The 111,298-nt window shown below is 61.7% G+C and carries 110 protein-coding genes and 6 pseudogenes (1 of these 116 running past the window's edge); 44 read left to right on the forward strand and 72 right to left on the reverse strand.

Annotated features, from left to right (window positions below):
* Window positions 1-567: the 3' portion of a sulfite exporter TauE/SafE family protein gene (locus tag G9X68_RS02535; protein WP_171601139.1), read on the forward strand. The gene continues 246 nt to the left of window position 1, outside the view; the window shows 567 of its 813 coding nt (coding positions 247-813); its start codon lies beyond the left edge, outside the window; it ends in the stop codon at window positions 565-567.
* Window positions 568-604: 37 nt separating this feature from the next.
* Here G9X68_RS02535 and dmeF read toward each other — a convergent pair whose 3' ends face one another.
* Window positions 605-1,624: a CDF family Co(II)/Ni(II) efflux transporter DmeF gene (dmeF, locus tag G9X68_RS02540; protein WP_171601140.1), complete on the reverse strand. Its 1,020-nt coding sequence runs from the start codon at window positions 1,622-1,624 to the stop codon at window positions 605-607.
* A gap of 23 nt (window positions 1,625-1,647) precedes the next feature.
* A complete protein-coding gene (gene dmeR, locus G9X68_RS02545; RefSeq protein WP_171601141.1) occupies window positions 1,648-1,920 on the reverse strand; it encodes a Ni(II)/Co(II)-sensing transcriptional repressor DmeR in 273 nt (90 codons plus the stop codon).
* 268 nt (window positions 1,921-2,188) lie between these two features.
* Between dmeR and G9X68_RS02550 the strand changes: the two genes are divergently transcribed.
* Window positions 2,189-2,683: a GNAT family N-acetyltransferase gene (locus G9X68_RS02550; protein ID WP_168312294.1), complete on the forward strand. Its 495-nt coding sequence runs from the start codon at window positions 2,189-2,191 to the stop codon at window positions 2,681-2,683.
* 140 nt (window positions 2,684-2,823) lie between these two features.
* Window positions 2,824-3,516 carry a molybdate ABC transporter substrate-binding protein gene (locus tag G9X68_RS02555; protein ID WP_171601142.1) on the forward strand — a complete coding sequence of 231 codons (693 nt, stop codon included), beginning with the start codon at window positions 2,824-2,826 and terminating at the stop codon, window positions 3,514-3,516.
* Between the two features lie 35 nt (window positions 3,517-3,551).
* Here G9X68_RS02555 and G9X68_RS02560 read toward each other — a convergent pair whose 3' ends face one another.
* From G9X68_RS02560 to G9X68_RS02570, 3 genes are all read right to left on the reverse strand, one after another.
* On the reverse strand, window positions 3,552-4,466 hold the full coding sequence (locus tag G9X68_RS02560) for a cytochrome c (protein WP_171601143.1): 915 nt from the start codon (window positions 4,464-4,466) through the stop codon (window positions 3,552-3,554).
* A gap of 134 nt (window positions 4,467-4,600) precedes the next feature.
* Window positions 4,601-5,041, reverse strand: a complete 441-nt coding sequence (locus G9X68_RS02565) for a c-type cytochrome (protein ID WP_171601144.1) — start codon at window positions 5,039-5,041, stop codon at window positions 4,601-4,603.
* 129 nt (window positions 5,042-5,170) lie between these two features.
* Window positions 5,171-5,806 (reverse strand): LysE family translocator, encoded by a 636-nt coding sequence (locus G9X68_RS02570; RefSeq protein WP_171601145.1) that lies wholly within the window; start codon window positions 5,804-5,806, stop codon window positions 5,171-5,173.
* A gap of 128 nt (window positions 5,807-5,934) precedes the next feature.
* Between G9X68_RS02570 and G9X68_RS02575 the strand changes: the two genes are divergently transcribed.
* Window positions 5,935-6,627: a helix-turn-helix transcriptional regulator gene (locus G9X68_RS02575; protein WP_171601146.1), complete on the forward strand. Its 693-nt coding sequence runs from the start codon at window positions 5,935-5,937 to the stop codon at window positions 6,625-6,627.
* Window positions 6,628-6,844: 217 nt separating this feature from the next.
* Here G9X68_RS02575 and G9X68_RS02580 read toward each other — a convergent pair whose 3' ends face one another.
* Window positions 6,845-7,690, reverse strand: coding sequence for a metallophosphoesterase (locus tag G9X68_RS02580; protein WP_171601147.1), 846 nt, complete (start codon window positions 7,688-7,690; stop codon window positions 6,845-6,847).
* Between the two features lie 138 nt (window positions 7,691-7,828).
* A complete protein-coding gene (locus G9X68_RS02585; RefSeq protein WP_008528928.1) occupies window positions 7,829-8,431 on the reverse strand; it encodes a superoxide dismutase in 603 nt (200 codons plus the stop codon).
* A 225-nt stretch (window positions 8,432-8,656) separates the two neighbouring features.
* Here G9X68_RS02585 and G9X68_RS02590 point away from each other — a divergent pair, with 225 nt between their 5' ends.
* The 3 genes from G9X68_RS02590 to G9X68_RS02600 all read left to right on the forward strand — a co-directional run bounded on the left by G9X68_RS02590 (window position 8,657) and on the right by G9X68_RS02600 (window position 10,654).
* Window positions 8,657-8,983 (forward strand): hypothetical protein, encoded by a 327-nt coding sequence (locus G9X68_RS02590; RefSeq protein ID WP_171601148.1) that lies wholly within the window; start codon window positions 8,657-8,659, stop codon window positions 8,981-8,983.
* Window positions 8,984-9,208: 225 nt separating this feature from the next.
* Window positions 9,209-9,862 carry a class I SAM-dependent methyltransferase gene (locus G9X68_RS02595; protein WP_168316775.1) on the forward strand — a complete coding sequence of 218 codons (654 nt, stop codon included), beginning with the start codon at window positions 9,209-9,211 and terminating at the stop codon, window positions 9,860-9,862.
* Window positions 9,863-9,922: 60 nt separating this feature from the next.
* Window positions 9,923-10,654: a sulfite exporter TauE/SafE family protein gene (locus G9X68_RS02600; protein WP_171601149.1), complete on the forward strand. Its 732-nt coding sequence runs from the start codon at window positions 9,923-9,925 to the stop codon at window positions 10,652-10,654.
* A 17-nt stretch (window positions 10,655-10,671) separates the two neighbouring features.
* On the opposite strand, the gene G9X68_RS02605 is transcribed toward G9X68_RS02600, so the two are convergent.
* A complete protein-coding gene (locus tag G9X68_RS02605; RefSeq protein ID WP_171601150.1) occupies window positions 10,672-11,016 on the reverse strand; it encodes a nuclear transport factor 2 family protein in 345 nt (114 codons plus the stop codon).
* Window positions 11,017-11,348: 332 nt separating this feature from the next.
* Between G9X68_RS02605 and G9X68_RS02610 the strand changes: the two genes are divergently transcribed.
* Complete coding sequence (locus G9X68_RS02610; protein ID WP_171601151.1) at window positions 11,349-12,590, forward strand: multidrug efflux MFS transporter; 1,242 nt, start codon at window positions 11,349-11,351, stop codon at window positions 12,588-12,590.
* 72 nt (window positions 12,591-12,662) lie between these two features.
* On the opposite strand, the gene nadE is transcribed toward G9X68_RS02610, so the two are convergent.
* From nadE to G9X68_RS02630, 4 genes are all read right to left on the reverse strand, one after another.
* Window positions 12,663-13,496, reverse strand: coding sequence for an ammonia-dependent NAD(+) synthetase (gene nadE / locus G9X68_RS02615; protein ID WP_171601152.1), 834 nt, complete (start codon window positions 13,494-13,496; stop codon window positions 12,663-12,665).
* A 310-nt stretch (window positions 13,497-13,806) separates the two neighbouring features.
* Window positions 13,807-15,012: an adenylate/guanylate cyclase domain-containing protein gene (locus tag G9X68_RS02620; RefSeq protein ID WP_171601153.1), complete on the reverse strand. Its 1,206-nt coding sequence runs from the start codon at window positions 15,010-15,012 to the stop codon at window positions 13,807-13,809.
* A gap of 30 nt (window positions 15,013-15,042) precedes the next feature.
* Window positions 15,043-16,662: an MDR family MFS transporter gene (locus tag G9X68_RS02625; protein ID WP_171601154.1), complete on the reverse strand. Its 1,620-nt coding sequence runs from the start codon at window positions 16,660-16,662 to the stop codon at window positions 15,043-15,045.
* A gap of 98 nt (window positions 16,663-16,760) precedes the next feature.
* On the reverse strand, window positions 16,761-18,002 hold the full coding sequence (locus G9X68_RS02630) for an HlyD family secretion protein (protein ID WP_171601155.1): 1,242 nt from the start codon (window positions 18,000-18,002) through the stop codon (window positions 16,761-16,763).
* A gap of 138 nt (window positions 18,003-18,140) precedes the next feature.
* Here G9X68_RS02630 and G9X68_RS02635 point away from each other — a divergent pair, with 138 nt between their 5' ends.
* Entirely contained in the window at window positions 18,141-19,043 is a 903-nt protein-coding gene (locus G9X68_RS02635; RefSeq protein WP_171601156.1) for a LysR family transcriptional regulator, read from the forward strand.
* A 343-nt stretch (window positions 19,044-19,386) separates the two neighbouring features.
* Here the strand turns inward: G9X68_RS02635 and G9X68_RS02640 are convergent, their stop codons facing one another.
* A complete protein-coding gene (locus tag G9X68_RS02640) occupies window positions 19,387-20,274 on the reverse strand; it encodes a branched-chain amino acid aminotransferase (protein WP_171601157.1) in 888 nt (295 codons plus the stop codon).
* A gap of 247 nt (window positions 20,275-20,521) precedes the next feature.
* Here G9X68_RS02640 and G9X68_RS02645 point away from each other — a divergent pair, with 247 nt between their 5' ends.
* The gene (locus G9X68_RS02645; RefSeq protein ID WP_171601158.1) at window positions 20,522-21,565 is read left to right on the forward strand and encodes a zinc-dependent alcohol dehydrogenase family protein; all 1,044 of its coding nucleotides are present in this window, start codon (window positions 20,522-20,524) and stop codon (window positions 21,563-21,565) included.
* Between the two features lie 288 nt (window positions 21,566-21,853).
* Here G9X68_RS02645 and G9X68_RS02650 read toward each other — a convergent pair whose 3' ends face one another.
* Window positions 21,854-22,672, reverse strand: coding sequence for a sugar phosphate isomerase/epimerase family protein (locus tag G9X68_RS02650; protein WP_171601159.1), 819 nt, complete (start codon window positions 22,670-22,672; stop codon window positions 21,854-21,856).
* Between the two features lie 432 nt (window positions 22,673-23,104).
* Between G9X68_RS02650 and G9X68_RS02655 the strand changes: the two genes are divergently transcribed.
* Window positions 23,105-23,572, forward strand: a complete 468-nt coding sequence (locus tag G9X68_RS02655) for a cupin domain-containing protein (protein ID WP_171601160.1) — start codon at window positions 23,105-23,107, stop codon at window positions 23,570-23,572.
* A gap of 18 nt (window positions 23,573-23,590) precedes the next feature.
* Here the strand turns inward: G9X68_RS02655 and G9X68_RS02660 are convergent, their stop codons facing one another.
* From G9X68_RS02660 to G9X68_RS02680, 5 genes are all read right to left on the reverse strand, one after another.
* Window positions 23,591-24,229, reverse strand: coding sequence for a TetR family transcriptional regulator (locus G9X68_RS02660; protein WP_171601161.1), 639 nt, complete (start codon window positions 24,227-24,229; stop codon window positions 23,591-23,593).
* A 67-nt stretch (window positions 24,230-24,296) separates the two neighbouring features.
* Complete coding sequence (locus G9X68_RS02665) at window positions 24,297-25,580, reverse strand: alpha/beta hydrolase (protein WP_171601162.1); 1,284 nt, start codon at window positions 25,578-25,580, stop codon at window positions 24,297-24,299.
* Window position 25,581: 1 nt separating this feature from the next.
* A complete protein-coding gene (locus tag G9X68_RS02670; RefSeq protein WP_171601163.1) occupies window positions 25,582-28,632 on the reverse strand; it encodes an efflux RND transporter permease subunit in 3,051 nt (1,016 codons plus the stop codon).
* Entirely contained in the window at window positions 28,629-29,726 is a 1,098-nt protein-coding gene (locus G9X68_RS02675; RefSeq protein ID WP_171601164.1) for an efflux RND transporter periplasmic adaptor subunit, read from the reverse strand. The genes G9X68_RS02670 and G9X68_RS02675 overlap by 4 nt, the downstream gene beginning before the upstream one ends.
* 1 nt (window position 29,727) lies before the next feature.
* On the reverse strand, window positions 29,728-30,792 hold the full coding sequence (locus G9X68_RS02680; protein ID WP_171601165.1) for an efflux RND transporter periplasmic adaptor subunit: 1,065 nt from the start codon (window positions 30,790-30,792) through the stop codon (window positions 29,728-29,730).
* A 176-nt stretch (window positions 30,793-30,968) separates the two neighbouring features.
* Here G9X68_RS02680 and G9X68_RS02685 point away from each other — a divergent pair, with 176 nt between their 5' ends.
* Entirely contained in the window at window positions 30,969-31,652 is a 684-nt protein-coding gene (locus G9X68_RS02685) for a TetR/AcrR family transcriptional regulator (RefSeq protein ID WP_244956093.1), read from the forward strand.
* Window positions 31,653-31,762: 110 nt separating this feature from the next.
* On the opposite strand, the gene G9X68_RS31725 is transcribed toward G9X68_RS02685, so the two are convergent.
* The 5 genes from G9X68_RS31725 to G9X68_RS02710 all read right to left on the reverse strand — a co-directional run bounded on the left by G9X68_RS31725 (window position 31,763) and on the right by G9X68_RS02710 (window position 36,678).
* The gene (locus G9X68_RS31725) at window positions 31,763-32,554 is read right to left on the reverse strand and encodes a hypothetical protein (RefSeq protein ID WP_342355310.1); all 792 of its coding nucleotides are present in this window, start codon (window positions 32,552-32,554) and stop codon (window positions 31,763-31,765) included.
* Between the two features lie 320 nt (window positions 32,555-32,874).
* Window positions 32,875-33,768, reverse strand: coding sequence for a DUF2092 domain-containing protein (locus G9X68_RS02695; protein WP_171601166.1), 894 nt, complete (start codon window positions 33,766-33,768; stop codon window positions 32,875-32,877).
* A 135-nt stretch (window positions 33,769-33,903) separates the two neighbouring features.
* On the reverse strand, window positions 33,904-34,686 hold the full coding sequence (locus tag G9X68_RS02700) for a 3-hydroxybutyrate dehydrogenase (RefSeq protein WP_171601167.1): 783 nt from the start codon (window positions 34,684-34,686) through the stop codon (window positions 33,904-33,906).
* A 26-nt stretch (window positions 34,687-34,712) separates the two neighbouring features.
* Complete coding sequence (locus G9X68_RS02705; RefSeq protein ID WP_171601168.1) at window positions 34,713-35,471, reverse strand: acetoacetate decarboxylase; 759 nt, start codon at window positions 35,469-35,471, stop codon at window positions 34,713-34,715.
* A gap of 28 nt (window positions 35,472-35,499) precedes the next feature.
* Window positions 35,500-36,678, reverse strand: coding sequence for a patatin-like phospholipase family protein (locus G9X68_RS02710; RefSeq protein ID WP_171601169.1), 1,179 nt, complete (start codon window positions 36,676-36,678; stop codon window positions 35,500-35,502).
* 148 nt (window positions 36,679-36,826) lie between these two features.
* Between G9X68_RS02710 and G9X68_RS02715 the strand changes: the two genes are divergently transcribed.
* Together G9X68_RS02715 and G9X68_RS02720 are read left to right on the forward strand one after the other, a co-directional pair.
* Complete coding sequence (locus G9X68_RS02715; RefSeq protein WP_171601170.1) at window positions 36,827-37,513, forward strand: TetR/AcrR family transcriptional regulator; 687 nt, start codon at window positions 36,827-36,829, stop codon at window positions 37,511-37,513.
* Window positions 37,514-37,641: 128 nt separating this feature from the next.
* Window positions 37,642-38,091, forward strand: a complete 450-nt coding sequence (locus G9X68_RS02720; protein WP_171601171.1) for a hypothetical protein — start codon at window positions 37,642-37,644, stop codon at window positions 38,089-38,091.
* Window positions 38,092-38,296: 205 nt separating this feature from the next.
* On the opposite strand, the gene G9X68_RS02725 is transcribed toward G9X68_RS02720, so the two are convergent.
* The 5 genes and pseudogenes from G9X68_RS02725 to G9X68_RS02745 all read right to left on the reverse strand — a co-directional run.
* On the reverse strand, window positions 38,297-39,790 hold the full coding sequence (locus tag G9X68_RS02725; RefSeq protein WP_171601172.1) for an EF-hand domain-containing protein: 1,494 nt from the start codon (window positions 39,788-39,790) through the stop codon (window positions 38,297-38,299).
* 105 nt (window positions 39,791-39,895) lie between these two features.
* Window positions 39,896-40,402 (reverse strand): P-loop nucleotide/nucleoside kinase family protein, encoded by a 507-nt coding sequence (locus G9X68_RS02730; RefSeq protein WP_171602135.1) that lies wholly within the window; start codon window positions 40,400-40,402, stop codon window positions 39,896-39,898.
* A 75-nt stretch (window positions 40,403-40,477) separates the two neighbouring features.
* Window positions 40,478-40,948, reverse strand: coding sequence for a GNAT family N-acetyltransferase (locus tag G9X68_RS02735; protein WP_171601173.1), 471 nt, complete (start codon window positions 40,946-40,948; stop codon window positions 40,478-40,480).
* Window positions 40,923-41,482: pseudogene (locus G9X68_RS32265) on the reverse strand (P-loop NTPase family protein). The gene G9X68_RS02735 and the pseudogene G9X68_RS32265 overlap by 26 nt, the downstream one beginning before the upstream one ends.
* Window positions 41,483-41,581: 99 nt before the next feature.
* Window positions 41,582-41,848: pseudogene (locus G9X68_RS02745) on the reverse strand (methyl-accepting chemotaxis protein); the annotation flags it as partial.
* A gap of 677 nt (window positions 41,849-42,525) precedes the next feature.
* Here G9X68_RS02745 and G9X68_RS02750 point away from each other — a divergent pair.
* From G9X68_RS02750 to zwf, 3 genes are all read left to right on the forward strand, one after another.
* The gene (locus tag G9X68_RS02750; RefSeq protein ID WP_168312486.1) at window positions 42,526-43,806 is read left to right on the forward strand and encodes a hemolysin family protein; all 1,281 of its coding nucleotides are present in this window, start codon (window positions 42,526-42,528) and stop codon (window positions 43,804-43,806) included.
* Between the two features lie 87 nt (window positions 43,807-43,893).
* Window positions 43,894-44,664: a trans-aconitate 2-methyltransferase gene (tam, locus tag G9X68_RS02755; protein ID WP_171601174.1), complete on the forward strand. Its 771-nt coding sequence runs from the start codon at window positions 43,894-43,896 to the stop codon at window positions 44,662-44,664.
* Window positions 44,665-44,798: 134 nt separating this feature from the next.
* Window positions 44,799-46,307, forward strand: coding sequence for a glucose-6-phosphate dehydrogenase (gene zwf / locus G9X68_RS02760; RefSeq protein WP_171601175.1), 1,509 nt, complete (start codon window positions 44,799-44,801; stop codon window positions 46,305-46,307).
* Window positions 46,308-46,339: 32 nt separating this feature from the next.
* Here zwf and G9X68_RS02765 read toward each other — a convergent pair whose 3' ends face one another.
* Both G9X68_RS02765 and G9X68_RS02770 read right to left on the reverse strand, forming a co-directional pair.
* Window positions 46,340-46,681 carry a hypothetical protein gene (locus G9X68_RS02765; protein WP_171601176.1) on the reverse strand — a complete coding sequence of 114 codons (342 nt, stop codon included), beginning with the start codon at window positions 46,679-46,681 and terminating at the stop codon, window positions 46,340-46,342.
* Between the two features lie 77 nt (window positions 46,682-46,758).
* Complete coding sequence (locus G9X68_RS02770) at window positions 46,759-47,214, reverse strand: NUDIX hydrolase (protein ID WP_171601177.1); 456 nt, start codon at window positions 47,212-47,214, stop codon at window positions 46,759-46,761.
* A gap of 196 nt (window positions 47,215-47,410) precedes the next feature.
* On the opposite strand from G9X68_RS02770, the gene G9X68_RS02775 reads away from it, so the two are divergent.
* A complete protein-coding gene (locus tag G9X68_RS02775) occupies window positions 47,411-47,677 on the forward strand; it encodes a type II toxin-antitoxin system ParD family antitoxin (protein WP_033182942.1) in 267 nt (88 codons plus the stop codon).
* 3 nt (window positions 47,678-47,680) lie between these two features.
* Window positions 47,681-47,994 (forward strand): annotated as a pseudogene (locus G9X68_RS02780) (type II toxin-antitoxin system RelE/ParE family toxin).
* 152 nt (window positions 47,995-48,146) lie between these two features.
* Here the strand turns inward: G9X68_RS02780 and G9X68_RS02785 are convergent.
* Window positions 48,147-48,539, reverse strand: a complete 393-nt coding sequence (locus G9X68_RS02785) for a hypothetical protein (RefSeq protein ID WP_003546502.1) — start codon at window positions 48,537-48,539, stop codon at window positions 48,147-48,149.
* Between the two features lie 223 nt (window positions 48,540-48,762).
* Here G9X68_RS02785 and G9X68_RS02790 point away from each other — a divergent pair, with 223 nt between their 5' ends.
* Together G9X68_RS02790 and G9X68_RS02795 are read left to right on the forward strand one after the other, a co-directional pair.
* Window positions 48,763-50,328: a helicase HerA-like C-terminal domain-containing protein gene (locus G9X68_RS02790; RefSeq protein WP_171601178.1), complete on the forward strand. Its 1,566-nt coding sequence runs from the start codon at window positions 48,763-48,765 to the stop codon at window positions 50,326-50,328.
* Between the two features lie 283 nt (window positions 50,329-50,611).
* The gene (locus G9X68_RS02795) at window positions 50,612-52,207 is read left to right on the forward strand and encodes an ABC-F family ATP-binding cassette domain-containing protein (protein ID WP_171601179.1); all 1,596 of its coding nucleotides are present in this window, start codon (window positions 50,612-50,614) and stop codon (window positions 52,205-52,207) included.
* A gap of 42 nt (window positions 52,208-52,249) precedes the next feature.
* Here G9X68_RS02795 and G9X68_RS02800 read toward each other — a convergent pair whose 3' ends face one another.
* Window positions 52,250-52,393 (reverse strand): nucleotidyltransferase family protein, encoded by a 144-nt coding sequence (locus G9X68_RS02800; RefSeq protein ID WP_171600821.1) that lies wholly within the window; start codon window positions 52,391-52,393, stop codon window positions 52,250-52,252.
* Window positions 52,394-52,838: 445 nt separating this feature from the next.
* Here G9X68_RS02800 and G9X68_RS02805 point away from each other — a divergent pair, with 445 nt between their 5' ends.
* Window positions 52,839-54,359 carry an ABC-F family ATP-binding cassette domain-containing protein gene (locus tag G9X68_RS02805; RefSeq protein WP_171601180.1) on the forward strand — a complete coding sequence of 507 codons (1,521 nt, stop codon included), beginning with the start codon at window positions 52,839-52,841 and terminating at the stop codon, window positions 54,357-54,359.
* A gap of 232 nt (window positions 54,360-54,591) precedes the next feature.
* On the opposite strand, the gene G9X68_RS02810 is transcribed toward G9X68_RS02805, so the two are convergent.
* The 3 genes from G9X68_RS02810 to G9X68_RS02820 all read right to left on the reverse strand — a co-directional run bounded on the left by G9X68_RS02810 (window position 54,592) and on the right by G9X68_RS02820 (window position 56,728).
* The gene (locus G9X68_RS02810) at window positions 54,592-55,371 is read right to left on the reverse strand and encodes a VOC family protein (protein ID WP_171601181.1); all 780 of its coding nucleotides are present in this window, start codon (window positions 55,369-55,371) and stop codon (window positions 54,592-54,594) included.
* 76 nt (window positions 55,372-55,447) lie between these two features.
* Window positions 55,448-55,915 carry a DUF1579 domain-containing protein gene (locus G9X68_RS02815; RefSeq protein ID WP_171601182.1) on the reverse strand — a complete coding sequence of 156 codons (468 nt, stop codon included), beginning with the start codon at window positions 55,913-55,915 and terminating at the stop codon, window positions 55,448-55,450.
* Between the two features lie 84 nt (window positions 55,916-55,999).
* Entirely contained in the window at window positions 56,000-56,728 is a 729-nt protein-coding gene (locus tag G9X68_RS02820) for a DUF899 domain-containing protein (RefSeq protein WP_171601183.1), read from the reverse strand.
* Between the two features lie 88 nt (window positions 56,729-56,816).
* Here G9X68_RS02820 and G9X68_RS02825 point away from each other — a divergent pair, with 88 nt between their 5' ends.
* Window positions 56,817-57,263 carry a MarR family winged helix-turn-helix transcriptional regulator gene (locus G9X68_RS02825; protein ID WP_168312473.1) on the forward strand — a complete coding sequence of 149 codons (447 nt, stop codon included), beginning with the start codon at window positions 56,817-56,819 and terminating at the stop codon, window positions 57,261-57,263.
* Between the two features lie 93 nt (window positions 57,264-57,356).
* Here G9X68_RS02825 and G9X68_RS02830 read toward each other — a convergent pair whose 3' ends face one another.
* On the reverse strand, window positions 57,357-57,779 hold the full coding sequence (locus tag G9X68_RS02830; protein ID WP_003546481.1) for an organic hydroperoxide resistance protein: 423 nt from the start codon (window positions 57,777-57,779) through the stop codon (window positions 57,357-57,359).
* A 123-nt stretch (window positions 57,780-57,902) separates the two neighbouring features.
* On the opposite strand from G9X68_RS02830, the gene G9X68_RS02835 reads away from it, so the two are divergent.
* Window positions 57,903-58,391 carry a MarR family winged helix-turn-helix transcriptional regulator gene (locus G9X68_RS02835; protein WP_171601184.1) on the forward strand — a complete coding sequence of 163 codons (489 nt, stop codon included), beginning with the start codon at window positions 57,903-57,905 and terminating at the stop codon, window positions 58,389-58,391.
* Window positions 58,392-58,427: 36 nt separating this feature from the next.
* On the opposite strand, the gene G9X68_RS02840 is transcribed toward G9X68_RS02835, so the two are convergent.
* From G9X68_RS02840 to G9X68_RS02885, 10 genes are all read right to left on the reverse strand, one after another.
* Window positions 58,428-58,652 (reverse strand): hypothetical protein, encoded by a 225-nt coding sequence (locus G9X68_RS02840; RefSeq protein ID WP_003546479.1) that lies wholly within the window; start codon window positions 58,650-58,652, stop codon window positions 58,428-58,430.
* Window positions 58,653-58,879: 227 nt separating this feature from the next.
* The gene (gene rpsU, locus G9X68_RS02845) at window positions 58,880-59,119 is read right to left on the reverse strand and encodes a 30S ribosomal protein S21 (RefSeq protein ID WP_003546477.1); all 240 of its coding nucleotides are present in this window, start codon (window positions 59,117-59,119) and stop codon (window positions 58,880-58,882) included.
* A gap of 77 nt (window positions 59,120-59,196) precedes the next feature.
* A complete protein-coding gene (locus tag G9X68_RS02850) occupies window positions 59,197-59,481 on the reverse strand; it encodes a cold-shock protein (RefSeq protein WP_171601185.1) in 285 nt (94 codons plus the stop codon).
* Window positions 59,482-59,730: 249 nt separating this feature from the next.
* On the reverse strand, window positions 59,731-59,940 hold the full coding sequence (locus G9X68_RS02855) for a cold-shock protein (protein WP_003546468.1): 210 nt from the start codon (window positions 59,938-59,940) through the stop codon (window positions 59,731-59,733).
* A 350-nt stretch (window positions 59,941-60,290) separates the two neighbouring features.
* Window positions 60,291-61,025, reverse strand: coding sequence for a L,D-transpeptidase (locus tag G9X68_RS02860; protein WP_129418393.1), 735 nt, complete (start codon window positions 61,023-61,025; stop codon window positions 60,291-60,293).
* Window positions 61,026-61,200: 175 nt separating this feature from the next.
* Entirely contained in the window at window positions 61,201-62,007 is an 807-nt protein-coding gene (locus G9X68_RS02865; protein WP_171601186.1) for a L,D-transpeptidase, read from the reverse strand.
* 105 nt (window positions 62,008-62,112) lie between these two features.
* Entirely contained in the window at window positions 62,113-63,033 is a 921-nt protein-coding gene (locus G9X68_RS02870) for an alpha/beta hydrolase family protein (protein ID WP_171601187.1), read from the reverse strand.
* Between the two features lie 176 nt (window positions 63,034-63,209).
* Window positions 63,210-64,835, reverse strand: coding sequence for a cisplatin damage response ATP-dependent DNA ligase (locus tag G9X68_RS02875; RefSeq protein WP_171601188.1), 1,626 nt, complete (start codon window positions 64,833-64,835; stop codon window positions 63,210-63,212).
* Window positions 64,836-64,886: 51 nt separating this feature from the next.
* Window positions 64,887-65,897 (reverse strand): ligase-associated DNA damage response exonuclease, encoded by a 1,011-nt coding sequence (locus tag G9X68_RS02880; RefSeq protein ID WP_171601189.1) that lies wholly within the window; start codon window positions 65,895-65,897, stop codon window positions 64,887-64,889.
* 88 nt (window positions 65,898-65,985) lie between these two features.
* Entirely contained in the window at window positions 65,986-66,792 is an 807-nt protein-coding gene (locus G9X68_RS02885; protein ID WP_171602136.1) for an alpha/beta fold hydrolase, read from the reverse strand.
* Window positions 66,793-66,896: 104 nt separating this feature from the next.
* On the opposite strand from G9X68_RS02885, the pseudogene G9X68_RS02890 reads away from it, so the two are divergent.
* A pseudogene (locus tag G9X68_RS02890) lies at window positions 66,897-67,871 on the forward strand (glycerophosphodiester phosphodiesterase family protein).
* 106 nt (window positions 67,872-67,977) lie between these two features.
* Here G9X68_RS02890 and G9X68_RS02895 read toward each other — a convergent pair.
* The 3 genes from G9X68_RS02895 to G9X68_RS02905 form a co-directional block, all read right to left on the reverse strand.
* Window positions 67,978-68,958 carry a GGDEF domain-containing protein gene (locus G9X68_RS02895; RefSeq protein WP_171601190.1) on the reverse strand — a complete coding sequence of 327 codons (981 nt, stop codon included), beginning with the start codon at window positions 68,956-68,958 and terminating at the stop codon, window positions 67,978-67,980.
* A gap of 43 nt (window positions 68,959-69,001) precedes the next feature.
* Window positions 69,002-70,870 (reverse strand): diguanylate cyclase, encoded by a 1,869-nt coding sequence (locus tag G9X68_RS02900; protein WP_171601191.1) that lies wholly within the window; start codon window positions 70,868-70,870, stop codon window positions 69,002-69,004.
* Between the two features lie 119 nt (window positions 70,871-70,989).
* On the reverse strand, window positions 70,990-72,783 hold the full coding sequence (locus tag G9X68_RS02905; protein WP_171602137.1) for a methyl-accepting chemotaxis protein: 1,794 nt from the start codon (window positions 72,781-72,783) through the stop codon (window positions 70,990-70,992).
* Between the two features lie 491 nt (window positions 72,784-73,274).
* Here G9X68_RS02905 and G9X68_RS02910 point away from each other — a divergent pair, with 491 nt between their 5' ends.
* Window positions 73,275-73,997: a LuxR family transcriptional regulator gene (locus G9X68_RS02910; RefSeq protein ID WP_171601192.1), complete on the forward strand. Its 723-nt coding sequence runs from the start codon at window positions 73,275-73,277 to the stop codon at window positions 73,995-73,997.
* A 99-nt stretch (window positions 73,998-74,096) separates the two neighbouring features.
* On the opposite strand, the gene G9X68_RS02915 is transcribed toward G9X68_RS02910, so the two are convergent.
* On the reverse strand, window positions 74,097-76,394 hold the full coding sequence (locus G9X68_RS02915; RefSeq protein ID WP_171601193.1) for a sensor domain-containing protein: 2,298 nt from the start codon (window positions 76,392-76,394) through the stop codon (window positions 74,097-74,099).
* Window positions 76,395-76,648: 254 nt separating this feature from the next.
* Here G9X68_RS02915 and G9X68_RS02920 point away from each other — a divergent pair, with 254 nt between their 5' ends.
* Both G9X68_RS02920 and G9X68_RS02925 read left to right on the forward strand, forming a co-directional pair.
* A complete protein-coding gene (locus G9X68_RS02920) occupies window positions 76,649-78,016 on the forward strand; it encodes a TIGR03808 family TAT-translocated repetitive protein (protein WP_171602138.1) in 1,368 nt (455 codons plus the stop codon).
* A 98-nt stretch (window positions 78,017-78,114) separates the two neighbouring features.
* On the forward strand, window positions 78,115-78,780 hold the full coding sequence (locus G9X68_RS02925) for a glutathione S-transferase family protein (RefSeq protein ID WP_171601194.1): 666 nt from the start codon (window positions 78,115-78,117) through the stop codon (window positions 78,778-78,780).
* Window positions 78,781-78,783: 3 nt separating this feature from the next.
* Here G9X68_RS02925 and G9X68_RS02930 read toward each other — a convergent pair whose 3' ends face one another.
* Window positions 78,784-79,680 carry a LysR substrate-binding domain-containing protein gene (locus G9X68_RS02930; protein WP_171601195.1) on the reverse strand — a complete coding sequence of 299 codons (897 nt, stop codon included), beginning with the start codon at window positions 79,678-79,680 and terminating at the stop codon, window positions 78,784-78,786.
* Between the two features lie 175 nt (window positions 79,681-79,855).
* Between G9X68_RS02930 and G9X68_RS02935 the strand changes: the two genes are divergently transcribed.
* On the forward strand, window positions 79,856-80,050 hold the full coding sequence (locus tag G9X68_RS02935; protein WP_171601196.1) for a hypothetical protein: 195 nt from the start codon (window positions 79,856-79,858) through the stop codon (window positions 80,048-80,050).
* A gap of 38 nt (window positions 80,051-80,088) precedes the next feature.
* Entirely contained in the window at window positions 80,089-80,448 is a 360-nt protein-coding gene (locus G9X68_RS02940) for an MmcQ/YjbR family DNA-binding protein (RefSeq protein WP_171601197.1), read from the forward strand.
* Here the strand turns inward: G9X68_RS02940 and G9X68_RS02945 are convergent.
* The gene (locus G9X68_RS02945; protein WP_171601198.1) at window positions 80,433-81,053 is read right to left on the reverse strand and encodes a glutathione S-transferase family protein; all 621 of its coding nucleotides are present in this window, start codon (window positions 81,051-81,053) and stop codon (window positions 80,433-80,435) included. The two genes, G9X68_RS02940 and G9X68_RS02945, sit on opposite strands and share 16 nt — an antisense overlap.
* Before the next feature lie 372 nt (window positions 81,054-81,425).
* Window positions 81,426-81,782: a DUF4406 domain-containing protein gene (locus tag G9X68_RS02950; protein ID WP_171601199.1), complete on the reverse strand. Its 357-nt coding sequence runs from the start codon at window positions 81,780-81,782 to the stop codon at window positions 81,426-81,428.
* A gap of 142 nt (window positions 81,783-81,924) precedes the next feature.
* On the opposite strand from G9X68_RS02950, the gene G9X68_RS02955 reads away from it, so the two are divergent.
* On the forward strand, window positions 81,925-82,680 hold the full coding sequence (locus G9X68_RS02955) for a DeoR/GlpR family DNA-binding transcription regulator (RefSeq protein ID WP_171601200.1): 756 nt from the start codon (window positions 81,925-81,927) through the stop codon (window positions 82,678-82,680).
* On the opposite strand, the gene G9X68_RS02960 is transcribed toward G9X68_RS02955, so the two are convergent.
* From G9X68_RS02960 to G9X68_RS31730, 3 genes are all read right to left on the reverse strand, one after another.
* Window positions 82,655-83,395 carry a hypothetical protein gene (locus tag G9X68_RS02960; RefSeq protein WP_171601201.1) on the reverse strand — a complete coding sequence of 247 codons (741 nt, stop codon included), beginning with the start codon at window positions 83,393-83,395 and terminating at the stop codon, window positions 82,655-82,657. The genes G9X68_RS02955 and G9X68_RS02960 overlap by 26 nt on opposite strands.
* Window positions 83,396-83,523: 128 nt before the next feature.
* Complete coding sequence (locus tag G9X68_RS02965) at window positions 83,524-84,531, reverse strand: asparaginase (protein WP_171601202.1); 1,008 nt, start codon at window positions 84,529-84,531, stop codon at window positions 83,524-83,526.
* Between the two features lie 330 nt (window positions 84,532-84,861).
* The gene (locus G9X68_RS31730) at window positions 84,862-85,023 is read right to left on the reverse strand and encodes a hypothetical protein (RefSeq protein ID WP_244956096.1); all 162 of its coding nucleotides are present in this window, start codon (window positions 85,021-85,023) and stop codon (window positions 84,862-84,864) included.
* Window positions 85,024-85,407: 384 nt separating this feature from the next.
* Between G9X68_RS31730 and G9X68_RS02970 the strand changes: the two genes are divergently transcribed.
* Window positions 85,408-86,619, forward strand: coding sequence for an MFS transporter (locus G9X68_RS02970; RefSeq protein ID WP_171601203.1), 1,212 nt, complete (start codon window positions 85,408-85,410; stop codon window positions 86,617-86,619).
* Between the two features lie 23 nt (window positions 86,620-86,642).
* Here G9X68_RS02970 and G9X68_RS02975 read toward each other — a convergent pair whose 3' ends face one another.
* On the reverse strand, window positions 86,643-87,266 hold the full coding sequence (locus G9X68_RS02975; RefSeq protein ID WP_171601204.1) for a helix-turn-helix transcriptional regulator: 624 nt from the start codon (window positions 87,264-87,266) through the stop codon (window positions 86,643-86,645).
* Window positions 87,267-87,367: 101 nt separating this feature from the next.
* On the opposite strand from G9X68_RS02975, the gene G9X68_RS02980 reads away from it, so the two are divergent.
* Window positions 87,368-88,798 carry an MFS transporter gene (locus G9X68_RS02980; RefSeq protein ID WP_171601205.1) on the forward strand — a complete coding sequence of 477 codons (1,431 nt, stop codon included), beginning with the start codon at window positions 87,368-87,370 and terminating at the stop codon, window positions 88,796-88,798.
* On the opposite strand, the gene G9X68_RS02985 is transcribed toward G9X68_RS02980, so the two are convergent.
* The 4 genes from G9X68_RS02985 to G9X68_RS03000 form a co-directional block, all read right to left on the reverse strand.
* Entirely contained in the window at window positions 88,795-89,790 is a 996-nt protein-coding gene (locus G9X68_RS02985) for an NAD(P)H-quinone oxidoreductase (protein ID WP_171601206.1), read from the reverse strand. The two genes, G9X68_RS02980 and G9X68_RS02985, sit on opposite strands and share 4 nt — an antisense overlap.
* Window positions 89,791-89,882: 92 nt before the next feature.
* A complete protein-coding gene (locus G9X68_RS02990) occupies window positions 89,883-91,760 on the reverse strand; it encodes a GGDEF domain-containing protein (protein WP_171601207.1) in 1,878 nt (625 codons plus the stop codon).
* A 113-nt stretch (window positions 91,761-91,873) separates the two neighbouring features.
* The gene (locus G9X68_RS02995; protein ID WP_168312450.1) at window positions 91,874-92,113 is read right to left on the reverse strand and encodes a ribbon-helix-helix domain-containing protein; all 240 of its coding nucleotides are present in this window, start codon (window positions 92,111-92,113) and stop codon (window positions 91,874-91,876) included.
* Between the two features lie 219 nt (window positions 92,114-92,332).
* Window positions 92,333-92,881: an HdeD family acid-resistance protein gene (locus G9X68_RS03000; RefSeq protein ID WP_171601208.1), complete on the reverse strand. Its 549-nt coding sequence runs from the start codon at window positions 92,879-92,881 to the stop codon at window positions 92,333-92,335.
* 137 nt (window positions 92,882-93,018) lie between these two features.
* Between G9X68_RS03000 and betI the strand changes: the two genes are divergently transcribed.
* The 3 genes from betI to betA all read left to right on the forward strand — a co-directional run bounded on the left by betI (window position 93,019) and on the right by betA (window position 97,017).
* Window positions 93,019-93,687, forward strand: coding sequence for a transcriptional regulator BetI (betI, locus tag G9X68_RS03005; RefSeq protein ID WP_244956097.1), 669 nt, complete (start codon window positions 93,019-93,021; stop codon window positions 93,685-93,687).
* Window position 93,688: 1 nt separating this feature from the next.
* The gene (gene betB, locus G9X68_RS03010; protein WP_171601209.1) at window positions 93,689-95,152 is read left to right on the forward strand and encodes a betaine-aldehyde dehydrogenase; all 1,464 of its coding nucleotides are present in this window, start codon (window positions 93,689-93,691) and stop codon (window positions 95,150-95,152) included.
* A 215-nt stretch (window positions 95,153-95,367) separates the two neighbouring features.
* A complete protein-coding gene (gene betA, locus G9X68_RS03015) occupies window positions 95,368-97,017 on the forward strand; it encodes a choline dehydrogenase (RefSeq protein WP_171601210.1) in 1,650 nt (549 codons plus the stop codon).
* 85 nt (window positions 97,018-97,102) lie between these two features.
* On the opposite strand, the gene G9X68_RS03020 is transcribed toward betA, so the two are convergent.
* Complete coding sequence (locus tag G9X68_RS03020) at window positions 97,103-98,200, reverse strand: NADH:flavin oxidoreductase/NADH oxidase (RefSeq protein ID WP_171601211.1); 1,098 nt, start codon at window positions 98,198-98,200, stop codon at window positions 97,103-97,105.
* A 95-nt stretch (window positions 98,201-98,295) separates the two neighbouring features.
* Window positions 98,296-99,096: an SDR family NAD(P)-dependent oxidoreductase gene (locus G9X68_RS03025; RefSeq protein WP_171601212.1), complete on the reverse strand. Its 801-nt coding sequence runs from the start codon at window positions 99,094-99,096 to the stop codon at window positions 98,296-98,298.
* 89 nt (window positions 99,097-99,185) lie between these two features.
* Between G9X68_RS03025 and G9X68_RS03030 the strand changes: the two genes are divergently transcribed.
* Window positions 99,186-99,725: a MarR family winged helix-turn-helix transcriptional regulator gene (locus tag G9X68_RS03030; RefSeq protein ID WP_171601213.1), complete on the forward strand. Its 540-nt coding sequence runs from the start codon at window positions 99,186-99,188 to the stop codon at window positions 99,723-99,725.
* 80 nt (window positions 99,726-99,805) lie between these two features.
* Window positions 99,806-99,981 (forward strand): annotated as a pseudogene (locus tag G9X68_RS03035) (choline dehydrogenase); the annotation flags it as partial.
* Here G9X68_RS03035 and G9X68_RS03040 read toward each other — a convergent pair.
* From G9X68_RS03040 to G9X68_RS03060, 5 genes are all read right to left on the reverse strand, one after another.
* Window positions 99,982-100,281: a type II toxin-antitoxin system RelE/ParE family toxin gene (locus tag G9X68_RS03040; protein ID WP_171601214.1), complete on the reverse strand. Its 300-nt coding sequence runs from the start codon at window positions 100,279-100,281 to the stop codon at window positions 99,982-99,984.
* Window positions 100,278-100,559 carry a YlcI/YnfO family protein gene (locus G9X68_RS03045; RefSeq protein ID WP_171601215.1) on the reverse strand — a complete coding sequence of 94 codons (282 nt, stop codon included), beginning with the start codon at window positions 100,557-100,559 and terminating at the stop codon, window positions 100,278-100,280. The genes G9X68_RS03040 and G9X68_RS03045 overlap by 4 nt, the downstream gene beginning before the upstream one ends.
* A gap of 71 nt (window positions 100,560-100,630) precedes the next feature.
* Window positions 100,631-101,104 (reverse strand): DUF6644 family protein, encoded by a 474-nt coding sequence (locus tag G9X68_RS03050; protein ID WP_171601216.1) that lies wholly within the window; start codon window positions 101,102-101,104, stop codon window positions 100,631-100,633.
* A gap of 19 nt (window positions 101,105-101,123) precedes the next feature.
* A complete protein-coding gene (locus G9X68_RS03055) occupies window positions 101,124-101,510 on the reverse strand; it encodes a DUF6152 family protein (RefSeq protein ID WP_171601217.1) in 387 nt (128 codons plus the stop codon).
* 95 nt (window positions 101,511-101,605) lie between these two features.
* Window positions 101,606-102,052: an RrF2 family transcriptional regulator gene (locus tag G9X68_RS03060; protein ID WP_003546399.1), complete on the reverse strand. Its 447-nt coding sequence runs from the start codon at window positions 102,050-102,052 to the stop codon at window positions 101,606-101,608.
* 420 nt (window positions 102,053-102,472) lie between these two features.
* On the opposite strand from G9X68_RS03060, the gene G9X68_RS03065 reads away from it, so the two are divergent.
* The 5 genes from G9X68_RS03065 to G9X68_RS03085 all read left to right on the forward strand — a co-directional run bounded on the left by G9X68_RS03065 (window position 102,473) and on the right by G9X68_RS03085 (window position 107,581).
* Window positions 102,473-103,249: a phosphoadenylyl-sulfate reductase gene (locus G9X68_RS03065; RefSeq protein WP_171601218.1), complete on the forward strand. Its 777-nt coding sequence runs from the start codon at window positions 102,473-102,475 to the stop codon at window positions 103,247-103,249.
* 113 nt (window positions 103,250-103,362) lie between these two features.
* Window positions 103,363-104,316 (forward strand): sulfate adenylyltransferase subunit CysD, encoded by a 954-nt coding sequence (gene cysD / locus G9X68_RS03070; protein WP_003546395.1) that lies wholly within the window; start codon window positions 103,363-103,365, stop codon window positions 104,314-104,316.
* A 1-nt stretch (window position 104,317) separates the two neighbouring features.
* Complete coding sequence (gene cysN / locus G9X68_RS03075) at window positions 104,318-105,814, forward strand: sulfate adenylyltransferase subunit CysN (RefSeq protein WP_017959513.1); 1,497 nt, start codon at window positions 104,318-104,320, stop codon at window positions 105,812-105,814.
* 367 nt (window positions 105,815-106,181) lie between these two features.
* Complete coding sequence (locus G9X68_RS03080; protein WP_171601219.1) at window positions 106,182-106,823, forward strand: peroxiredoxin-like family protein; 642 nt, start codon at window positions 106,182-106,184, stop codon at window positions 106,821-106,823.
* A 350-nt stretch (window positions 106,824-107,173) separates the two neighbouring features.
* Complete coding sequence (locus tag G9X68_RS03085) at window positions 107,174-107,581, forward strand: GFA family protein (RefSeq protein ID WP_171601220.1); 408 nt, start codon at window positions 107,174-107,176, stop codon at window positions 107,579-107,581.
* A 52-nt stretch (window positions 107,582-107,633) separates the two neighbouring features.
* Here G9X68_RS03085 and G9X68_RS03090 read toward each other — a convergent pair whose 3' ends face one another.
* From G9X68_RS03090 to G9X68_RS03100, 3 genes are all read right to left on the reverse strand, one after another.
* Window positions 107,634-108,578 (reverse strand): phosphotransferase family protein, encoded by a 945-nt coding sequence (locus G9X68_RS03090; protein WP_171601221.1) that lies wholly within the window; start codon window positions 108,576-108,578, stop codon window positions 107,634-107,636.
* Window positions 108,575-108,979 carry a GFA family protein gene (locus G9X68_RS03095; RefSeq protein WP_171601222.1) on the reverse strand — a complete coding sequence of 135 codons (405 nt, stop codon included), beginning with the start codon at window positions 108,977-108,979 and terminating at the stop codon, window positions 108,575-108,577. The genes G9X68_RS03090 and G9X68_RS03095 overlap by 4 nt, the downstream gene beginning before the upstream one ends.
* A gap of 156 nt (window positions 108,980-109,135) precedes the next feature.
* Complete coding sequence (locus G9X68_RS03100) at window positions 109,136-110,002, reverse strand: LysR family transcriptional regulator (protein WP_206679617.1); 867 nt, start codon at window positions 110,000-110,002, stop codon at window positions 109,136-109,138.
* A gap of 69 nt (window positions 110,003-110,071) precedes the next feature.
* Between G9X68_RS03100 and G9X68_RS03105 the strand changes: the two are divergent.
* A pseudogene (locus G9X68_RS03105) lies at window positions 110,072-111,043 on the forward strand (quinone oxidoreductase family protein); the annotation flags it as partial.
* Window positions 111,044-111,298 lie beyond the last annotated feature (255 nt).

Consider the following 111,298-nt stretch of genomic DNA (forward strand, 5'->3'; position numbering starts at 1 on the left):
ATTGCCGGGAATTGGCCGATCGTAGTCAATCTCCTTGCCGGAAGCTTGCTGGGCGCATGGTTCGGAGCGGGATGGGCAACATGGCTGAAATCGGAAACGCTGTACAAGGTGATTGCAGCGATGCTCGTCGCAATCGCTATCGTCTTGGTCATTGGCCATGATGCGACAGCGGGTCAGCCTTTCCTGACTGGAAATGCCCAGATGATTGCCGGCGTTGTCGCCGGCTTCGTCATCGGGATTGTCGCATCCCTACTCGGCGTGGCGGGAGGCGAGCTGCTGATTCCGACGCTGGTGCTGCTCTTCGGTGCGGATATCAAACTCGCCGGCAGCCTCTCCCTGGCCGTGAGCCTGCCGACAATGCTGGTTGGCTTCACGCGGTATAGCCGGGATCAGAGTTTTTCGGTTCTCGGTCGCAACAAGACCTTCCTGTTGGTGATGGCTGCGGGATCGATCGTTGGAACCTTCATCGGCGGGCGGCTGCTCGGCCTCGTGCCGAATGGTCTTCTGCTTCCAGCCCTCGCTGTGATCCTTCTGATTTCAGCTGTGAAGGTTTGGCGGCACCGATAGTTATCCCCACTGCGACCTTATCATCCGCCCACACCGATCAGGCAGCGCGCGTGACCTCGACCGTCACATGCGACAGTTCCTCCAGCGCCGAAAGCCTGCCTTTGTAGAAAGCCGGGTCGCGCGGCTGCGAGGTGAGGACGGCGACAATTGCGGCATGATGGCCGGGGCCGACCTGCCAGACATGCAGATCGGTGATCCGGTCGCCCTCCGTCTCGATGGCGCCGCGGATTTCCGCCGGCAGCGTCTCGCCTTCGGGAACGACGTCGAGAAGGACGCCGCCCGAAGATTTCATCAGGCTCCAGGACCAGTTGGCGATCACCAACCCGCCGACGATGCCCATCAGGGGATCGAGCCAGAGCCAGCCGTAAAGACTCCCGAACGTCAAGGCCGCGATGGCGAGCACGGAGGTCAGGGCATCGGCGATGACATGCAGATAGGCGGCGCGGATATTGTTGTCGCCGGTCTTTGCGGGATGGGCATGGTCGCCATGTCCATGATGGGCATGACCGTGATGGGCATGGGCATGATTGCCATGCCCGTGATGATGGCCATGGTGATGGTGCGCATGATTGCCATGCGCGACATGGCCGCCGCCGGCCAGCAGCCAAGCGCTTGTCAGATTGACGGCAAGACCGATGATCGCCACGGCGATTGCCTGGGCAAAGCCGATCGGCACCGGATTGGAAAGGCGCAGCAGGCTTTCCCAGGCCATCAGCAGGGCGATCAGCGCGAGGACGATGGCGCTGGCGAAGCCCGCGAGATCGCCGAGCTTGCCGGTGCCGAAGGTGAAACGTGGATTGCGCGCCTGCCGGCGGGCGAAGAGATAGGCGAGCGCCGAAATCAGCAAGGCGCTGGCATGGGTCGACATGTGCCAGCCATCGGCGACCAGCGCCATCGAGCCGTAGACGGTGCCGGCAGCGATTTCCGCCACCATCATCACCGCCGTCAGCGCGATCACCAGCCAGATGCGCCGCTCGTTGCGCGCATGATCGGTGCCGAGGAAGACGTGATCGTGTTCCAGGGCATCCATTCCAGGCTTGTCGATTCCGGCACTCATGACAGGCTCCTTCGTCGGCACGGTCAGCGGATATAGGTTCTCAAGACTTCCGATATTTCCTCGACCGCCTCGGCCCTTGCCGCATCGTCGGCGGCATTCAGCACATGCTCGCGCAGGTGATCGTCGAGCACCTCGCCGGTCAGCCCGGTCAGGGCACCGCGGATCGAGGCGAGCAACTGTAGGATCTCGCCGCAGGGGCGCTCGGCCTCGAGCGCGCGCTCGACCGCCTCCATCTGCCCCTTCAGGCGGCTGATGCGGGCAACGAGCTTCTTTTTCTGCAGGGTGGTGTGGGACATGATGAGTTCTCGTATAGCATAGGGGGGTATACTATCAAGAGTGAAGCTGGGGCTCAAAGCTTGTGATGGGCTTGATCCGCCATTGACAAAACCCGCGTTTCCGACGATCTATGGTCCATGATCAAGAACGCGCACCAGAGCCGCTCGTATTTTTGGCTGTACCTGTAAAGGGCGGCCGGACAAGATCATATTGTCAACAAGCCGCCGTCAGGCGGCTTTGTTGTATCGGCAGCGTCCTGACGGCAGACTATCAAAGGACGCGAAGACCATGACCGAAATCGAAGACAGCGAAATTTCACTGATGCGCCCATCGGTGGTGACGATCCGCGCCGCCAAGCCGCGCGACCTGCCCGAACTCGGCGAGATGATCGCCCTGCTTGCCGCCCATCACGGCGACGCTTCTGCGACAACGCCGGAGCAGCTGGAGCGCGACCTCTTCGGCCCTCTGCCCTGGATCAATGCGCTCGTCGCCGAGACCAGCGAAGGACTGATCGGCTACGCCATTCTCGTGCCGCTCTACAGGGCGCAGGAAGGCAAGCGCGGCATGGACCTGCACCACCTCTTCGTGCGTGACGGCCATCGCGGCCACGGCACCGGCCAGTTGCTCGTCGACCGGGCGCGTGAGACCGCCCGCAATGCCGGCTGCGGCTACCTCTCCGTCAGCGCCGCCACCGGAAACGTGCTGGCGCACCGCTTCTACGAACAGCTGGATTTCACCCCGCGTCCGGTGACCGGCATGCGCTACATGCAGTCGATCGCTTGAGAAGGGCGTTCGATAAGTGCATTCCCAGTATGACTCTTGTATGATCCATTGAGTGTCGGTTTGTTTCGGCAACCGACACGATGGATGCCATCGGGTCACTGGGAATCGCAAGGTCGTTTCAACCGTTTGCAGGTTAGCCCATGAATCAGCAAATTCGACTTTTTGGTGCTATTGCGGTCCGGCCCGCCGTTCTTCCTCTCCTATCCCAGTTCGAAACTGCCACGGGAATCACGGTTGCGGCCCAGTGGGCGCTTAATCCTGCTGTAAAGAGGCAGATCGAAGCGGGGGAAGCTTTTGACCTCGTCATCACCAATCCGAACCTGGTTCTGGATCTGACCGCCTTGGGAAAAATCAAGCCGGGGAGCCAGGTCGCGTTCGGTCGGATAGCGATGGGGGTAGCGGCAAAGGCCGGCAGCCGACCGCTCGACATCGAGTCCGTCGAAGCATTTGTGCATGCGTTGAAGAGCGCCAGATCCATCGCCTACGCCAGTGACGGAACCAGCGGCGGCTACTTCTCCGGTTTGCTGGAAAGCTTGGGAATAGCCGATGAGGTCAAGCCCAAGCTGGTGGCCATATCAGGAGGGCAGACGGCGCCGGCCGTCGGCCGTGGGGAAGTCGAGCTTGGGGTCGTTCCCGTGACGTCGATTCTCGCCGCCGCTCCCGAGGTCATGCTTGTCGGTCAGTTTCCGGCAGAACTCCGAAGTTACATCGACTTCGCCATCGGCATCAGCGCCGATTCAACGGATGCAGAAGCTGCCCAACAGCTGTCGAAATTTCTGACGTCGACAGCCGTTGACGACATCCTGGCGGCAAAGGGCGTCGAGCGCCGCTAGAGCGCGCTTGATAAACGATCGGCTCCCCGCCATCGCTAATGACCCGGCACGGCCTTCAGATAGGCGGCGATCGCCTCGCGGTCCGAGGCCGGCAGATGGGCGATGTTCTGCTGCACATCGACCATCGAGCCGCCGACGGAATCGAAATCGGGCGTGAAGCCGGTTTCCAGGTAACTGGCGATATCGGCCTCGCTCCAGCCGCCGATGCTCTCGGAGGCCGGGGTGATATCGGGTATGCGGCCCTTGCCTTCGGGATTGGGCGCGCCGGCAAGCCACTGATCCGCCTTGAAGCCGCCGAGCGCATCACGCGGCGTATGACATTCGCCGCAATGGCCGGGGCCTTCGACGAGATATTGCCCGCGTTTGATCTTGTCGTCGCTCTTTGCCAGGGCGACGCGCGGCTGGTCGTTGAGATAGAGGAATTTCCAGCCGCCGAGCGCCAGCCGGATATTGAAGGGAAACGGCAGTTCATGCGGCGGTGCGACGTTTGCGCTCTTCGGCAGGGTTTTCAGGAAGGCATAGAGATCGTTGACGTCCTTGTCGCTCATGCGGGAATAAGAGCCATAGGGGAAGGACGGGTAAAGATGCTGCCCGCCCGGGCCGATGCCGCGCTTCATCGCGTTGCCGAACTCGGCGAGCGTCCAGCCGCCGATGCCGGCCTTTTCATCGGGTGAGATGTTCGGCACGTGGAAGGTCCCGAAAGGGCTCTTCAGCGCCAGGCCGCCTGACAGGGTCAGCTTGGCATCACCTTCGGAACCGGGCGCGGCATGACAGCTGACGCAGCCGCCCGCCCAGAAAACCATCTGACCATTGGCCGGATCCGGCGCGCCGAGACCGGCCCAATGGCTCTCCGGCAGCGGATCGGGTGCGGTGACGAGATAGAAGGCGCCCCCACCGAGAACGGCGACGCCGATCAGACAGAGCAGTACCCGGATGAACCTGCGGACCATGCGCCGCCTCCCCTGTTGTCAACATTTCCTTGCGATGGATCCCGCGACCGGTCCGCGCAGGCGGAGAATAAGGCGATCCGCGCCGACGGCAAGGCCGGCGCGGATCGTGTATCCGGATGGAAACGGCCTTTCGCTCACTTGCCGAGGCGATAGGCCTTGTGACAGCCGGCGCAATTGGCGCCGAGCGTGTTCATCGTGGCGCCGACGGCCGCAGGATCTGCCGGAAGCTGAGCCAGCGCGGTTTCGGCGTCAGTGGAGAGCTTGGCGGCGCGCGCCTTGAAGTCGTCCATGTTTTCCCAGATCTTCGGGCTCGCCGCTTCGTCGCCCGTCTCCGTGCCCGGCTTGAACTGGTCGGGGAAAACCTTGGCCGTTGCGGCGATCGTCGTCAGCGCCGCCTTCACCGCTTCGGCGTCATAGGGCTTGGTGCCCTTGGCGATGGCTGCCAAGGCCCCGGCCGAACCGCCGATCTGCTTCATCAGCGCATTGCGCGACTCATGGGTACCGTCGGCGGCGGTCACCGAACCGAAGGCCATGCCGGCCATGGCAACGGCCGCAGCTGCTGCTTTCCAATTCATACTGCTCTCCCTTTTCCTCGGCCAAACCGGCCGATGGCCAATCTGCACCGGCAGCATGACAAAATCCATGCATCCGGGCAGTCACGTTTTGCCGGATCATCATAAAAACAATGTGATAGGCGGGGTGGTTCAGGCGCTTTTCCACCCCTGCCAGAGGCTGAAGGCGGAGACCACAACCAGCAGCACTCCGGCGAAGCGGCCGACAAAGGCCGTAACGTCAGGGTTTGCGACGAGCAGGTCGCGGCTGCGGCCGGCCGTCATCGCCAGCGTGCCGTAGATGGCGAACTGGGTGACGACGGTCATGGCGCCCATGATCAGCCCCTGCATCCAGATCGGGCCATATTCCGGCCTGAGGAACTGCGGGTAGACGGCAAACATGAAGATATAGGCCTTCGGGTTAACCAGACAGGTGACGGCCCCCTGGCGGAAGGCGCGCCAGCTGGAGCGCGCCGTTCCCGGCCCAACCGCCTCGACGGTGATCGAACTGCGGATCAGCGAAATGCCGATCCAGATCATGTAGGCAACGCCGGCAAAGAGCAGCACGTTGAAAAGCTGCGGCAGCATGGTGACAAGCACGCCGACGCCGGCCGCGCCATAGGCAGAATGCACGGCGCCGCCGGCCATGATGCCGCCGGTCGCTGCCAGCCCGCGCTTGACGCCGCCGGTCAGCGAATTGGCCAGCACGAAGAGCATGTCCATGCCCGGCACGATGATGATGCCGAAGAGAAGGGTGAAGAAGAGCCAGAGGTTTTCATGGTAGTTCATGTCAGTTACCGCCTTGATTTCTGCGAGCCGTTTTGAAAGAGCCTGATTGATTTCAATCTGATAGGCGGCTCTATACGGGAACCCAACTGACAGTGTATTGTCAGGAGCGTGACGGATGGAGAGGTAAAATGCGCAAGGCCTCGCGGCTTTTCGAGATCATTCAGATCCTCAGGCTGGCAAGAAGGCCGATGACGGCGGCGACGATGGCCGAGACGCTTGAGGTAACAGTGCGCTCGATCTATCGCGACATCGCAGCCCTTCAGGCAATGCGGGTGCCGATCGAAGGCGGGCGCGGCATCGGCTACATTATGCGGCCGGGCTTCGACCTGCCGCCGCTGATGTTCTCGATCGAGGAGATGGAGGCTATCGTGCTGTCGCTGGCGCTGCTCGAACGGACGGCGGACGAAGAGCTGAAACAGGCCGCGCGCCGGGTCAACCGGAAGATATCAGGCGCCGTGCCGGCGCCGCTGCGCCAGGCGATGGACAACAAGGCGCTTTACGCCTGGGGCTCGATTGCGCAGCCGGCCGGCTTCAACCTGGCGATCGTGCGCCGCGCGATCCGCGACGAACGCAAGCTGATGCTCGGCTACCGCGACGAGCTTGGCCGCGCCAGCGAACGGACGATCCGGCCGGTCGCGCTGATCTATTATTCGCAGACCGCCAATATCGTCGCCTGGTGCGAGCTGCGCCAGGCGATCCGCAATTTCCGCAGCGACCGGGTGGAGCGGTGTGCGGCAGCTGAGGATTTCTTCAAGGGCGACGGCGATAGGCTGCGGGAATTGTGGACGAGTGGGTGGACGGAGAAGGCTGTGCCGGTTTGATGGGTGGCGCCCGCCCCTCATCCGGCTGCCGCCACCTTCTCCCCGTAAACGGGGCGAAGGGGATATGCCGCAACCTCTCCGTTCCTCGCCCACGTCTCGCAAGGCACGTCCCCTCGCCCCGTTAGGGTGAGGGGCAGCTATTCGCGCGAACCGAACGACAGTGCGCAAGCCCAAGCATAACGAGGTTGAGGCTGACTTCGTCAGCAATCTTTCGCCGCTAATAAGACAGCGTGCGGCTCACCTCGCGGCCGAAGCCGCGGATCTCGATGCGGTCGGCATGGACCTCGACGATGGCGAAGGCGTTTTGCGTTTCGGTGTCGACGACGCCCTTGAAATTGACGAAGTGGCAGGCGCCGGCCGTGCCGTAATTGCCGACATGGTCGTGGCCGTTGAGATAGGCGACGACATTGGCCTGCGAGGCGAGCAGCGCGACGATGCGCTCGCTGTCCCACATGCCGTGCTCACTGGGCGGATGCACCGGATAGTGATTCATGACGATCACCTTCTCACCGGCCTCGGCCGCACTCGCGATTTCATTGCCAAGCCAGGCGAACTGCTCGTCGCTCAGCGCGGCATTCCAGCGATGGGCATTCCTCGCACCTTTGGCCTGCAGCTCGGCCAGCATCTCAGCGGCCAGCCCACGATGATGATGACCTTCGGGCGGCGCGAAGATGCTGACCTCGTTGCCGTCGAGCACGATAAAGCGCCAGCCATGGCGCAAGAAGCTGTAATAGGGCGACGGCATGCCGAGGCGCGCGGCGACTTCGGACAGATGTCCTGCAGAGACCGAGAAATCGTGGTTGCCGAGCAGGAAGAGCGCCTCGTGCCTGAGCTTCTGATAGACCGGCAGGATATCGTCGAAGCTTGAAAAGCTGCGGTCGATGACATCGCCGAGCGTCATGACGAAGCTCAGCTCCTCGCCGTTGAAGATCTCGACCGCCTCGGCGACTTTGGCGAGGCTGTTGGCGTAATAGCGATCCATGGCCACATGCGGCGCGATCGCCGCATATTGCGGGTCGGCGATGATGCCGAAGCGGAACAGGGGAGAAACAGAGGAAGACATGGGGCGTGATTAGGAGCGGCCGATGACAGGCATGTGACGGCCTCGTGTGAAAATGAAACACCCGGCGTTTGCGGCGCCGGGTGCTGAATTCTAAGAGGCTGAGGCACATCGCCGCCATGGCGGCGAGTCTGGTACCGCTTACTTCGTGGCTTCTTCGTAGCGTTCCAGGACGTAGTCCCAGTTGATCAGGCTGTCGACGAAGGCCTCGAGATATTTCGGGCGGGCGTTGCGATAGTCGATGTAATAGGAATGTTCCCAGACGTCGACGCCGAGGATCGGGGTGGCGCCGTGAACCAGCGGGTTTTCGCCGTTCGGGGTCTTGGAGATTTCGAGCTTGCCGTTCTTGACGGAAACCCAGGCCCAGCCGGAGCCGAACTGGGTGGCGCCGGCATTGGCGAAATCGGCCTTGAACTTGTCGTAGCCGCCGAGATCGGAGGTAAAGGCCGCTTCGAGCTTGCCCGGCAGCTTGTTGCCGCCGCCGCCCTTCTTCATCCACTTCCAGAAATGGATGTGGTTGTAGTGCTGGGCCGCGTTGTTGAAGAGGCCGGCATTGGTGCCGAACGACTTCTTGACGACGTCTTCGAGCGACAGGTCCGAAAGACCGGCTTCGGCGGCGAGCTTGTTGCCGTTGTCGACATAGGCCTTGTGGTGCTTGTCGTGGTGGAACTCCAGCGTTTCCTTCGACATGAAGGGAGCAAGCGCTTCGTAGTCATAGGGAAGTTCAGGCAATTCGAAAGCCATGTCAGATCTCCTCTTGGCAATAGATTGCGTCTCGGCAGGTGTGGCGGAACATAGGAGGGGAAAGGGGGAGAGGCAACCGGCGAATTATCAAAAAACGACCGGCCGGAGGAAAATTTGCCTCAGTTGCAGGGTTGGTGTCGTACGTAGAAATCGCCTGGGCAAATCAATGGAAATACTCGCCCCGAAAACCACTTTGCCCGTTATGGAGATCAACGGAGACCCGATATGAACAGGAATATAATCCAGGCTCTCGCTGCCGCCGTACTGCTTTCGCTGTCAGGTGCGGCGCATGCCTCCTCCGATGACGCCTGGAAGCAGCTCGCCGCGGACGTCGAGGCCAAATGCAAGAAGGCAGCGGTCACGATCGAGAAGCCCAGCGCCACCGTCGATCCCTTTGGCAGCTCGCATTACGGGCTTGCCCTGGTGACCGGCAAGCCGAAGGGCGCCAAGGGGCGGATCGCCCAGATCTGCGTCTACGACAAGCAAAAGAAGACCGTCGAGATCGGCAGCGAACTGGACTCCCAACAGCTTGGGCTGATGCCGGCAAAATAGGCGGCCGGGGAATGCGCACAGGCGCCCCCAAAGCGGTCGCAGGTGAGAATCTGTGCCTTGCGTCACATTTCGTGGGAACCGGAGCCTCCCTTAGGAGTTGAAAGCCTGGCCTTTACGGCGGCTGGCGCTATTTTATGGAAGCGCAGAACCGCTGAAATCTTTGTTTTATGCAATTCCTGGAAACCGCTTTTCACTTTTCCTGGAATTTTCTGGGGAGGTGCCGGCATGTCAGAGCTTCGCAGCAGGGCGGAAGATCAGCAGAAAATCTATCAGCGCTGGGCACCGGTCTATGACCGGGTTTATCGCGGCATACTGCGCGATGGCCACCGCAAGCTTGCAGCCCTCGCCGCCGCGGCCGGCACAGATATTCTGGAGATCGGCGTCGGCACCGGCCTGACGCTCGGGCATTACCCGCGCCACTGCCGCGTGACCGGCATCGACATTTCCGAACACATGATCGCGCGGGCGCGTGAAAAGGCGAAACGCGAAAACCTTGAGCATGTGCAAGCGCTGGAGGTGATGGATGCACATGCGCTCACCTTTGCCGACCGGTCTTTCGATGCGGTCTGCCTGCCCTTCGTCATCACGCTCATCCCCGAACCCGAACGGGCGCTGGACGAATGCGCGAGAGTGCTGAGGCCAGGCGGCGAAATCATCCTTGCCAGCAAGCTTGGCGACGGCGCCGGTCTGCAGGGTGCGATCGAGACGGCAGTGGCGCCGCTGGTGCGTCACATCGGCTGGTCCTCCGCCTTCCGCATTCACCGCATCGTCGCCTGGGCCGAGCGCCGCGGCGATTTTGCCGCGACCGATATCCTGCCGGTCTTTCCTAACGGCTTCTTCAAGATCATCCGGCTGAAGCAACGCGGACTTGCCGACTGAGACCGCAACTTTTTCCCCGCGTCGCCTATTCTGATGCTACCGTTCGCCTGAGGGGACTGCATGACATCGGATTTCTTCTTCTTCATCGTCGTGGGTTTCTGCGCGCAGATCGTCGACGGCGCGCTCGGCATGGCCTTTGGCGTGCTGTCGACGACGAGCCTTCTCGCCTTCGGGGTGCCGGCGGCCAACGCCAGCGCCATGACGCATGTGGCGGAAATGTTCACGACCGCCGCCTCGGGCATCTCGCATGCCTATCATCGCAACGTCGACTGGCGGCTGGTGGCGCGGCTTGCACCGGCCGGCATGATCGGCGGCGCGATCGGCGCCTATCTGCTTTCCAATATCGACGGCAAGGCGATCGAGCCCTTCGTGTCGGCCTATCTGATCGCGATCGGGCTGGTGATCCTCTACAAGGCCTTTCGGCCGCCGCCGAAGCGGGACGTTCGCGACTGGATGGTGCCGCCGGTCGGGCTTTTCGGCGGCGTGCTCGATGCGATCGGCGGCGGCGGCTGGGGGCCGATCGTTACCAGTTCGCTGGTCAGCCGCGGCCACGACCTGAAGCGGGTGATCGGCTCGACCAATTTCACCGAATTCGCGGTGACCCTGACGATTTCCCTGACCTTCATCCTGACGCTCGGCTGGTCGGAACTCGATTCGGCGATCGGCCTGATCATCGGCGGCGTCATTGCCGCCCCCTTCGGCGCGATCCTCGTGAAACGGCTGCCGGTGCAGCCGCTGATGGTGGCGGTGTCGATGATCATCATCGGCACTTCGGCGATGCGGCTCCTGTGAAGACCGCCTCGCCGGGATTACAGATTCCGGCCGAAATAGACATCCACGGAGGCGATCTTGTCGCCGCGGAAGCGAAGGCTCTCGATGTTGCGGAAGCTGCCGCCGTCCCGTTTTTCGGCGCGGTAGCGGATGACTGCCTCGTCGCCGTCGATCGCCAGGAATTCGATGTCAAAGCCGCGGAAGACCGGCTCCTTCGGCCAGCAGCGCTCGAAATAGGTCGCCCGGTCGATGTGGTCGTCGCGCGGACTGGAGAAGGTAAAATCCTCCGTCAACATGGCGCCGACGATATCCTTGCGGTCGTCGAGATAGGCGGCGTAGAGATGACGGACGGTCTGCTCTCGGGATGTGCGCATGTCGGTCATGGCGATGTCCTTGGATTAACCGATTGCATCATGCAATCGGTCATGTTCTAGCACTTTTGCCCGTGAGGGTCCAGATTGCGGCTCTCATTTCCAAAGACAGGTCATCGATGCGAAAGCGCCGTCTTGAAGGATGGGCCATAGCGCGGTTATATCCGTGCGTGCCCGCCCTGGAACGGCGAGCGCATGCACCGCTACGGCCTATGCGCTCGACCTCGAAAAGCTCGATCTTCAGGACAGATTCACCCGCGCCGATCTTATCGCCGCGGCAATGGGCACATCGTTTCATCAGCCGCGCGGAACTTCGCCGCGCGATCAATGCCGAGGCCGAGAGAATGACCGATACGCAATTGGACGCCGCCAGCGCCAGGCCGGGCTCGATCCACTGGAAGCGCAATCTCACCATCTCGCTGATCGGCTCCTTCACCACCATCGTGGCGATGACGCTGCTGCTTCCCTTCCTGCCGCTTTATGTCGAGGAACTCGGCGTCAGCGACCATGCTGACATCGTGCAATGGTCGGGCATCGCCTATGGCGCCACCTTCTTCGCCGCGGCTCTCGTCGCGCCGCTCTGGGGCCGGCTCGGCGATATTTACGGCCGTAAGCTGATGCTGGTGCGGGCCAGCCTCGGCATGACGCTGGCGATCTCGCTGATGGGCATGGCCGGCAATGTCTGGCAGCTGGTGGCGCTGCGCCTCTTCGTCGGGCTTGCCGGCGGTTATGCCTCCGGCTCAATGGTGCTCGTGGCGACGCAGACGCCGAAGGATCGTTCGGCCTGGGCGCTCGGCGTGCTCTCCTCCGGCATCATGGCCGGCAATCTCGTCGGGCCGCTGATCGGCGGCGCGCTGCCGCCCATCATCGGCATCCGCGGCACATTCCTCGCCGCCGGCGGCATGATCTTCCTCGCCTTCCTCGCCACAGCCTTCCTGATCAAGGAGGAGAAATCGCCGGCCCGCAAAAAAGCGGCCAAAGCAAGCGGTGGCTGGAAATCCATTGCCGACAAGCGGCCCGTCATCGCCATGCTGGCGACCGGCATGCTCTTGATGTTTGCCAATATGTCGATCGAGCCGATCATCACCGTCTATGTCGCGCAGCTCGTGCCCGTCGAATCCCAGGTGACGATGGTATCGGGCGTCGTCATGTCGGCGGCCGCCCTCGGCAGCATTCTGTCGGCCTCATGGCTCGGCAAGCTCGCCGACAGGATCGGCCACTGGCCGGTGATTTCAGGCGCGCTTGCCGTCGCCGGGCTATTGCTGATCCCGCAGGCCTTCGTCACCAGCGCCTGGCAGCTGATCATCCTGCGTTTCCTGATGGGCGCAGCACTTGGCGGGCTGCTGCCCTGCATCGCCGCGGTCATCCGCCACAGCGTGCCTGATAGTGCGGCCGGCGGCATTCTCGGGCTCTCGATTTCCTCGCAATATGTCGGCCAGGTGGCCGGCCCGATCCTTGGCGGTTTTGTCGGCGGGCATATCGGCATGCGGGCGGTGTTCCTCGGCACCTCTGTGCTGCTTCTCGCCGGTGCGGCCTATGCCTGGATGGTGCGGCCGAGGGATGCGAAGGCATCCGCCTCGGATTAAAGGCGATGCCGCGAACATGCGGATGGCGTCTCTTTCACACCGCAGGCCCACACCGCCTCGGCCGAACGAGCATCAAAGCGCGCTCACGGCCACCGGCAAAGCGCGCTTGTGGGCGGTCGCCCGATAGGCAGCGAGGATGCGGCGGCGGGCGATCTCGCCGACCGGCTTGCCTTCGAGGAAATCGTCGATCTCGTCATAGCTGACGCCATAGGCCTCCTCGTCGGGGCGCAGCGGCCGCTGGTCCTCGAGATCGGCGGTCGGCACCTTGAACACCAGTTCGTCCGGGGCGCCGAGCCGCTTTGCCAGCAGGCGGACGCGGCGCTTGTTGAGGCCGGCGAGCGGCAGGATATCGGCGGCGCCATCGCCGAACTTGGTGAAGAAGCCCATGACCGCCTCGGCCGCATGATCGGTGCCGATGACGAGGCTGCCCAGCGCCCCGGCCAGGGCGAACTGGGCGATCATGCGCTGGCGCGCCTTGATATTGCCGAGGATGAAATCCTGGCGGCCGGCATCGGCAAAGGCGAGGCCGCCGTCCTGCGCGGCGGCAAGCATCGCATCCGCCGGCGCCTTGATGTTGACCACCATCGCGCGGTCGGCGCCGATCGTTTCCAGCGCCCTCACCGCATCGGCCTCGTCCGCCTGAACACCATAGGGAAGGCGCACGGCAATGAATTCGGCCGCATGACCGCTGTCACGCAGCTCGCGCACCGCCTTTTGAGCCAGCAGCGCCGCCGTCAGCGAATCGACACCGCCGCTGATGCCGAGGACGTAGCCGCGCATGCCGGAGGCGACGAGATAATCCTTGAGGAAAGCGGTTCGCCGTTCGATCTCCCGCTCAGCGTCGATGTCGGCGGCGACACCCAGTTCGCGGATGATCTCGCCTTGTTCGTCGAACAGCACAGTCATAAGCCTCTTCCTCCCCGCGTACGGAATTTCGGCGCCACTATGGCGAAAAGATGGGGGAAGACGAAACCGTTTCGGGCAAACCTGCCATGCATTTTATGCAAGTGGGCGGTTTGGTATCTCGGCGGGTGCAGCCCCCCTCTGCCCTGCCGGGCATCTGCCCCACAGGTGGGGAGATAGGCAAGAAGCCATGCCTCGCCCTCAATTTGCGATTCACGTGATGGCCAGTTGTTTGGGGAAACCATCGCGCCCATCCAATCTCCCTCCTTGTGGGGGAGATGCCCGGCAGGGCAGAGGGGGTGGCGTCGCGCGCCTACCGCACGATCGTGAACAGTTCGACCGGATCGGCAAAACCCTTCAGCCTGTGCACCCCGACGGCCATCACATCCCCTGCCCCGGCCTCCTGACGAAACGGCGCCGACATCAGCACGGCCTCTCCCAGTTCGCTGCAGGCGGTCTGGATGCGGCTGACCAGATTGACGTCGCCGCCGATCAGGGTGAAATCGAGGCGCCGGCCGGAGCCGACATTGCCGTAGCTGACCTCGCCGTAATGCAGGGCGATGCCAGCCTTCACGCCGATGCCCTCATATTGGAAGTGGTCGATCTCCTCGATAATGGCGCGGGCCGATGCCAGGGCGGCGCCGCAGGAATGGGCGGCATCATAACCCGGGAAGAAGGCGAGCACGGCGTCGCCCATGAACTTCAGCACTTCCCCGCCCTCGCGGGTGATGGCCGGCACGATCCTGTCAAAATAGGCGTTGAGCAGCCCGAGCACGGTGCTGCCGGGCAGCCGGTTCGACAGCTCGGTAAAGCCGCGCAGATCGCAAAGCAGCAGGGCTGCCTCCATCGATTCGATCTCGTCGCGGCGGATGCGGCCGGCCAGGATACGGCTTGCCGTCAGCGGGCCGATATAAGTATCGAGCAGGCTGAGCTCGACCTGGCGAAGAATGCGCAACTCGCTGGTGTTGCGCAGCGCCGGTAGGATGCGCTCGATCACCTCGCGCTCGGAGGCGGTGAAGCCGCCCGGCCGCCGCGTGCCGAAGACGGCGGCGCTGACCGGGCCGTCGACATTGCAGAGCGGCGCGATGACGAGTTGCATCAGGCCGCGATCGGCGAAGACATCGATATGCTGCCAGCGGCCATGCACGCTTTCTCTGGTATCGACCACCAGCGGTTCGCGGGTTTCCATGACCTTGCGTAGCGGCGTATTGGCGATGGCGACGCGGGCGCCGTGTTCGCGGTCGTGGATCTCGACCGGCTCGCCCGGCGCCCAGGCGATGGTGCGGCCGATGAACTCAGGATGCAGCGTCATGAGATGCAGCGTCAACCGGTCGACCGGCAGGCCGAGTGCCTGAAGCCGGCGGCCGAGGCCGGAGACCAGCCCCGCTTCGTCGAGCGCGTGGCATTCGTCGCCGGAGAGCCACTCGATGATCGAGAGCAGTGCGCCGACGCTGACGGCATGGCCGGCAGCCCTAGGCTGGAGCCTGTCGGCATCGGGAGCATAGATCGCTGACGTCATGGCTTTCTCCTCCTTGAGGGAGGCAGGGCGCTAGTGGGCGCCGCCGCCGGAGAGTTGACCGGGTTTTTTCAGAAGCAGGGTTGCAAGCAGAGCGACGACCAGAGCGACGCCGAGCAGGAAGAAGGTGTCGCTGAAGGCCATGATATTGGCCTGCTTGCGTATTTTGAGCGCGATGGCGACGACGGCCTTGTGGCCGGCAAGCGCCTGATCGCTGACGCCATGGCTCATGAAATAGCCGGTGAGCCTGGCGATGCGATCGCGGGTGGCTTCCTCGAAGATCGAGACCGAGTGGGTCAGGATGTTCGAGTGGAACTGCTCGCGCTTCGACAGGAAAGTCTGCAGTGAGGCGATGCCGACGGCGCCGCCGAGATTGCGCATCATGTTGAAGAGCGCGGACGCCGAACCGGCATTCTCCCGCTCGATGCCTGCGGTGGCGATCGCCGAGAGCGGCGTGAAGACGAGCGCCTGGCCGATGGCACGGACGATGTTCGGCCAGAACAGCTGATCGCTGGCATAGTCGCCGGTCATGTGCACGTTCATGAAATTCGAAGCGGCGAAAAGGGCAAAGCCGACGACGATCAGCAAGCGGACGTCGAAACGCTTCATCAGCCGCGGCACCAGGGGGATCAGCAGCAGCTGCGGGATGCCGGTCCAGGCGAGAACCATGCCGATCTGCTCGGAATTATAGCCCTGGATGCGGGTCAGATAGATCGGCAGCACGAAGACCGAGCCGTAAAGCGCGATGCCGAGCAGGAAATTGGCGACGATGCCGAAGCCGAAATTGCGGCGCACCAGCAGGCGAAGGTTCAGGAGCGGATTGGCGGTCTTCAGCTCGATGATCAGGAACAGCGTCAGCGAGACGGCGGCGATAACAGACAGGCGGAGGATGAAATCGGAGCCGAACCAGTCTTCCTTGTTGCCCTCTTCCAGTACCGTCTGCAGGGCTGCCAGGCCGATCGCCATGGTGATGATGCCCGGCCAATCACCCTTGGCGAGCAGCTTCAGGTTCATCGGCGCGCGGTCGAGCGAGGCAAAGAGCAGGCCAACCATCAGCGCGCCGGGCACCAGGTTGACATAGAAGATATGTTCCCAGCCCCAGTTCTCGGTGAGGTAACCGCCGATCGTCGGGCCGATCGCCGGCGCGAAGGTGGCAGACAGGGCAAAGAGCGCGAGACCGATCGGCTGCTTGGCCTTGGGCAGCAGCGTGATGATGATTGTGAAGGCCATCGGGATCAGCACGCCGCCGGAAAAGCCCTGTATGGCACGCAGGATGATCATCTGCTGCAGATTGGCCGCGAAGGCGCAGGCGACGGATAAGATCAGGAAGAGGATGGCGTTGGTCAGCAGGTAGTTGCGGAGCGAGAAGACGCGCGCCAGCCAGGCGCTCAAGGGGATAACGACGATCTCGGCGATCAGATAGGAGGTCGAAATCCAGCCGCCGTCATCCGTGCCGGCGCCGATCGCGCCCTGGATATCGGCAAGCGAGGCATTGACGATCTGGATGTTGAGGACGGCCATGAAGGCGCCGAGCGTCGAGCCGACAACGGCTGCCCACATGCGCAGAGGGTTCATGACGGCAGGTGCCGCGGGCGCTGCGGCGGCGGGGCGCGCCAACGAATTGCCGTTTGCGGCGATCTGAAGAGTGGCCATGACCTATCTCCTTCCGGCTCTTGCGGAATATTCTCTCATGCGGGGTTCGGGTGATCATTCAGGGAATGATCGGGATCATTCGGAAAAAGGGGAAAGGATCATCCAGCAGGGTTGGATGATCCCTCCTTAGCTGCCGCGGAGGTCTGCACAGCCTTGGTATCGATTTCAGGCTCGACCGACATGCCCGAGCGCAGCAGGCCGCTCAGCGCCTCGTCGTCGATGACGATCTTGACCGGGATGCGCTGGACGATCTTGGTGAAGTTACCGGTGGCATTGTCCGGCGGCAGCAGCGAGAATTCGAGGCCGCTTGCCGGCGAAACGCTGTCGACATGACCCTTGATCGAGATGTCGGGAAAGCTGTCGACCTTGATCTCGACCGACTGGCCGGGGCTGATATAGGTCAGCTGCGTTTCCTTGAAGTTGGCGACGACATAGACCGCATGCAGCGGCACGACCGCCATCAGTTGCGTACCCGAGGTGACATACTGGCCGACGCGGATCGACCGGGCGCCGACCGTGCCGTCGACGGCGGCGACGATGTCCGTATAGGAGAGGTTGAGCTCTGCCTGCTGGGCGGCGGCTGCCGCACGATCACGCTGGGCAACGGTCTGTTCGCGCTCAGTCTGCAGCACAGGCACCTTATTCTGAGCCGTGACGAGGGCTGCCCGGTCACGCTCGACGGCGGCAGCGGCCTGGTCACGGGCCGACTGGGTCTGTTCGGCGCGAGACTGGGTGCCGGCGCCGTTGGTGATCAGGCGGGCCGAGCGGGCGGCATCGGATACGGCAAAATCGAGCGATGCCTGCGAGGCATCGATCGTCGCCCTCGCCTGCTCGATGACAGATTGCTGCAGGGAGATCTGGGCGTCGATATTGGTGATGGCGGCTTCGGCGGCCTTCACATCGGCTCTCGCCTGCGACAGTGCGGCCTGGAAGTCGCGGTCGTCGATGCGGGCGAGAACCTGACCGGCCTTGACCGCGTCATTGTCGTTGACCAGCACTTGGCTGATATAGCCGGCGACCTTCGGGGCGACAGTGGTGTAATCGGCCTTCACATAGGCATCGTCGGTGGATTCGATGAAGCGGCCGACCGTCCAATAACGGTAGCCGAAATCGCCGGCGAAAGCGACACCGGCAAGCAGGACGGCGGCGATGACGGCGCGCTTGACGATCCTGCGCCCAGTCTTTTTGGGAACGTCCGCGACCGAAGCTTCGGTGACCGGCGCTTCGGAGACAGGCATGGGGGGCGCCTCGGCGGCAGGCGCCCTGGCGGCTTCCTCGGCCAAGATCTGCTCGGCCTCCCTCGCACTTTCAAAAACGTCTTTGCGGGGCAACTCGACCATCGTCATTCTCCTTCACCGTTGGCCAGCTCTGTGAGAGGCCCTGTTCGATGCGAAGGAAAATGCACCCTGACATTCATTTTGATAATCTGCTTAAATCGGGAAGGATCATCAACTCTCAGCGGATAATCCGAGGGCAATATGGATCGGCTGACAAGCCTCACAGTCTTTGGCCGGGTGGTGGAATGCGGCGGTTTTTCCGCGGCCGCGCGCCGGCTCAACATGTCCGTCACCATGGTCGGCAATCACGTGCAATCGCTTGAGGACCGGCTCGGCGTGCGGCTGCTTAACCGCACGACGCGCAAGGTCAGCCTGACGGAAACCGGCAAATATTACTATGAGCGCTCGTCGCAGATCCTGGCCGAACTCGATGAGGCGGACCGGACGGCCGGCGCTCTGAGCACGACGCCGCGCGGCACACTGAAGGTCTATACCAGCAGTGCCATCGTGCGTTTCCTGCTGCCCGTCGTCAGCGAATTTATGGAGCTTTATCCGTCGATCTCACTCGATTTCAGCGTCGGCGAGCGGATGGTCGACATGATCGAGGACGGTTACGACCTGGTGATGCGCACCGTACCGCCGCCGGATTCATCGCTCGTCGCCCGCAAGCTGACGCCGTGGCGCCATATGCTCGTCTGCTCGCCGGCCTATTTCGAGAGCCATCCGATGCCGAAGACGCCGGCCGAGGTCGCCGAGCACAATTGCCTGCAATATGCCTATTATCCCTATGGCGACGACTGGCGCTTCGAGGATGGCGACGGCAACAAGGAAAGCGTCAAGATCAGCGGCAACGTCGTCTCCAACAGCGCCGAGATGCTGCGCTTCCTGACGCTGACCGGGCGGGGCATCTTCCTGGCGCCGAGCTTCGTGGTGTTCGACGACATCGCCGAAGGGCGACTGGTGAATATCATGCCGGACTACAGGCCGGTGGAATTCAACATCAACGCGGTCTATCCCAACCGGAGCCACCTGCCGACGAAGGTGCGGCTGTTCATCGATCTCTTGGCGGAGAGATTTGCGGAACATCGGAAGTGGATGACGTGAGTGGGGCCGCCCGGGTAGGCCTGCTCTCGCATTTTTTCGAATGGGCTCGGGTGTGGCTGGACCCCCCTCTGCCCTGCCGGGCATCTCCCCCACAAGGAGGGAGATTGGTTGGGCGTGATGGCTTCCCCAAACAACTGGCCGTCATATGAATCGTGAACTTAGGGCGAGACATCGCTTCTTGCCGATCTCCCCCCTTGTGGGGGAGATGCCCGGCAGGGCAGAGGGGGGTGGATGCGGATCTCGATTCTGCCAGGGAACGCCCCGGCCCTGCGCTTGCGCTTCGGGCGTTCGGCGCTGCAATCGATTCACTGGATCGATTGCTTCGGCTGCGCCGAACCGCTGCTCACTCTTCGCTCTCACTCCTGCCGTGGGCCCAGTCCATGTAGAGTTCCAGCGCCTTGCGGGTGACCGGGCCTTCCTGCAGGTTGCGGTCGTCGAGGCGGGTGACGCCGACGACTTTGGAATAGTTGCCGGTGGTGAAGATCTCGTCGGCTGCGAGGAAATCCTCGACGGAGAGCGTTGCTTCATGGACGTCGAAACCGGCCTGGCGCAGCAGGCCGATGACCCGGGCGCGGGTGATGCCGGCGAGGAAGGTGCGGTTGGCGGCCGGTGTCATCACCACGCCATCCTTGACCATGAAGACGTTCGAAGAGGCGGTCTCGACGACATTGCCGTTCAGGTCGCGCACCAGCGCATTGTCGAAACCGCGGCTGCGCGCCTCGGCGATCATGCGGCCGCTGTTCGGATAGAGCGAACCGGTTTTCGCCTCGGTCATCGCCGTTTCCGGCGACGGGCGGCGATAAGGCGAGACGGTGAGGCTGGTGCCGCCATGGCCGCCCATCGGAGCCTCGAACAGGCAGAGCGCGAAGCGGGTCGAGTCCGCGTCGACGGAGACGACGCTGCCGGGCGCGCCGTGTTCGCCCCAATACATCGGCTTGATATAGATCGCCGTGGCGCCGTCAAATTTCGCAACGCCTTCCCAGGCAAGTGCGGCGATTTCCTCGGCTGATTTTACCGGCTTCAGGCCCATAGCGAGCGCCGAGCGGTTGATGCGCTGGCAATGCAGATCGAGATCTGGCGCGATGCCGTCGAACCAGCGGGCGCCGTCGAAGACCGTCGAGCCGAGCCACATGGCATGTGAGGTCGGCCCGATCAGCGGTGGGTTGCCGGGGAGCCATTCTCCATCGATATGAGTCCAGGTGGTTGAACGGGGTGATGTATCGACGGCCATGCTGCCCTCCCTATAAAGCCGGCAAAGGAAAAACCTCCGCGGCAAGCCCGGTCAAGGACAAATCCGGGCCGGAAAGACGGAAGCAAGAAAATGCCGGGGAACAGCGTCGGGCCGCAATATTCGTGCGCGGCGAGCCGGCCTTCAGCGATGGGTGCATCAGCAAAAATGATGGAATGGAATGTTGGAACGGCTGGCTGCCACATGCGATGATGGATGGAATCTCAGAGACAGTAAGGGGAAGACGCCGATGAAAGCCATGTTCTACGAAGCCTTCGAGCAGGCGCCCGAAATCCGCACCCTGCCCGATCCGACGCCTGCCGAGGACGGTGTCGTCATATCCGTCGGCGCAAGCGGGCTCTGCCGCAGCGACTGGCACGGCTGGATGGGCCACGATCCGGATATCCGCCTGCCGCATGTGCCGGGACATGAGCTTGCCGGGCGGATCGTCGCCACCGGCCGCGGCGTGATGCGTTTCAAGGTAGGCGACCGGGTGACCGTGCCCTTCGTTTCCGGCTGCGGCCATTGCAGCGAATGCCATTCCGGCAACCAGCAGGTCTGCCCGAACCAGTTCCAGCCGGGCTTCACCCATTGGGGCTCGTTTGCCGAATATGTGGCGATCGATTATGCCGACACCAATCTGGTGCACCTGCCCGATACGATCGACGATGCGACGGCGGCAAGCCTCGGCTGCCGCTTTGCCACCTCGTTTCGCGCCGTCGCCGACCAGGCGCGCACCGGGCCTGGCGAATGGATCGCCGTGCATGGCTGCGGCGGCGTCGGCCTGTCGGCGATCATGATTGCCACCGCCCTCGGGGCGAATGCGATCGGCATCGATATATCCGAGGAGAAGCTCGCCTTCGCGCGGGATTGCGGGGCGGTAGCGACGGTCAATGCATCCGGCGTCGCCGACGTGGCGGAGGCGGTGCGCGAGATCACCAAGGGCGGCGCGCATGTCTCGATCGACGCACTCGGCCATCCCGTCACCTGCTTCAACTCGATCAAGAATCTGCGCCGTCGCGGGCGGCACGTGCAGGTGGGGCTGATGCTTGGTGAACACGCGACGCCGCAAATCCCCATGGCGCAGGTGATCGGCCACGAGCTGGAAATCTACGGCAGCCACGGCATGCAGGCCTGGCGTTACGACGCCATGCTGTCGATGCTCGCCGCCGGCAAGATCGCGCCACAGAAGCTGATCGGACGCCGCGTCAGCCTCGAGGAGGCCGTGCCGGCGCTGATGGCGCTCGACAAGGCTGAGGCCACTGGGATCAGCGTGATTACCCGCTTTTCATGAGGGAGTAGAAGCGAGCAAATAGCAACTTCGTCTGATATGTCTTGCTCCTACTGAAAGAAAGGGAGCGAGACGTTGCCACGAGTCCGCTTCTCCCCAGCGGGGAGAAGATGCCGGCAGGCAGATGAGGGGGTGAACGGCGGAGCCGCGAATGCTCGTAGCGCAGGCGAAGGGCAAGGAATAATGAAGGTTCTGCCGCGTGGCCCCCTCATCCGACCCTTCGGGCCACCTTCTCCCCGCTGGGGAGAAGAGGGAGCCCAGCCGCGACCTTAGCAGGCCGGGCAACAGACGCTATTCGGCCACCCCAATCGAAGCGAGATAGGCAGCGGAGGCCGGGATCTTCGACTTGTCCTTGATCTCGATGATGAGGCGCGGGTTGCTTTCGAGTTTGGCAAGGGCCGCGAAGACGGCATGCCAGCGGATCGTGCCTTCGCCGAGGCTCCAGTGGCGATCGGCATAGCCGTCGGCATCCTGCAGGTGGACATGCTGGAGGCGATTGCCGGCGGCCTTGACGTAATAATCGACCGGCGGAGCACCGGTATAACCGTGGGCATAATGGGCGTGGCCGGTATCGATCGAGACGGCGACGGCAGGCGAGTTGAAGCTTTCGGCGAGCGCCACGCGGATATGCGGATCCTTGTCCTCGATGTTCTCGATGACCATGGTGCAGCCGATATCCTCGGCGCGCCGGACGGCGTCGCGGAGCGTCATGTGCGTGCGCTCGACCAAGGCTTCGCGGGCGCCGGCATTGTCGTCGAGATTGTTGTAGGACCAGGAGGTGTAAGGGCTGTGGATGACCATATGGGTCGCGCCGATGGCAGCGCAGACATCGAGACCCTGCAGCAGGCGCCTTGTGACGACGGCGCGGATATCGGGATCTTCCGAGGCGATGGTGAAGCCCCAGAACGGGCCGTGAATACCGAGGCGGCCGCCATGACCGTCGAGAAGCCGCCTGGCGCGGGCGGCAAGCGGCGCCCAGTCGCCGTTCAGAACCTCGGCATCGATGAAGCTCTGCAATTCGAGATCGCGGGATTTTTCGAAGAGCCAATCACGGTGAAGTTCGACTTCATCGAGCGTCATAGCGGCGCCGACGACGGGAAGAGAGGACATGGATGCGCTCCATCAATGTGAATGATCAATGTAAATGCCGGGACGGCGTGGAAGGACGGCCCCAAGAACGGCCGCCGCGTTCTATGCGCCCCTTCTGTGTCGGCGGTATTACAGGCGCAGAGCCTTTCGAACCCTTCCGGCCTCCCTCATTTCCGCATAGCTGATGCGGCATTGACGGACCTTGCGGAAACGCCCCGAAGTACCGATATCGGGTCTGACGGTCTCGTGATGCAGTGGCGCGCGAGCAGCGCTGAACCCCTGGCAACGGAGCCGTTTGTTCAGCGCTTCGGCTGATGTAGGCCGCTTCTTTGAAGGCGTTCGGCGATGTCCCCCAACGACAGGGCGGGTTGTCAAAGGCATCGCAAAGGTCTAACGGCTGCGCCCGCAAGAAAAAGCCCATAAGAAAAAGCCCTGTAAGAAAAAGAAAGAGACATGATGTCCAACTCATTTGTGAAATTGCCTGCGAGCGACGAGGCCAAGCGGTTTTTCGTCCTCGGCGACCGGGTCGAGCGGCGGCTTAGAACCAGCGGTGCCTGGCTCAATATCTTCGACGTCACAGTGCCATCAGGCAGCCGGACACCGAAACATGCGCATGCGAGCCCGGAAGTGTTCCGCATCATCGAGGGCAAGCTGACGGTCTGGCGCCTGAGCGACAGCGGCCCCGAAGAGATTGAAGCCAGCGCCGGCGACATCGTCACCATCCCGCCCTTCATGGTGCATGGCTACGCCAACCGCGGAGCCGTCCCGGTGGTCTTTTCTGCGGTCGTCGATCGAGACATGGCCGAGTTTATCGAAGCGGAAGGCGCGACGGAGCCACCGAAGGCCAGCCCTTCGGCGGAAACCATCGCCCGCATGACCGCGGCCGCCAACGCCTACGGGATCACCATCCTCGCGGCCTAACGGCCGCATCTGGGAGCGTCATTCCGCGGCCATGCTCTCCTCGCGTGGGGGAACTTGGCTGAGAGCTGCAACTGCGAAGGAAGCGAGTGCATGAGCTGATAGCTCACAGTGGCTCGAATGCAGGGTGCCAATAATTCTGGGGTCCCATAAGGAGATGATTGAGGCGCAAAAGCAGGATGCGGCCGCCTCAATGTTTCTCGGAACGAACTCTTTAGTCGCGATGCCGGTGCAAACGAGCTCCCCGACATGCGCCTGAAGTCGCTTCAGATGGTCTCTGAACGATGGCCAACTGCCCTCTGCGGCAAGAACAACGAGATTGAACATCTGGTTGTCGCCGTGACGTGCCTGCAGCATCAGGCGGTGCTGTTCGAGCGCGATTTCTTTCAGCCGGCGCGCCGCACTGGTAAGCTCGCCGTCGGCAGATGGGGTGAAGGTGAGATCAGTTTCGAAGAAATTCCCGGCAATAGCATCCCAAATCGCCGCCTTGGAGGGGAAGATTTTGTACACGCATGCCGGCGACTTCCCCAGCAGTCGAGCGATATCGGCGACGTTTGTTTTCGAGGGCCCGTACAGCCGGCACGCTGCCGTGCCGGCTTCAATGATCGAGGACATATAGCCAGCCTGCGGCTGGTCTTTTACAGTCGTGCCAACTTCCATTTGCCAATCCTATCTGGTCCGCATGCTGGACGGGTCTCAGTCGGCGCCTGATCGAGGCGGCTGACGGTCAGTAGGCAATCTGACCATCCACCATCTTCCCCTCATTCGAGGAGAGTTCCCGCTTCAGGATTTCTCGCGCCTCCGGGCTGATGACCGCGACGGGAGCCGCAACGGCTACCCGCGCTGCCGAGCCGGCGAAATTGGCCGCTGTCATCCCGATCTGATCGGCAACGCTTGCCTTTCCGCCCTCGAGGCTCTGCCCCGCCAGCCGCCGCCCGAGCAAGCGCACGATCTCGGGACTGTCGGCGAAGGCATTGTGGCCGAGCGGATCGTTCGTCGCGATGGCGCTCGTGTCGATAACGGAAACGCCGAGTTCGTCGAGAAGAGGCGCGTAAGGTCTGAGATCGGACCCGCCGACGCGGCTGACGCCACCCGATAGCCAGCTCGACATCTCCAGGGCCTTGTCGCGTGTCGACGTCAGGATCGCAAAGTGCGGCCGTTTCGGCCCCATCTCGGTGAACTGGCGACGGAACACGTCGATGTCGATGTCCGGGGACGCGAGAACGACGTTCTTGACCTTCGTCGGGATTGATTTCTCGCGCATGGCGACGCCGCGCAGGGCCTCGGCCGCAAGCCAGCCGCCCATGGAATGGGCAAGGATCGTCACATCGGAGACGTCGGGACTTTTCGCAGCCTGGAGGATCAGATCCTCCAGAGCGCGACGCGAATAGTTGGCGCTCTCCTTGTCGTAGAGGTAGTCGAAGACACGGCCCCTTGATGGCCAGGTGAAGAGGATCGGTGCGGCGTCGGTTCCGGAGTCATGGACGATCTGCGCGAAGCGGAAGACAGCGTCGGCGTAGGTGTTGTTGAAGCCATGCACGAAAATGATGACCTGATGCTTCGTGTTTCTATTCTTCCGGTACCAGTCAAAAGCCTGGCCCTCGGATTGCACCTTGGCAACCTGCGTGACCGCAAACTCCTTTTGCGGGTTGGGCGGCATGCGGGATGGCCACTGCACCTCTCCAGCCTTGCGGTTCCGGTCGGGCGGGATGGATACGTCGACGCTGTTAAGGGAAATCGCCGTCCCGCGGTCGCCGGAAAAGAGTTTGCCGGGATTCTCCGAAGGCTTACGTGTCGTGGCGACCAGCATGGTGACCCGGCTTGTGCCGGTCGGGGTCACGGCGAGAGGCTGAAGGACATCCTGCACCCGGTTGGCGCAACCCGATGTAACAAGTGATAGGGCCACAAAGACCGGGACGGCGCGGCCCACGCGGGCAGCGATCGCCTTGGCGAACCCAAACCCGGTGAGACCCTGGGCAATGGGCCCAGGGAGTGAGTGCGATATGGTCATCTCAGTGCTGCTCGGCTTCGCGAGGAATCCGGAACCATGCGACGTAGAGCGCCGGCAGGAAGAGAAGCGTCAGTGCCGTTCCGACGACAATCCCACCCATCATCGCGTAAGCCATGGGACCCCAGAAAATCTCATGCGAGATAGGGATCAGGGCGAGCGTTGCGGCCGCGGCAGTGAGCATGATCGGCCGCATGCGGTGCTCGGTCGCCTCCACCACCGCCTTCCACGCCGACATTCCCTCTGCACGCAACTCCTCGATCTGCACGATCAGGATCACCGAGTTGCGGATGAGGATGCCGACCAGCGCGAGCACGCCCAGGAGCGCGACGAACCCAAGCGGCGAGTTGCTGGCAAGCAGCGCCACGACGACGCCGATGAGGGCCAGCGGCGCTACCGAGAAGACCAGGAACAGTCTGTGGAAGCTCTGAAGCTGGATCATCAGCAGCGTCGCCATGATGACGAACATGGCCGGCGCCACCTTCGCGATCGGACCCTGCGACTTGGCGCTTTCCTCGACTGCGCCGCCGACCTTCACGGAATACCCGGCCGGCATCGTCTTTTCGAAAGCCAAAACCTTGTCGGAGAGCGCCTTTACAACGGTCGCCGGCTGCGTCGCATCGCCGATCCCGGCCTTGATCGTGATGGTCGGAATTCTGTCGCGCCGCCAGATCGTCGGCTGTTCGAGCTCATAGTGGAAGGTTGCGACCGATGACAGCGGGACGGATTGACCGCTGCTGCTCTGCAGTTGCAGGTCAAGCAGGGTGTCGATCGAGCCCCGCTCCTTTTCCGCGGCACGGCCGATAACATCGACCAGATAGATGTCATCCCGGACCTGGGTGACGGCATTTCCTTGTACGACGGTGTTGAGCGCCATTGCGATGTCCTCAGACGAGACGCCGAGCTGTCGGGCCTTGTCCTGCAGCACGTCAATCTTCACGACGCGAGCCGGCTCGTTCCAGTCGAAGGCAATGTTCCTGAGAGAGGGATAGGTGCCGACGATCGAGCCCAGCTTCTGTGCGAGATCACGCACCGTCTGCAGATTTTCGCCGGACACACGGTACTGGATCGGCTTGCCAACCGGAGGCCCGATGTCCAGGAGCTTCACGTAAGCGTCCGTCCCCGGAAACGTCTTCTGAAGGTAGGTTTCCATCTGCTGCTTCAGCTTGTCGCGAACGTCGAGCCCCTTGGTGACAATGACCGTCTGGCCGAAAGAAACGTCAGCCGGCTGCACGTCGAAGGAAAGAACGAAGCGCGGCGCACCCCTGCCAACGTAAGTCGACCAATGCTCGACGCCAGGGTTGCCAGTCAGCATCTCCTGCTCGAACTGGGCCATCTGGCGGCTCGTTTCGGCAATCGAACTGTTCTGTGGCAGGTTCCAGTCGACGATAAGTTCCGGACGGTCGGAGCTCGGGAAAAACTGCTGTTGCACCATCGACAGGCCGGCGATCGATCCAGCAAAGAGAACGACTGTTGCGACGATCGTCATCCAGCGCCAACGCAGGCAGAATTGCAGCAGGCTGGAAAAAATCTTGGCAAAACGGCCCTTATGCTCGGCGTGCTTCTTCATTGTCTTCGGTAGAATGGTCACGCCAATGAGAGGCGTGAACAAGACTGCCACGACCCACGAAACGATCAGCGAAACCCCAATGACGACGAAAAGGGTGAAGGTGAACTCGCCGGCATTGCTCTTGTTGAAAGCGACGGGGATGAAACCCGCGACAGTGACGAGCGTGCCCGTCAGCATCGGGAAGGCGGTGGATGTGTAGACGTAGGTGGCCGCTGTCGTGAGACTGTCTCCCGCTTCCAGCCGTGCCACCATCATCTCGACGGCGATCATGGCGTCATCGACGAGGAGACCGAGCGCGATGATCAGCGCTCCGAGCGAGATGCGCTGCAGCGATATGCCGGTGTAGAACATGACCATGAAGGTGATGGCGAGAACGAGCGGGATCGCGATTGCCACCACCAGGCCGGCCCTCATCCCCAGACTGATGAAGCTGATCGCGAGCACGATCGCGACTGCCTCGAACAGGGCTTTCGTGAAGCCGCCGACGGCCTCCTCAACCACCTTCGGTTGGTCGGATACCTGTTCGACGGAGACGCCGACCGGGAGCTCCTGGGTGATTTTGCTCATCGTCTTCTCAAGCGCTTCGCCGAAGGCAAGCACATTGCCGCCCGTCTTCATGCCGATCGCAAGCCCGATGGCGGGCTTTCCGTTGAAGCGGAAGAGCGACGTCGGCGGGTCGACATAGCCGCGGGTGATCGTGGCGACGTCGGTCAGCGGGAAGAAGCGGTCGTTGACCCGAAGATTGATCCCACGCAAGGTGTCTTCGGAGATGAAGCGCCCGCCGACCCGCAAAGCGACCCGTTCCGGCCCGGTTTCGACAAAGCCGGACTGGGTGACGGCGTTCTGCGCCTGCAGCGTGGCAATGATGGCGGAGCGGTCGATGCCGAGGGCGGCGATCTTGCGGGTGGAGAACTCGAGGTAGATCACCTCATCCTGCGCGCCGACGATGTCGACCTTGCCGACGTCGGGGATGTTGAGGATCTGCGTTCGGGCATTCTCGGCGAAATCACGCAGTTCCCTCTGACTGAGGCCGTCTGCCGTGAAGGCAAAGATATTGCCATAGACGTCGCCGAACTGGTCATCGAAGAAGGGTCCGACCACGCCTTGGGGGAATTCGTGCTTGATATCGTCGATCAGGTTGCGCACCCGCGACCAGGTAGGCTTTACGTCCCGCGCATTCGTATCCGGCAGCAAATCGACGAAGACGATCGTTTGACCGGCAGTCGTAATGCTGCGGGTATGTTCCAGCTTGTCGAGCTCCTGGAGCTTCTTTTCGATGCGGTCGGTAACCTGCTGCGTCACCTCCTGGGCAGAAGCACCTGGCCACTGGGCCTGGATCACCATCGTCTTGATCGTGAAGGACGGATCCTCCTCGCGGCCGAGGCCGAGATAGGCAAAGGCGCCCGCCACCGCGAACATGATCATGAAGTACCAGACAAGCGAACGATGCTCGAGCGCCCAGTCAGAAAGGTTGAATTTATTCACGGGCGTGGCTCCTGTCCGAGTTGCACTTTCTGTCCATCGGTGAGTTCATCGACTCCGGCGATGACGATCTCTTCGCCTTCCCGCAGGCCCGCTTGAACCAGGACGGAACGGGGGGCGGACGCCGGGCCATTGAGTTCAACCGTCCTCAGGACGACCTGGGCCCTGGCGCGATCCACCACCCATACTTGGCTGCCACCGCCTTCGTGGCGGATGGCGGAGAGCGGCAGCGTGATCGCCTGCTTCCTTTCTCCGGCAAGCGGCGTCGCGGTGACCACGGCGCCAAGGCGGAAGATGTCCGGCGCCTGATCGATCCCGATCTTCAGCCGATAGGTGCGGGTATTGGCGTCGGCCTGCGGCGCGATCTCGCGGACGACGCCAATGGCCTGGATCCTGCTGTCGAGCTGGAGGGCGACGTTGAAGCGGTCGCCCAGGCGAACGCGACTGAACTGCGCTTCCGGCACGTCGACGACCACGTCGCGCTGCTCGAGACGTGCCAGTTTCAAGACCGGCTGGCCGGCCGAAACCGTCTGTCCCATTTCCGCGGACGTGGCGGTCACGACGCCATCGAACTCGGCCCTCAGCTCGGCGTAGCCGAGCTGCTCATTCGCCTTCGCAAGGCTGGCCGTCGCTTTCGCGACATTGGCGGCAGCAGATTTGAGCTGCTGTTCGGCAAGATCGTGATCTGCAATGCTTGCTGCGCTGCTCTGCATAAGCTTTCGCTTGCGGGTTTCCGTCGTCGCGGCATTCTCCAACTGCGCCTGGGCGTTGCGCAGTTCGGCTTCCGCGCTCTTGACTGCGAGCTGCAGAGTGAGAGGATCGATTTCCGCCAGGACATCGCCCTTGTGCACCAGGTCGCCGACATCGACCTTGCGAGAGACCATTCGCCCGAGCGTCCGAAACGCCAGGTCAGTCTCGATGCGTGCCCGCACCATGCCGGGCGAGCTTGCGATTTTGGCCTGTTCGGCCGTAGCCATGACAACTTTGACAGGACGGGGAGCCGCCGCCTCCCCGGCGACGGAGTTCTGATCGCAGCCTGCAAGCAATGACACTGACAGAAGAAGCGGGAGAGCGGTATATATGCGATTGAGGGTCATCTCACTTGCCTTCCCAGGCGACTGCCTGGCCTTCCTTGAGGAACTTTCCGCCTGCGGTGACGATCAGGTCGTGTGCGGCGACGCCGCCGGTGACGACGAAATCGCTCTGGCGATATCGGTCGACCGAAATCTTCCGGAGCGAAACGGAATGGTTTTGGGTGTTGACGAGCCACACGGCGGGTTCGCCTTCGGCTGATGCGATCGCGGTATAGGGGAGCACGATTCCGTCGCGCGGCGAGGCGCGCAGCTTGCCCACGACAGGCGTGCCGAGCGGCCATGGCGCGCCCTCCTGGAGCCCCACCTTGATCCGGATCGTGCCTGCCTTCGCGTCGATGACGGGCGAAACCTCGCGTATGCTGGCATGAACGTCGCGCGATGGGTCCGAGACCGGTGCGACCTCGACGTCGTTCAGCGGCCGGCCATCCAGAAAGAAGGCCTCGAAGACATCGAACACCGCATCCCGCGGTCCGTCATGGGCGAGCGTGAAGGCCGACTGCGCTGCTGACACCACCTGCCCGGCTTCGATGCCGCGCGCCGTGATGATGCCGTCCGCGGCGGCCTTCAACTCAGTGTAGGACAGCGCATCCTCTGCCGTCGCGAGCGCGGCCTCGGCGGCCTCGAGGGAAGCCTGCGCACTCAGCAGCTCCTTCTGCGCATCGTCAAAGACCGCCCGCGGAACAGCCTGCGACTGCAGGAGCGACTTCGCCCGGTCGAAGGCGAGTATCTTCTGCCTGGTGACGGCCTGCGCCGACTCCAGTGCCGCGCGGGCGACGCTGACGTCCGCCTGCTGTTCCGTGTCGTTGAGCCGGGCAAGGACGTCGCCGGCGTGGACATGCGATCCGACGTCGACCCTTCTCTCAAGAACCCGGCCGCTGACGCGAAAGGAGAGTTCGGTCTGAACCCTTGCCTTCACCTCGCCGGTGATTTCCGCCCCCGGTTGATACTGCGCGTTCGACGCCGCAACGACGCGGACCTGCTGCGGCGGCGGCGCCACTTCAGCTTTCTCCTCGCAGGCAGCCAGAACTGCGCAGGCGAGACCAATTCCCAACAATCGAGAGGACTGCATTTTTTGCTCCGGTACGGTTTTGCGAAGAGAGCCGCATTGTTGATCGGCCAGCTTCAATCTGCTGCTAACAGGCTGTTGCCAGATGTTGACAGCGCCCACTTAAGGGTTAAAGTAGACGATGTCAACATCCCCGTCAGAAAATGTTGACACGCGCAACACGGACATAGGTGAAGCAGATGCGGTTAGCCGCCGGACAGCCAAACAATTCCAATTGGATGATCGAACGAGGTGTTAAAAAAACATCGCGGGCGGAACGGAAGGCGCGGCGTCCTCATGAAATACTGGAGGCCGCGTTCGAGGAGTTTGCGGCAAAAGGTTATGCGGCAACGCGAGTTGAAGATATCGCGACTCGACTGCGGATAACAAAGGGAACGGTCTACCTCTATTTCCCGACCAAGGACGTTCTTTTCCAGGAGATGTTTCGCCATGCGGCAACGTCATCCGCAGACCTGTCGACCGCCATCGGCTGCCTCCGGGGATCCTGCGCGGAGCGGATCCGCGACCTGCTGCTTATCGCTTATGAAAACACGGCCAACGACCGAAAGACGAGAGAACTCCTGCGCTTGTCCGTCGCCGAAGGAGCTCGTCTTCCCGAAATGGTCGATTGTCGTCATGAGCTGTTCATCGCACCGACGCTTGCAGCCCTCACGGCGTTGGTCAAAGAAGGCGTGAAATCGGGAGAGTTGAGACAAGATACAGCGGCCGACACGCCGGACGTGCTCGCGAGCTCAATTTTTCAGGTTGCCGCCTGGCGTCTGATGTCTGCGGATCGAGAGCCGATCGATGGCAAGGCGCTTATGGAGTCGCACATTGACCTCGTCATGCACGGACTCGTGCAGCCTTCGGGACGAATGGCCTGATTTGGCGAGGTACGTCAGAGCGGACGGAGCTGTGCAGTTTTCGATGCCGGCAAAGGCCGGATACGTCGTGCGACGTCCGGCCTCAACCTCTTCGCCATGCTGAGCTGAATCTAATTCCCGCCAGGCACGCGATTGTAATCCGACGTTGGGACTTCGCCTGTGACCAAGATGTTTCCCTGGATCTTATAGACGATCCGTAGATTGGCGGCTGCGGCCTGAAGCCAACCGACCGCATCTTCCGACGTCCATGCCGTGCCCTCCGGCGGCAGGCTCTCAAACAGGCCGGCAATCAGGGGATTCACGGACTGGGAGTTGCCATTGCGGCCGCCCTGGTTCGCCCCGCCCTCCGCGCCGTCAACGGGCGGGCCGGCGCGGCTCTGGTCGGAAGATCTCGCATATATTCCGCCAGAAGAGCCTGAAGATCTCGCGTGAGACGAACCCGAAGAGGCCCCGTGAGACGGACCAGACGACGCCGCGTTAGCAGAGCCCGCGCTGTCTTGGGACGAACTCGAGGACGCTGCGCCGGAGGAACCCGCAGAGGATCCAGACTGATCTCCATAGGAAGAATATGTCGTTCCGCCGGTGCTCGAGGCGGCTGCCGCGCCGGTGACGACGCCTGCCGCATACCCGCCCAGAACGTAGGCTCCGCGGCGATAATATCCACGCCCATAGTCTCCACCGCCATACTCTCCGTGACCATGGCCGCCGACGCCGTCTCCACGACCATAATATCCACGGCCAAAGTATCCGTTGCCGTTGCCCGAGACCTTGAGATCGCCGGAATTGTTAACGGTGAGGTTGCCGGAGTCCTTGGCGACGATATTGCCCCCGGAGTTCATGAAGGCGCGGCTCCCGTTGACGTTACCGCCCGAGTTCAGCGTGTTGCGGATCTTTCCGGACACGTTGCTCCCTCTGCGGCCAGGCCCCTCCGCCAATCGCCCCTTTGCGCCGCCGACATCTGGCATACGAGTACGTGGGTTTGCCGGAGGACGTTTCTGCGCGCTCACCGGCGGCCGACGGTGGCTCGCCATCGGCGGACGCGGGGTACGGCCTATCTGCGGACGTGGGGGCCCGCCCGGCCCGACCGACGGGAAATGGGGTGGGCCTCCAGACGGCAGGGGCGGCGGACCACCGGGCGGCGGTCCAAACTGACCGAAGGCCGCATCCGATGTAATGGCCGTGAAAGCGAGAAAAGCAAAGCAGGTGCGCTTCAGATAGTTCATCACTTGCTTCCTTTCGTTCCCGATGCGACGGCTGGCGTCAGGTCGATCTTTTTCACATCGGCGGGAGGTTCAAAGGTGAATTCGGAGTCGGACAGAGGGGGCTCGGTCTTCCAGCTCGTGAATTCGGCGACGAAGCTTGGTTGGCCCTGCAGCAACGGGTAGGTGACGACCAGACGATGCGGCGTCGCCGCGGCATTCTTCTCGACCCACAGTTCCAGATCGATGCCGGACTTCTGAGAGAAAAACAGATGCCGGCACTCGACGCCGTCGACGGTAGCCGTTCCCACCTGCCAGGCGGCCAAGGCATCGCCCAACAGGACCTTGTCTGGAAAGTCTGCAAAAAGGGCGCCGAGCGGAAAATCGACGTCCAGCTTGGTTGCCACCTCGTTGAGCGCAGATGGTATGTCGCCCGAGGCCGGGATCGTTGCGTATTTCTTGCTGTCGGGAAAGAAGACCGAGGCCGACTTGCCGTCGTAGAACAGATCGTGCCTACCATCATCGCCGGTAAACTCGACGGCGATCCGGTCGGGACGGCGCACGGTGATTTTCATCGTATGGAAGATGTGAAGCGGTTGTCCGGACTGATCCAAGTAAATGCTGATCGTTTTCGCCGTGATCGTCAGGTCCCTGGCAAGGAGCGTCTTTCCCATCTGCGAAACGGCGGTCGCGGCCTCGTCGCTGATCGCCCGTTTTATCGGCGGGGTCGGCTCATCCGCACGGGCTGTCGGCAGCGCGGCGAATCCTACGAACATGGCGAGCGCAGTAGTCTGGACGGCATTCCGCAGTATCGCAGTCACGCCACGCACGCTTGCACCGTCGACAGAGTGACTCGTGGCCACCAAGGGTCGCCCGGCCTTCGTGAGGAGCCGCCGCAAACCATTACAGACTTCCATGTTCATTTCCTTTGATACTAAACGAGATAGCGCGAGCCGCTGCGGCTCGTCGCGAGGTAGAGTTGGTCCGGGTTGCTGGAGCGTTTCTGTCGCACGGCGCCGCTAAGCGTGCCGTCCGTCTGTCCGCAATCGATCCTACTGCATGAACCAGCCGTGGCTCACGACCAGCGACTGACCCGTCACGGAATTGGACCTGGCCGCGGCGAAATAGAGAACAGCGTCTGCCACGTCATCGGTGCTGGTGAACTCGCCGTCGACCGTGTCCTTGAGCATCACCGTCTTGACCACCTGCTCCTCGCTGATGCCGAGCTCCCGCGCCTGCTCGGGGATCTGTTTGTCAACGAGCGGCGTGCGCACGAAGCCGGGGCAGACCACGTTGGCCGTGACGTTGTGTTCGGCCCCTTCCTTTGCCAGTACCTTGGCCAGTCCGATCAGTCCGTGCTTGGCCGTGACATAGGGCGCCTTCAGCTTCGAGGCTTCCTTGGAGTGCACGGAGCCCATGTAAATCACCCGGCCGTAATTGGCGGCATACATGTGCTTGAGGCAGGCGCGAGTGGTCAGAAAGGCGCCGTCGAGATGGATCGAAAGCAGCTTTCTCCAGTCAGCAAAGGGAAAGTCGACCAGCGGCTTGACGATCTGGATGCCGGCGTTGCTGACCAGCACGTCGATCTTGCCGAACCTGGCGATCACCTCGCCAACTGCCTTTTCCACCTGCTCTTCGTCGGCGACGTTCATCGCCACGGCGAAGGCATCGCCGCCCTTCTCCTTGAGCTCGGCGGCCGTTGCCTTCGCGGCGTCGAGATTGAGGTCGGCGATCACGGGAATGCCGCCTTCGGCTGCGAAGCGAAGCGCGATTTCCTTGCCGATGCCGCTCGCGGCTCCGGTGATAATCGCTACTCTTCCATCAAATCGAGACATGGATAGTTCCTTTCAGTTGCGGGAGATCAGTCGTGTTGGAGGTAGTCGAATACGACCTCGCCGAGGCCGAGCGTCAGGCCGGCGACGTAATGGCTGGCCGAGGTGACTTCGCGCACGGGTAGACGCGCGACGTCGCACATTGCGTGTTCGAACAATTGCAGGGCTGCCGGCCCGGCCCATGCGCCCTTCAGGGTCACATCCTCGAGATAGTAGCGCACGAGTTCGCAAATCCGGGGCGAACCGTCGACGTGCGGGATGACCTTCAGCACGAAGGCGGGCTTCGCCATTGCCTTGGCCAGCGGCTCAAGCGGGAGCTCGCGATGCTTGTAGCCCATGGTCGCCCTCACGCAGAGAACCGAGCCGTAGTGGAGCGTCCCGACGAGCGTCTCCTGCTCGTGAGACAGCTTCGGCGTCGCCAGCTTCTTCGGAAAGCCCCAGATCTCGCGGCCGCCGGCGATCGGAGAGTTGTCGTCAAGATACATGGCATGCACGTAGCTGCCTTCCTGCACCTTGCCCGACGGCGTCGTGAAGCGCACCGGAATGACCTGCCCGGTTTCCGTATAGTCGCCAAAACCCGTGGAATCCGGCATGCGGATGAATTCATAGGCGACGGTGTCGCCGATCACTTCCAGCGGCTCCGGCACGACGGCGCGCAGGGTCTCCGGATCGGTCCGGTAGTTGATGACTACAAATTCGCGGTTGTAGAATTTGTATGGTGGCCTCGGATAGGCCGGATTGTTGAGCGGCATCGCGAAGGCGTTTTCGCGGACTGCGGCGATCTTCATAGTCGTGCTCTTCTCTTTGGGTGAAATCTCAATCGAAGTCGAAAATGGCGACGCCGTCCGGCGTGCCGGGCCGCTGCAGCACCTCGGGGTGGCGCAATGTTTGAAGGGCGTCGTTGTAGCCGGAGGCCCAGTGCTCCTCCATCGTCAGCCGGGAGAACTCGTAATCCTTGGAGCTCGCTTCGTATTTCTTGGCGCGATATATGAGCTGTACGATGTTGTAGACCTTCTCGTCGGCCTGATCGACGAGCAGCTTGATCTCCGGGTCGGCTTGCAGCAGCGCGTCCTGCGGGACGAGCTCCACGAGATGGCCGAGTGCGCGGCGCAGCCGCTGTTGCGTCTTGAAATGGTCGGTCGCCGCGCGCGTGCGGCTCGAGAAGCGGATATCCTTCTGCCGCAGTTCGATTCCGAGGAGGTCACGCGGGAACTCGCCACTCGCGCTCCAGAGATCGACTTGAAAAGCCAGCGTGTCCTGGCGCGGCGCGTTATCGAGGACCCATTGCAGCGGCGTGTTGGAGATGAGGCCGCCGTCCCAGTAACACTCGCCGTCGATCCTCGTGGCCGGGAAGCCAGGCGGCAGGGAGCCGCTCGCCATGATATGTTCGGGGCGGATAGTGTGGGTGGTGGTGTCGAAGTACTCGAAGTTGCCGGTGCGCACGTTGACGGCGCCGACGCTGAAACGCATGGCCCCTGTATTGATGCGGTCGAAGTCCACCAGCCGTTCCAGCGTCGCCTTCAGCGGTGCGACGTCATAGAAGCTTTCCGCCTCGATACTGCCGGCGGCGGAAAAGAAGGGTGGCACCGGACGGGGCGTGAAGAAGCCCGCGGCGCCGTCCATAAGGGTGGCGAAGGCATGTGCCTGATTGAGCAGGCCACGCGCGAAATCACCCTGGAACCCCATCGCCCCCAGCATCGCCGAAAACAGAGTGGGAAACCCGTGAGCCGGGGCGGTTACCGTCTCCCAGAAGCCCCGGAGCGCCTCCACTCGTCTTTCAGGCGGATTGCCCGCAATCAGGGCACTGTTGATGGCACCGATAGAGATGCCGGCGACCCAGTCAGGATGCAGACCGGCTTCGGCCAATGCTTGATAGACGCCGGCCTGATATGAACCGAGCGCCCCTCCGCCTTGCAACAGCAGCGCGATACGCTCGAATGGCGGACGCTCCGCTATGCGGTGCCTGTTGTTTTTGACGGGATGTTGAGCGGCCATGCAGTTTACCTCGGTTGTTGATCCCACTGCCGTTCCAGATCGGCCGCAGCATATGTTGACATCGCCCACTTAGGTGTTAGAGTGGACAATGTCAACATATGCTCGGCATAATGTTGACGCGAGCAACTTAACAATCTAAATGGATGGCATGACCCAAGACATTTCCCCGAAAGACCCGCGCCCGTACCACCATGGCGACCTGCATAGGGCGATCGTAGAAGCCGCCCTGGACGTCCTCAGCGAGTCTCAAAGCACGGAGTTTTCGCTTCGTGAGCTCGCACGTCGGGCGGGCGTCAGTCACAACGCCCCCTACAAACACTTCGCCGATAAGCGGGAATTGCTGGCAGCCGTCTCGGCGGTCGGATTTGAGCTCCTTGCGAAGCGGATGGCCGAAGCGACCAAGGAACTCGACAGTCCGCGCGAGCGGCTGGCAGCTATGGCGCGTGCATATGTCTCCGGCGGCGTCAACAATCCGGCGCTCTACAGATTGATGTTCGGCGGCTACCTTGGCGGTCAGGAGGATGGGCGTCCCGCGATCGAAAGAACCGCGGCAAATAACATGAAAGCCCTTGTGGTAGAGGCGATATGCGACGGCGCTCTCGGGCGCCTCATTCCAGACACCGCGGCAAACACACGTAAGATTGATGGGGCTATTCTAATATTCTGGTCGCATATGCATGGACTCACCTTGCTGCTGGTGGACCGCCTCGTCGGCCCCAGCGACAAGATGGAGGAGCTGACCGAGGGCGTCTTGCAAGGCATGCTCGACGGATTGGCAAATTGTATCCCTGAGATACCAGCCGGCGTCTGGGTCGGGCCTCCGGCTCCCGAGTAGAGCCTCCCAAGCTTCGCGCTGGCAAACCTTTGACTTTTTGACCAGCACGCTTGGGCATTGGGCTAACCGCCACCCGCCCTGTCATTTACGTGGTGCTCGCGCCGGCTCTTTCCGAGAGGAGAAATCTCATGGACGCATACATCTCTGCTCTGATGGGGCTCGCCGGCATCGCGATTGGCAGCCTGACCTCGTTTGCCTCCACCTGGATGACGCATCGATCACAGGTGAAGGAAAAACAACGCGAGGCCGAGATTGCCAAACGCGAAAAGCTGTTTTCCGATTTCATCACCGAAGCCACGCGGCTTTATGGTGACGCAATAAGCCACCAGAAGGACGACGTCTCCGACCTCGTGCTGCTTTATGCATTGGTCGCCCACATGCGTCTGATCGCATCCCGTGCGGTCGTGGATGGAGCCGAGCTGGCAATGGTAAGGATCGTCGAGACCTATTTGACGCCAAATCGCTCACTCTCTGAAATCCGCGATCTCGCGCGTTCCGGCGAGATGAACTTTCTCCTCGATTTTGGTGAGGCTTGCCGGGCAGAATTGGCGGCGGGGGGCCTGTCTCCCCGGCGATAGGATTTTGCGGAACACGGTAGCAAAGGAGGATGCGCCCGTTGCGAGCACAGTTTTTGTCTGTCGTCAGTCATCTCGAACGCGCGCGGCCAAAGCTTACGGGATCACCATCCTCGCCCCTTGGCGGCGGAGGGCGTGATGCCGTTTTCGGGCGACACCACGCTCTCCTTCGTCGCTTGCCCTATAGTTTTGGGGCAGGCTCCGGCGGCTATTTTATTAGCCGGTTGAAAGGACCGGATGGCGGCTCTATGCCCGGAGCAACGTCGAAGACATATTGGTTGCCTCTGCCGACACCGGCAGGCAGGCGTGCGATCGGCTTCCTGATCGTGTAAAACTGCCTGCCATTCGACTCGATCGATCCGTCCTGCAAGAGCTTGATCAGCCCGGCCTCAGCCGGCGGAATCTGGTAAGGCACAACATCGGCCGAAGCCACGACGCCGCCAGCGTTGATCTCGACAAGGCCGCCTGGATGGCGGCTACGCAGAATCTTGTATGGATCCGCATCCAAGCCTGCCGGCATCCGCGGAGGTGGAACGGCTGTCCGTTTGCCCGGCGTCTTTTCCGGCACAGTGGCGTCGGAGGGCAGCTTCATGCTGACACGCGGACCGTCGAACATGCCGCGAACAGGCCTGCCGATAGCATCCTGGAACGCAGCGGCGGTCGCCTGGGCCGCGCTCGGCCGATCCGTCAGCCGGGTAGAAATGCAGTCGGTGTCGGGCAGCAGCGTGACGACGTCTTTCGGCAGACCGACGACGCCGGCCGCTTTCGTTGACGACATCGCGACAAAACGGGTGACGCGTTTGACGTCGCCGGTGACGCGCCAGATGGTCGGCAGCCGGGCCAACGCCACGATGTAAAGCGGTGTTTCACCGGGTTCCACGACGATCTCGGCGGTCTCGGTGACCTCGTCCTGCCCGACAAGGCTGACGCTGGAAAGCGCGCCGACGCCGACAGTATTGGCGAAGAACACCTCCTCCTGACCGACGGCGCGCGGGAACTTGCAGCCGGCGACTTCCTCCTTGCGTTGCAGCACCTCGTTGTCTTGCGAATTTTCAGCAGAGACAACCGTCCTTTCCGCTTTGCTCAGAACACCATCCCTGTCGTGGTCGTAATAGGCGAAGGCGGCGCGGCCGAGCTGTTCCAGCTCAGTCGCCGTCAAAGTGCCGTCGTGGTTTGGATCAACGGCGAGAAGCTGCTGGAGCCGACCGGCGACATCGCGGCCGGATTCCGCCTGACCTGGTTTTTCGGCAGCCGCTTTCGCTTCTTCGAAAGTCACTGTGCCGTTGCCATCGAGGTCGAGCTTGGCGAAGCGCTGGCCAAGCGCGGAGGAGATATCGATGGATGTCTCGTACCAGGACTGCTCCTGCGCATCCTTGAATTCGGCAAGCGTCAAACGGCCGTCTCCGTCGAGATCGGAAGAGAAGAAAGCGGCGACACCCGAAGCGCGTTGCCTTGCCGCGGCGATCTGCTTCGACCGCTCGACATCCTCCTGCCTCAGGACCCGATCGGGACCGGCCGAGGCGCGAAACGGCTGGAACAGTTGCGCCATGTAGCTTTCAGGAAAACTCGTCATACCCTGACGCAGCGCCGGCGCCGGACGCCAGCCATTCGGCAGCTCCTGAGCCTCTGACGGCGTGGCCAGGCAGGTAAAAAGCCCCGCAATACATATTCCTGAAGCCGTCGCGCGCAATGCAACCCTCATTCCGTCCCCCTGAAAATTTCGTCCATAAATAGCTGAGGCGCACGAACCTTTCGTTGCGAAAACTCAGAAAATTCATTTAAAATCTTCAACCAGGACGTTTCGTAGTCATCGCATCGCCAGCGATTTCAATCGGCTCACCAGTTCATCCAAAGCAGCGTCGACCGTTTTCGAAGCCGTATCGATGACGATTGCATCGTGCCATTCGTCATAGGCTCTTTCGGAAATCTCTTGCCATGTCGGCTTCACCAGACCTTCGACGTCAGTGAGGCGCGTTTCAGCACGGTTGCGGTGCTCGGCTTTGTCCGAACAAACGACCTCGACCTCCGCCGCTGTCACCCCGGCGGCTTGTGCGACCGAAAGCCACGCTGACCGGGTTATCCGGAGCGGGTTGACGGAGTCGGCGATAACGGTTCTGCCGAGGGTCAGATTGTCGCCGGCGATACCGTAGGCCACGATATAGCCGGCAGGCCCGGCATCATCGGCAATTCCGGAGGCACGAATTGCTTGCTCGATGGTATCGACGCGCACATGGACCGCATTTAACCGCTCGGCCAAAGCGCGGGCAATCGTCGTCTTTCCACTGCCAGGCAGACCGCCAAAGATAATGAGCATCGTGACCTCGGCGTTGATTGGAGAAAGCTCCACGAGAACGTCAGGGCACCTCGCGGTCAGCGCAATACTTCACCATTAAGGCCTGGTTCGCAATTCCTTAGTCAGCACCGGGTTTTCACCACCGGCATCAACGACGCTCCACCCGAGCGCGCCGTAGAATCCCACGGCGTCTCGCGCCGCATTCACAAGCAATCTCTTGACCCCGTGTTGTGATGCGAATTTTTCGAGGCCGGTCATGAGCATCCGGCCGCACCCCTTTCCCTGGCATTCCGCCCTGATCGCGACGGTCCGCACACATGCTGTCGCATCGTCCATCAGATCGAGGCGGGCCGCACCCACCGGCGTATTTTCGAGCAGAAGCAGCAAAGGGAAATGTCCGTCCCTTCGATCATCGGGATGGTTCGCATCATAGCCAATCAAGCCGCGGGCCTCGAAGAGGATAGCGCGGCGGATGTCGTGATAGGCATTCCAGTGTTCATCCGCAGACACCTGGACGACCATGCAGGCGTCTTCGCCCTCGTTATTCGGAAATGTGGGCTCTTTCATCGGCGCCTCGATGCTCGTGGACAACCGGCCGGCAAAATCGGTGACGGCCTCACGGCTCGATAATAGGAATTTCGGACGGGAAAAGACCGAGAACAATCGCGCGTGCGTCTCGAATGAATTCCAGTTGTTGGTTCTACTCCGGTACTCAGCCACCCAACTCAAAAGGTCATCGAACTGGGTTCCGGTCTCGCCGCCCTGAATGCCTCGCTCCCTGATGTTGGCGATGCATTCCTGCTCCGGCAGATCAATCCAGATCAGGATCGTCGTGCGGTTGAGGACCATGTTCACCAGTTGCCCGTAAACGCCCTCCATGACCCAGGCGTCGCGCTCGGCCGCTATCTTGACCATCTCATCCCGCAACGCTCTGTCGCGAGCGATCCCATACCGCCCGGGCTCCCAATGTATGTCATCAAGGTGGATAACCGGATGGTGAAGCTGCTCACCGATACGACGGGCGAGCCATGTTTTGCCTGCGCCGCCATTGCCCATGATGAGTAAGCGGTCAAAGGCGAATGGCGGATTGGGAAACGTTATCGGCAACTCCGAAGACTTTGCGCTGATGCTGGTTTGTGTGACCTTAGCGCGAGGTATTGAATGCTTTCAAATCAAAACTGAGCGCGCGCTATCCTGCAGCTCTGTCCCAGCACGATCGGCGTTTCCGTCGTCCTTCATCGTCGACAGCGACGTTTCCAACGCATTGACGATACCGAGCGCCACGTTCATGGATTTCTCGACGTTGAGCGCATTGGCAGCAGCGATCTGGAGCATCTCGTCGAGGCTCGATTTGCGCATATCGTTGTAAGCGATGTAAAAAAGAACGCCCGATGCCGCGATCGTGGCGATGACGCCGCAGGCTGCCACGGAAAAAATGTTGCGTCCGGTAGCCGATTTGAACTGCATGCGCGCAACCTCCTCGAGCGGGCAGGTCGTCGATCGCGCACCGATCTATTCCGTCCCGGGTTCCCGTGACCGAGAACTGATTTCGAGATATGCCTGCACGTCGCGGAAATCGTTCGCAATTTAGAGAATACGGAGAGGCTGTTAATTTGCTGTATATTGCGGCAGCTTTACCTATGACAAGGCAGCCTGCTGCGCCTCTTTTAAGACGCGCAGATGCGGTGCTGCTGCCGTTGGCGAAACTGTCACATCAAGACGCTATAAGGATTTTCGTTCGGCGCCTCTTGCGTCAGCACTGTTTCACCGTCAAAATTGCGACATGCCTGACAGCGACCCATCCAGTACAAGCTCCGCCCATTCCAACCGGGATCTCCCGGCCGAGGAAGCAGGCGACCATTGTAGACGGTGCGATGACCTCCGCCTCGCCTCGGGCATATCAAGGCTCCCGCAGAGAGGGCCGCTTCCCAGCCCATTGTCGATGACCGGTGGCCGCCGGGGCCCACCCGGTATTACCGATGCCCCTGACTTTCACTTCAGACGAGCGGCCTGATGGAAGCTGCACTAATGTCAACACGATGATGGAAAGACGATAGGCGATGCGTCTATAGTAGCGTCCCTTCGAATGCCTCGCCGCTTCGCCTGACGAATGCGGCATTACAACCTCAACGAATAGGGTCCCTGTGTTTCTGGAAATTGGAATTGTGGCGTTTCTCACCATCCTGAATGGTGTGCTTGCCATGTCGGAGCTGGCCGTCGTGTCTTCGCGAACGGCCCGCCTAAAAGTTCTCTCCGACAACGGGAGCAAGGGTGCCGCTCAAGCGATCAAACTTGCGGAAAACCCCGGTCGTTTCCTCTCTACGGTGCAGATCGGCATTACGCTGGTCGGCGTTCTATCCGGCGCCTTTTCAGGAGCCACACTCGGCGCTCGCCTGAGCGGATGGCTGGAAGCACAAGGGATGTCATCGACGGCCGCCGATGCCATTGGCGTCGGTTCAGTCGTTGTGGCAATCACATATCTTTCGCTGATCATCGGCGAACTTGTTCCCAAGCAGATCGCATTGCGAGAACCCGAAGCGGTTGCGGCCAAGGTCGCACCCGCCATGGCAGTCCTGTCAAAAATCGCGCTGCCACTCGTTTGGCTTCTGAACGCCTCCGGAAATCTTGTGCTGAAGCTCTTGGGCCAGGCAGGAAAAGGTGGCGACAATGTCTCCGATGCAGAGATCAAAACTGTTCTGGCCGAGGCGCAGTCGGCTGGCGTTATCGAAAGCGAAGAATCGGCGATGATCTCAGGCGTCATGCGGCTGGCGGACCGCACCGCCCGAGCGCTTATGACGCCCCGACGGGACGTCGAAATCATTGATATTGACGACAGCCTCGATGAAATTCGGACCCAGTTGCACAGGACGAAGCGGTCGCGGTTGCCCGTTCGAAAAGGCAGTTCGGACGAGGTGATCGGCATTCTTCCGGTCAAGGACTTCTACGACTCGATGTCCGAACACGGCAGTGTCGACATCAAGGCTCTGACGCAAGACGTCCCGGTGGTTTCAGACCTTTCAACTGCCATCAATGTCATTGAAGCCATCCGGAAATCGCCCGTTCATATGGTGCTGGTTTTCGACGAGTACGGCCACTTCGAGGGGATTGTCTCGTCGGGTGACATTTTGGAAGCAATCATGGGGGCTCTGCAGGAGGGACCTGTCGATGAACAGGCCATCGCTCGTCGAGACGACGGGTCTTATCTCGTGTCGGGCTGGACGCCGATTGACGAATTCGCTGAATTCTTAAACCTCAGGCTCGATGACGATCTGGAATATCAAACTGTGGCCGGCCTGGTGTTGGAGGAGCTGAAACATCTGCCCGAATTGGGGGAGAGCTTCACGAGAGGTGGATGGCGCTTCGAGGTCATCGATCTCGACGGGAGGCGCGTCGACAAAATACTTGTGTCTGAAGATCGAGGGTGACGGCTTGGCCCGTGCCGTCAAGATCGACGGCAGCAACATCGACACCATCCGCATGGAAGACGTGATCCGACACCAGGAGGTACCGCCATGGCATGGTCCGCCAGCCAATATGTGAAATTCGAGGACGAACGCACGCGACCGGCGCGCGATCTTCTGGCACAGGTGCCGTTGCAGAGTCTTCGTCGCGCCATCGACCTCGGCTGCGGGCCGGGCAATTCCACCGAACTCATCATCGAGCGTTATGGGGCTGCCGGCGTCTCCGGCCTCGACAGCGACATCAACATGCTGGAGGCGGCGCGCAAAAGGCTGCCGGGCACAGCCTTCGTCGAGGCTGATCTCGGCATCTGGCAGCCGACTGAGCCCGCCGACCTTTTGTTTGCCAATGCCGTCTTCCAATGGCTGCCCGATCATCTCGATATCTTCGAGAGGCTGATGGACGGGCTTTCCGAAGGCGGCGTGCTGGCCGTGCAGATGCCCGACAATCTCGGCGAACCCTCGCATCTGACGATGGAGGAGACCGCCCATGCCGGCCCGTGGAAATCCTCCTTCGAGGCGAAGAGCGTGCGCCGCAAGCCGCTGCCGCCGCCATCCATCTATTACAGCCGACTGATCGCCAAATCCTCGCGTGTCGATATCTGGCACACCGTCTACAATCACCCGATGGCGGATGCAGCGGCGATCGTCGAATGGGTGAAGGGAACCGGGTTGATGCCCTATCTCACCCATGTCGGCGAAGAGCATCGCGAGGCCTTCCTGGCCGATTACCTGGTGCGGTTGGAAAAGGCCTATCCCAAGATGTCGGACGGGCGGGTGCTGCTCAGGTTTCCGAGGATCTTCGTGGTGGCTGTGAAAGGGTAATCGGCCGCGCCCAACCAAGGTGACGCGAGCTCGAACGCCCAGAAGGTGTCAAATGCTTGTTATCCCTCGCCTGCATATGTTGCGGCAAAGCCGGCGCGCAGTATAGTCGGCCGCAAATTCCAAGGAGATGACACATGGACGCTGCCCCTACCCCGCCGGTCACCCTCGTCATCTTCGGCGCCACGGGAGACCTGACGCGCCGCCTGCTGGTGCCGGCGATCATCAATCTGACGCGCAGCCGCCTGGTGGGCGAGGATCTCCACATTCTCGGCATCGGCATAGAGCCGGGTGACGACGAGTTCCTGCGCGGGCGGCTCGACCAATTCCTCAGCCATCTGAGCGGTGAAGAGCCGACGGTGAAGGACGAAGCCTGGGAAAGTCTGCGCCGGCGCATTTCCTATACGTCCGGAGATTTCACCAAGGACGATATTTTCGTCGAGATCGGCAAGCGGCTGGGGCCGCATGCCAATGCCGCCTTCTATCTCGCGGTGCCGCCATCCTTCTTCGGCACGATCGTCGAGAAACTCGCCGTCCATGGGCTGACCAATGAAAGCGACGGCGTCTTCCGCCGCGTCGCGATCGAAAAGCCGTTCGGCACCGATCTCGCCTCGGCGCAGGCGCTCAATGCGCAGATTCTCGCACAGGTCGGGGAGAGCCAAGTCTACCGACTCGACCATTTCCTCGGCAAGGAGACGGTGCAGAACCTGATGACGGCGCGTTTCGCCAACATGATGATCGAGTCCTTGTGGAACAGCCGCTACATCGACCACGTGCAGATCACCGCTGCCGAAATCGTCGATGTCGGCAGCCGCGGCAAATTCTACGATGCGACCGGCGCGCTGCGCGACATGGTGCCGAACCATCTTTTCCAGCTGCTGGCGATGATCGCCATGGAACCGCCGAACAGCTTCGATGCCGAAGCGATCCGCAACGAGAAGAGCAAGGTGCTGAAGGCGATGCGCATCTATACGCCTGATGAGGCCAGGACGCATGGCGTGCGCGGCGCCTATGGCGCGGGCCCGCTCAATGGTGCCGAGCTTCCGGCCTATCGCGACACCAAGGACGTCTCGCCCGACAGCAGGACCGAGACCTTCGTGGCGCTGAAGCTCTATGCCGATACCTGGCGCTGGGCCGGCGTGCCCTTCTATCTCAGGACGGGCAAGGCGCTGACGGCGCGCGACACCGAGATCGTCATCACTTTCCAGCCGGTTCCCTTCGCGCAGTTTCGCGAGACCGACGTCAAGCGCCGACTGCCGCCGAACCGGCTGGTGATCCAGGTGCAGCCGGACGAAGGAATGAGCATGGAAATCTCGATCAAGTCGCCGGGGCTTTCCGTCGACACCGTGCCGGTCTCTCTCGATTTCCGCTATGCCGACAAATTCGATATCGCCAAGACGACCGGCTATGAATCATTGCTCTACGATCTCTTCATCGGCGACCAGACCCTGTTCCAGCGCGCCGACGGGATCGAGGCCGGATGGGCGGCGGTGCAGCCCTTCCTCGATATCTGGGCTAGGGATCAGAGCGTGCCTGACGCCTACGCGCCGGGCAGCATGGGGCCGGCCTCAGCCGACGAACTGATCCAGCGAGACAGGCGGCAGTGGCATGAACTCGGCGTGGTGCTGCACAGAAACGACAAATAACCGTTCCTGCTTTCTGATCTTGGACTATCCCGTCAGCGGCAGGCGTCGCTTAGCGTACGGTCGCGCTCTGCCACGCGGTACTGACGCGTTCCGGGCCGCGGGCAGGTGGTCCGATCGGACGGAATGACGACGGTGATATCACCGGTTTCGACTGGATCGAGCGGAATCATGAGACCGCCATTCGATTCCGCCCCTGGAACGGTGCCGGGTGGCATGCCGCCGAAGCGGCCGCTAGAGTCCATATCAGCAAGCGCCTGAGAGAAAGCCGGAGCGGCGAAGCCGAGGAGAATGATCGAGGCTGCGGCAAGAAACATACGCATGATGCTATTCCCTATGGTTTCAGCGATGCGACAGAAACAGCAGGACGACCTCATTGTTCCCCCGGAAGCGGGGGCAGGCGATCAAAGTTTGGCGATCGGAATATAACGCCTCAGAAAGGGCGATCTCCAGCTCAATCGCGCCATCGCGACAGCAGTCTGTCGAGACCTGTCGGATAGAGTTCGATGCCGGCGTCCCGCAGCCTGTCACGGCCGAACCAGCGCGCCGTCGCCGCCGTCTCGTCGAGCTCGGAATAGTGGATTTCGTCGCGCTGATAGAGCGATGCATCGGTCAGTTCGATATCGGCGGCGAAGATGAATTCGTGACCGGTCGCGCCATGATGCTCGTAGATGTTTTCAAGCAGATGCCAGGGGCCGACGATGCGGATATCGGTCTCGAGTTCCTCTGTGAATTCACGGTGCAAGGCTTCTTCGCGGCTCTCGCCGAATTCAATGGCGCCGCCAAGCGGACGAACGCCCTTGATGCGGCCGCTGTCATCCTCCACTTCGGCTGCGAGCAGCCGGTCTTTCCGCCAGGCAAGACCGATCACCTTCACCCTGATCTGCTGCGATGGGCGCCAGACGGTCATCTGCTCTCCTTCCATCCATTGGGCAGCCGTTAATTAGCGGGCGGAGGCTGCAAGGCAAGGCGATCAGGGCCACCGCGGCCGGATACCGCCGATCACCAGACGATCGGAGGAGTAGCGACCTGTTTAACGTCAAACATTGACATCTATTGCCATCACGGTGTGACAGCTTCATATTGACGACAACGAAAGGAAAACCATGCCCAACGTTGCGCTCGGGAACCACTACGAAGAATTTGTCCGGAAGCAGCTGGAGTCCGGCCGGTACAATAATGCCAGCGAGGTTGTCCGTGCAGGTCTGCGACTCCTGGAGGATCATGAGGCGGCCCGCGAGCGCTGGCTCAATGAAGAAATTCCGGCGCGCTACGACGACCTGGTGAACAAGCCGGGCCTCGGCATCCCGGCCGAGGCAGTGCGCGCCCGCTTTGAAACCAAGCGCCGGAATGACGCGGCGAAAGCCAAGTAGGGCATGGCCTACCGCATTATCTACCATCCGAAGGCAGAAGCCGAACTCGACAAGCTCTATGCCGATATCGCCGTTGAGGCGGGAACCGGCATCGCCGGCGACTTCGTTCACGCAGTGATCACTTTCATCGAGGCCCTGGAGACGTCCCGGAACGGGGCACGGTGCGGGAAGGCCGGATTCCCGGCCTCCGGATCATCGGCTATCGGCGCAGCGTCAGCGTGGCGTTCTCAGTAAGCGGCAATAACGTCATCATATTGGGCGTGTTTGCGCGTGGGCGTGATATCACCGACGAACTCCTCGAAGAGCGACAACGGTGAGCAGACAGGCGAGCCCCTTCCAAATGAACGGCAGGTGCGGCTCCCTCAGGTTCAGCTTGCCGTGCTGCCGACTGGCCACCTCTTCAAGTGGGACCAGGGCAAAATATGATGAGCTTCGCGGCGACGCCGCGAAGGCTCTTTCTCGTCGCCGCTCAGACGAACTGGCTGAGGCCTGGGACGGAAGCGACGACCTCGTCGACGACTTCCTCGCCAGCATACTGCTTGGCGATGGCGATGGTTTCCTTGGCAAGCGAGGTGATCTCGCCCATGCCGAGGCCTTCACCCATCAGCTGCTGGCCGAGCCCCATGATGCCGCCGCCGCCGAGCGAGCTCATCAGCCCGCCGAGCAGACCGCCGCCGCCGGCACCGGCGCCGTTGAACTGGGCGACGAGATCGGCGCCGCCGGGGATCGCTTCGATCATCTTGGCGACCGGGCCATCGGCGGCCTCGCGCTGCAGAAAGCCGAGCATCATGCCGAGCGCCTTTTCGGCCAGATCAGGCGCAATACCCACGCGATCGGCGATCTGGGTCACAATTTCATTCATCGTCAGCCTCCTGTTTTTTACGTTAACGTCAACGTTAATCGAGATTCGACCGTAACTCAAGCCGACCCCTCCCCGGGCCGCACTTTGTCCGGTTTTGCTTTCAATGCAAACAGTTGTCCGCATGCGCATGCCTGCTTATAACAGGGAAACGATGGTTCGATGAAGGCGGCAGAAGCACGCCTTCTCATACAAATGGCGGCAGAGCCCCAAGGGAGCATTCCGAATGATCGAGGAAGGCAAGATTTTCATCGGCGCGAGCCGCAATCCCGATGACAGCATCAACAAGCCGGAATATCTCGACCTGAAATTCGGCAATCGCCACGGCCTCGTCACCGGCGCCACCGGCACCGGCAAGACGGTGACGCTGCAGGTGCTGGCCGAAGGCTTCTCGCGGGCCGGCGTTCCGGTGTTTGCGGCTGATATCAAGGGCGACCTTTCCGGCATCGCCGCCAAGGGCGAGCCCAAGGATTTCCTGACGAAGCGTGCCGAGCAGATCGGCTTTGCCGACTACGAATTCGACCAGTTTCCGGTGATCTTCTGGGATCTGTTCGGCGAGAAGGGCCACCGGGTGCGCACTACCATCGCCGAGATGGGACCGCTGCTGCTCGCCCGCCTGATGGATGCCTCCGAACCGCAGGAAGGCGTCATCAACATCGCCTTCAAGATCGCCGACCAGGGCGGGCTGCCGTTGCTCGACCTCAAGGATTTCAGCTCGCTGCTCAACTATATGGGCGAGAACGCCAGCCAACTTTCCAACCAATACGGGCTGATCTCCAAGGCCTCGGTCGGCTCGATCCAGCGGGCGCTGCTCGTCCTCGAACAGCAGGGTGCGGAGCATTTCTTCGGCGAACCGGCGCTGAAGATCACCGACATCATGCGCACCAGCAATAATGGCTACGGCCAGATCTCGGTGCTGGCCGCCGACAAGCTGATGATGAACCCGCGGCTTTACGCCACTTTCCTGCTCTGGCTGCTCTCGGAACTCTTCGAGGAACTGCCCGAGGTGGGCGATCCCGAAAAGCCGAAGCTCGTCTTCTTCTTCGACGAGGCGCATCTGCTCTTCAACGATGCGCCGAAGGTGCTGACCGAACGTGTCGAGCAGGTGGTGCGGCTGATCCGTTCCAAGGGCGTCGGCGTCTATTTCGTGACGCAAAACCCGCTCGACGTGCCGGAAACGGTGCTCGCCCAGCTCGGCAACCGGGCGCAGCATGCGCTTCGCGCCTATTCGCCACGCGAACAGAAGGCGGTAAGGACCGCCGCCGATACCTTCCGTGCGAATCCAGCCTTCGATTGCGCCACCGTCATCACCAATCTCGGCACTGGCGAGGCACTGGTCTCGACGCTCGAGGCCAAGGGCGCGCCTTCGATCGTCGAGCGCACGCTGATCCGCCCGCCATCCGGCCGCGTCGGCCCGGTGACGGATGACGAGCGTCGGCAGATCATGGACAGGAGCCCGGTTCTCGGCGTCTATGACGAGGATGTCGACCGCGAATCCGCCTTCGAGCTGCTGGCGGCGCGGGCAAAGAAGGCGGCCGATGCCGAGGCCGCCAAGCGGGCGCAGGAAGAAGCGGCAGAGCAACAACCGGGCACCACCTCCGGCTGGACCCTGCCCGGCTTCGGCGGCAGCAATGACGACAGCCAGCAAGGCCGCGGCCAGTCGCGCGGCAGGACGTCCGGCTACCAGCGCGAAACGGTGGTCGAAGCGGCGATGAAGAGCGTGGCGCGCACGGTGGCGACACAAGTCGGCCGGGCGCTGGTGCGCGGGATATTGGGGAGTTTGAAGCGGTAGGGCCACCAACCTCTCGCAGGGCACGTCCCCTCTCCCCGTTTTTACGGGGTCCGCAGGACGGGTCGAGACCAGTGGCTCGACCCCGGCAAGGTTAGGGTGAGGGGCAATCTCAGGATGAAGCCCGCCGAGAAAAACGGGGCGGAAAGTCGGCTCTTTTGCTTGAACCTTCAGCCTTTACTCCCTAAATTCCCCGCCATCGACCATTTCAACAGGATGTGTGCCGCAATGGATTTCAACCCGATCGCAACGCCAGTTCGCCTTGCCAACGGGGAAATCCATATCCATGCCTGCATCCATCACTCTCTCTCAACTTTCGTGGTCCACGCCTGACGGGCGGCCGCTTTTTTCCAATCTCGAGCTGAGTTTCGGGGCTGAGCGGACCGGTCTTGTCGGGCGCAACGGCGTCGGCAAGACGACGCTGCTGAAGCTCGTCTGCGGTGATATTCAGCCGCATTCGGGGACGGTATCCGTCAGCGGCAGTCTCGGCGTGTTGCGTCAGAGCGTTCAGGTGGCGTCTGACGAAACGGTCGCCGATCTCTTCGGCGTCACCGATGCGCTGGCTGTTCTTCGCCGCGCCGAAGTTGGCGGGGCAACGGCCGACGAGCTTGCATCGGCGGACTGGATGCTGGAGGCGCGCATTGCCGCAGCGCTCACTCGGACCGGGCTCGACGCGCCGCCGGAGACGCCGCTTGCGGTACTCTCCGGCGGGCAGCGCACCCGTGCCGGGCTTGCCGCGCTTGTTTTGACCGAGCCGGATTTCCTGTTGCTCGACGAACCGACCAACAATCTCGATCGCGAAGGCCGCGAGGCGGTGATCGCGCTGATGTCAGGCTGGCGGACCGGCGCCATCATTGTCAGCCATGACCGGGAACTGCTCGAAAGCGTCGATGCGATCGTCGAACTGACGTCGCTCGGCGCCACCCGCTACGGGGGCAACTGGAGCCATTTCCGCGAGCGCAAGGCGCTCGAGTTCGCAGCGGCACAACATGATCTCACTGAAGCCGAAAAACGCATGGCCGAGGTGGCAAGGAAAGCGCAGGCGGCGGTGGAGCGGCAGGCGCAGAGAGACAGCACCGGGCGGAAGATGGCTGCCAAGGGCGGCATACCGCGCATTTTGCTCGGCGGCATGAAGGAGCGGAGCGAAACGACGGGGGGCGATAATGCCCGGCTTGCCGGCCGCCGGCGCGCGCAGGCGCTGGAAGAGGCAAAGGCGGCGCGCGAGAAGATCGAAATCCTGCAGCCCTTGTCGGTCACCCTGCCCCCGACCGGACTGCCCGCCGGCAAGATCGTGCTGAAGATGGATGGCGTAACATCGGGCTACCAGCCGGGCGATCCCATCATCCGCGATCTCTCCTTCGATGTGACGGGACCGGAACGGATCGCCATCACCGGCCGCAACGGCTCGGGCAAGACGACCTTGCTGGCGCTCATCACCGGCGAGTTGAAACCCTGGGCCGGCACGGTCGGCGTCATGACCGCTTTTGCGATGCTCGATCAGAAAGTCAGTCTTCTCGATCCGTCGGCCTCGATCCGCGACAATTTCCGCCGGATCAATCCGCAGGCCGATGAAAATACCTGCCGGGCCGCCCTTGCCCGCTTCATGTTCAGGGCCGATGCCGCGCTGCAGACCGTATCGACGCTGAGCGGCGGGCAATTGCTGCGGGCTGGCCTTGTCTGCGTCCTCGGCTCGGCACCGCCGCCGCTGTTGATCCTTGACGAACCGACCAAGCATCTCGACATTGACTCGATATCAGCGGTCGAGGCCGGGCTACGCGCTTATGATGGGGCGATGCTGGTCGTCAGCCACGACGAGACGTTTCTCGAGAGTATCGGGATAACGCGGCGGCTGGGGCTGGCTGCTGGTGGGCGGAGTGGATAAATCGGGACTTGGGCGATATCGCTGCTGCCAGCGCCACCGCGGCTATTTCGCAAGAACGACTTCGGCCCAGGCTGCGACAAGGCCGATGTCCAGATCGCTGCGGAGGTGATCCTCACCCCTTGCGACCGTACCGAACACAGTGTCGAGCGGAGACCGCATGGCACTCTGCGGCTCTGATCTTGCCACATCTTCCTCCTGACGGATATTAAATCAATTGATCCTATATCCGACCATTTGGATGATGTGGCGATGGTCGGTATGGAGGCCGGTTATCGTATGATCGCCTGCGAGCTCGCGTCGGCCGGCTATCGGCGTGCTTGCTGCTCTCTTGCCTCTTTTTGCGGGCAATGTTATTTGGATCACGCAACTTTTTTGAGAAAGGAGGATCACGCAATGCAATATTATTTTCAGTTTCGCCAGCGTGGTCCCGTCAACGCCCTGCAAATGCGTTTGCAGGGCTGACCAGAGACCGTTTCTCGACATCTCTTCCTGGTCTGCCCTTCGTGGCCAATGCAGCGCCGTAAATTATAGCGCGCATTTTTCTCAATTCCCGGATCCGATACGCGCAATCCCGTGATGGCTGAATGCCCTTGGATCGCACTCGATACCCGGTCAAGACCAGAGAACGATCATGACACTCATCAATATCCGCAATCTCGGCGTGACGCTGGGCAATCCCTTGTTTTCCAACCTTAATCTCGTCGTCAATGCCGGCGACCGCATCGGCCTCGTCGCCGCCAACGGGCGGGGGAAATCGACGCTGCTTGCCTGCATCACCGGCGCGCTGGAGCCGAGCGACGGTGAGATCACCAAGGCGCGCGGGCTGACCGTCGGCCATGTCGCGCAGAATGTGCCACCTGCCCTTTTCGACACGCCGTTCTACGATGCGGTGTTGCAGGCCCTGCCGGCCGATCAGGCCGAAAGCGAAAGCTGGCGGGTCGACGTGGTGCTGGAATCGCTCGACGTGCCGGAGGCCATGCGCGGCCGGCCAATGAAGCAGTTGAGCGGCGGATGGCAGCGGCTTGCCATGCTTGCCCGCACCTGGGTGAGCGAACCCGACGTGCTTCTGCTCGACGAGCCGACCAACCATCTCGACCTTGAAAAGATCGCGCAGCTGGAAGGCTGGCTGAACGCGCTGCCGCGCGACGTGCCGGTGATCCTCTCCAGCCACGATCGCGCCTTCCTCGATGCGACGACCAACCGGACGCTGTTCCTGCGGCCGGAGCAATCATCGGTCTTCGCCCTGCCCTATACACGAGCGCGCGCCGCCCTCGACGAGGCCGATGCGTCAGAGGCCCGGCGCTACGAGCGCGACATGAAGGTCGCGGAGCAGCTGCGCAAGCAGGCGGCGAAGCTCAACAATATCGGCATCAATTCCGGCAGCGACCTGCTCGTCGTCAAGACGAAGCAGCTCAAGCAGCGGGCGGAGAAGCTGGAGGACGCCGCAAAACCGGCGCATCTCGAGCGCTCGGCCGGCGCCATCCGGCTCGCCAATCGCGGCACGCATGCCAAGGTGCTGCTGACGCTGGAGGATCCGGCGGTGACGACACCGGATGGGACCCTGCTGTTCAAGACCGGCCGGCAGTTCATCTGCCAGGGCGACCGCATCGTGCTGCTCGGCCTCAACGGCGCCGGCAAGTCGCGGCTGGTGTCGATGCTGAAGCAGGCAATCGAAAAGCCGGAGACGGCGCGCGACAGCATCAAGGCGACGCCTTCGCTGGTGCTCGGCTATGGCGACCAGGCGCTTGCCGATCTTGCCGACACCGACACGCCGATCGGCACGATCATCCGCCGCTTCGATGTCGGCGACCAGCGGGCGCGGGGCTTGCTCGCAGGCGCCGGCATGACGATCGACATGCAGGCAAAACCGATCGGCCAACTGTCCGGCGGCCAGAAGGCCAGGCTCGGCATGCTGGTGCTGCGGCTGACGGAGCCGAACTTTTACCTGCTCGACGAACCGACCAACCACCTCGACATCGACGGACAGGAGGCGCTGGAGAGCGAGCTGATGGCGCACGAAGCGAGCTGCCTGCTGGTCTCGCATGACCGCAGTTTCGTGCGGGCGGTGGGAAACCGGTTCTGGCTGATCGAGAGGAAGCGGCTGGTGGAGGTGGAGAGCCCGGAAGGGTTCTTTGCTTCGGTTGGGGGATGATGGATGGTGGGATCCGGAGCATAATTGTTGTTAACGGTGTGCCGTGCAGCCCCCTCATCCGCCCTACGGGCACTGGCCGGGGCCGAGCCACTGGTCTCGACCCGTCCTTCGGACCCCCGAGGGGAGAAGGGGGAGTCGAGACGTCGCCATGAGTCTCTTCTCCCCTCGGGGAGAAGGTGGCGGCAGCCGGATGAGGGGGCCTCACGGCACGCCGCCAACGACGCGCTAAAACCTAGCGCTTCGGCGCCACCAGGCAGAAGAAAGCGCCTTGCGGGTCGGTGGCCTGGATGATCCAGCTGCCGCCGGGGACTTCCATCGGTCCGTTGACGACCGTGCCGCCGCCTGAGGTGACGCGGTCGATCGCGGCGTCGAGGGTCGGCACGATGAAATAATAGCACCAGAAGGTCATCGGCATGTTTTCCGGCTTGGTCATCATGCCGCCGGTCTGCCTGCCGTTATGAGCGAAAAGATAATAGACGCCCATCGGGCCCATGTCGAACTCGCTGTCCTTCGTCCAGCCGAACAGCTTGGAATAGAAGGCCAGCGCCTCTTTGCCATTGCCGGCATAGAGTTCGCGCCAGCCGATATTGCCGGGGGCGTCGAAGGCCAGTTCCGGCATGGGCTTATCCATCGGCGCCGGCGTCATGATGCAGAGCACCGCGCCGTGCGGATCGGCGACGACGGCGAAGCGGCCGATGGTCGGGATGTCTTCCGGCGGACGGCGGACCGAACCGCCATTGGCGGCGAAATCCTTGGCCGACTGGTCGACGTCGTCGACATCGACATAACCCGTCCAGTTCGGCGGAATGCCCTTGCCTTCGAGTTCGGCCGGAAATTCCATCAGCCCGGCGACGCCGATGCCGTTCGCCTCGAAGATCGTATAGGTGGGCAAGCCCTCCACCTTCATTTCCGAGGTGGTCCAGCCGACGACAGAGCTGTAGAATTTCGCGGCAGCTGATGTGTCGGGGGTCATCAACTCGCACCAGATGAACTTTCCATGCGTCTCAGACATCATACTCTCCCTTTTTCGACGCCCCCTTCGGGGCCTCTTTGCGAGGCCCCTTTCTCGAGGGTGAACGCCGCGATTGTCAGATCTTGCGGGCGTAATGGGCTTCCATGAACTGCTTCCAGGAGCCGTCCGGCTGCTTGACGCTGGAGACGAAGGTGCGGTGATCGGCGTCGACGAATATGACCTGCTCGCGGTAGTCGGCAAGACCCTCGCCATTGATGTCGGGGCCTGTGGTATAGAGGTCCAACACATTGCCTGATGCGTCGACCTCGCCCTCATAGACCCACATATAGTCCATCATGCTGCCGATCCAGCTGCCGACATATTTGCCTTTTGCGTCGTTGTAACCGAGCGTCAGGATGCTGGTCGCCTCCTTGCCGTCCGGCATACGGCCGGTCCCTTCTGCGACGAACCAGATGCCGTGCAGCGAACGGACGGTCTCCGTCCAGGGCTCGCCGCCACTCATGTCGGGTGCGGTGACGGTCCAGTCGCCGACCAGTCTTTCCAGGAAGGAATGTTCCTTCAGCACTTCAGCGGTCTTCATCATCCTCTTCTCCCTTGAGTGATGGTGGTGTCTGTTTTCCGCATTCCGGACGCAAAACCGCTTACACTTCCGGCATCATGCTCCGGCTCAGTGACAGCAGGATGGCGCCTTGGCGGCCTCCTCATATTCGTCGTGGCGGCGCACGAAATTCATCGTGCTGTCCTCGTTGCGGCCCTTCGGCGCGCGGTCGAGGATCATCAGAGTGCCGATCAGTTCTTCCGGCCCGCGGGCATAACTCGAATAGGTATGGAAGAGCTCGCCCTTGTCGTTGCGGTAGAAAGCGCTGAGGCCCGGCAGTTCGTCATTGGCATCAGCCGGCTGCATCGGTGTGAAATTGTAAAAGACCTTGTCTTTGGCAAGATCCTCGGGACTGAAAGAAACGTGATAATCGAAATTGAAATCGCTGCCGAAGGAAGAGACCCAGGGAAATTGCCAGCCCATGCGCTGCTTGTAGGCGGCGATCTTGTCGAGCGGCGCGCGCGAAACGGCGACCCAGGTGACGTCGTGATTGTTCAGATGCGGCAGGGCGCCATCGATATGATCGGACAGGAAGGAGCAGCCGGTGCAGCCGGCATCCCAATCCGGGCCAAGCATGAAATGGTAGATCAGCAACTGGCTGCGGCCGTCGAAGAGATCGGCGAGCGATTTCCTGCCCTCCGGCGTTTCGAAGATATAATCCTTGTCGACCTTCACCCAGGGCAGCGCCAGACGGGCGGCGTTGACGCTGTCGCGCAGCCGCGTCTCCTCCTTCTCCTTTACCAGCAGGGCACGGCGGGCTTCGAGCCACTCTTCGCGGGAAACAACCTCGTTCTGCATGAAATGCGCCCTCCTCCGGCGCTTGCCGGTGAAGCCGGCTCATCTCCTTCTCCTTGACTAAATACATTGATATCAATAGAAATGGAGCATGTCAAATTCGATCGAGATTCCCTTTTCCACGACGCTGATGGTGCGCGACACCTGCCTCTGCCTGCATGTGCAGCGGGCAGCACGCGCGCTTGCCCGGCTGTTCGACGATGCGCTGAGGCCGGCCGGGCTGACCAACGGGCAGTTTTCGCTGATGATGTCGCTGAACCGGCCGGAGCCGCCGCCGATGGGGCCGGTCGCCGCCCTGCTCGCCATGGACCAGACGACGCTGACGGCGGCGCTGAAGCCATTGCAGCGCAAGGGCTGGGTGACGGTGATGGAGAACCCGAGGGACAGGCGCGGCCGGCTGCTGAGCCTCACCCCTGAGGGCAAGGCGGTGCTGGCAAAAGCGCTGCCGATCTGGGAAAGCACGCATGCGATGATCGACGGAAAGCTGCCGGATGGCAGCGTCGCAAGGCTGCGGCAGGATCTGCAGGCGCTGTCATGAATGACGATAGAAACGCCGAGACCGGCCGGATAAACACGCTATCCGGCCGGCAGATGGCGGCAGCCGATACGGCTACCAAGTTTTTAAGCCCGATCAGGCGACTGTGACCGGGACCTCGGTCGAGGTGCGCATCGCGTGGCTGTAGGGGCAGACGATGTGGGCTGCGGCTGCAAGCTTTTCAGCCGTTTCGCGGTCCAGACCCGGGATGTTGACCGTCAGCGCCACTTCGATGCCGAAGCCGCCGCCATCTTCGCGCGGGCCGATGCCGACCTTGGCGGAGACCGTCGTATCCTCGGGAATCTTGACCTTCTGCTGGCCCGCGACAAATTTCAATGCACCGAGGAAGCAGGCGGAGTAGCCGGCAGCGAAGAGCTGTTCGGGATTTGTGCCGGTCGCGCCGTCGCCGCCGAGTTCCTTGGGAACGGTCAGCGTCACGTCCAGAACGCCGTTTTCGGAAACGGCGCGGCCCGCGCGGCCGCCGGTGGCAGAAGCTTTGGTCGTATAGAGAATAGGCATGACGATCTCCTTTGGTTGGCCCTTCGATCGGGTTGGATTTTATTATCGCACAATTAAATTGTACACAAGTGAATTTTGCAAATTGCATTTCGAATTCGAAAAGAGGACAATCAAGCCTCAAGGATGATGGATATGAAAGCGCCCACGACGAAGACGATCGAGATACCGCAAGAGGAGAAGCGGCTGGAAAAGCAGTTGTGCTTCGCGGTCTACGCGACGGCGCATGCTTTCACCCGCGCCTATAAGCCGATCCTCGACAGGGTCGGCCTGACCTATCCGCAATATCTGGTGATGCTGGTGCTATGGGAACGCGGCGAGTTGCCGGTGAAGACGATCGGCGAGCAACTGGATCTCGATTCCGGCACGCTGTCGCCGCTGTTGAAACGGCTGGAACAGAGCGGACTGATCAAACGCATCCGCGACCTGCGCGACGAACGGCAGGTGATCGTGTCGCTGACCCCGCAAGGTCAGGCAATGAAGGGGGAGATCGATACGATCATGACGGCGATCGGGCAAGCCGCAGGCTGCACGCTTCAGGAAATGGCCGAGATGCGCGACATGCTGCATCGGCTGCGGGGCAATCTCGGGCGGGCCGGTACGGGCGGCGGCTGAACGCATTACCCGGCAGAGCCGGTATGCGCGCCGGGATCAGGGCCGTGGCTTAGCCGGCGACCGGCGCTTCTTTGCAGGCGCCGCTTTAGGTTCGGCCTCGGCCTCCTGCTGCAAACGCAACGCCTTCAGCTTCTCCGTCTTCTTGTCACGGGCCGACGCCTCGGCGGCGATAATGGCGCGCGCCGTGTGATCGGTCGCTTCCGCCTTGTCGCGAGACGAGAGCTTGGCGGGATTGAAGAATTCTCCCTTGGTGGCGGTCATGTGCCCCTTTCCCAGGTGATGGCGGCGTTACTGCATAGTTCCTTAAATCGGAATCGGCTCAAGGAATTATGCTGAAATTCAAGTGTTACAGCCTCCTTGCGCGCCTGGAAAAGACGCGCGGCGCTGCAAGCCATGGCTCCACGGCAGAAACCATGATTCACGGCTGAAGCGTGATTTCACGGTTGGGCCGTGATGCCACAATGGGCCGTGATGCCCCACGGCCTGGATTAGCGGGTGGGGCGGAGAACCTTCTTCGGTGCCGGCAACAGACCTTCGCGCTGCAGCTTCTTGCGGGCGAGCTTGCGCTGGCGGCGAATGGCCTCGGCCTTTTCGCGGGCGCGCTTCTCGGATGGCTTTTCAAAGGCGCTGCGCGCCTTCATTTCCCGGAACAGACCTTCCCGCTGCATCTTTTTCTTGAGCACGCGGAGCGCCTGATCGACATTGTTATCTCTGACGAGTACCTGCAAAACGATATCCTTCCTGTTGCGGCGGCGAGGCCGCACTGTTCAAAATTAAAACCCCGGGCCAAAATAAAAACCCGGAACTACTTCCCGATTTTGATGCTCGAAAACTTCAGCCAGGGCTCGGCGCCGTCGGACTTGGCCGCCGTCTCAGGGGAAGCCCTCGACGGAGATTCACCGGTATCGATGTCGGCCTCAGTGATGCGGCGCTCGAAATTCTCTGCGTCGAACTGGACACGATATTGTACATGCCCATGGTCGTTGGGCAGGATGCTGGAGATCCGGCACCGCTTGTCGGCTTTCGCCGTGCGGGTAAGGCCGGATTTCAGCACAATCATGTCGCCGACTTTATAGTTTGGTCTGCCCATTTCAGCGTCCCTTCGACTCTTCGGCTGCTCAATCGGTCAATCAGAACGACCGGGGGTCATTCAGGAACGACCGGGCATTCCGGAAAAGCGTGCGATCAAAGCAAAAAGGCCGGGCTCGGACCCGACCTCTTCCAGTCACTCAGCCCGCTGCCGGTATGGGCAGCTCACCGCCATCTCTGGTCAGCTCGCTGCCAGTACATCCTTGGTCAGCTTGCTGCCAGCACATGGCCAGCCTAGGCGAATGACAAATCATGCGGCCTGAAGGTTGTCGGCCGAATTCTTGCCGGACTTCTTGTCGCGGACGAGATCGTAGCGGATCTTCTGACCTTCAACGAGTTCGCGCATTCCGGCGCGTTCAACCGCTGAGATATGGACAAAAACGTCCGTAGAACCATCATCGGGCTGAATGAAGCCAAAACCCTTAGTGCCATTGAACCACTTGACGACGCCTGAATTCATAACGATCTCCTTTTCAACCGTTTGTGTTCGCCTGCGGAAAGATATCCGACAAGCCGTATCGATGTTGAGAGGATATCTGACGGAGCGCTCAAGCGCGTGGACAAAGGTCGCAAGCAATTCGATACGCACCATGTAGGATATTTGCCGAATTAAGCAATGGTATTTCGGAAAATAATTCTCTCGCGGGCACAAAATGAAGCTGTTGCCCCAGGGGAAAGCACCCTTTTCCGCGGGGGCAAAGCATCGGCTTGCCCGGGGGCAAAGCGCCAGCTTGCCCGGGCAAAGCGCCCACTTGCCCGGGAAAAGCGATCGATCCGAGGCGGGCCGAATTGCGGCCGCCTCGGTGACGATCATTGCCAGACGACGATGGGCGCCTTGGTCGGCACGCGATCGTAGAGATCGATGATATCCTGGTTCATCAGCCGCACGCAGCCTGACGAGACGGCCTTGCCGATCGAGCGCCAGTCGGGATTGCCGTGCAGGCGGTAGAGCGTGTCCTCTCCGTTCGAGAAGATATAGAGCGCGCGGGCGCCGAGCGGGTTCTTGAGACCCGGCTCCATGCCGCCGTTCTCGATCGAATATTTGACGAGTTCGGGCTGGCGGGCGACCATCTCGTTCGGCGGCTTCCAGCGCGGCCATCTCTGACGCCACTGGATGACGCCCGAGCCCTGCCAGGCGAAACCCTCGCGGCCGATGCCAACGCCGTAACGCATCGCCATGCCGTCGCCCTGGACGAGATAGAGGAAGCGCGACGGCGTATCGACGACGATGGTGCCGGGGGGCTGGCCGGTGGGATCGACGACGCGCTGGCGATAATAGCGCGGATCGATCTGCTCGTAAGGAACGGCTGGAATGAGAAAGCCGCCGTCTTCGATCGGGCCATACATGACGGCAAGTTCGGCCCCACTCGGCACGCTCGACGCACCCGGAGACTGGAACAGGCGCATGGGCGAACGGTAAATGATCGTCGTATCGCCTGATGTCACGGTGTTGGCCGAGGAGGCGCAGCCGGCGAGCGCGGAGGCTGCGGTCAACGCCGAAAAGGAAAGAAAGCTGCGGCGGGAAAGATGTCTATCGAAGCTCATGACGCGGGACTGATTTCCTTTGATGCGGGAAGCCGGACGAGACGCCGCATAAACCAGCGATTCGTCCGATGCCGATAACAACAAGAGAGATCTATCGGCTTGCGCCAAATAAACCATAGCTTCACGCAGACGTGTCCGGCCTGAAGCGGACGATATCAGCAGCGCTGTTGCAGCGCTACATCACAACGATCTCGGCCTTGGCGGGAACGCGGTCGTAGAGATCGACGACGTCCTGGTTCAGCATGCGCACGCAGCCCGACGAGGTGGCCTTGCCGATCGACTGCCAGTCGGGCGTACCATGGATGCGGTAGAGCGTATCCTGCCCGTCCTTGAAGATATACATGGCACGGGCGCCGAGCGGGTTCATCAGCCCCGGATTCATGCCGCCATTCTCCGCCCCGAAGGGGCGAACCTCAGGCTGGCGCGAGACCATTTCGACCGACGGCGTCCAGCGCGGCCATTTCTGCTTCCACTGGATGGTGCCGCGGCCCGACCAGGCGTAACCGTCGCGGCCGAGGCCGACGCCGTAGCGCATCGCCTTGCCGTTGCCCTCGACGAAATAGAGGAAACGCGCCTTGGTATCGATGACCACGGTGCCGGGACGCTCGACCGTCTGATAATCGACTTCCTGACGCAGGAACTGCGGCTGTACGCGGCTGACCGGGATCGCCGGCAGGGTGAAATCCTCGTCCCGCAGCTGGCCATACATCGCCATATGCACGGGATTGGTGACGGGCAGGCCATAGGTCTGGTGGAACTGGGTCTTGTAGAGCTCGCGCGTCTGCGGCACCGGCTGATCGGGGATCGGCCGCACCCGGCGCGGATCGACGCCGGGCGGCTGATAGAAGACCGGCGAGGTTTCCTGGACGAAGCGGGCGGGCGAATCGGCGGCGACATCGGGAATGAGGATGTTGCAGCCGCTCAGCGACGCAACCGCAATCACGAGCCCGGCAATCGGGAAGACCCGGCGCAGAAAATTCATGGAACCACCCTTATCAACGATCGGCAGACAGCGATATCTGTCGGAACGATGGCATCTGCGGCTGGCGCGAGGCTGGCGTTGCGGTGAGAAAGGCGGCGGCGAAAGTCAGGCCGCCACCCCGTGGAAGAAGCGGATGCTCTGTTCGATCTCGGCCGGCAGCGCCGAGGTGTGGTTGCCGGCGACGGTTTCGGTCTCGATATGAACGCCGGCACTGCGGGCGCGGCGGGCGAGCAGATCGGCGCGGTCGTTGAAATGCGGCTCCTCGGTGCCGTGGACGACGCGGACCGGGCATTTGAAGCTGTGGGCGTAACACAGGGCCGAACGCACCTCGAATTCATGCGCATTGCTGTCGTCGAAGCGAATATCCTGGGGATAGCGGCTGAAGAAGCGGAAGGCATCGGGGTTGCCGGATATTGGTGCTGCGGCGCGGAATTTGTGGGTGGTCATCGCCGTCAGCATGGTCAGCGTGCCGCCGATGCTGTGGCCGGCGATGAAGAGCCGTTCGGGGTCGACACCCGGCAGATGCGCCAGGCGCTCGGTGGCGGCGAGCACGTCGTCGACCTCATCGTAGAAGCCGGAGAAATTGCCCATCTGGCCGTTTTCGCCGCGCAGCGACGGCATCATCACGACGTAACCAGCATCCATATAGGGCTTCATCAGCTGCCAATGGCCGATGCCCATGGCATTGCCGCCGTGCAGGAAGAGCACGGCCGGCCTGGCGGCACGCTCGCGTTTGTATTTCGAGACCCAGGCCGCCAGCTCCAGCTCCCCGTAACCCGAGCGGTAGAAGATCTTGTCGGCATCGGCAGGCGCATTCAGCGGTTCGTATTTGTCGGGCGCCGGGCCCTTCTGCAAAAGCTTGGTGCGGAAATGGTGGCGGACCTTGGCATAGTCGCGCTTGGCAAGGCGCGGCTCGTCCGGCACATCGAAAGCGGCCGCCATGCGCGGCAGGACAAGTGCACCGGCAAGACCCGCCAGCACGGCACGGCGCTGGAGGAAAAGGGAATTTCGTTCACGCGAGCTCATAACGCAGCACCCATCATTTCCCCGGCCATTCCAAATAAAACAGAGCATGATGTCGTGCGAAAACCGCTTACACTTTTCGGCACCATGCTCTTGAAAATCTGCACCGGAAGATCGTTGCCGCCAATACACATCGTGTTGAAAATATTGCCCTGCGTCATTGTTGCGCAGGTGCAACTTCACGCCGGCTTGGCCTCGATCATGGCGATCAGCGTGCGCAGCCGGTCGGCCTCGTAGGAGGGTTTGTCGGGGCGAAGGCGGGCGATACGGGGGAAACGCATGGCGACCCCCGATTTGTGCCGGGTCGAGCGGTTGATGCCTTCGAAGGCCACTTCGACGACGAAGCCGAAATCCTTGTCGGCGCGCACGGCGCGCACCGGGCCGAAACGCTCGGTGGTATTGTTGCGCACGAATTTGTCGAGCAGGTCGAGCTCGGCATCGGTGAAGCCGAAATAGGCCTTGCCGACGGGCACCAACTGTTCGCCGTCCTCGTCATCGGCCCAGACGCCGAAGGTGAAATCGGAATAATAGCTGGAGCGCTTGCCATGGCCGCGCTGGGCATACATCAGCACCGCATCGACATTATAGGGATTGCGCTTCCATTTGAACCAGGGGCCCTTCATGCGGCCGGCCTGGTAGATGCTGTCGCGACGCTTGATCATCACGCCTTCGATGACCGGATCGGGCGGGGCGGCGCGCAGAGTATCAAGCTCTTCCCATGACGAGAACGGCACGAGCGGCGAGAGGTCGAAACGATCGTGCGGGGCGCGGTCGATGATCTCGGTCAGCCGGTCGCGGCGATCGACATAGGTGCGGCCGCGGACGTCGTCGTCGCCATCGAAGAGCAGGTCATAGGTGCGGATGAAGGCGGGGTAATCGCCAAGCATTTTTGCCGTCACCGTCTTGCGGTTCAGGCGCTGCTGCAGGTCGGAGAAGGTTCGGGTCGGGCTGTTCGAGCGGGCAGTGCCGCCGACCAGCAGCTCGCCGTCGACGACGCCGGAAAAATTGATGGCGTCGAGAATATCGGGAAAGGCGCCGGATATGTCGTCGCCGGAGCGGGAATAGATCTTGCGCCTGTCGCCGGAGCGCGAAAGCTGGACGCGGATGCCGTCCCACTTCCATTCGGCGGCATAATTCACCGGATCGAGAGTGGTCAGATCGCCCTCCTCCACCGCATTGGCGAGCATGACGGAATGGAAGATCGCCGGTGTGGCCAGCACCGGTTTTTCGCCGCCACCCGCCAGCCATTCGAATAGCGCCTCATAGGGCGGCTGCAGGCCATGCCAGAGGGTTTCGATCTCGGTGACGTCCTTGTCGCCGAGATCGGCAAGCGCCTGCTTGGCAAGGCGGGCGGAAACGCCGATGCGCATGGCGCCGGTGGCAAGCTTGATGAAGGCGAAACGGCCGGACGAATCCAGCCGGTCGAGCAGGTCGCGGACGTAGCTGCGCACTTCGGTGCGGCCGAGCGCATTCATGCCGGTGACGACCTCGCCGAGACGCGGCTGGGCAAGGGCCGAGCGGTCGATATCCCTCTCATTGTCCCAGACGAGCGAGATGGTTTCGGCGAGATCACCGACATAATCGTAGGAATAGCGAAACAGCACCTCGTCCATGCGCTCCAGCACAAGCTCGCGCAGCATGGCGGGCTTGACGTTGCGAACCTCCAGCGTGCCGGCGATGGCGGCAAGGCCGTAGCCGCGGTCTGGATCCGGCGTATCGCGAAAATAGTCGGTCAGCAGCTTCAGCTTGCCGTTGCGGCTGGGGGTCAGCACCAGCCGGTCGAGGAGGTCGGCGAAGGCTTTCATGGGTGCCTCCCGACTTCGGAGGGGTTTTGACGCGGGATATTGCTCATCTTCTCAATCCCCCTCATCCTCGTAACCCACCAGATGCAGCGGTTTCGCCTTGATGCCCTGCAGCTGGCACCAGCGCACCAGGGCCTCCTCGCGGCCATGGGTCACCCAGACTTCGGCGGGGTGCAGTTCCCGGATGGTTTCCGTCAATTCCGGCCAGTCGCAATGATCCGAGATGACCAGCGGCAGTTCGACGCCGAGCTGCTTGGCGCGCTGGCGCACCATCATCCAGCCGGAGGCGAAGGCCGGCAGCGGTTCGTTGAAGCGGCGGGCCCAGCGATCGGCGAAGGCCGAGGACGGGCCAATGACGACGGCGCCTGTGAAGGCGGATTTGTCGCGGCTTTCGATCGTCGCCGGCAGCAGTTCGCCGAGATCGATGCCCTGCTCGATATAATAGTCGCAGAGTTTTTCCATGGCGCCGTGGATATAGATCGGTTCGGCATAACCGGCATCGCGTAGCAGCCGGATGACGCGCTGGGCCTTGCCGAGCGCATAGGCGCCGACGAGATGGGTGCGCTCGGGAAATTGACGCAGCGACGCCAGCAATTTGCCGATCTCGTCCATCGGATCGGGATGATGGAAGACCGGCAGGCCGAAGGTGGCCTCCGTGATGAAGACATCGCAGGCAACCGGCACATAGGCGGCGCAGGTCGGGTCGGGGCGACGTTTGTAGTCGCCGGAGACGACGATGCGGGTGCCGTTCTTCTCAATGGCAATCTGGGCGGAGCCGAGCACATGGCCAGCCGGGTGAAAACTTACGTTGACGCCGTTGACCAACAGCTCCTCGCCGAAGGCTGCCGCCTGCTCGCTGGCGCAGAAACCGTCGCCGTAACGCAGGCGCATGATGTCGAGCGTTTGGCGGGTGGCAAGCACGTTTACATGGCCGGGGCGGGCATGGTCCGAATGGCCGTGGGTGACAAGCGCCTGCTCGACGGGCCGCACCGGATCGACATAAAAGCCGCCTTCCGGGCAATAGAGCCCCTCCGGGGCGGGATAAAGCAGCGCATCAGGTCTCATGAAACGAGAGATAGCGGGAAATGGGCGCGAGGCCAGAGGGCGGGAAGAAGGGACTGGCGAATGCGCTGCGGCTCAACCCCGGCGATCGTCACGGCCCTATTCCATCGAGGAAAGATTCCACGGCGGCATTAAATTGCGACGGCCGCTGCAGCGGCGCGAAATGGCTGACACCGTTGAGATAGATCATCTCAGCGTTCGGAATGCTGCGGGCAAGATATTCGGCATGGTCTGGCTTGATGAATTCGTCGTGCTCGGCGAGGACGATCGCGACCGGCACGCGGATCAGGCCCAAGTCGGCGGCCTGATAATTCGGCTCTGTCCGCATCATCAGGCTGACCGCCTCGACGAATGGATTAAAATCATCCGGCGTGGTGGACAATGCGGCGTAATCCTTGGCGTGCCGGCCGAAGCATCGGTCGATGACCGGAGTCGCGACGAATTCCCGTGTGCCGCTCGGATCCATGTTGCAGCCGAAGAAAAAGACGCCCTCGACCCGCGACGGCGCCGCCATGGCGAGTATCAGAGCGATGCAGGCGCCGTCGCTCCAGCCGATGATGGCCGCCTTGTCGAGATGCAGTTCGTCCATGACGGCGAGCACATCTGAAGCCATCAGCTCATAGCTATAAGGACGGGAATCGCGGGTGCTTCGTCCATGGCCGCGGCTGTCGATCAGCACGACGCGGCGGCCGCGGCGCACGAGCGCCGGGACCTGGTAGCCCCAGTTGCCGCTGTGGCCGAGGCCGCCATGCAGCAGAATGACGGGTGGGCCAGAGCCATAGCTCGCATACCAGATACGGGCGCCGTCATGGGCGACATGACCGTCGACTGCCGCCGGCGGCAACGGAGCGGCGCCATGCGCTTCGAAATGGGTGAGCTCGTCGTCGTCAAATTCCATAGCGATCAGACTCATTGTTGCCGCAGCATAGAAAAGCCGGAAAACAGCCCAAGAACAACCGGAATCGCTTTCTAGCTCTTGCGATGCAACCAGGGGGATCAGCATTGGGCAGGAAGCTTTTCTATTGTGCGGCGGTGATAGCCATTGCCGCGGCTGGAATTTACCTCAACAATACCAGTATGCTAGCGCAGCATCGATCCGGAAAACCAGTGCTGCTCGCCCATCGCGGCATCGCCCAGCGGTTCGACGAAACCGATCTCAAGAACGACACCTGTACGGCGCGCCGCATGCTGCCGCCGAAACACGACTATTTGGAAAACACACTTCCGTCGATGCAGGCAGGTTTTGCGGCCGGCGCCGATATCGTCGAGATCGACGTGCATCCGACGACCGATGGGCAATTCGCCGTCTTTCACGACTGGACGCTCGACTGCCGCACCGACGGGCATGGTGTCACGCGCGAGCATTCGATGGCTGACATGAGGAAGCTCGACATCGGCCATGGCTATACCGCTGATGGCGGCAAGACCTTTCCCTTTCGCGGCCGGGGCATCGGCATGATGCCGACGCTTGCCGAGGTGCTGTCCACCTTTCCCGGATCGGCGCTTCCTCATCAACATCAAGAGCCGCGATCCTTCCGAGGGTGAAAAGCTCGCCGCCGTGCTCAACGGGCTCTCTCCACTGAGCGACGGGCCGAGATCATCGTCTATGGCGGCGACGAGCCGATCGACGTGCTCCGCCGGCTTTCGCCCGATATCAGGACCGCCTCGCGCAAGAGCCTGAAGGGCTGCCTGTTCGGCTATATCGGCTATGGCTGGACCGGCTTGCTGCCGGACGAATGCAAACAGGCGATGATGCTGGTACCGATCAATATCGCGCCGTGGCTCTGGGGCTGGCCGGACCGTTTTCTCAACCGGATGCGGGATGCCGGGACCCAGGTCTTCGTGCTCGGCCCCTATCGCGGCAGCGATTTTTCCACGGGCATCGACGACCCCGCGCTACTGGCGCGGCTGCCGCAAGACTATGCGGCAGGCATATGGACGAACGAGATCGAGGCGATCGGCAAGCTTGCGAAATGAGAGCTCAGAGACTAAGTGCCTGCAGCCAACCGGCGATCTCTAAACGACCGGCTTCGGGAAAGGGTAGCCTCGAGCCTCCTCGCAGTGCAGCCGGCGTAGAGCCCGTTTACTCGGTCGCGGTCAATCTTTGCGGCGACCCTGGACTTTCTTCGTCGATGCACACACGATTTCGCCCGCTTTCCTTGGCTCGGTAAAGGGCACGATCGGCATTCGAAAACATCGAGTCGAAGGAACCGTCTGTCGGGCGGCGTAGCGCAACTCCGATCGACACTGTCGCGTGGAAGACGCCGCATGCGGTCACGATCGGCTGCTGCTCGACGGCGCATCGAACGTGTTCGCAGGCAGCGATCACCGCATCACTCTCCATATCCGGAAGCAAGAGGAGGAACTCCTCACCACCGACCCGGGCAAACGTTGCTCCATCGAGCTGCGGCGTCGAAATCAGTTCCCGTACCGTTTGCGACAATGTCTTCAGCGCGATGTCGCCGGCTGCGTGCCCGTAGGTATCATTCACGCGTTTGAAGTGGTCAATGTCGAGAACAGCGACGGCCAAGGCATGAGGGCTGGGATGCGTGCTGTTGAAAAACCTGTTCGCAACCGAAAAGGCGTGTCGGCGGTTGAAGGCGCCCGTGAGCTCGTCCGTAATTGTCAAGCGATGCAGTGCATTCTGTATGGTCTTGAGATCTGTGATGTCTTGCAGGAGAAGCTGGACCACAGGGTTCCCGTCCCAAGGCAATGCTCCTGCGATCAACTTGATTGTACGCACCGCTCCCTCTGCCGTGCGTATGTCGGCTTCCGTCGAGATTTCGGAGATTTGGCCCTCGAACGCTTCCTCCATCTGCTGTGCAGCTTCATCGACTTGAGTTTGAAGGAAGTCGAGAAAATGCCTACCGACGACCTGATCTTGTGGTACTTGGAGGAGGCGCGAGGCTTCTTGATTTCCGAAGATAATCCCCTGCCTGGTGTGGATAAGCAGCCCCATGGGCATGAGATCCAACATCATCCCCATTCGGGCCTGGGTGTCCACAAGCGTCTGCTTCGTAAGTTCAGCCTTGACAAGCGCTTCACGATCCTCGTCCAGAAACATAGTATTCTCCATCTTTGACTGCGTGCATGAGCAATTCTTGCGCTCACGCAGCTCTTGCTTGACCTAGTGCGGCCTCAACACAGTCGCGGCCGTGCTTCTTTGCCGCGTAAAGCGCCTGGTCGGCAGCCGCGACCAGGTCTGCCGGCGTTGCAAATCGATCTAAGATGTTCGCCGCACCGATACTCACCGTCACGATCGCCTTGCTGCTTTCGCTGTGCGGGATTGCCTGCCGATGCAAAGCCGAGCGCAGTATCTTGGCAAGCCGCAACGCGCCATCCCTGTCTGTGCCGGGCAGCAGAATGGCGAACTCCTCCCCGCCAAATCGCGCAGCGAGGTCGCAGGGTCGCTTGGCAATCGACCTGAGAACCTCGCCAATCATCCTCAGGCAATTGTCTCCTTCGAGATGACCGTAGGTATCGTTGTAGGCCTTGAAGTGATCGACATCGATCAGCAACAGGCTGAGAGCGGATTCGGCCCGGCGGGCGCGCGCAAACTCTTCAGAGATCGCCTCGTTGAACGCTCTTCGATTGGCAATACCGGTCAATGCGTCGGTGTCCGCCAGCCCTTTCATCTTCAATGCGAGCTGCGTCAGCCTTTCCTCGGAGTGCTTCATCGACGTGATGTCGGAAACCACCACCAAGGCGGACCCATCGGCCGCCAAACGCGTGCGCTGCCTGAGCCAGCGTCCATCGAACATCGGTATTTCACTATCATGGGTCAGGAAAAGCTGCGCTGCTTCCGTCTCTATCCAGTCCTCGCCGGCCTCCGGGCTGACGTCGATCCGCTCACCGTTGCGCATCACGGCCTGCAGGATATCGGTTATATCGGCTCCGGGCTGCCTGGCATCGGCGGAGCGGGGAAAGGCGGCACGATATTGATCGTTGCAGAACACCAGCCGGCCCGCGGAATTGAACATGGCAAGCCCATCGGACATTTCCATCATCGCCTGGGAAAGCACATTCTTGCTGTCGAGCGCTTCCTGAACGAGACGCTTTTTCTCGGTGATATCGCGGGTCACGCCGGAAAGCCCGATCAGATCGCCGTGGCGGTTCCGCAACGGGATCTTCGACGTCATGGACCAGCGTTCCCGGCCATTCTCCTGGACGAGCGGTTCCTCGAAGTCGACGATGGGCTCCCCGGTCGCCATGATCTCCTGTTCGCGATCGAAGAATGCTTGCGCCATTTCGCTGGGATAGAGATCGAAATCGGTCAGGCCGACCATCTCCGAAGACTTGGTGCGGTCATGGTTTCGCGCGACGTTGAGGTTGGTGACGACGAACCGGCTATTCCGGTCCTTGACGTAGTGGAAATCAGGCGCCTGGGTCAAAGCGGCCTTCAAGATATCCCGCTCGAGGGTAAAGGCATGGAAATAGGTAATGACGGATGCCGCGGCCAAAGTCGCGGCGAATTTCACGCCTATGACGGCGAGGCTAACGGTCGTGATATGCGACCAGCCACCTCGATGGAAAATGCTCATCGCCAGCGTGACCGCGGCCACCGTGACGGCACAGGCCAGAGCTTTTTTGACATCCGCCGAGCCTCTGCCGAACCGGACGTGAACCGCCAGTCCGAACACGGAGACCAGCACGATCGAGATCAATGCCGGCTCGACACCGGCGCCACCCATGGAGATCCTCTGCACGGACGTGAGGGCTGCCGTCATCAGAACCGCCAGCGGACCGCCGTAGACTGCCGAGACCGCCAGCAAGGTCGAACGGAGATCGAGAAAATAGCCGCTGTCGACCTCGACCGACAGCAGCATCGACAAGATGGCTCCAAGACCCATCATCAAGCCGAAACCAAGCTCTGCCTGGACCTTGGAAAGACGGTAGAGCTTGTAATGCAGGTGCATCCACACCGAAATGACGAGCGCAACCGCAGCCACATTTCCGATCAAGATTTGCCAGGGCACGGTATCTTCCCTCTAATATGCGCAATAACTTAGTGCAAATTCGTTGATGAAATCCGATTGGCTGGAAAGCTGCCGATCTCGGACCCAACGCGTCGAGACCGGCAAGCGTCCCTGCAGGATCAGAATTCCTCCCACTCACCACCGGCTATCGCGGCATTGCCATGAAAGGCGACAGCCACCTTGGCCGCCCTCGCCCGCGCCGGCGAAGTCACAGGCTTGGAGGCAGCAGTTACCGCGGTCGGTCGGATTTGACGTGACGCAATGCTGCCGCCGATATTGAACTGACCGAGCAACTGGAAAAGTGCGTCAGCTTCCTTAGCGAGGCTATGGGCCGCCGCCGTCGATTCCTCGACCATGGCCGCATTCTGCTGTGTGCCCTGATCCATGATGTTTACGGCCGTGTTGATTTCCTTCAATCCCGTCGCCTGCTCCTTCGAGCTTTCGACGATCGCGAGAACATTGCCATTGACCTGCTGAACCTGGACGACCATCTCCTCCAACGCCTTGCCGGTCTCTGCGACGAGAGCGACCCCGCTTTTCACATGCTGGTTGGAAGCGGTGATCAGTTCCTTGATTTCCTTTGCCGCTTTCGCCGATCTCTGAGCCAGCTCGCGGACTTCCTGAGCGACGACCGCGAAACCTTTGCCCGCTTCGCCAGCGCGTGCCGCCTCGACCCCGGCGTTGAGCGCCAGGAGATTGGTCTGAAACGCGATCTCGTCGATCACACCGATGATGTTGGCGATTTCGGCGGATGATGTTTCGATCTTGCCCATCGCATCGACCGCATTTCGCACCACCGCGCCTGAGCGCTCGGCATTTTCGCGTGTCCTTTGCACCAGTTGGCCCGCTTCCTGGGCGCGGTTGCTGGAGTCGGCGACAGTCGTGGTGATCTCTTCAAGGGCGGCCGCGGTTTCCTCGACGGAGGCCGCCTGCTGTTCCGTTCGCTTCGACAAGTCGTCCGATGCGGAGCGAATTTGCTGGGCGCCGGCAGCGATACCCGTGGCATTTTCCGCCACGGTCTGCATCGCGCCGCGCAGCTTGCCGACCGCAGCGTTGAAATCAGTCCGCAGTTTTTCCAGTGTGGGCGTGAACGGCGTTGTGACCTGTTGGGTCAGATCCCCACCGGACATGGCCTGCAAGGACCCGGCAAGCTCGTTGACATTGTTCACGCGGGCAGTGACGTCTGTCGCGAATTTGACGACCTTGGAGACCTTGCCGTTCATGTCGAAGATCGGGTTGTAGCAGGCTTGAATATGGACCTTTTTCCCACCCTTGCCGATGCGCAGGAATTCATCGGCCACGAACTCGCCCTCTGCCAGGCGTTGCCAGAACCGTCGGTAATCGTCGCTGTTCGCGTAAGCGCTGTCGCAAAACATTGAATGGTGGCGCCCCAGGATTTCCGGAAGCTGATAACCGAGCACGGACAGGAAATTCTCATTTGCCGACAGGATCTCGCCCTTCAGCGTAAACTCGATGACCGCTTGGGCGCGTGAAAGCGCGCTCAGCTTGCCGGCGTCTTCGGCCGTCTTGAGCTTTTGCGCAGTGATATCGGTTGCGAACTTTACCACCTTGTAGGGTTTCCCGCCGCGGAAGACGGGGTTGTAGGAGGCCTCGATCCAGATCTCCTTGCCTCCCTTGCCAATACGCTTGTACTGGCGCCGGTCGAATTCGCCTCGGTTCAGCTTCGCCCAGAAATCGCGATAATCGGCAGACGAAGCTTCGGCCGGCTCAACGAACATTCGGTGGTGCTGACCAACAATCTCGCGCAATTCGTAACCGAGTGCGCTGCAGAAGTTAGCATTGGCTGTCAGGATTTTTCCCGTGAGGTCGAATTCGATGATGGCCTGTGATCTGTTCATCGCGCCCAGTATCGCCTTGGCATCGGATCCGAAGCCGAATGCTATTCCGTTCATGCTGTTCCCCCACTCAGGATCAAGAGAGCGACTGCTGCCATCCCAATACCGCTTGCACCGGACGAGCAATCTGGAGATAAAATCCGTTAAATTTATTAAGTATCCATTAACCGGGTCATTTCCCAAATTCTGGCTCTTCGCCTTGAGTACATCGAAGAGGAATACGCAAATAAAATCAATCAGATATAAACATTACCCTCGAGCACTCCCAGTTCGTCACAAGGTCTGCTGGTTCCGATTTTCAACGCCAATACAGGGATTTCTCTTTTCTTTTTATGCCCCGAAGCCGGAAAGTGCGTTTACTATTTGTTAAGGTTCAAATGCCCCGTACGGCTCACCTTCTCGGCAGCCGAGGAGCTTGTATTTTTCTTCCGCAGTTGCATGTTGCAGCGTCCTCTAACCGTGTAGAATCCACTTCCGGTACGAGGATTCGGTAGACGCGCCAGTCGCCAAGCGCCCCTCCAAGATACAACCGCTGATGGAGAAAAGACATGAAGCTCGAGGCGGAATTCAATCGGATCGAGGAAATCGCCGCAGGCTTCAACACGCATTATGAAGTATTCAAATATATGAAGGGTCTCACCCAAGACCTCGGAATGAATGCTTTCCTGTTCATGACGTTGCCGACCGTCGACAACGTCGAAATCGGCGCAACCAAGATCATCACCAATTGGCCGGCGGAAATGGTGGATTACTATGACGCCCATAATCTGCTGATCGACAGCCCGGTCATCCGCCGGATGTTGAGGTCGACCAGCCCCTTCAATTATGATGTTGAAGCGATCAATACCAATCGCGGCGAAGGCAAGAAATCCACGGTCATCGAGCTGTTCCACCGGTACGGCATGGAAAAAGGCGCCTATTTTCCGGTCCACGATGCCGCGGGCGGGCGCGGCGCCATGTCGATTTCGGGATCGCGGAATTTCAGCATGATCGAAATGGCGAAGCTGCTGTTCATCGCCACACTGATCTATGACCGGCTCTCGCAGCTGACATTGAACGAGAAACACAGGCCCATCGAGTTTACGGCGAGCGAACTGGACTGCCTGAGGCTGACCGCCGGCGGCAGGAAGGGCAATGAAATTGCCAAACTTCTCGATCTCTCAGAAAATGCGGTGAACAATCACATCGGCAGCGCGATCAAGAAATTGGGATGCACCACGAGAACGCAGGCCGTCGTCAGCGCTCTGCGGCTCAATGTCATTCGCGTTTAGAGCGCCGTGCGTGCCTTTCGGACGCACAAAGGACGCTCCAACACTTTGAAACGACGCATCGTGCTTTCCGAGGCGATCGACAGGCTGATGAAATAAGGCTCAGAGGCTGCGCGCCCGCAGCAATGCCGGGATCTCCTCCGGGGAGACCGGCCTGGAGAAGCGGAAGCCTTGCGCCTCCTCGCAATGGGCCTGGCGCAGGAAATCCATCTGGGCGTCGGTTTCCACGCCTTCGGCGAGAACCGAGAGCTTCAGGGTCTGCGCCAGCGAAATGACCGCCGAGGCGATGGCGACGGCGGTCTTGTCGCCCGGCAGGGCCTCGACCAGCGAACGGTCCATCTTCAAGCGGTCGAAGGGGAAGGTCTTCAGCGCCGCCAGACTGGAATAACCGGAGCCGAAATCGTCGATCGACAGGCGCACGCCAAGTCCCCGCAGCGTTTCCATCATGGCGAGTGCGCGTTCGGCATTCTGCATCACCACGCTTTCGGTGACTTCAAGCTCCAGCCAGCGGGACTGCAGGCAGTGACGCTCCAGCGCCTCGGCGACATGGGTTGCGAAATCCGGATCGGCGAACTGCTTGGCCGAGACGTTGACGGCGATCGTCAGCGGCGTCAGGCCCATATCCTGCCAGTTGCGCGCCTGGCGGCAGGCCTCGTTCAGCACCCAGAGACCGAGGGGGACGATGAGGCCGGTCTCTTCGGCAAGCGGAATGAAATTGACCGGTGGCACCCTGCCCTTGGCAGGATGGTTCCAGCGGACCAGCGCCTCGAGCCCGGTGATGCGGCCGGTGGCGAGATCGACCTGCGGCTGGTATTGCAGAAACAGCTGGTGGCAGGTGATCGCCTGGTGCAATTCCTCGTGCTCGCCGAGCGGCATTCCGACAGGCGTGCTGCCGCCATCGTGATGCTGCAATGTGTTGCGGCCGAGTTCCTTGGCGCGGTACATGGCGCGGTCGGCATTGGCGAGAAGCTCTTGTGAAGTTGCACCATCGAAGGGGAAGGCGGCAACGCCGATGCTCGAGGTGACGGTGATCTCGCCGTCGGCGCCGCGGATCGGCCGGTTGATCGCCTTCTGCAGCTCGCGAAGGCGGCGGCTGATGCCGGCATCGTGGCTCGACTGGTGGACGAGCACCACGAGGAATTCGTCGCCGCCGAGACGCACCACCATATCGGACGCCCTGACACTATTGGCCATGCGGGCAGCGATCTCCTTCAGTACCTCGTCGCCGGCGGCGTGTCCGCGGCCGTCGTTGATGTCCTTGAAATTATCGAGATCGATATAGGCGACGGTCACCTTGCGGTTGTTGCGCCGCGCCTGGTCGAGGATGCTCGCCAGCCGCTCCTTGAGGAAGGCGCGGTTCGGCAGGCCCGTCAGATCGTCATGATGAGCCATGAAATGGATGCGGTCATCGACACGCTTGCGCTCGATGGCAATGCCGGCGATATGGGTGGCGAGCGCCACCAGCGTCATCTCATGCTCGGTGGGACTGCGGACTTCCCTGGAGTAGAGCGCAAATGTGCCGAGCACATTGTTCTGCGAGGTGGCGATCGGCGTCGACCAGCAGGAGCGGAACCCGAACGGGGCGATCAGCGCGCGAAAATCCTCCCAGAGCGGATCGCTCATCACATCCTCGACGATCACGGTCTGACCGCGCCACGCGGCGGTGCCGCAGGAGCCGACCTTGGGACCGATCGTGACACCGTCGATCAGGCGGCTGTAGCCGCCGGGCAGATTGGGAGAGGCGCCGTGATAGAGCCTGGTGCCCTCGCTATCGAGCAGCAGCACCGATCCATCGATCCCGGTCAGCTGCGCCTCGATCATCAGCACCAGCGCCTCGAGGATCATCGGCAACGGCTCGTTGCGGGCGATCATTTCGAGCAGGCTCGCCTGGCCGCGATGCAGATCCTCCTGGCGCTTGCGTTCGGTGATATCACGGGAAACACCGATCAGGCCGACGATCTCGCCGCGATCGTTGCGCAGCGGTATCTTCGAGGTCAGCCGGCATATCGGTCTTCTGCTGCCGGGAAGGGTGTAGGATTCCTCCATGTCGATGCGGGCTTCGCCCGTCGCCATGATCTGTTGCTCGATGTCGAAATGGTGGCACGCCGTCTCGAAATCGAACAGGTCGAAATCGCGCTTGCCGGTGATCAGCGCAGCGCTCTCCAGACCAAGGCTGCTGGCAGTGACGGCATTGGCAAAAACGAAGCGGCTGTCACGATCCTTGACGTAGAGGAAATCCGGAAGTTCGTGGACGATTTCCTTGAGGCGCAGGTTCTCGATACCCTCGGAAAGATGATGAGCGGTCGATGCCATCATTGCCTCCGTCGCGGCGACGATGCGCCGCGTTTCGGCCGTCAGGGCATCGGCTGATTCCCATCGCCTGGCACTCGGTTCGTGCATGCCGCCATTCTCCCCGCCGGCCGAAGGCCGTATTCCCACCCGTCATCATAGAAATTCCCTCCAAAGTAGTCCTCATTTCCTTCGGCTTGCTTAAATGAAAGGGTGAACAAGACGACAATATAAGCGGCGATATCCTGCCGTCGCGCTCGGCCATAACGGCAATTTCGCCGGCCTTTGCCAAGCCTGTGCCAAAAGAATACATGCGGGTTTGGCACGTTTCCTGCTACGGGCGCGTTATGACAAGTGATCCCCGGATGCCCTCACGCCGCGACATGCTTTTCTTTCTTGCTGCCTCGGCCGTTGCGGGAGGGGCATCGTGCGCGCTTGCCTCGCCGCTGACGGCCGCCGCTCAGCCCGATCTGCGCGGGGCGATCGACGCGGTGGAATATCGCGCCGTTCCCGAAAGCGGCGACCGCAAGACCCGCAACCTGCAGCAGATGATCGAACAAGCGGCGCGCGAGAATGTGCCGGTCTTCCTGCCGCCCGGCACCTACCGGGTCTCCAATCTCACCTTGCCTGACAATACCCGCATCACTGGCGTGCCCGGCGCCTCGCGGATCGTCTATACCGGCGAAGGCCATCTTTTTGCGGCCGAGAACGTGCGGCGGATCGAGCTTTCCAATCTCGTCATCGACGGCGGCAACCGCTGGCTTGGCGACTATGCCGGCGGGCTTTTGCAATTTACCGGCGTCGACGAGGTGCTGATCGACAATTGCGAGATCGGCGGCAGCCGCAAGCACGGGCTGCAACTGGAGCGCTGCGGCGGGCGGATCGAGCGCAGCCGCATTTCGGGGGCTGCCCAAGCCGGGCTTTACGCGGTGGATTCCAGCACTCTCTCGGTCACCGGCAATACGGTCTCGGATTGCGGCAATGGCGGCATCCTGGTGCATCGCTGGAAGAAGGCGGAGGACGGCACGGTCGTCTCCGGCAACCGCATCTCCAATATCCGCGCCAATGACGGCGGCACCGGGCAAAACGGCAACGGCATCAACATCTTCCGCGCCGACGGCGTGATGGTGGTGAATAACCAGATCTCCGATTGCGCGTTTACGGCGATCCGCGCCAATTCGGCTTCGAACATCCAGATCAGCAGCAATCAGTGCCGGCGGTCCGGCGAAACGGCGATCTACGTCGAATTCGCCTTCGAGGGCGCCGTCGTTTCCGCCAACATGATCGACGGGGCGGCAAACGGCATTTCCATCGCCAATTTCGACGAGGGCGGTAGGCTGGCAAGCGTCACCGGCAATGTCGTGCGCAACCTGACGCTGCGCGGCCCATACCAGCACGAGGTCGGCTTCGGCATCGGCATCGCGGCAGAGGCCGATACGCTGATTTCAGGCAATGTCATCGAGGGCGCGCCGCGCTGGGGGCTGCAGATCGGCTGGGGGCCTTATCTGCGCAACGTCGTTGTGACGGGCAATGTGGTGCGCAAGGCGCCTGTGGGATGCGCCGTCTCGGTCGCCGATGGCGCCGGGACCGCCGTCATCACCGACAACATTTTCCAGGAGACCGCCGAAGGCGCGGTTTTAGGCTTCCAATGGGAGAGGAAGGTGTCCGGCGAAATGGCAGGCGATGGCTCGCCCTATGCACAGCTGACCGTTGAGCGGAACCGCATTTCCTGAAGGCCATCAAAAGCTTTCATCATCCCATCAGCCACAAGGACTTTTCCCGCGCCGATCCGGCATTTACGGTCTCTCGGACACATCGAGGGGATATGGACATGCTGACAATCTACGGGGTCTATCGGTCGCGCGCCTCACGCGTCTATTGGATGGCGGAGGAGCTTGGGATCGAATTCCGCTCGGTGCCGGTGCTGCAGGCAAGGCGGCTGGCAGAACCGCTCGCAACGGATGCGCCCCTCAATACGCATTCGCCTGATTTCATCGCCGTCAACCCGATGGCGCAGATCCCCAGCATTCGGGACGGCGACCTCGTCATGCACGAGTCGCTGGCGATCAATCTTTACCTGGCGCGTAGACATGGCGGCCCGCTTTCCGGCCAAACCGTCGAAGAAGACGGATTGCTGACGATGTGGACGATCTGGGCAGCCGCGGAGGTCGAGCCGCATACCGTGAAGATCGTGCTCACCTATGATAACGGGCTCGAAGACAGCGAAGGCGGCCAACAGACGATCGCGGTTTCCTGCCGCTCGCTGCGCAGGCCGCTGGTGGTTCTCGAGGGCCACCTTGCCGGCCGGCAGTGGATCGTCGGGGACCGCTTTACCGTTGCCGATCTCAACATTGCCGAGGTGCTGCGCTACACCCAGACCGAAGAGGCGCTGTTCGATGCGCATCCGAACATCAAAGCCTGGATCGAGCGCTGCCAGTCCCGCCCGGCTTACAAGGCCATGCAGGCGACCCGCGGCAAGGAGCCGATCGAAATTTGAGGACTACTGGAAAAGGGCGAGTGTGCCGGCCATTTCCTCGCGGATCCAGGCTTTGAAATCCCTCACCTTCTTCGGCTCGCGCGTGCCTTCGGCGGTGACGAAATAATGACCGAAGCCGGTCGGCGCGCGGATGCCGAAAGGGGCGGCGAGCCGGCCTTCGGCGAGCGCAAAGGCGGCCAGGGTCTGCCAGGCGAGCATGACGCCCTGGCCGGCGATCGCCGCATCGAGGCAGAGCGAGGCATCGTTGAAGACGTGGCGGGTCGAAAGCGTGGCACCGGATAGGCCGGCCTCGCGCATCCAGACCTCCCAGGTGAACATGGCGCGGCCGTCAATGATCGCGGGCAGTGCGAGGATATCGGCGGGTTCCTTCAATGTCGCCGCCATCTCGGGGGAGCAGACCGGAAAGACCTCCTGTGCCAACAGCAGTTCGGCCTTCACGTCCGGCCACTTGCCGTTGCCGACGCGGATGCCGATATCGACGTCGCAAAGCGCCGGACTGACGAGGTTGGTGGTTGCATCCAGCCGCAGCTTGATGTCGGGATGACGCTCGGCGAAGCGATCGAGCCGGCAGACCAGCCAGCGGGCGGCGAAAACCGGCGCCACCGAGATGGTCAGGATCGTATCGTCCTTGCGGCTGGCGATCGACACCGCCGCCGAAAGACGGGCGAAACCCTCGTCGAGCGCCAGAAGCACCGGCCGGCCGGCTTCGGTGGCGATCATTCCCCTGGCGGTGCGCTCGAAGATCACCTGGCCAAGCTGGGCTTCGGCCTTGATCACCTGCTGGCTGACGGCGCCAACCGAGACGCCGAGTTCGTCGGCGGCGGCCTGCAGCGAGCCGAGACGACCGACGGCCTCCAACGCTCGCAGGCCGTTGAGATGGACCATGTTCAGGTTCTTCATATAGTTTTTCTATACCGCTCCAGCGTTATTCTCAATTGAAAATCTGGCTGTTGAGGCCGACATTGCAAGCATAGGCAATCCATTCGAGCGCCGAGCGTTGGCCAGATAGGATGGCTCGGAGGCCGAGAGCCGTTGGGCGATCATATCCGCGCCACGGAAGAAAGCGAGGCATGCCATGTCGTTGCTGAAGTTTTTCTTGAGACCTGCCCTTCCCGTGGGAAGCGCAGAAATTGTCCCCGGTTGGAAGGATGATCCGCTGCGGCATCCGGAGGTCGAACGAATGTCGATGCGCGAAATCGCCGATCTGCCGCTCGGGATGTCGGCCGGCTTTCAGGCGGAGGCCAAGTCGCCGCTGGCGAAACGCGCGTAAATATATGGTAGGTTCGCCCTGGCAGAAAGGGCGGAACCATGGCCGGCGATGTCGATGCGATCTTCGAGCGCCTGAAGCGGCTGGCGACGGAAGCCAAGCTGCCTGATGTCGAGGAGAGCACCTCCTACGGCAATCCGGCGCTGAAGGTCGGCGGCAAGAGTTTTGCGGCGGTGAAGAACACCGAGACGATCGTGATCTCGATTTCGCTCGACGACAAGGATCACCTGCTGGAAATGGCGCCCGACGTCTATTTTCAAACCGATCATTATGTCGGCTGGCCGTATCTGCCGGTGCGCGCCGCCGTGATCGGCGACGAGGAATTGCGGCTGCGGCTGATCGGCGCCTGGCTGTTCCGGGCGCCGAAGAAGCTTGCGGCCCGCTATCAGGCCCGGTCGTAGGCCAGCGCACGCTGGACGGCGGGGCGCTGCAGCATGCGGGCGTGGTGGTCGCTCGCCTTTTCGAAGCGGGCGGGATCGACGCCGTCCGACGGCAGCCAGTCCGTCATGACGAAGAGATAGGGATCGGCGAGCGAATAGGCTTCACCCATCACCCATGGGCCATTGAACATAGTCTGCTCGATCAGCGTGAAACAATCGGCCATATTCTGCGGCACCTTGGCCTTCATCGCCTCGATGGCCGCCGGCTCGTCCGCCCAGCGCGAGCCGCGCGGGCGATGCGCATGGTTCACATGCACGGTCGAGCAGATATAGCTGTTGAAGGACTGGAGCCTGGCAAATTCGAAGGCATTATCAAGCGGCGCCAGCTTGGCGGCCGGGGCGCTGTGGGCGATATAGGCCAGGATCGCCGGCGTTTCCGTCAGCACGCCATAATCGGTGACAAGTGCGGGCACCCGGCCCTTCGGGTTGATCTTCAGATAGTCCGGCGAGCGCTGCTCGCCATCGCGGAGGCTGATCTTCTTTACTTCGAAGGCCAGGCCGGATTCTTCCAGGGCAATAAGGCTTGCGAGCGCGCAGGTTCCCGGCGCGTAATATAGTGTCAGCATGGTTCTCGACTCCCTTTCGGCAAAGGTTATAGCGTAGCGGTGCGCGGGTCGGAACTGGTGGGATTGGGTTTTGCTTCTCCCAGGACAAGTGAGGTGCGTTGAGCGCGAGCGAAGGGCAATGAATGGTGTGCCGTGTGGCCCCTCATCCGCCTGCCGGCACCTTCTCCCCGCTGGGGAGAAGGGATTTGTGGCAGCGCCTCACTTCCTCTTAAAGCGTCGGTTGTGGAACCGAAGCCAATCCGCTTGCTCCCTCTTCTCCCCTGCGGGGAGAAGGTGGCCCGAAGGGTCGGTTGAGGGGGTGAGCGGCAAAGCCGCGAATGGCCTGAGCGCAAGCGAAGGGCAATGTAGAGGCGCGCGGGCGAGCAACCCGGCTCAACCGCAGCCCGGCACATCCTCCAGCCTGTGCCAGACCGGAATGCCGCGTTCCCGGGCGATGCGGACGTCGTTGTCCGCTCCTTTGGAATCGCCGGGCAGGCGCAGCACGCCCTCGCAGAGCTGCAGCAGCCGGCCGGCGACCGGGTGGAAGATCTCTTCGTAGAGCGCATCGCCGACCGACCGGCCGCCGGCGGCGTGCCAGATTGGCAGGGCCACCCATTCGCCGATCATCGGCACGTGGCCGGCCTGAAACAGCGCGTGCGAGGGTTGCTCCAGCCGCTTCAGGTTGGCGGCCATCTTTTCCGGGTCGTCGCCCGTTCCGGACCGATAGGGCCCGGCAATCAAAATCAACATGATCCACTCCTTCGCTCCGCTTATGCGTGAGCACTCTCCCGGCCTCATGCACGGGATTTCGTGAAAATGCACGATATTTCTTGAATGTCGAGTCCTTTCGTGCAATATCGGGCAACTATGTTTAATTTCGTGCAGAGATCCGATGCTGACAACACAACGCAAGACCCTCATTCTCGACATTTTGCGCCGTGACGGCCAGGTGGTCGCCAAGCGCGTCGCCGAGGATTTCGCGCTTTCGGAAGACACGATCCGCCGCGACCTCAGGGAAATGGCGGCGGAGGGGCTGCTGAAACGGGTGCATGGCGGGGCGATGCCGCTGGCGCCAGACCTGCCTGATTTCACCGCGCGGCGCAGCGTCTCGTCGCAGATCAAGGCGCGGCTGGGGGCGGCGGCGGCGGCGATGGTGAAGCCGGGACAGATGATCTTCCTCGATGGCGGCACGACGACGGCGGAGATCGCCCGGCAGTTGCCGCGCGACATGCCGCTGACGGTTGCGACCCACAGCCCGACCATCGCCACCGAACTCGAACACCACCCGACAGCCGAGGTGATCCTCACCGGCGGACGGCTCTACAAACATTCGATGGTGGCGACGGGCGCGGCGGCCATGGTGGCGATCTCACAACTGCGCCCCGACCTCTTCTTCCTCGGGGTGACGGCCGCGCATCCGGTGCACGGGCTTTCCACCGGCGATTTCGAAGAAGCGGCGATCAAGCGGCACATCGCCCGCTGCTCGGCCGAAACGCATGTGCTGCTGACCGAGGAGAAGTTCGACCTCGTCTCGCCCTGCCCGGTGCTTGGCATTTCCGAGGTGGCGGGGCTGATCGTGCCCATGGAGATGACGGCCGAGCGGCTGAAACCCTATCGCGATCTCAACGGCGCAATCGCCACAGCATGATGGTGCTGCGGGAGGGCTGCGGTGCGGCAGCATGCGGCAGGAGGCTTGCGGCAAGGGCCGCGATGAAGGCCGCCAGTACGGCATAGGCCGGCGCCATGCTGCCGGTTCCAAGGGTAAGCACCGTCTGCAGATATGGCTGCGCCAGCGCGATGATGACGGAAAGTGCCGGCATATCGAGCAGGGTCCCGGCGATCCGCGACAGTTCCGGCATGAAGGCTGCACCGGCAAGCGCGCCGTAGACCGCCGTCAGGCGGAGGGCGAGGCGCAACGGCGCCGAGGCTGCAAGCGGCGGCGTGTCGCCATCCTCGATGGCAATCATGAGATAGGCAACGAAAGCCGCCAGAAACAGCAAGGCGACGGGCAGTGCCGCCAAGGTGGCGGGCCGCGTCAGAGCCGCCGCATCCGCCGCCAGGAAGAGCAGGATCGGCGTCGAAGCGACGAACCAGATGGCGACGATCAGGCCCCAGAACCAGGTGAGCGAGAGAGCGTGAAGACGGAGCAGCGTCGCGATGAAGAGGACCCCGATCGCGGTCCAGATGCAGGCGGGTTTGAGCACGCCCGATATCAGCCGGAGGGCCGGTTCGCAGGCGCCGGCCATATCGCCGCAGCCGGACAGCTGGATCGTGAGCCAGGTGATATAATCGAGGCTCAGCGCGGCGAACATGAAGATGCCGACACCCATCAGCATCCACCAGAGATAGCGGCCTGCAAACATGCCCTGCCCTCACGGCTTCCAGGACTGTGCTCACGTCGCCGCGAAAGGGTGCATCCGCGATCGCAGGACGTACCCTTTTATATTAGGTAATTCTTATTTTTCTCATAACTTATATATTCGGTTCGAACTCATCCGGCCAAGGCGGAGGTGACCCTGATATCGCCGACATGGATGCCGTTCCAATTGCGCATCGGCGTTGCGGCATGGGCCATCAGGCCCGCATGGACCTCGCTCTCCGTCTCGAAGAAACGGGCAAGCGTCGCCGCCACCATGGCTTCGGCGGCGCGGGTCATGCCGTCCTCGCATTTGAGCGCGATGGCGATGCCCTTTTCCGGGATCGCCGCACAGAAGACACCCTCGGCACCGGTTTTGACGAAGATCCGGCCGGGGGCGATCTGCATCAACTCCGTGCAGGCGCGGCCGGAGCCGGCGACGTAGAAGGGTTCGGCCATGCAGGCCTCGATCAGCCGGCGGGATGCCTTGGCGCGCAGGGGTTCGAGGCCGGTGCCGGTCGCCATTTTGGCAAAACCGTGGGCAAGGCTGCGCAGCGGCACGGCATAAGTCGGGATCGAGCAGCCATCGGTGCCGCAGCTCTCTGCTCCGAGCACCGCGCCGGTCAGGCTTTCCATCGCCGCGCGGATCTCAACCTGCAGCGGATGCTGGTAGCCGACATAGCCCCTCGGATCGATATCCTGGTGGCAGCAGGCGCAGATAAAGCCTGCATGTTTTCCCGAGCAATTGTTGTGCAGCGCGGTCGGCGCATCGAGCATGCGAGCCTGCTGGATCAGGATCTTCTGGCTCATCGACCAGTGGGCGCCGCATTCCAGCGTTTCGATATCGCGGCCGGCACGCGACAGCATCGAAGCAGCAAGCGCCACATGCTCGTCCTCGCCATTATGCGAGGCGCAGGCCAGCGCCAATTCCTTGTCGCCGAAGCCATAGGCATCGGCCGCGCCACTCTCGACCAGCGGCAGCGCCTGCATCGCCTTGCAGGACGAGCGCGGGAAGACCGCAGCCTCGATATCGCCCAACGAGAAGACAAGCTTGCCATCACCATCGACCACAGCCACCGCGCCACGATGGCGACTTTCGACGAGCAGGCCGCGGGTAACTTCGACGGTGACGGGATTGGTCATGAGCTTTTATCCGGATGCTGGCGGGATAGCGCAGTCCATAACGCGTCACGCGGCGAAAGCCAACGGGGTTTAGGCTGCCCCTCACCCTAACCCTCTCCCCGTAAAACGGGGAGAGGGGACATGCCAAACGGAGCGTCAAAGATTGAGGAAGCCGGTGCGGCATATCCCCTTCGCCCCGCGAGCGGGGGTCCGAAGGACGGGGCGAGACACGTGGCTCGACCCAGGCAGAGGTGGCGGCAGCCGGATGAGGGGCTTTCGTGGTCTCGGCCCATTGATATCGCGAACGCCGAACTGCTTGTTTCAAACGCTGTCCCCGGGCGTCTGAGCTTCCTATTCTCTTTCAACAACGATTTTACGCAGGACACCGTGGCTATCACGAACCCGGATTTCGATGGTTTTGCTCTTATTTCCAGCTTTCACCACATTGCAAACTGCGGATATAGCGTCCCAGAATTGTGCTCTGGTCGGATAATCTATCTCGAGAGTCTCCATGACTTTTCTCGCCGATTCTCAGGTCATGGGAAAATCACAGCCTTCCGTACCCTTACGAAGGAGACGTTCAAAGGGCGTCGGCGGAACGTGCGTGCAACCTGCAACGGCGAAAGAGAGCGCAACAGCGCCAACAAAGCGAAATTTCATTGCCCCATCCAATTGATCAACCCCTCCGAGCACTAAGGGCAGAAGATTGATAGAGTCAATCGGCTACGGGCACGGCGAGCATTTACCGGGCGAGCCAGGCGCTCAGCCTCGCCGCGAGCTCGGAGCGCGATCACATCGTCCAAATATTCATCACATAAATTGACCGAAGCGATCGAAAACTATCGTTTCTCTGATAGGTCCGATGCAGCTAAGAGTGGTGCATCAGGAACCATCCCCATGCCATCCACTTTTTCCTTGATCCTTCGCGACAACAGGATCCGAATTCCGACCGTGACCCTCGTCGCGCTCGCCTTCACCTATGCGTCGACCGCGCCCTACCAGTCGATCATCGGGATCAATGAACTCGGCTTGAGCAACGGCGCCTATTCGGCACTGGTGTTCTTCTCTTCGATCGTCAACGTCACGACGAGCCTGACGCTCGGCATCTGGTCGGACAGGCTGAAGGAGCGCCGGCCGCTGGTGCTGGGGCTTTCCGTCGCCGGCATGCTCGGCTTCGGGTCGATCGCGATCATTCATAGCCCCGTGGTCTTCATCTTCTCCACGCTGTTGCTGGTGCCGATGAGCAATTCCACCTATTCGCTTTTGTTCGCCAGCCTGCGCGCCAGGACCAACCAGATGGACCACGGCCAGGGGGCGGCGATCACCGCAATGGTGCGGGCGCTCTTTTCCGGCTCATGGGCGCTGGCGCCGGGGTTGATCGGCCTTTATCTCGTCAGTTCACCGTCGATGACGCCGGCCTATGGGATCGCGGCATTGGCAAGCTGCACCTGCTTCTGCCTGTATTTGTTCTTCGCACCCGGAAATGGCTCCGGCGGCCCTGCCCCCGATCCAGTCGGCTTCTTTGCTTCGCTGAAACGGATTTTCGTGCCGCATGTCCTGTCGCGCGTTATCCTCATGGCGATGCTGTTCGGGCTGCAGCGGCTGAACGCCATGCTCCTGCCGCTGATCATCACCCATGCGGCCGGCGGCACCGTAGTCGATGTCGGCTTCATGGCCGGCTTGACGGCTTTGCTCGAGATGCCGTTCATGATGATGTGGGGCTTTGCACAGCGCCGCTTCCGAAGCGCACATGTGCTCGCCTTCGGCGCGCTGATCTATTGCGTCTATCTGCTGCTGCTCGGCTTTGCTTCGGCACCCTGGCACGTCTATGCACTGCTCCTCTTCAATGCCTGCGGGGCGGCAGCGATCCTCAGCGTGCCGATCACCTATCTGCAGGATCTGATCGCGGACCGGCCGGGGCTTGGAACCTCGCTGATCTCGCTGAACACGTTCATTGGGGTTGGCGTCAGCGCCGGCCTCTTTGCCTTCGGCACCGCGATCACCGATTATTCCGGCACCGCCTTCGTCGGCGCGGCCGCGGGTCTCGCATCGATCGGAGTGCTGCTCTATCTCGAAAGCAGCAGGCGGCAGGCGCGGCAACCGGCGTGACGTGCCGTTCCGATCGACAGGCGTCAATGCGGCGTGATGCGATAGGCGCAGCGGCGGGCGCCGGCGAGGATGTGTTCGCTGCGTTCGATATCGGCGCCGAGGACGGCGCGGAAGGTTTCGAGTTCGGAGCGGCAGAAGCCGGCACAGGCAGTGGCGGCCGCGCAGATCGGGCAGTGGTTTTCGACCAGCATGAAAGCGCCGTCCGGCTCCTGCCAGCAATCGGCCATATAGCCTTCGCGGGTGCGGATGCCGGTAAGGGCCTCGACGCGCGCGGCAAGGTCATGGGCCTGGCTGAGGTCCTGCCGATAACGCTGCAGCGTCTCAGCCTCCCGGGCGGAAATGACGGTATCGAGGGCTGCGGGGCCGAGCTGCTCGACGAGCGTGCCGAGGAGGTTTGCCGTCAGTTCGGCATGGCCATCCGGGAACTGGCGGTTGCCGCTGGCTGTGAGGTGCCAGAGCTGGCGCGGCCGGCCACGGCCGGCAGCAGCAACGGTGACCGGTTCCACCAGCCCCTCCTCCGCCATCTTCGACAGCTGCTGGCGGGCGGCCTCGCCCGATATGCCGAGAGTATCGCCGATCGCGGCGGCGAGCTGCGGCCCGTCGGTCTTTATCAGGATCAGGATGCGGTTGGCTGGGGACTGGCGCATATTTTTCCAAGTCACGTCTTGTTTAATTCGAGGCGGCGTGTAATTTTCCAATTTATAACTTGGAAAATAATCCTTCGCCAGTAAAATCTCGGGGTCCTCCCATGTCGAATATCGACCAGACAGCCGTCATTCCCAGCGCCAGCTCCGTCTTCCGCCTCTTCCTGCCCGAGCACCTGCCGGCAACATTGATGCTGGCCGGCGGCGTGACGCTTTATGCGGTGGAGAGTTACATCATGGCGACGATCGCGCCTTCGATCGTGCGCGATGTCGGCGGCCTCGCGCTGTTTTCCTGGGTCACCAGCCTGTTCGTCGCCGCTGCCGTGCTCGGCTCGATCTTCGTCGCCATGCGGCCGCGCGGCATCGGGCTTCGATCCGTCTACGTGATCGCGGCACTGGTCTTCGGCGCCGGCAGCCTGATTGCCGCAGCCGCACCGTCGATGCCGGTGGTGCTGATCGGACGCGCGGTGCAGGGTCTCGGAACAGGCGCACTTGCCGCGCTCGGCTATGCCTTCATCCGCTTCGTCTATCCCGAGCCGCTATGGCCGAAGGCATCGACCCTCTATGCGGCAATCTGGGGGGTCTCGACCGTCATCGGGCCGACGCTCGGCGGCTTCTTTTCATCCGGCCACGCCTGGCGCTACGCTTTCATCGTGCTGGTGCCGCTCGGCCTGCTGATGGCGGTCTTGGCGCCACGACTGTTGCCCGACGTCGAGGACGACCGCGAGCAGGCAAAGACGCCGGTCGCCCAGATCGGGCTGCTGCTTGCCGCCGTGCTAATGGTGAGTGCGGCCGGCGCGATCGAGGCGACAGCCACGAAGGTCGCGCTGATCGCCGCCTCGGTCGTCGCGGTCGCCGGCATGATCGTCATCGAGGGCCGAAGCCCGAACCGCCTGCTGCCCTCCGGCGCCGTCAGCCTTTCCCAGCCGATTTCACGGGTCTACCTGGCGATGCTCGCCGTGACTGTCGTTCTCGTCAGCGACGTCTTCATTCCCTATTTCCTGCAGACCCTGCATGGGGTGCTAGCGATCGTCTCGGGTTATCTCGTGGCGCTCGTCGCCCTCGGCTGGACCTTGGCGGCCTTCCTCAGCGGCTCGTGGACCGGCGGCCGAGCCTATTGGGCAATCGTCATTGGCGCCCTCATCGAGGCGGCGGCGACCGCTTGCCTCGCCGTCTTCCTCGCCACGGACAATCCCGACGGGCATATGCTCCTCATCGTACCGGCGGCAATCGGCATGTTCATGATGGGCTTCGGTATCGGTCTCGGCTGGGCGCATCTCGTCGCCATGGTTTTGAGGCTCGTCGCCGACAACGAGAAGGACAAGGCTTCTGCCGCGATCCCGACAATGAGTTCGCTCGGTGGGGCGTTCGGAGCCGCCTTTGCCGGCGTCATCGCCAATGGCGCCGGCCTCGTCGATCCCGGCGGCATATCAGGCGCGCTGTCGGCAGCGCACTGGCTCTATCTGCTGATGGCGCTGCCCGGTGTTCTCGCTGTCGGCGTGTCGCTGACATTACCGCGCCGCGCGTCTTTTTAAATGCGCAGCATGACCTTGCCGACATGGCTACCCTCTTCCAACAGCCGGTGCGCTTCGACGACCTCTTCGAAGGCAAAGACCTTGTGGATGACGGGGGCGACGGTGCCGGCTTCCAGCAGCGGCCAGACCTCCGAGAGCAGGTCGTCGCGGATGGCGCGTTTTTCTTCCGCCGTGCGCGGCCGCATGGTCGAGCCGGTGACCGTCAGGCGCTTGACCATGATCGGCGAGAGATTGACCTTTTCGGCGAGCGCGCCGCCGAGGAAGGCGATGATCGACAGGCAGCCATCCTTCGCCAGCGAGGCGATGTTGCGCTCGAAATAGGAGGCGCCGATCATGTCGAGGATGATGTCGACGCCGTGGCCGGTCTCGGCCTTGATCACCTCGGCGAAATTCTCGCTCCTGTAGTTGATCGCGCGCTTGGCGCCGAGCCTTTCGCAGGCCTCGCATTTTTCCTTCGAGCCCGCCGTCGCGTAGACCTCGGCACCGAAGGCGCGGGCGAGCTGGATCGCCGTCGTGCCGATGCCGCTGGAACCGCCATGGATCAGCACCGTCTCGCCTTCCGTCAGCCCGGCCATCTGGAAGAGATTGGCCCAGACGGTGAAGAAGGTTTCAGGCAAAGCTGCCGCCTTCACCGCATCATAACCTTTGGGAAAGGGCAGGATCTGGGCTGCCGGCAGCAGGCAATATTCGGCGTAGGCGCCGCCATTGGCCAGCCCGCAGACCTTATCGCCGACGCCATAGCCGCTGACGCCGGGGCCGACGGCGACAATTTCGCCTGCAAGCTCCAAGCCGAGGATCGGGCTCGCACCCTTGGGCGGGGGATAGCTGCCCTGGCGCTGGGCAATATCGGGCCGGTTGACGCCGATCGCCTCGGCGCGCACCAGAACCTCTCCGTCGCCGGGCACAGGAAGCGAACGCCTGCCGATCGTCATCACCTCCGGCCCGCCGAAGGACGGCAGATCGACGAAACGCATTTCCTGAGGCAATGGCATGACCCGGTTCCTCCCTCATCCGATGCAAACGGAAGATGCACAGGAAATAAATCAGCCCCGCGGGCTTGGGAAGGCCGGAAGTGGCAGAGGCGTCAATTCGCCTCGCCCAGCAGATGGAAGACCAGGCCTTCGTCGCTGTCCTTGGCGGCCGACTTGATGATGGCGATTTCGGCGCTGACGCGGTTGATATCGTCGATGACGAGGCCTTCCGGCAATTCGATGACGCCGATCGAGCAGCGCATCAGCGGGAACAAAGCTTCCGCACCGGTGCGGTCGTGACCGAGGATGCGGCCGGCGGCGCGATCCTCATCGGAATAGAGGTCCCGCACATCGTCGTGGAAATCACTGATCAGCCGGTCGAGAATCTCCGTCAGCTCTTCCTTGGTCCAGCCGACGACGCCGATGAAGAAATCGTCGCCGCCGACATGGCCGAGGAAATGGCGCTCGGCGAAGAAATAGCGGCGCATCAGCGCGGCAAACAGCGAGATCGCGTGGTCGCCGAGATGGAAGCCATAGGCATCGTTGAACGGCTTGAAATTGTCGAAGTCGCAATAGCAGAAGTGGCGGAGCTCATCGCCGTCGCGGCCGGACTGACGCATGAAATCGCGGATGGCGCGATTGCCCGGCAGGCCGGTCAGCGGATTCTGGTCCTGCGCGGTCTTCAGCTGTTTCTCGTTGATGACCTTGATCAGCGAGGCGGCGGAGACGACGCCGGCATAGCGCATATTGTCGGTCAGGATCAGGCAGTTGCTGCCTTCCATATTGGCGAAGATCGCCATCAGCTGCTCGGCGTCGCTGTCGAGGCCGACGATCGGCGCCATCTCGACGAAATGCGAAATGCTGCGCTCGTACATCTTGTTCTTCAAGAGATCGCGGCCGAAGGGCTGATAGATATATTCCTTGAGGTGATGCTCGTGGATGATGCCGCGCGGCTCGTCATTGGCGTTGAGGACGGGAAAGAAGGCCTGACGCGGATTGCGGCGGAAGAGTTCGAAGACGCTGTCGATGCTGTCGTTCTCGTAGGCCGTCGGCAGCATCTCGATCTGCTTGCGGATGAGGATTTCGTCGAGCGACTGGCTGCCCCGCTTGCTCTTGCCGAGCTCCTGCAGATGCGGGAAGGACGGCGCTAGCTCCGATATATGCGTCGTCGGGCGGGAGATGAACCAGCCCTGGACGAGGTCGACGCCATATTCGCGGCAGGCGATGAATTCGGCCTCGGTCTCGATGCCTTCGGCGATGACGCGCGTGCCGAGCACATGGGCGATGTTGACGATGCTCTTCAACAGGTGGCGCTTGCGCGGGCTGCGGTCGATCTCGGCGACGAAATGGCGGTCGATCTTGAGATAATCGACGGCATAATCGCAGAGCAGCTTCATCTCGCCGTGACCGACGCCGAAATCGTCGATCGCCAGCTTGAAACCGGCCTTGCGCAGCCTGGAAACGAGGCCGGAAAATTCCGGCACGCTGGTATTGTCGAAACGCTCGGAGAATTCGAAGCAGACGGAGGATGGCGGAATATTCGCCTTCCGCAAATGCTGCAGCAGGCTCTCGACCAGGTGTTCGCCATGCGGGATGAGCCGGACGTCGAGATTGAGAAACAGCGTCGAAGTGGAGAAATTCGACAGTGTCGCGAATTTGGCGAGCGCGCGGCTGGCGACCATCTGTTCGAGCTGCAGCAGCTGTCCGGCCTGGTGGGCCTCGTCGAGGATGTCGATGGGCGTTTCGTAGCCGATGCGCTCCTGGCCGCGCATCAGGGATTCGTAGCCGAAGACCGTGCCGGTGCCGGCCTCGACGATCGGCTGGAAGGCATTCTCGACCACGAGCTTGGCAAGGGTGACGATCTGATCGCTGGCGTAGCGGCGCAGGACATCCGGCGCGACGGTGGCAGCCAAGGACAACCCAGTCTTCACGTGGCCGGTCTTCATTGTGGCTGATCTCCACTGTGACTTGTTCTTTTTCATCCGGAACATGCCGCAGAAGGGTCAATGAACTCTTTCGCCAATGTGAAAGTTTTATGAAACGCGCAAGGGCCTTGCACGCGTTCCGCGTCTATTCAATTTTTCGAATGCAATCAAACGCTTATTCAGGCGGAGCGACGGCGCTCCGCTTCGTGATCGGCGAACATGTCGGCGACGCATCTGCCGCCGGATGGAGCGCCGTCGTCAAGAACATCGTCCCGGAACTCATTGAGCTTGCGGGTGGTATCCCAGAGGCGCAGAGCCTCGCGGACAACCTCACTGCTCGAGGCATAACCGCCATTGTCGACGGCGGCGCGGATGCCCGCTGCCTGTTGCGGAGAGATGGAAACGGTGACCATCGGCATGAACTTCCTCCCTTTTCTGATCAGGCAGAACCCTGCCTCTGGGGGACGCATGACCATTTTCAGCATTCTCGGCGATCTCGCCGGTGCCTTGGTGCATTCGCACTCAGGCCGTTCGCTTGCGCGGGACCGGCCTCTAACCCCTTAAGTCTAATCCCCAGTCATAGTCTTGTCAAAAAAGAACGGGTCTTGTCAAAAAATGAACGGCCGCTCTCGATAATCTCAACTGCGGATGCCGAGGCCGAAGGCGATCAACGTCGAGCCCTGAACGATGAGATCGGCGGCCAGGAACAGGCCGAGAATCCAGAGGCTGTTCACCGGCCAGCCGAGCGCGATGACGAAACCCGCAAGGGCGGTGATGACGCCGCTTGCGACGATCCAGCGCCAGCCCTTGGTGGGCTTCATGCGCATGCCGACCCAGGTGCGAAAGACACCTGCGACGACGAGCGCCAGCGACAGAAACAGCGTCAGCGCCGCCGAGGTCAGGATCGGGTTGATGAAGGCGCAAATGCCGGCAAGCACATAGAGCAGGCCGCTCAGGATCCAGAACAGCACGTGATCCCAGCCGCGCACCTGGAAGGCATGGACGAGATAGATCACGCCGCCGAACAGCATCAGCATACCGACATAATAGACCGAGACGACGGTGGCGAGCATCAGATTGCCGAGCGCGATCAGGCCGCAGACGAGCAGCAGCACGCCGAGGCCGGCAAACCAGATCCATTTCGACTGCAGCGAAGATGTCGGCGTTCCCTCAAAGACATCGGCCATGATCCACCTCCTGAGATTCAGAATATGTTACAGCAATTTTTCAGGGAAAGATCTGCGCCGGGCCAAATCGAGAAAGATTTTTATTGATTGATCAGTCAATCAAAAATAACCTGCCGCTGATTTCAAGGAGTAGGTTGTTGCCGAAGGTCGGAATGGAGCCGGTGCGCCGCAAGGCGCTTGTCGATGCGGCGCTGCGGGTGATCGGCGATCACGGCTCGCTTGCCGTCACCATGTCCGACATCGCCCGGCAGGCCGGCGTATCGCCAGCCCTGGCGCATCATTATTTCGGCAGCAAGGAACAATTGCTGATCGAGACGATCCGCTCGCTTCTAAGACAGCTGCGCGGCGATACGGTGGCGGCGCTCAAGGCCGCCAGGACGCCGCGCGCCCGGCTTTCAGCCATCATCCGCGTCAGCTTCCACGCCGACCAGTTCGCGCCGGAGACGATTGCCGCCTGGCTTGCCTTCTACGCCGAAGCGCAGCGCTCGGAAGAGACCCGCCGCTTCCTGGTGATCTATGCCAGGCGGCTGCGCTCCAATCTGCTGGCCGACCTCAAGGCGCTGCTGCCCGCAGACGCCGCAGAACGTATCGCCGAGGGCGCTGCGGCGATGATCGACGGGCTCTATATCAGGCAAAGTCTGAAATCGGCGCCGATCGGCATTGAAGCCTCGATCGCGCTGACCGAGGATTATCTGACGACGCAGTTGGGCAAGACCGAGATTTCAGCCCCCTCATCCGGCCTGCGGGGCCACCTTCTCCCCGAGGGGGAAGGGACGACCACATCGAACCACCCAAGGGACAAATGACATGAAAGCCCAGCCGAAAGCCTCGCACTTCATCGACGGCGAATATGTCGAGGATACCGACGGCACCGTCATCGAGAGCCTTTATCCGGCGACCGGCGAGGTGATCGCCCGGCTGCATGCGGCAACGCCTGCGATCGTCGAAAAGGCGATTGCGGCGGCCAAACGCGCCCAGCCGGAATGGGCGGCGATGAGCCCGATGGCGCGCGGGCGCATCCTAAGACGGGCAGCCGACATCATGCGCGAGAGAAACCGGGCGCTTTCCGAACTGGAAACGCTCGATACCGGCAAGCCGATCCAGGAGACTGTTGTCGCCGACCCGACCTCGGGTGCGGATGCCTTCGAGTTCTTCGGCGGCATTGCGCCGGCCGGGCTCAACGGATCGCAGATCCCGCTCGGCCAGGATTTTGCCTATACCAAGCGGGTGCCGCTGGGCGTCTGCGTCGGCATCGGCGCCTGGAACTATCCGCAGCAGATCGCCTGCTGGAAAGCTGCGCCGGCGCTAGTCTGCGGCAATGCCATGGTGTTCAAACCGTCCGAGAACACCCCACTCGGGGCGCTGAAGATCGCCGAGATCCTGCATGAGGCGGGACTGCCGAAGGGGCTCTTCAATGTGATCCAGGGCGACCGCGACACCGGGCCGCTGCTCGTCAACCATCCCGACGTCGCCAAAGTGTCGCTGACCGGCTCGGTGCCGACCGGCCGCAGGGTGGCGGCGGCTGCCGCCGGCAACCTCAAGCACGTGACGATGGAACTCGGCGGCAAGTCGCCGCTCATCGTCTTCGACGATGCCGATCTCGATTCGGCGGTCGGCGGCGCGATGCTCGGCAATTTCTATTCGACCGGCCAGGTCTGCTCGAACGGCACGCGCGTCTTCGTGCAGAAGACGATCAAGGACGAGTTCCTGAAGCGGCTGAAGGTCCGCACCGAGGCGATGCTGATCGGCGATCCGATGGACGAGGCAACGCAGGTCGGGCCGATGGTCTCCTGGGCGCAGCGCGAGAAGGTGATCTCCTACATCGAGAAGGGCAAGGCCGAGGGCGCGACGCTAATTGCCGGCGGCGGCATTCCGAACAATGTCTCCGGCGAAGGCTATTACGTGCAGCCGACGGTGTTTGCCGATGTCACCGACGACATGACCATCGCCCGCGAGGAGATCTTTGGGCCTGTGATGTCGGTGCTCGATTTCGACGCCGAGGACGAAGTGATTACGCGCGCCAATGCCAGCGAGTTCGGCCTTTCCGGCGGCGTCTTCACCGCCGACCTCACCCGCGCCCACCGCGTCGTCGACCGGCTGGAAGCGGGCACGCTGTGGATCAACACCTATAATCTCTGCCCGGTGGAAATCCCCTTCGGCGGCTCGAAACAATCCGGCTTCGGCCGCGAAAATTCGCTTGCCGCGTTGGAGCATTATTCCGAGCTGAAGACGGTCTATGTCGGCATGGGGCCGGTGGTGGCGCCTTATTGAAGAACATTTGCCCCTGCCTCTGCCCCTCACCCTAACCCTCTCCCCGTAAAAACGGGGAGAGGGGACGTGGCAAACGCAACGTAGAGGTTGGGGAAGCCGGTGCGGCATATCCCCTTCTCCCCGCGAGCGGGGAGAAGGGGCAGGCAGGCGGATGAGGGGCAGGCTCTGGGAAAACAAGAAGCAGCCGGATGATGGCAGCTCGAGGGAACAAGACTATGCAAGCAGATTTCGTCATCATCGGCTCGGGCTCCGCCGGCTCCGCCCTCGCCTACCGTCTGTCGGAAGACGGCAAGAATAGCGTCATCGTCATCGAGGCGGGCGGCAGCGATTTTGGGCCGTTCATCCAGATGCCGGCAGCGCTTGCCTGGCCGATGAGCATGAAGCGCTATAACTGGGGTTATCTGTCCGAGCCGGAGGCGAACCTCAACAACCGGCGCATCACCGCACCGCGCGGCAAGGTGATCGGCGGTTCCTCGTCGATCAACGGCATGGTCTATGTGCGCGGTCATGCCGAGGATTTCAATCGCTGGGAGGAGCTCGGCGCCAGCGGCTGGGCCTATGCCGACGTGCTTCCCTATTTCAAGCGGATGGAACATTCGCATGGCGGCGAAGAGGGCTGGCGCGGCACCGACGGGCCGCTGCATGTCCAGCGCGGCGGCTTCACCAATCCGCTCTTCCAAGCCTTCGTCGAGGCCGGCAAACAGGCGGGCTTCGAGACGACGGAAGATTATAACGGCAGCAAGCAGGAAGGCTTCGGTCTGATGGAGCAGACCATCTTCGGCGGCCGCCGCTGGTCTGCCGCCAATGCCTATTTGAAACCGGCGCTGAAGCGGGACAATGTCAAGATCGTCTACGGCTTTGCGCAGAGGATCGTGATCGAGGACGGACGGGCGACCGGCGTCGAGATCGAACGCAACGGCAGGATCGAGGTGGTGAAGGCGAACCGCGAGGTGATCGTCTCGGCCTCCTCGTTCAATTCGCCGAAACTGCTGATGCTCTCCGGCATCGGTCCGGGCCAACATCTGCAGGATATGGGCATTGCGGTGAACGCCGACCGGCCGGGCGTTGGCGCCAACCTGCAGGACCATATGGAATTCTACTTCCAGCAGGTCAGCACCAAGCCGGTGTCACTCTATTCCTGGCTGCCATGGTTCTGGCAGGGGGTGGCAGGCGCCCAATGGCTGCTCTCGCGCGGCGGGCTCGGCGCCTCCAACCAATTCGAGGCCTGCGCCTTCCTGCGCTCGGCGCCGGGGCTGAAGCAACCTGACATCCAGTATCATTTCCTGCCGGTGGCGATCAGCTATGACGGCAAGGCGGCGGCGAAGAGCCACGGCTTCCAGGTTCATGTCGGCTACAACCTGTCGAAATCGCGCGGCAGCGTCAGCTTGCGCTCCACCGACCCCAAGGCCGATCCGGTGCTGCGCTTCAACTATATGAGCCATGCCGAGGATTGGGAGAAATTCCGCCACTGCGTGCGCCTCACCCGTGAGATCTTCGGGCAGAGCGCCTTCAACGACTATCGCGGGCCGGAGATCCAGCCGGGCGAAAGCGTGCAAAGCGACGAAGAGATCGACGCCTTCCTGCGCGAACATCTGGAAAGCGCCTATCACCCCTGCGGCACCTGCCGGATGGGCGCCAAGGACGATCCGATGGCGGTGGTCGACCCGCAAACGCGGGTGATCGGCGTCGACGGCTTGCGCGTCGCCGACAGCTCGATCTTCCCGCATGTCACCTATGGCAATTTGAACGGACCCTCTATCATGACCGGCGAGAAGGCGGCAGACCATATTCTCGGCAAACAGCCGCTGTCACGCTCGAACCAGGAACCCTGGGTTAATCCGCGCGCGGCGGTCAGCGATCGATAAGAAGCGAGCCGTCAGACGGCCGTGATTCGTTTTTTTCAACTCGAAGAGACAAGGGCCCTCAACGCTATTCGAGAGCCCCGATCACTCAGGCAGTGCGGTAGGATGCGAGCCAATGTGCGTAAGGGGCAGGCAATGTCCAGGACGGACGCTCGACACCGAGCTTGCGCGCGGCTTCGTAGGGCCAATGCGGATTGGCGAGCATCGCTTTGCCGATCATAACCAGGTCAACCTGTCCGCTTCGGATGAGTTCATCCGCTTGCTCCGGCTGAGTGATGTTCCAACTTGCGGCACCGGGGAGGCCAGTGGCCTTGCGGACTTGATCGGCGTAAGGCGCGATGAACCCTGGACCCCAGGGAATATTGGCGGCCGGGGTTGAGAAGCCGAGGCTGACGTCGATGAAGTCGAGGCCGGCCTTCTTGAATTTCCCGACTAGATCGATCGCGTCCCGCAGGGTTTCCTGGTCGCGACCGTCAAACTCGATGACGCCGAAGCGAGCAGTCAGAGGACGATCCTCGGGCCAGACTTCACGAACGGCCGCCAGCGTCTCGAGGAGAAAGCGTCCACGGTTATCGGCGCTGCCGCCATATTCGTCGTCGCGCTGGTTCGAATGCGGCGAAAAGAAGCTCTGGCCGAGATAGCCGTGAGCAAAATGCAGCACGAGCCAGCGGAATCCGATGTCGCGCGCGCGGATCGCTGCAGCGACAAAATCGCCGCGGACGCGATCTATGTCGGCCTTCTTCATGGCGCGCGGTACCTTCGCCAAGCCGCCGCCGAACGCGATGGCGGACGGTGCGATGGTTTCCCAGCCGCGCGGATCGCTATCGGCGATATGATCGTCGCCTTCCCAAGGACGGTTTGCGCTGGCCTTGCGGCCGGCGTGGCCGATCTGGATCCCTGCGACCGCGCCCGCCTTCTCGATGCTGGCGACGATCGGCCCAAAGGCCTCGGCCTGGACATCATTCCAAAGACCGGTACAGCCCGGCGTGATCCGCCCCTCCGGAGAGACAGCCGTGGCTTCGACGTTGACGAGGCTAGCGCCACCGCGCGCCAAGCTTGTGAGATGGGCGGCGTGCCAGTCGTTCGGAACGCCATCAATCGCGGAATATTGGCACATGGGAGATACCGCGATGCGGTTTCGGAGGATGACGCCTTTCAGCGTGAATTGGTCGAACAAGCTGGGCAATGGAATCTCCTTAAAATGAATATCAATCAGCCGCACGGATCTGCCGACGCCCGCTGGCGTACGGGTTAATCCGTGCGCTCGATCCTTCGGGGTGTCTAGACGGCGCGGTAACGGGGCGCAGGTTCACCGGTCTGCGTCGCGGCGAACAGTGTGGATCGGGCTTGGTCGAACTTGTCCCACAGACTGGCGTCGGCAACGGATGGCAGCGTGATATCTTCGCCCTTGTCGAAACCGGCCAGGGCGGCGTCGACCAGGTTTTCGGACGTCATGACGGTCGCCTGGTTGAGCGACGCCAGCGGTACGCCCGACAAATCCCAGAGTTCCGTCGCCGTGGCCGCCGGCATGACGAGTTGCAGGCGGACATTGGTCTCGGCCAGCTCCTGCTGCAGGCCCCGGCTGAAGTTCATCACATAGCCCTTGGTGCCGCTGTAGATCGCGCTGATCGGCAGGGCATGAAAGGACAGGACCGAAGCGACGTTAATGATCGCGCCGTGGTTGCGGCTGAGGAATGCAGGCAGAACTGCTTGTGTCAGCCGCGTGAGCGCGGTGACGTTGAGTGCGATCATCGCGGCCGCGTCTTCCTCAGCGGTCTTGGCGACCGGAGCCAAGGTCGAGTTGCCGGCGTTGTTGACGAGGAGCGTTATCGCTGAATTGTCCTTCAGCACTTTTTCGACGCGGGTGAGGTCGGCGTCTTTCGTCAGGTCGGCTTCCACGACCTCGACTTTCGTGCCGTGGGCAGCGCCGAGCTTGTCCGAGAGCGCCTTCAGACGATCGGCCCGCCGCGCTACGAGGATGAGGTCATACCCCTTTTCAGCGAGGCGCGCCGCATAGATGGCGCCGATACCAGCGGAGGCGCCGGTGACGAGGGCGACGGGCTTGAGCGATGATGCAGACATGTCAAAATCCTATTTGGTTGAGTGCTCAAGTTTACGTATGGTCGCGATGCCGTCTTGTCAATGGATGAGCCCTCAACTATTTTACTGGGATGGGCAAAAAACTTTCGATTGGCGATCCAGGGGAGGAGTTGCGCGCGGGCAGGCTGAGCCCGCCGGAACTCCTGGCCGAACTCGTGTGCACAAACACCGCCCTCCGGCGCGCATCACGGCGGTTGGGGCAGATTTATGATGACGCAGTGGCGCCGACCGGCCTGAAGGCCACCCAGGTCGGGCTTCTGACCCAGATCGCAGCGTTGCACGAGGGCAGCCATGGATGGCCAACCTTGCTGTTGCTCGCCGAGCGCCTTGCCGTCAGCATTTCCGCTTTGACCCACGCCCTTCGCCCGCTCGTCCGGGACGGACTGGTCGAGCTTATGCCTGACGAACATGATGGCCGGACGAAGCACGCAATGCTGACGACGTCCGGCGAGCAACGCCTGCACCAGGCACTGGCCCTGTGGGCTGATGCCAATCAGCGCGTTGAGGTGGTGCTGGGTCCTTCCGCAGCTGCGCTTCGCGCGCTGGCCGATGACGTCGCCTCTGCGGAGTTCCTGGAAGCTTATGAAGCTCGCCGCATGCTGAGAGGCTGACTGTGGGATGGGCGCGGCAGAGGATTCGGGCGATGAATTCGAACAAGCATGTTGAAGCCGCCGTGCCGCGCAAGCCTTCGGACGGGGTGCGCGTCGCCGACAGCTCAATCTTCCCGTACGTCACCTACGGCAACCTGAACGGACCCTCGATCATGACGGGAGAGAAGGCGGCCGACTATATCCTCTGCAAACAACCGCTGGTGCGCTCGAACCAGAGCCGTGGATCAACCCGCGCTGGGCCGTCAGCGACAGATAGTCAGTGGTAATCTTCTTCGCGCTGGTGACGGACGGCGAGGACAATGACGCTCGTTTCGTTCATCACTTTGAAAAGAATGACATATCCGGCAGAACCGAATGGTACGACGAGCTCGCGAAGCAAAGGATCATCCGCAGAGGCGCGTCTGGCCATAAGCGGGAAATCCTGAAGTATCATCAGCGCTTTTTGGATGGCGTTGGTGGCACGTTCGGCCAAATCCGGATCACGTTCGATCAGAAAATCGGCGAGCCGGTCCAGATCTTCATAGACGGTCTGGGTGTACTTTAGCTCGAAGGTCATTTCTGCCGTGCGGCTTTGCGGGCCTTCGCCTTTTCAAGCTTTTCGCGCATCAACTCCTGAATGTCGTCCGTTGTGTAAAACACACCGGTCCGCTGCGCTTCCGCCAAGCCAGCCAGACCTCGCGCGATGAACTCCGCTTGGGACTTTCTATAATCGATCTGGCGGCGAAGAGAGTCCTCCATCAGCGATGACAGGCTCTCGCCTTCTTTCAGAACGCTTTCGGCGGCAGCACGCAATTCAGGATCCACGCGAAGGGACGGGAGCGATGCCGTTTTCATGACTTCCTCATGCGTTGCAATTGCAATGCAATATGACGGATCATCGTGTTATATTCAACTCCCCTCCACTATCAGAGAAATCCGATCCAGCGTCCCGCCATAAGCGCGGTGATCCATGTCACCGCCGACAGAGCCGCAGAAACTCTTATCGCAGGGCGCAGAATGCCGACCGTGGTTGCGGTTCGCCAACCCTGCCCGGTATGCACCGCCAGCACGTTGAGCAATCCAAAGGCGATCAGCCCGAGCTTGGCAAGAAAGGCGGGATTGCCGGCATATTCGACCGCCCGGACGCTGAAGAGGCAGAAGCCGGTTAGAATAGCCGCAACAAGTCCGACGCCTGCGGCGCGGGAGAGAAACGGCGCGACGACTTCAACTGGCACCTTGCGGAAGAAGCCGGCAAGCCTCAGATCAAGCGGCAGGATGGCGCCAACCAAAAGGCCGATCGCCAGGATATGGGCGGCGTTAACGAACATGTAGAGTGTTCCGGAGCGCCGGAGCGCGACCGCAGGTGTCGTTGCCGACAGCCATTCGAGAATGTCGATCACAGCTCAGTTCGCCCAGAGGTCAGTTCGTCTTGATGCGGTCTGGATAGATGTCGTAGCCCTTTTCGCCAATGGTAAGGCGCACCGCCTTCAGCCGCTTCTCTTTTGGATCCTGCGAACGGTTTCCAAGGACCACCACTTGGTCGCCAGGCTTGGCCACACCTTCAACGAAGCCGGAGCGTTCCGTCTGGCGCGGATTGCCGAGTTCGACGAGCCAGGCGCCGTCATCGGCGGTCGCAACGTCAAGCGTCGGATGTGGTCCGCCCATGGAGATCTTTTGGATGGTGCCGCGCAGTTCGATTTGATCCGCCTCAGCCCACGACCAGCCGTGATGAGCGGCAGCACCTGTGGCTAGGGCCGCCGAGAGGATGGCTGCAGCCACTACTCGCTGTGCTGAAATTCCAAACATGATATTCTCCCTACCAGCATGAGCAGGCAGGTGGAGCATCCCGACTGGAAGAAAAGGGATTTCACCAAATCTTGAAGCAAGAGGCGGGCGTATGCTCAAGCCAGCAGTCGAGTGACTTCGGCGCTGTGCTTTGGGGCGATGGCGTCGGCGATGGTGGTGGAGAACAGCACCTTCCGGGTGGCGTCTGCGACCTTGGCGAAGACGTGGCGGATCTGGCAGTTCTGTTCGCCGTCGCAATCGTCGCACCGGCGGTAGGCGGTGATCGACAGGCATGGAAGCGGCGCGATCGGGCCGTCGATGATGCGCAGGATCTCGCCGAAGGTAATGGTGTGGGCGGGCTTCAGCAGGAGATAACCGCCCTGCTTGCCGCGACGGCTGGCAACGACGCCGTGATGTTTCAGGTCGAGCAGGATCTGTTCGAGGAACTTCTTCGGGATCTTCTGCTGCGCCGCGATATCGGAAATCATCACCGGTTCGTCGGCATCGGCATCAGCCAAGACCGTGAGCGCCCGCAGCGCATATTTCGCCTTTTGCGTAATCATTTTTGACCATCGACACACACAGGCAGTGCGAATTTCCGCACCGCTACGGAAGTACTTTTGCCTCTATGGCACAACCAGCATGAACGGAATTTGAACGCGCCGGAGAAAGCCTTGAGAGACAAGCGTTTTGGCCTTGTTTTTCGCCCTCGGCCAAGCTCTCTTAATCTATGCCAAAACCGCGCCTTCTGCACCATTTTCGGCATCACTTCAGATTTCGGATTGACAGGCTGCGTGTAACTCTACTATTTCTATAGACATTCGAGCTGCCGATGTGGACTTTCGTCCGCAGGCGGCTGCTTTTCTGCATCGCGGCAGCTTCGGAGAGATATTTGCTCCTCCGGCCGCAGCTTTCGAAATCCCTTTTTCTGTCCGATCCATGCGTGAACTGCGATACTCCGGTCAACAAAGGACAGGATTCTCATGACTGCTATCAATCCGATTGTGGAAGACGGGCCGATTGCGGAAGAAGGACCGATTGCGGAAGCCCAGGCGCTGAACGACAGGCTGGCAGGCCTCGACCTTGCCGGACGTCTGTCGCTGGTCTCCGGCCTTGGTGGCCGCGTGGTGTTCACGACGTCACTCGGTATCGAGGACCAGGTGATCACCGCCGAGATCGGTACGCACCGCCTGCCGATCGATGTCGCGACGCTGCAGACCGGCCGGCTGTTTGCCGAGACGCTGTCGCTGATCGAAGAGACCGAAAGCCAGTACGACATCCATATCCATCGCTTCGAGCCCGAGAAGGCCGATATCGACGCCTATGCGGCGCAATACGGCCTCAACGGTTTCTACGAGAGCGTCGAGGCCCGGCACGCCTGTTGCAGCGTGCGCAAGCTGAAGCCGCTTGCGCGTGCCCTTGAAGGTGCTGCGATCTGGATCACCGGCCTGCGCCGCGGCCAATCGGCCAACCGCGCCGAAACGCCCTTTGCCGAATATGACGCCGAACGACATCTGCTGAAGGTCAATCCGCTCGCCGATTGGGACCTGGAGGCGATCAAGACCTTCGTTTCCGCAAATGGCGTGCCGGTCAATCCGCTGCACGCCCGCGGTTATCCCTCTATAGGCTGCGAACCCTGCACGCGGGCGATCAAGCCCGGCGAGCCGGAACGCGCCGGCCGCTGGTGGTGGGAGCAGGACGAGACGCGCGAATGCGGCCTGCATGTCGCCGAAGAGGCCGCAGCGATCGCCGCACAGTAAATCACCCCACGGCTTTCCCAATCAGGGCGCGGCGACCGCCGCAGCCTTGGGAAAGCCAACATCAAGGAATTGTTTTGCGGTGAGCCGCAACGACCGATAGCCTGGAGTAAGACATGCCCGATAGCCGTCCGGATACGGAACTCAGCAATCCGCAGAGCGCCAAGGCGCCGCTCGACCCGCATCTGAAAGCGCTGGAAAATGAATCCATCCACATCTTCCGCGAGGTTGCGGCCGAATTCGAGCGTCCGGTCATGCTCTATTCGATCGGCAAGGACTCCTCGGTGCTGTTGCATCTGGCGCGCAAGGCCTTCTATCCCGGCCGCGTGCCCTTCCCGCTGTTGCATGTGAACACCGGCTGGAAATTTTCCGAGATGATCGCCTTCCGCGACGAGACCGCGAAGAAGTACGATCTCGATCTCATCGAACACATCAATCCGCGCGGCAAAGCCGAAAACATCACGCCGTTCACGCATGGATCGGCCGCCTTCACCGACATCATGAAGACCGAGGGGCTGCGTCAGGCGCTCGATGCCGGCCAATTCGATGCCGCTTTCGGCGGTGCGCGGCGCGATGAGGAAGCCAGCCGCGCCAAGGAGCGGATCTATTCCTTCCGCACGCCCGACCATCGCTGGGATCCGCGCAACCAGCGGCCGGAACTCTGGAACATCTATAACGGCATGATCCGCAAGGGCGAGAGCGTGCGCGCCTTCCCGCTGTCGAACTGGACGGAGGTCGATATCTGGCGCTACATCCAGGCCGAGGACATTCCGCTGGTGCCGCTCTATTACGCCAAGAAGCGGCCGTTCGTGGAGCGCGACGGGATGATGATCCTGGCCGAGGATCCGCGCCTGGAACTGCTGCCCGGCGAAGTCCGCCAGGAAGGCATGATCCGCTTCCGCACCCTCGGCGACTTCCCGCTGACCGGCGCCATCCGCTCACAGGCGACCACCCTCGAAGAGGTGATTGCCGAACTCGAAATTGCAACGGTGTCCGAACGCCAGGGCCGCGCCATCGATCGCGACCAGTCCGGCTCCATGGAAAAGAAGAAGCGTGAAGGATATTTCTGAGATGACCGCAGCCCAAACCGCCGTCTCGGCCGCAACCGTCGTCAACCTGCCCGCCGCCGAGCCGCTCAAGGCCCTGCGCGATACCAGGCCGCTGCGCCTTATCACCTGCGGCAGCGTCGATGACGGCAAGTCGACCCTGATCGGCCGCCTGCTCTGGGACACCAAGGCGGTCAAGGAAGACCAGGCCGCCACCTTGCAGCGCGATTCCACCGGCAAGCAGAACGATCTCGGTCTGCCCGACTTCGCTCTGCTGCTCGACGGCCTGCAGGCCGAGCGCGAACAGGGCATCACCATCGATGTCGCCTATCGCTACTTCTCGACCGACAAGCGCTCCTTCATCGTTGCCGACACGCCCGGTCACGAGCAATATACCCGCAACATGGCGACCGGCGCCTCGACCGCCGATCTCGCCATCCTGCTGGTCGATGCCCGCCTCGGGATTCTCGAGCAGACGCGCCGTCACGCGACGATCGCCTCGCTGCTCGGGATCAAGCAGTTCGTGCTTGCCGTCAACAAGATCGACCTGACGGGCTACGACCGCGCCGGCTTCGACAAGATCAGCCATGACTTCCGCGAGTTTGCCCTGTCGCTCGGCGTCAAGCAGATCACCGCCATTCCGATGTCGGCGCTGAAGGGCGAAAACGTCGTCTATTCCGGCCAGGCCGCCATGCCCTGGTATACCGGTCCGTCGCTGGTGGAGACGCTGGAGCTTGCGACCGTGCGCTCGTCGCAGACGGTCGGCTTCCGCCTTTCCGTCCAGCGCGTCTCGCGTCCGGGCGAAAGCTTCCGCGGCTATCAGGGCACGGTTGCCGGCGGCTCGGTCAAGCCGGGCGACAGCGTCATGATCCTGCCGTCGGGCATGGTCGCCAACGTTTCCAAGATCGTCACCTTCGATCTTGTCCGCAACGCCGCCGTTGCCGGCGACGCGATCACGCTGGTGCTCGACCGCCAGGTGGACGTGGCGCGCGGCGATATGATCGTCTCGATCGACGCCCAGCCGCAGGTCGGCCTTGCCTTCGACGCACAGATCGTTGCCTTGCAGCCTGAGGGCATCGAGCCCGGCAAGCGCTACTGGCTGAAGAGCGGCAGCCGCCGCCAGCGCGTGCAGGTGCAGCCGCTCAGCCAGCTGGAACTGAAGACCGGCACCTGGAACGCCGCGCAGCGGCTCTACATGAACGCCATCGGCAAAGTCCGGCTCGTCTTCGACGAAGCGGCGATCTTCGATCCCTATGAGCAGAACCGGCTTTCCGGCTCCTTCATCCTGATCGATCCGGAGACCAACAACACCGTCGCCGGCGGCATGGTGACCGGCAAGCGCACCGAACTCGGCGGCCTGCACAATGGCGAAGCCCGCGTCATCCTCTCGCTTCCGGCCGACCTTGCCGAGCAGATCATGGCGAGCGAACTCTTCGCCAGCCGCAGCCATGAGGCCGAGGTACGGCGCATGACGGCAGCCGAAGCGGCCGACCTATGGTCGAGCGCTGCAAGCGATATCTGACAACGGATAAGGGGCCAGCAAGACTGGCCCCTCACCGCGGCCGGATCTGCTGGTTGCGGGCTGGGGATACTCTGCCGAACGGCAAAGAACCGATCAAAACCTGAGATTTGCGATAGGGGCTTCCCCAGCTCAATTTTCCGTGTCGGCCTCTCCGGCCGCTAAAAAAATCAGAGTTTGCAGAAAGCGGACTTTTTCAATTCACGATTCGCTGTTTACCGCTTGCCCGCGGGCCAATGTGGGGCCATTCTTAGATCGGATCCTGGCGGTGCGGTAAGACGAGAGGTCAGGCCTTGCAACGCTCAATCCCGACCTCGAAGCACTAACGTGGCGCCTTTTCTCGACTGATCCCCGAGCGAGGAGGTTGTCCATGTCCACGCGCTATGTCGACCATCCGCTACAACCGGGCGACCGGGTCCCGAACGTCGTGTTTGATGCGATCTCGCACGAGGGGAAAATCGCACTTGATGATTTTCGTGGCCGCAGCCCATTGTTGATCGGTTTGTTTCGAGGCCTGCATTGTCCGTTCTGCCGGCGCCATGTCGCGGCCATGGCATATCTCAACCCGATGCTGCGTGAGAAAGGCGTCCAATCGCTCGCGGTGGTAAACACCCCGGTCGAACGCGCACGGCTCTATTTCCGTTACCATCCGATACCCGATCTTCTTGCTGCTTCCGACCCGGTACGGGCTTCGCACCAAGCCTTCGGCCTACGCGAGGTCGGGATCGACACGGCCATGGCGATACTGATCGATCTTCCGGGCGAGTTGCCCGAGCCTATGGGCGTGATGGCAATGGACGAATTTCTCAACGAGAAGGAAGGATATCAGATTACGGAAGCCGATCAGCAGATGATGACTGCCGACCACGGGCAGCTTGTCGGTCAGTTCTTAATCGACCGGGAGGGCATCGTGCGCTGGAGCTTCACTGAAGTTCTGGAGGCTGGGCTCCAGACATTCCAGGCACCGAATTCCCAGGAGTTGATGTCGGTAGCTTCCCAAGTCGTGCATTGACAACGAAAAACTCGCTCGACGCCCGGGTGGTGCTCGGTGGGTCACTAACGACTACACTCCGCCCTTGGCTATTGATCGCTAGTGGAATTTGAAATCCAGCTTGCCGCAAAGAAACCGATCAGAACCTAAGGCCGTGCGATCAGGGCTCCGCATCCGCGTCCGGCCCGAAGCGATCAGATGGGCTTTCCTCTAGACTTCGGCATTCCGCGATCTACATTTGAGCTTCTGTGGGCCTGAAATTATATCAGGTCTCAGCCCCTTCGCATCGCCCACCCTAACCATTTGCGGTTCGGGCCTGCGCTTCATCCCCCATTCAACGTATTTTCACCGTGCAAGCGGGAGGATTTTCCATGGCCAATGCCCAATGCGCCTGCGGCGCTCTGCGACTGATGCTCAGCGAGCCGCCGCAATTGACTGCGCTGTGTCACTGTCTGGCTTGCCAGCGCAGGACAGGTGCGCCGTTTAGCGCAAACGCTTTCTACTCGATGGGCTGTGTCGAAATATCTGGCGCGTCTACAGAATTCATTCGTACTGCCGAGAGCGGTCGCAACGTCCGAATGCATTTTTGCCCAACGTGCGGCTCGACCGTCTATTGGAAGGCCGATGCTGCGCCGTCCTGGATCGGGGTGGCGGTAGGTTCCCTCGCCGACCCCGCCTTCGCGCCACCTGCCCTGTCAGTCTTCGAACAATCGAAACATAATTGGGTGCAGCTTGACGAAACAGTAGAGCACTTTCAAAGCCTTCCAATCGCTAATTAGAATGAATGGACGTGGAAAGGTTGGGCAGCAAAGCTCTTTCGCTACCTACATGCTAGACAACCATTTCGCTGAGATCGCGAATAAGTCCGCCAGGGCCTTCCTCGGCTGCAGCGTCTACGCCAATCTTCGTGAGCCAGCACCACATGCTGACCCGATGGAAAAGAGTGTAGAGCCAAAGCGCCCTTTCGGTATCCGGGTGATCGACCGAGCCGTAACCTTCCAGAATGGGCTGATAGCTGCGCGGGTCTTCATGTGCACAGCAGAAAAGGGCTTTGGCCAAGTCGAAGAGCTTATCCGCAGCGCGTGCATTTCCAAAATCGACAAGCCCGCTCAATTCAAGTCGGCCAGCCTTGCCACGTAACGCCAATACATTGCCCTGATGAAAATCGTCGTGGGCGAGGACTGCGCCATCGCTTGCGTCAAGAAAATCGAAGCTGCCCTTAGCTGCTTGTTGCAGACGGCGTGCCAGCTCGGGATCGCCGCCAAGGGCGCGAAACCGCCGAAACACATCGTCAAACGCTGCCGTCATGTAGTCTGCGTTCGTGGGTACCGGTTTGTCGATGCCGTGGCCAAGCACATAGCCATACGCAGGCATCGGTACCGCATGAATGCGTCTCAGAAGCTCTCCCATCTGGCGATAGACGTTTTTGATATCAGGCTCGGCCATCCAGTGGCGAAGCGAGCGGCCGGGCAAGTGGGTCAACAAGGAATAGCGTAGCGGCAGAAGAGACCGAGATTCATCGACGCGCAGCCAGGTGGGAACCGGCGGCGTCAAATCTTTGAGCCAGCCCGCTACGAGCGCCTCCTTCGAAGGGCCCCACTCGGGCTCATCCGGATAAGTCTTGAGAACCAGCGACCCATAATCGGAATTCGCAAGATCAATCTTATAGACCTCGGTGCTCCCGCCCTCCAGCCGGGAGAAACCGCAGATGGTGAGATCGGGCTCAAGGTGCTGGATGAGTTGCAAGACAGTTTCAGCGTCAAGTTCGAAAGTCATCCTTCGTCTTTTCCCGAAGCGATCTCAGTTCCTTCGTGAAGCACAGCTCCGACGACCGGTGCGAGCCAAGGTTCACGTCGAATGTTCCACACTTCGACCATCGGGCTGATAGCGTAAGGCGCTTCATCAAGCGTCCCCAGAAACACTTCCACGCCGTCATCGAAGAGAAAGAAGAGCCGAGAACCACAGGCAGGGCAGAAGGACCTTTTATCGAAAGTGCTGATTTCCCCGGACATCTGGAATTGCCAACGATGCCAATTTGCCGTTGCGGAGAAGGCGGAGCCAGTGATCTTTCTGCATGTCTTGCAGTGGCACAACCCCGACTGATAGGGCTCGCCTCGGACCTCATAACGCACTGCACCGCACAGGCATCCACCCGTTCGTATTGCTTCGACTGGCATGTTCTCCTCCCGCTTGAAAGTTGTGACGACAAACTAAAGACAACAGCGGTGAGATATCAATGACGGCAATGGGCGCAATCCTGAGAGGAACTCTGCCGGACTGCGACCAGTTCAATGGCTGCCTCTGCCCCTTTGCGGCCTAACGGACTGAGCGGGCTACTTCCCGAGAGCGTTTTTCAGCGCATCGACGACGACGCGGACGGAGGGGACGTCCTTGATGTCCGAATGGACAACCAGCCAGACCTCTCTTGTCAAAGCCTGTTCGCTCTCAATGCGCTGGAGACCGCCGGACTCCGGGGCGGCGAAATCAGGGAGCATGACGACACCGGCGCCAAGGCATGCGGTTGCGGCCTGAAACTCCAGAACGGACGACCGCACGGCGATCGGCCGGCCGGCGGCCAGTTCGATCAGCCGCAGCTGCTGCGGCGAGGCGTTCATGGTTTCGTCGTAACCGATGAAGGTCCAGTCCGATGGTGGAACCGTTTCGAGATAGGTCTTTGATGCGTAGAGATGGAAGCTCGTCTCGCCGAGCTTGACGATAGAGTAATCGCCGTCTTCCGGACGCGACATTCGCACGGCAATATCCGCCTCTCGTCTGTTCAGGGAGGCGAGGCGCTTTTCTCCGACAAGCGTGATCTGGACCCCGGGATGGTCTCGCCTGACGGCGGCGATCGGCTTTGCCAGCAGCACGCTTGAGAGAGCGGGAGGCGCGCTGATCCTCACATGGCCACGCAATTCCGTGGTGCTGCTGCGGCCAAGCTGCTCGATTGCCGCAGTCTGCGCCGCGACAAGAGCTGCGTGCCTGGCAACCTGCTCTCCCTCCAAGGTTAACGTGATGCGCCGTCCGCGGCGGTCTACGAGCTTGCGACCGAGACCGGCTTCAAGCGATGAAACGCGCCGACTGATCGTTGCGTGTTCGACGCCGAGCTGCTTTGCCGCACCAAGCAACGTTCCGGACTGCGCGAGCGCCAGGAAATGCCGAAGGTCGTCCCAGTCGAGTTTTGTGAATTCTCTCCCAATCATTGTGAAACAATAGGGAATTTTCACACATCACGCCATCGCCTAATTTGTGCCCATGAAGGAGCACGAGAGATGACCAACCAAATCGTATGGCTGAATGCCCCAGGTGACGTCACCCAGTTCCATGTTGAGGAGCAGCACCATTCAGAACCTCCCGGTGATGGCGAGATAAAAATCCGTCATCAGGCAATCGGAACCAACTTTCTCGACGTCTATCACCGAAAGGGCCTCTATCCGATGCCGTCCTACCCCGCGGTGATCGGTGCCGAGGCGGCGGGCATCGTCGAGGATGTCGGTCCTGGCGTCTCCATGTTTCAAAAGGGCGACCGCGTCGCCTATGCCGGGCCGCCGGTTGGCGCCTATCGCTCCACCAGGAATATTGTCGCCGAAAGGGCGATCAAGCTTCCGGATGCCGTTTCGGCGAAAACGGCAGCGAGTTCGCTCCTCAAAGGCATGACCGCCTACATGCTGTTGAAGAAGACCTATGATGTGCGCGCAGGCACCCAGGTTCTGATCCATGCGGCCGCGGGCGGGCTTGGGAGCATCCTCGTTCGTTGGGCGAGATCGCTCGATGCCACGGTGATCGGGACGGTCGGCTCTTCCGAAAAGGCCGCACTCGCCGCATCTTATGGAGCCGATCACCTTATCGTTGGACGAGACGCCGACATCGTCGCGGAAGTGAAGCGGCTGACGAACGGGCTTGGTGTCGACATCGCCTATGACGGGATCGGCGGCGACACGCTTCTCAAAAGCATACGCTCCGTCCGCCCATTCGGCATGGCTGTCACCATCGGTCAGGCCGCCGGTGCTATCCCACCGGTGCCTGTCGAGGAACTTCGCCCGGGCAAGGCGCTCTGCCATCCGAGCATCATGGCCTGGTGCGCCGACGTCGGACAGTATCGCGAGGCTGCCCTGGCTGCCGTCGGCGCGATGGAAGCAGGGATCGTTTCGCAGATCGGTGCCGAATATCGTTTGGCCGATGTTGCGAAGGCGCACGAAGAGATGGAATCCGGACGCTCGGCGGGCAGTATCCTGCTGATCCCTTGGTTGCTCAGAGTCCGTTATTTCGGCTTACGCAGATCGAGAGATCCAGTCGGAATAGGAACCACACTGGCAAGTCGTTGGCCTACCACCGCACCGATTGTGGCAACCCCGGAGGTCGTCCTGGATGCCGGTTCGATCTGGCGAAGAAACAGTCCGCTATCATCTGCAAGAGATCCGATAGTAATCATCGGCTCATCGTCGACGAAAAGCATCAGTCCAATGCCGGATCCAAGCTTATCCTCCACCCTGCATGGC

This window comes from Rhizobium changzhiense, from assembly GCF_013087625.1.
GTDB lineage: Bacteria > Pseudomonadota > Alphaproteobacteria > Rhizobiales > Rhizobiaceae > Rhizobium > Rhizobium sophorae.

Bases quoted from the DNA above. Each gene is read 5' to 3' on its own strand.
- dmeF (WP_171601140.1), bottom strand. From the start codon at position 1,624: ATGAGTGCCGGAATCGACAAGCCTGGAATGGATGCCCTGGAACACGAT.
- dmeR (WP_171601141.1), bottom strand. From the start codon at position 1,920: ATGTCCCACACCACCCTGCAGAAAAAGAAGCTCGTTGCCCGCATCAGC.
- G9X68_RS02550 (WP_168312294.1), top strand. From the start codon at position 2,189: ATGACCGAAATCGAAGACAGCGAAATTTCACTGATGCGCCCATCGGTG.
- G9X68_RS02555 (WP_171601142.1), top strand. From the start codon at position 2,824: ATGAATCAGCAAATTCGACTTTTTGGTGCTATTGCGGTCCGGCCCGCC.
- G9X68_RS02560 (WP_171601143.1), bottom strand. From the start codon at position 4,466: ATGGTCCGCAGGTTCATCCGGGTACTGCTCTGTCTGATCGGCGTCGCC.
- G9X68_RS02565 (WP_171601144.1), bottom strand. From the start codon at position 5,041: ATGAATTGGAAAGCAGCAGCTGCGGCCGTTGCCATGGCCGGCATGGCC.
- G9X68_RS02570 (WP_171601145.1), bottom strand. From the start codon at position 5,806: ATGAACTACCATGAAAACCTCTGGCTCTTCTTCACCCTTCTCTTCGGC.
- G9X68_RS02575 (WP_171601146.1), top strand. From the start codon at position 5,935: ATGCGCAAGGCCTCGCGGCTTTTCGAGATCATTCAGATCCTCAGGCTG.
- G9X68_RS02580 (WP_171601147.1), bottom strand. From the start codon at position 7,690: ATGTCTTCCTCTGTTTCTCCCCTGTTCCGCTTCGGCATCATCGCCGAC.
- G9X68_RS02585 (WP_008528928.1), bottom strand. From the start codon at position 8,431: ATGGCTTTCGAATTGCCTGAACTTCCCTATGACTACGAAGCGCTTGCT.
- G9X68_RS02590 (WP_171601148.1), top strand. From the start codon at position 8,657: ATGAACAGGAATATAATCCAGGCTCTCGCTGCCGCCGTACTGCTTTCG.
- G9X68_RS02595 (WP_168316775.1), top strand. From the start codon at position 9,209: ATGTCAGAGCTTCGCAGCAGGGCGGAAGATCAGCAGAAAATCTATCAG.
- G9X68_RS02600 (WP_171601149.1), top strand. From the start codon at position 9,923: ATGACATCGGATTTCTTCTTCTTCATCGTCGTGGGTTTCTGCGCGCAG.
- G9X68_RS02605 (WP_171601150.1), bottom strand. From the start codon at position 11,016: ATGACCGACATGCGCACATCCCGAGAGCAGACCGTCCGTCATCTCTAC.
- G9X68_RS02610 (WP_171601151.1), top strand. From the start codon at position 11,349: ATGACCGATACGCAATTGGACGCCGCCAGCGCCAGGCCGGGCTCGATC.
- nadE (WP_171601152.1), bottom strand. From the start codon at position 13,496: ATGACTGTGCTGTTCGACGAACAAGGCGAGATCATCCGCGAACTGGGT.
- G9X68_RS02620 (WP_171601153.1), bottom strand. From the start codon at position 15,012: ATGACGTCAGCGATCTATGCTCCCGATGCCGACAGGCTCCAGCCTAGG.
- G9X68_RS02625 (WP_171601154.1), bottom strand. From the start codon at position 16,662: ATGGCCACTCTTCAGATCGCCGCAAACGGCAATTCGTTGGCGCGCCCC.
- G9X68_RS02630 (WP_171601155.1), bottom strand. From the start codon at position 18,002: ATGGTCGAGTTGCCCCGCAAAGACGTTTTTGAAAGTGCGAGGGAGGCC.
- G9X68_RS02635 (WP_171601156.1), top strand. From the start codon at position 18,141: ATGGATCGGCTGACAAGCCTCACAGTCTTTGGCCGGGTGGTGGAATGC.
- G9X68_RS02640 (WP_171601157.1), bottom strand. From the start codon at position 20,274: ATGGCCGTCGATACATCACCCCGTTCAACCACCTGGACTCATATCGAT.
- G9X68_RS02645 (WP_171601158.1), top strand. From the start codon at position 20,522: ATGAAAGCCATGTTCTACGAAGCCTTCGAGCAGGCGCCCGAAATCCGC.
- G9X68_RS02650 (WP_171601159.1), bottom strand. From the start codon at position 22,672: ATGTCCTCTCTTCCCGTCGTCGGCGCCGCTATGACGCTCGATGAAGTC.
- G9X68_RS02655 (WP_171601160.1), top strand. From the start codon at position 23,105: ATGATGTCCAACTCATTTGTGAAATTGCCTGCGAGCGACGAGGCCAAG.
- G9X68_RS02660 (WP_171601161.1), bottom strand. From the start codon at position 24,229: ATGGAAGTTGGCACGACTGTAAAAGACCAGCCGCAGGCTGGCTATATG.
- G9X68_RS02665 (WP_171601162.1), bottom strand. From the start codon at position 25,580: ATGACCATATCGCACTCACTCCCTGGGCCCATTGCCCAGGGTCTCACC.
- G9X68_RS02675 (WP_171601164.1), bottom strand. From the start codon at position 29,726: ATGACCCTCAATCGCATATATACCGCTCTCCCGCTTCTTCTGTCAGTG.
- G9X68_RS02680 (WP_171601165.1), bottom strand. From the start codon at position 30,792: ATGCAGTCCTCTCGATTGTTGGGAATTGGTCTCGCCTGCGCAGTTCTG.
- G9X68_RS02685 (WP_244956093.1), top strand. From the start codon at position 30,969: ATGCGGTTAGCCGCCGGACAGCCAAACAATTCCAATTGGATGATCGAA.
- G9X68_RS02695 (WP_171601166.1), bottom strand. From the start codon at position 33,768: ATGGAAGTCTGTAATGGTTTGCGGCGGCTCCTCACGAAGGCCGGGCGA.
- G9X68_RS02700 (WP_171601167.1), bottom strand. From the start codon at position 34,686: ATGTCTCGATTTGATGGAAGAGTAGCGATTATCACCGGAGCCGCGAGC.
- G9X68_RS02705 (WP_171601168.1), bottom strand. From the start codon at position 35,471: ATGAAGATCGCCGCAGTCCGCGAAAACGCCTTCGCGATGCCGCTCAAC.
- G9X68_RS02710 (WP_171601169.1), bottom strand. From the start codon at position 36,678: ATGGCCGCTCAACATCCCGTCAAAAACAACAGGCACCGCATAGCGGAG.
- G9X68_RS02715 (WP_171601170.1), top strand. From the start codon at position 36,827: ATGACCCAAGACATTTCCCCGAAAGACCCGCGCCCGTACCACCATGGC.
- G9X68_RS02720 (WP_171601171.1), top strand. From the start codon at position 37,642: ATGGACGCATACATCTCTGCTCTGATGGGGCTCGCCGGCATCGCGATT.
- G9X68_RS02725 (WP_171601172.1), bottom strand. From the start codon at position 39,790: ATGAGGGTTGCATTGCGCGCGACGGCTTCAGGAATATGTATTGCGGGG.
- G9X68_RS02730 (WP_171602135.1), bottom strand. From the start codon at position 40,402: ATGCTCATTATCTTTGGCGGTCTGCCTGGCAGTGGAAAGACGACGATT.
- G9X68_RS02735 (WP_171601173.1), bottom strand. From the start codon at position 40,948: ATGAAAGAGCCCACATTTCCGAATAACGAGGGCGAAGACGCCTGCATG.
- tam (WP_171601174.1), top strand. From the start codon at position 43,894: ATGGCATGGTCCGCCAGCCAATATGTGAAATTCGAGGACGAACGCACG.
- zwf (WP_171601175.1), top strand. From the start codon at position 44,799: ATGGACGCTGCCCCTACCCCGCCGGTCACCCTCGTCATCTTCGGCGCC.
- G9X68_RS02765 (WP_171601176.1), bottom strand. From the start codon at position 46,681: ATGAGGTCGTCCTGCTGTTTCTGTCGCATCGCTGAAACCATAGGGAAT.
- G9X68_RS02770 (WP_171601177.1), bottom strand. From the start codon at position 47,214: ATGACCGTCTGGCGCCCATCGCAGCAGATCAGGGTGAAGGTGATCGGT.
- G9X68_RS02775 (WP_033182942.1), top strand. From the start codon at position 47,411: ATGCCCAACGTTGCGCTCGGGAACCACTACGAAGAATTTGTCCGGAAG.
- G9X68_RS02785 (WP_003546502.1), bottom strand. From the start codon at position 48,539: ATGAATGAAATTGTGACCCAGATCGCCGATCGCGTGGGTATTGCGCCT.
- G9X68_RS02790 (WP_171601178.1), top strand. From the start codon at position 48,763: ATGATCGAGGAAGGCAAGATTTTCATCGGCGCGAGCCGCAATCCCGAT.
- G9X68_RS02795 (WP_171601179.1), top strand. From the start codon at position 50,612: ATGCCTGCATCCATCACTCTCTCTCAACTTTCGTGGTCCACGCCTGAC.
- G9X68_RS02805 (WP_171601180.1), top strand. From the start codon at position 52,839: ATGACACTCATCAATATCCGCAATCTCGGCGTGACGCTGGGCAATCCC.
- G9X68_RS02810 (WP_171601181.1), bottom strand. From the start codon at position 55,371: ATGTCTGAGACGCATGGAAAGTTCATCTGGTGCGAGTTGATGACCCCC.
- G9X68_RS02815 (WP_171601182.1), bottom strand. From the start codon at position 55,915: ATGATGAAGACCGCTGAAGTGCTGAAGGAACATTCCTTCCTGGAAAGA.
- G9X68_RS02820 (WP_171601183.1), bottom strand. From the start codon at position 56,728: ATGCAGAACGAGGTTGTTTCCCGCGAAGAGTGGCTCGAAGCCCGCCGT.
- G9X68_RS02825 (WP_168312473.1), top strand. From the start codon at position 56,817: ATGTCAAATTCGATCGAGATTCCCTTTTCCACGACGCTGATGGTGCGC.
- G9X68_RS02830 (WP_003546481.1), bottom strand. From the start codon at position 57,779: ATGCCTATTCTCTATACGACCAAAGCTTCTGCCACCGGCGGCCGCGCG.
- G9X68_RS02835 (WP_171601184.1), top strand. From the start codon at position 57,903: ATGATGGATATGAAAGCGCCCACGACGAAGACGATCGAGATACCGCAA.
- G9X68_RS02840 (WP_003546479.1), bottom strand. From the start codon at position 58,652: ATGACCGCCACCAAGGGAGAATTCTTCAATCCCGCCAAGCTCTCGTCT.
- G9X68_RS02850 (WP_171601185.1), bottom strand. From the start codon at position 59,481: ATGGGCAGACCAAACTATAAAGTCGGCGACATGATTGTGCTGAAATCC.
- G9X68_RS02855 (WP_003546468.1), bottom strand. From the start codon at position 59,940: ATGAATTCAGGCGTCGTCAAGTGGTTCAATGGCACTAAGGGTTTTGGC.
- G9X68_RS02860 (WP_129418393.1), bottom strand. From the start codon at position 61,025: ATGAGCTTCGATAGACATCTTTCCCGCCGCAGCTTTCTTTCCTTTTCG.
- G9X68_RS02865 (WP_171601186.1), bottom strand. From the start codon at position 62,007: ATGAATTTTCTGCGCCGGGTCTTCCCGATTGCCGGGCTCGTGATTGCG.
- G9X68_RS02870 (WP_171601187.1), bottom strand. From the start codon at position 63,033: ATGAGCTCGCGTGAACGAAATTCCCTTTTCCTCCAGCGCCGTGCCGTG.
- G9X68_RS02875 (WP_171601188.1), bottom strand. From the start codon at position 64,835: ATGAAAGCCTTCGCCGACCTCCTCGACCGGCTGGTGCTGACCCCCAGC.
- G9X68_RS02880 (WP_171601189.1), bottom strand. From the start codon at position 65,897: ATGAGACCTGATGCGCTGCTTTATCCCGCCCCGGAGGGGCTCTATTGC.
- G9X68_RS02885 (WP_171602136.1), bottom strand. From the start codon at position 66,792: ATGGAATTTGACGACGACGAGCTCACCCATTTCGAAGCGCATGGCGCC.
- G9X68_RS02895 (WP_171601190.1), bottom strand. From the start codon at position 68,958: ATGTTTCTGGACGAGGATCGTGAAGCGCTTGTCAAGGCTGAACTTACG.
- G9X68_RS02905 (WP_171602137.1), bottom strand. From the start codon at position 72,783: ATGAACGGAATAGCATTCGGCTTCGGATCCGATGCCAAGGCGATACTG.
- G9X68_RS02910 (WP_171601192.1), top strand. From the start codon at position 73,275: ATGAAGCTCGAGGCGGAATTCAATCGGATCGAGGAAATCGCCGCAGGC.
- G9X68_RS02915 (WP_171601193.1), bottom strand. From the start codon at position 76,394: ATGCACGAACCGAGTGCCAGGCGATGGGAATCAGCCGATGCCCTGACG.
- G9X68_RS02920 (WP_171602138.1), top strand. From the start codon at position 76,649: ATGCCCTCACGCCGCGACATGCTTTTCTTTCTTGCTGCCTCGGCCGTT.
- G9X68_RS02925 (WP_171601194.1), top strand. From the start codon at position 78,115: ATGCTGACAATCTACGGGGTCTATCGGTCGCGCGCCTCACGCGTCTAT.
- G9X68_RS02930 (WP_171601195.1), bottom strand. From the start codon at position 79,680: ATGAAGAACCTGAACATGGTCCATCTCAACGGCCTGCGAGCGTTGGAG.
- G9X68_RS02935 (WP_171601196.1), top strand. From the start codon at position 79,856: ATGTCGTTGCTGAAGTTTTTCTTGAGACCTGCCCTTCCCGTGGGAAGC.
- G9X68_RS02940 (WP_171601197.1), top strand. From the start codon at position 80,089: ATGGCCGGCGATGTCGATGCGATCTTCGAGCGCCTGAAGCGGCTGGCG.
- G9X68_RS02945 (WP_171601198.1), bottom strand. From the start codon at position 81,053: ATGCTGACACTATATTACGCGCCGGGAACCTGCGCGCTCGCAAGCCTT.
- G9X68_RS02950 (WP_171601199.1), bottom strand. From the start codon at position 81,782: ATGTTGATTTTGATTGCCGGGCCCTATCGGTCCGGAACGGGCGACGAC.
- G9X68_RS02955 (WP_171601200.1), top strand. From the start codon at position 81,925: ATGCTGACAACACAACGCAAGACCCTCATTCTCGACATTTTGCGCCGT.
- G9X68_RS02960 (WP_171601201.1), bottom strand. From the start codon at position 83,395: ATGTTTGCAGGCCGCTATCTCTGGTGGATGCTGATGGGTGTCGGCATC.
- G9X68_RS02965 (WP_171601202.1), bottom strand. From the start codon at position 84,531: ATGACCAATCCCGTCACCGTCGAAGTTACCCGCGGCCTGCTCGTCGAA.
- G9X68_RS31730 (WP_244956096.1), bottom strand. From the start codon at position 85,023: ATGGAGACTCTCGAGATAGATTATCCGACCAGAGCACAATTCTGGGAC.
- G9X68_RS02970 (WP_171601203.1), top strand. From the start codon at position 85,408: ATGCCATCCACTTTTTCCTTGATCCTTCGCGACAACAGGATCCGAATT.
- G9X68_RS02975 (WP_171601204.1), bottom strand. From the start codon at position 87,266: ATGCGCCAGTCCCCAGCCAACCGCATCCTGATCCTGATAAAGACCGAC.
- G9X68_RS02980 (WP_171601205.1), top strand. From the start codon at position 87,368: ATGTCGAATATCGACCAGACAGCCGTCATTCCCAGCGCCAGCTCCGTC.
- G9X68_RS02985 (WP_171601206.1), bottom strand. From the start codon at position 89,790: ATGCCATTGCCTCAGGAAATGCGTTTCGTCGATCTGCCGTCCTTCGGC.
- G9X68_RS02990 (WP_171601207.1), bottom strand. From the start codon at position 91,760: ATGTTCCGGATGAAAAAGAACAAGTCACAGTGGAGATCAGCCACAATG.
- G9X68_RS02995 (WP_168312450.1), bottom strand. From the start codon at position 92,113: ATGCCGATGGTCACCGTTTCCATCTCTCCGCAACAGGCAGCGGGCATC.
- G9X68_RS03000 (WP_171601208.1), bottom strand. From the start codon at position 92,881: ATGGCCGATGTCTTTGAGGGAACGCCGACATCTTCGCTGCAGTCGAAA.
- betB (WP_171601209.1), top strand. From the start codon at position 93,689: ATGAAAGCCCAGCCGAAAGCCTCGCACTTCATCGACGGCGAATATGTC.
- betA (WP_171601210.1), top strand. From the start codon at position 95,368: ATGCAAGCAGATTTCGTCATCATCGGCTCGGGCTCCGCCGGCTCCGCC.
- G9X68_RS03025 (WP_171601212.1), bottom strand. From the start codon at position 99,096: ATGTCTGCATCATCGCTCAAGCCCGTCGCCCTCGTCACCGGCGCCTCC.
- G9X68_RS03030 (WP_171601213.1), top strand. From the start codon at position 99,186: ATGGGCAAAAAACTTTCGATTGGCGATCCAGGGGAGGAGTTGCGCGCG.
- G9X68_RS03040 (WP_171601214.1), bottom strand. From the start codon at position 100,281: ATGACCTTCGAGCTAAAGTACACCCAGACCGTCTATGAAGATCTGGAC.
- G9X68_RS03045 (WP_171601215.1), bottom strand. From the start codon at position 100,559: ATGAAAACGGCATCGCTCCCGTCCCTTCGCGTGGATCCTGAATTGCGT.
- G9X68_RS03055 (WP_171601217.1), bottom strand. From the start codon at position 101,510: ATGTTTGGAATTTCAGCACAGCGAGTAGTGGCTGCAGCCATCCTCTCG.
- G9X68_RS03060 (WP_003546399.1), bottom strand. From the start codon at position 102,052: ATGATTACGCAAAAGGCGAAATATGCGCTGCGGGCGCTCACGGTCTTG.
- G9X68_RS03065 (WP_171601218.1), top strand. From the start codon at position 102,473: ATGACTGCTATCAATCCGATTGTGGAAGACGGGCCGATTGCGGAAGAA.
- cysD (WP_003546395.1), top strand. From the start codon at position 103,363: ATGCCCGATAGCCGTCCGGATACGGAACTCAGCAATCCGCAGAGCGCC.
- cysN (WP_017959513.1), top strand. From the start codon at position 104,318: ATGACCGCAGCCCAAACCGCCGTCTCGGCCGCAACCGTCGTCAACCTG.
- G9X68_RS03080 (WP_171601219.1), top strand. From the start codon at position 106,182: ATGTCCACGCGCTATGTCGACCATCCGCTACAACCGGGCGACCGGGTC.
- G9X68_RS03085 (WP_171601220.1), top strand. From the start codon at position 107,174: ATGGCCAATGCCCAATGCGCCTGCGGCGCTCTGCGACTGATGCTCAGC.
- G9X68_RS03090 (WP_171601221.1), bottom strand. From the start codon at position 108,578: ATGACTTTCGAACTTGACGCTGAAACTGTCTTGCAACTCATCCAGCAC.
- G9X68_RS03095 (WP_171601222.1), bottom strand. From the start codon at position 108,979: ATGCCAGTCGAAGCAATACGAACGGGTGGATGCCTGTGCGGTGCAGTG.
- G9X68_RS03100 (WP_206679617.1), bottom strand. From the start codon at position 110,002: ATGATTGGGAGAGAATTCACAAAACTCGACTGGGACGACCTTCGGCAT.